This window comes from Sphingomonas sp. ERG5, from assembly GCF_000803065.1.
Taxonomy (GTDB): domain Bacteria; phylum Pseudomonadota; class Alphaproteobacteria; order Sphingomonadales; family Sphingomonadaceae; genus Sphingomonas.
The window spans coordinates 57672-164909 of the sequence record NZ_JSXI01000059.1 but is presented as its reverse complement, the minus strand read 5'-3'; the positions used below and the strand labels follow the sequence as shown (position 1 = coordinate 164909).

101 protein-coding genes, 1 tRNA gene and 4 pseudogenes (1 of these 106 cut by a window edge) are annotated in these 107238 nt (G+C 61.8%); 70 read left to right on the top strand and 36 right to left on the bottom strand.

The features are described 5' to 3' along the window. The first annotated feature begins 235 nt into the window (after positions 1 to 235). The 8 genes and pseudogenes from OO12_RS19105 to OO12_RS19085 all read left to right on the top strand — a co-directional run bounded on the left by OO12_RS19105 (position 236) and on the right by OO12_RS19085 (position 8915). A complete protein-coding gene (locus tag OO12_RS19105) occupies positions 236 to 1231 on the top strand; it encodes a Calx-beta domain-containing protein (RefSeq protein ID WP_443024577.1) in 996 nt (331 codons plus the stop codon). Continuing rightward, a pseudogene (locus OO12_RS29440) lies at positions 1213 to 1329 on the top strand (hypothetical protein); the annotation flags it as partial. The gene OO12_RS19105 and the pseudogene OO12_RS29440, both read left to right, overlap by 19 nt. Further along, positions 1315 to 2073 (top strand): Calx-beta domain-containing protein, encoded by a 759-nt coding sequence (locus OO12_RS19100; RefSeq protein WP_443024581.1) that lies wholly within the window; start codon positions 1315 to 1317, stop codon positions 2071 to 2073. The pseudogene OO12_RS29440 and the gene OO12_RS19100, both read left to right, overlap by 15 nt. 145 nt (positions 2074 to 2218) lie before the next feature. Beyond that, entirely contained in the window at positions 2219 to 6694 is a 4476-nt protein-coding gene (locus OO12_RS27080; RefSeq protein WP_052216056.1) for an RHS repeat domain-containing protein, read from the top strand. 403 nt (positions 6695 to 7097) lie between these two features. Next, on the top strand, positions 7098 to 7373 hold the full coding sequence (locus OO12_RS19090) for an RHS repeat domain-containing protein (protein WP_034160288.1): 276 nt from the start codon (positions 7098 to 7100) through the stop codon (positions 7371 to 7373). A 135-nt stretch (positions 7374 to 7508) separates the two neighbouring features. Continuing rightward, complete coding sequence (locus tag OO12_RS28185; RefSeq protein WP_152616527.1) at positions 7509 to 7865, top strand: hypothetical protein; 357 nt, start codon at positions 7509 to 7511, stop codon at positions 7863 to 7865. 3 nt (positions 7866 to 7868) lie between these two features. Next, positions 7869 to 8078 (top strand): hypothetical protein, encoded by a 210-nt coding sequence (locus tag OO12_RS28690; RefSeq protein WP_160296849.1) that lies wholly within the window; start codon positions 7869 to 7871, stop codon positions 8076 to 8078. A gap of 405 nt (positions 8079 to 8483) precedes the next feature. Then, positions 8484 to 8915, top strand: a complete 432-nt coding sequence (locus OO12_RS19085; RefSeq protein ID WP_034160287.1) for a hypothetical protein — start codon at positions 8484 to 8486, stop codon at positions 8913 to 8915. Between the two features lie 83 nt (positions 8916 to 8998). Here OO12_RS19085 and OO12_RS19080 read toward each other — a convergent pair whose 3' ends face one another. Together OO12_RS19080 and OO12_RS19075 are read right to left on the bottom strand one after the other, a co-directional pair. Continuing rightward, the gene (locus OO12_RS19080; protein ID WP_052216055.1) at positions 8999 to 9796 is read right to left on the bottom strand and encodes an SDR family NAD(P)-dependent oxidoreductase; all 798 of its coding nucleotides are present in this window, start codon (positions 9794 to 9796) and stop codon (positions 8999 to 9001) included. 20 nt (positions 9797 to 9816) lie between these two features. Then, on the bottom strand, positions 9817 to 10431 hold the full coding sequence (locus tag OO12_RS19075; RefSeq protein WP_034160286.1) for a glutathione S-transferase family protein: 615 nt from the start codon (positions 10429 to 10431) through the stop codon (positions 9817 to 9819). Positions 10432 to 10539: 108 nt separating this feature from the next. Between OO12_RS19075 and OO12_RS19070 the strand changes: the two genes are divergently transcribed. Both OO12_RS19070 and OO12_RS19065 read left to right on the top strand, forming a co-directional pair. Further along, a complete protein-coding gene (locus OO12_RS19070) occupies positions 10540 to 12066 on the top strand; it encodes a class I adenylate-forming enzyme family protein (RefSeq protein WP_034160285.1) in 1527 nt (508 codons plus the stop codon). Then, on the top strand, positions 12063 to 12839 hold the full coding sequence (locus OO12_RS19065) for a thioesterase family protein (protein ID WP_034160284.1): 777 nt from the start codon (positions 12063 to 12065) through the stop codon (positions 12837 to 12839). Before OO12_RS19070 ends, OO12_RS19065 begins: the two co-directional genes overlap by 4 nt. 131 nt (positions 12840 to 12970) lie before the next feature. Here the strand turns inward: OO12_RS19065 and OO12_RS19060 are convergent, their stop codons facing one another. Continuing rightward, the gene (locus OO12_RS19060; protein WP_052216054.1) at positions 12971 to 13321 is read right to left on the bottom strand and encodes an energy transducer TonB; all 351 of its coding nucleotides are present in this window, start codon (positions 13319 to 13321) and stop codon (positions 12971 to 12973) included. Positions 13322 to 13512: 191 nt separating this feature from the next. Here OO12_RS19060 and OO12_RS27075 point away from each other — a divergent pair, with 191 nt between their 5' ends. The 4 genes from OO12_RS27075 to OO12_RS28170 all read left to right on the top strand — a co-directional run bounded on the left by OO12_RS27075 (position 13513) and on the right by OO12_RS28170 (position 17981). After that, positions 13513 to 14214 (top strand): EF-hand domain-containing protein, encoded by a 702-nt coding sequence (locus OO12_RS27075; RefSeq protein WP_052216053.1) that lies wholly within the window; start codon positions 13513 to 13515, stop codon positions 14212 to 14214. Between the two features lie 96 nt (positions 14215 to 14310). Next, positions 14311 to 15030, top strand: a complete 720-nt coding sequence (locus tag OO12_RS19050; RefSeq protein ID WP_034160283.1) for a response regulator — start codon at positions 14311 to 14313, stop codon at positions 15028 to 15030. Continuing rightward, positions 15027 to 16379 (top strand): sensor histidine kinase, encoded by a 1353-nt coding sequence (locus OO12_RS28175; RefSeq protein ID WP_034160282.1) that lies wholly within the window; start codon positions 15027 to 15029, stop codon positions 16377 to 16379. Before OO12_RS19050 ends, OO12_RS28175 begins: the two co-directional genes overlap by 4 nt. Then, positions 16380 to 17981, top strand: coding sequence for an alpha-glucosidase family protein (locus OO12_RS28170; protein WP_034160281.1), 1602 nt, complete (start codon positions 16380 to 16382; stop codon positions 17979 to 17981). A gap of 15 nt (positions 17982 to 17996) precedes the next feature. Here the strand turns inward: OO12_RS28170 and OO12_RS19035 are convergent, their stop codons facing one another. The 3 genes from OO12_RS19035 to OO12_RS19025 form a co-directional block, all read right to left on the bottom strand. Continuing rightward, positions 17997 to 18230, bottom strand: coding sequence for a hypothetical protein (locus OO12_RS19035; protein ID WP_034160280.1), 234 nt, complete (start codon positions 18228 to 18230; stop codon positions 17997 to 17999). Positions 18231 to 18304: 74 nt separating this feature from the next. Further along, on the bottom strand, positions 18305 to 19177 hold the full coding sequence (locus OO12_RS19030; RefSeq protein ID WP_152616524.1) for a TolB family protein: 873 nt from the start codon (positions 19175 to 19177) through the stop codon (positions 18305 to 18307). A gap of 280 nt (positions 19178 to 19457) precedes the next feature. Further along, entirely contained in the window at positions 19458 to 20447 is a 990-nt protein-coding gene (locus tag OO12_RS19025) for a GlxA family transcriptional regulator (protein ID WP_235364880.1), read from the bottom strand. A 187-nt stretch (positions 20448 to 20634) separates the two neighbouring features. Here OO12_RS19025 and OO12_RS19020 point away from each other — a divergent pair, with 187 nt between their 5' ends. Continuing rightward, complete coding sequence (locus OO12_RS19020) at positions 20635 to 21384, top strand: DJ-1/PfpI family protein (RefSeq protein ID WP_235364881.1); 750 nt, start codon at positions 20635 to 20637, stop codon at positions 21382 to 21384. 32 nt (positions 21385 to 21416) lie between these two features. Next, complete coding sequence (locus tag OO12_RS19015; RefSeq protein WP_034160278.1) at positions 21417 to 21779, top strand: nuclear transport factor 2 family protein; 363 nt, start codon at positions 21417 to 21419, stop codon at positions 21777 to 21779. A gap of 263 nt (positions 21780 to 22042) precedes the next feature. On the opposite strand, the gene OO12_RS19010 is transcribed toward OO12_RS19015, so the two are convergent. After that, positions 22043 to 22127: transfer RNA gene (locus OO12_RS19010), tRNA-Leu, on the bottom strand. Positions 22128 to 22161: 34 nt separating this feature from the next. Then, positions 22162 to 22479, bottom strand: coding sequence for a tyrosine-type recombinase/integrase (locus tag OO12_RS29435; RefSeq protein ID WP_034160277.1), 318 nt, complete (start codon positions 22477 to 22479; stop codon positions 22162 to 22164). A 283-nt stretch (positions 22480 to 22762) separates the two neighbouring features. Here OO12_RS29435 and OO12_RS19000 point away from each other — a divergent pair, with 283 nt between their 5' ends. The 3 genes from OO12_RS19000 to OO12_RS18990 all read left to right on the top strand — a co-directional run bounded on the left by OO12_RS19000 (position 22763) and on the right by OO12_RS18990 (position 24712). Continuing rightward, positions 22763 to 23374 carry a sigma-70 family RNA polymerase sigma factor gene (locus OO12_RS19000; RefSeq protein WP_082006648.1) on the top strand — a complete coding sequence of 204 codons (612 nt, stop codon included), beginning with the start codon at positions 22763 to 22765 and terminating at the stop codon, positions 23372 to 23374. Then, entirely contained in the window at positions 23361 to 24005 is a 645-nt protein-coding gene (locus OO12_RS18995; protein WP_235364879.1) for an NrsF family protein, read from the top strand. Before OO12_RS19000 ends, OO12_RS18995 begins: the two co-directional genes overlap by 14 nt. A 122-nt stretch (positions 24006 to 24127) precedes the next feature. After that, complete coding sequence (locus tag OO12_RS18990) at positions 24128 to 24712, top strand: DUF308 domain-containing protein (RefSeq protein WP_034160276.1); 585 nt, start codon at positions 24128 to 24130, stop codon at positions 24710 to 24712. A gap of 123 nt (positions 24713 to 24835) precedes the next feature. Here OO12_RS18990 and OO12_RS18985 read toward each other — a convergent pair whose 3' ends face one another. The 7 genes from OO12_RS18985 to OO12_RS18955 form a co-directional block, all read right to left on the bottom strand. After that, positions 24836 to 25318, bottom strand: coding sequence for a hypothetical protein (locus tag OO12_RS18985; protein WP_034160275.1), 483 nt, complete (start codon positions 25316 to 25318; stop codon positions 24836 to 24838). Between the two features lie 305 nt (positions 25319 to 25623). Further along, complete coding sequence (locus OO12_RS18980) at positions 25624 to 26883, bottom strand: glycoside hydrolase family 6 protein (protein WP_235364877.1); 1260 nt, start codon at positions 26881 to 26883, stop codon at positions 25624 to 25626. 95 nt (positions 26884 to 26978) lie between these two features. Then, a complete protein-coding gene (locus tag OO12_RS18975; RefSeq protein WP_034160274.1) occupies positions 26979 to 29639 on the bottom strand; it encodes a TonB-dependent receptor in 2661 nt (886 codons plus the stop codon). Positions 29640 to 29662: 23 nt separating this feature from the next. Further along, on the bottom strand, positions 29663 to 32095 hold the full coding sequence (locus OO12_RS18970; RefSeq protein ID WP_443024579.1) for a glycoside hydrolase family 3 N-terminal domain-containing protein: 2433 nt from the start codon (positions 32093 to 32095) through the stop codon (positions 29663 to 29665). A gap of 273 nt (positions 32096 to 32368) precedes the next feature. Next, positions 32369 to 33358: a LacI family DNA-binding transcriptional regulator gene (locus OO12_RS18965; RefSeq protein ID WP_268747931.1), complete on the bottom strand. Its 990-nt coding sequence runs from the start codon at positions 33356 to 33358 to the stop codon at positions 32369 to 32371. A gap of 210 nt (positions 33359 to 33568) precedes the next feature. Continuing rightward, positions 33569 to 34111, bottom strand: a complete 543-nt coding sequence (locus tag OO12_RS18960; RefSeq protein WP_034160273.1) for a DUF805 domain-containing protein — start codon at positions 34109 to 34111, stop codon at positions 33569 to 33571. Between the two features lie 80 nt (positions 34112 to 34191). Beyond that, a complete protein-coding gene (locus tag OO12_RS18955) occupies positions 34192 to 34620 on the bottom strand; it encodes a DUF805 domain-containing protein (protein WP_034160272.1) in 429 nt (142 codons plus the stop codon). A gap of 297 nt (positions 34621 to 34917) precedes the next feature. Between OO12_RS18955 and OO12_RS18950 the strand changes: the two genes are divergently transcribed. Next, entirely contained in the window at positions 34918 to 35316 is a 399-nt protein-coding gene (locus OO12_RS18950) for a VOC family protein (protein ID WP_034160271.1), read from the top strand. 194 nt (positions 35317 to 35510) lie between these two features. On the opposite strand, the gene OO12_RS18945 is transcribed toward OO12_RS18950, so the two are convergent. Together OO12_RS18945 and OO12_RS18940 are read right to left on the bottom strand one after the other, a co-directional pair. Further along, positions 35511 to 35690, bottom strand: coding sequence for a hypothetical protein (locus OO12_RS18945; protein ID WP_152616522.1), 180 nt, complete (start codon positions 35688 to 35690; stop codon positions 35511 to 35513). Between the two features lie 644 nt (positions 35691 to 36334). Then, a pseudogene (locus OO12_RS18940) lies at positions 36335 to 37201 on the bottom strand (YifB family Mg chelatase-like AAA ATPase); the annotation flags it as partial. A gap of 38 nt (positions 37202 to 37239) precedes the next feature. On the opposite strand from OO12_RS18940, the gene OO12_RS28160 reads away from it, so the two are divergent. Continuing rightward, positions 37240 to 37995: a hypothetical protein gene (locus OO12_RS28160; protein WP_152616521.1), complete on the top strand. Its 756-nt coding sequence runs from the start codon at positions 37240 to 37242 to the stop codon at positions 37993 to 37995. An 11-nt stretch (positions 37996 to 38006) separates the two neighbouring features. On the opposite strand, the gene OO12_RS18930 is transcribed toward OO12_RS28160, so the two are convergent. Then, complete coding sequence (locus tag OO12_RS18930) at positions 38007 to 38234, bottom strand: DUF6471 domain-containing protein (RefSeq protein WP_034160324.1); 228 nt, start codon at positions 38232 to 38234, stop codon at positions 38007 to 38009. A gap of 107 nt (positions 38235 to 38341) precedes the next feature. Between OO12_RS18930 and OO12_RS18925 the strand changes: the two genes are divergently transcribed. Together OO12_RS18925 and OO12_RS18920 are read left to right on the top strand one after the other, a co-directional pair. Next, the gene (locus OO12_RS18925; protein ID WP_034160268.1) at positions 38342 to 39298 is read left to right on the top strand and encodes an IS1595 family transposase; all 957 of its coding nucleotides are present in this window, start codon (positions 38342 to 38344) and stop codon (positions 39296 to 39298) included. Positions 39299 to 39461: 163 nt separating this feature from the next. Then, positions 39462 to 40061: a hypothetical protein gene (locus OO12_RS18920; RefSeq protein ID WP_034160267.1), complete on the top strand. Its 600-nt coding sequence runs from the start codon at positions 39462 to 39464 to the stop codon at positions 40059 to 40061. Positions 40062 to 40324: 263 nt separating this feature from the next. Here the strand turns inward: OO12_RS18920 and OO12_RS18915 are convergent, their stop codons facing one another. Next, on the bottom strand, positions 40325 to 40747 hold the full coding sequence (locus OO12_RS18915) for a hypothetical protein (protein ID WP_200887510.1): 423 nt from the start codon (positions 40745 to 40747) through the stop codon (positions 40325 to 40327). Positions 40748 to 40825: 78 nt separating this feature from the next. Further along, positions 40826 to 41551, bottom strand: a pseudogene (locus OO12_RS18910) (magnesium chelatase domain-containing protein); the annotation flags it as partial. 141 nt (positions 41552 to 41692) lie between these two features. On the opposite strand from OO12_RS18910, the gene OO12_RS18905 reads away from it, so the two are divergent. The 3 genes from OO12_RS18905 to OO12_RS18895 all read left to right on the top strand — a co-directional run bounded on the left by OO12_RS18905 (position 41693) and on the right by OO12_RS18895 (position 44087). Continuing rightward, positions 41693 to 41950 (top strand): hypothetical protein, encoded by a 258-nt coding sequence (locus OO12_RS18905; protein WP_034160265.1) that lies wholly within the window; start codon positions 41693 to 41695, stop codon positions 41948 to 41950. A 93-nt stretch (positions 41951 to 42043) separates the two neighbouring features. Then, positions 42044 to 42724, top strand: a complete 681-nt coding sequence (locus OO12_RS18900) for a response regulator transcription factor (RefSeq protein ID WP_235364873.1) — start codon at positions 42044 to 42046, stop codon at positions 42722 to 42724. A 31-nt stretch (positions 42725 to 42755) separates the two neighbouring features. Then, positions 42756 to 44087, top strand: coding sequence for a HAMP domain-containing sensor histidine kinase (locus OO12_RS18895; protein ID WP_235364872.1), 1332 nt, complete (start codon positions 42756 to 42758; stop codon positions 44085 to 44087). Positions 44088 to 44657: 570 nt separating this feature from the next. On the opposite strand, the gene OO12_RS18890 is transcribed toward OO12_RS18895, so the two are convergent. Then, positions 44658 to 47144, bottom strand: a complete 2487-nt coding sequence (locus OO12_RS18890; RefSeq protein WP_082006646.1) for a TonB-dependent receptor — start codon at positions 47142 to 47144, stop codon at positions 44658 to 44660. Positions 47145 to 47512: 368 nt separating this feature from the next. Between OO12_RS18890 and OO12_RS18885 the strand changes: the two genes are divergently transcribed. Continuing rightward, a complete protein-coding gene (locus OO12_RS18885; RefSeq protein ID WP_200887509.1) occupies positions 47513 to 48112 on the top strand; it encodes a hypothetical protein in 600 nt (199 codons plus the stop codon). A gap of 51 nt (positions 48113 to 48163) precedes the next feature. Here OO12_RS18885 and OO12_RS18880 read toward each other — a convergent pair whose 3' ends face one another. The 3 genes from OO12_RS18880 to OO12_RS18870 are packed head-to-tail and all read right to left on the bottom strand — an operon-like array spanning position 48164 to position 49721. Continuing rightward, positions 48164 to 48583: a DoxX family protein gene (locus OO12_RS18880; RefSeq protein ID WP_034160263.1), complete on the bottom strand. Its 420-nt coding sequence runs from the start codon at positions 48581 to 48583 to the stop codon at positions 48164 to 48166. After that, entirely contained in the window at positions 48580 to 48867 is a 288-nt protein-coding gene (locus OO12_RS29180; protein ID WP_034160262.1) for a hypothetical protein, read from the bottom strand. The genes OO12_RS18880 and OO12_RS29180 overlap by 4 nt, the downstream gene beginning before the upstream one ends. Further along, positions 48864 to 49721: an NAD(P)H-binding protein gene (locus tag OO12_RS18870; RefSeq protein WP_034160261.1), complete on the bottom strand. Its 858-nt coding sequence runs from the start codon at positions 49719 to 49721 to the stop codon at positions 48864 to 48866. The genes OO12_RS29180 and OO12_RS18870 overlap by 4 nt, the downstream gene beginning before the upstream one ends. A gap of 83 nt (positions 49722 to 49804) precedes the next feature. On the opposite strand from OO12_RS18870, the gene OO12_RS18865 reads away from it, so the two are divergent. Then, entirely contained in the window at positions 49805 to 50215 is a 411-nt protein-coding gene (locus tag OO12_RS18865; protein ID WP_034160260.1) for a winged helix-turn-helix transcriptional regulator, read from the top strand. Here the strand turns inward: OO12_RS18865 and OO12_RS18860 are convergent. Beyond that, positions 50192 to 50662 carry a MaoC family dehydratase gene (locus OO12_RS18860; protein ID WP_034160259.1) on the bottom strand — a complete coding sequence of 157 codons (471 nt, stop codon included), beginning with the start codon at positions 50660 to 50662 and terminating at the stop codon, positions 50192 to 50194. The two genes, OO12_RS18865 and OO12_RS18860, sit on opposite strands and share 24 nt — an antisense overlap. A gap of 114 nt (positions 50663 to 50776) precedes the next feature. On the opposite strand from OO12_RS18860, the gene OO12_RS18855 reads away from it, so the two are divergent. From OO12_RS18855 to OO12_RS18830, 7 genes are all read left to right on the top strand, one after another. Further along, entirely contained in the window at positions 50777 to 51061 is a 285-nt protein-coding gene (locus OO12_RS18855) for a hypothetical protein (RefSeq protein ID WP_034160258.1), read from the top strand. Positions 51062 to 51168: 107 nt separating this feature from the next. Beyond that, positions 51169 to 51303, top strand: a complete 135-nt coding sequence (gene rpmH / locus OO12_RS27590) for a 50S ribosomal protein L34 (protein ID WP_010162954.1) — start codon at positions 51169 to 51171, stop codon at positions 51301 to 51303. Then, positions 51300 to 51626 carry a ribonuclease P protein component gene (gene rnpA / locus OO12_RS18850; protein ID WP_327196040.1) on the top strand — a complete coding sequence of 109 codons (327 nt, stop codon included), beginning with the start codon at positions 51300 to 51302 and terminating at the stop codon, positions 51624 to 51626. The genes rpmH and rnpA overlap by 4 nt, the downstream gene beginning before the upstream one ends. Further along, positions 51623 to 51835 carry a membrane protein insertion efficiency factor YidD gene (gene yidD / locus OO12_RS18845; RefSeq protein ID WP_034160257.1) on the top strand — a complete coding sequence of 71 codons (213 nt, stop codon included), beginning with the start codon at positions 51623 to 51625 and terminating at the stop codon, positions 51833 to 51835. The genes rnpA and yidD overlap by 4 nt, the downstream gene beginning before the upstream one ends. 48 nt (positions 51836 to 51883) lie before the next feature. Further along, positions 51884 to 53587 (top strand): membrane protein insertase YidC, encoded by a 1704-nt coding sequence (yidC, locus tag OO12_RS18840; RefSeq protein ID WP_034160256.1) that lies wholly within the window; start codon positions 51884 to 51886, stop codon positions 53585 to 53587. Next, on the top strand, positions 53584 to 54270 hold the full coding sequence (gene yihA, locus OO12_RS18835) for a ribosome biogenesis GTP-binding protein YihA/YsxC (protein WP_052216050.1): 687 nt from the start codon (positions 53584 to 53586) through the stop codon (positions 54268 to 54270). The genes yidC and yihA overlap by 4 nt, the downstream gene beginning before the upstream one ends. Positions 54271 to 54511: 241 nt before the next feature. Beyond that, positions 54512 to 55642 (top strand): zinc-binding dehydrogenase, encoded by a 1131-nt coding sequence (locus tag OO12_RS18830; RefSeq protein WP_034160255.1) that lies wholly within the window; start codon positions 54512 to 54514, stop codon positions 55640 to 55642. A 7-nt stretch (positions 55643 to 55649) separates the two neighbouring features. Here OO12_RS18830 and OO12_RS18825 read toward each other — a convergent pair whose 3' ends face one another. Continuing rightward, positions 55650 to 56297 (bottom strand): hypothetical protein, encoded by a 648-nt coding sequence (locus tag OO12_RS18825; protein ID WP_034160254.1) that lies wholly within the window; start codon positions 56295 to 56297, stop codon positions 55650 to 55652. 102 nt (positions 56298 to 56399) lie between these two features. Here OO12_RS18825 and OO12_RS18820 point away from each other — a divergent pair, with 102 nt between their 5' ends. From OO12_RS18820 to OO12_RS18805, 4 genes are all read left to right on the top strand, one after another. Then, on the top strand, positions 56400 to 57068 hold the full coding sequence (locus tag OO12_RS18820; RefSeq protein ID WP_034160253.1) for a glutathione S-transferase family protein: 669 nt from the start codon (positions 56400 to 56402) through the stop codon (positions 57066 to 57068). A gap of 54 nt (positions 57069 to 57122) precedes the next feature. Continuing rightward, the gene (locus OO12_RS27070) at positions 57123 to 58376 is read left to right on the top strand and encodes a glycosyltransferase family 4 protein (protein WP_052216049.1); all 1254 of its coding nucleotides are present in this window, start codon (positions 57123 to 57125) and stop codon (positions 58374 to 58376) included. A gap of 63 nt (positions 58377 to 58439) precedes the next feature. Further along, positions 58440 to 60245, top strand: a complete 1806-nt coding sequence (locus tag OO12_RS18810; RefSeq protein WP_034160252.1) for a diguanylate cyclase — start codon at positions 58440 to 58442, stop codon at positions 60243 to 60245. 98 nt (positions 60246 to 60343) lie between these two features. Continuing rightward, complete coding sequence (locus tag OO12_RS18805; RefSeq protein WP_152616520.1) at positions 60344 to 62299, top strand: CocE/NonD family hydrolase; 1956 nt, start codon at positions 60344 to 60346, stop codon at positions 62297 to 62299. 278 nt (positions 62300 to 62577) lie between these two features. Here OO12_RS18805 and OO12_RS18800 read toward each other — a convergent pair whose 3' ends face one another. Beyond that, complete coding sequence (locus tag OO12_RS18800; RefSeq protein ID WP_034160251.1) at positions 62578 to 63024, bottom strand: cupin domain-containing protein; 447 nt, start codon at positions 63022 to 63024, stop codon at positions 62578 to 62580. Between the two features lie 108 nt (positions 63025 to 63132). Between OO12_RS18800 and dapE the strand changes: the two genes are divergently transcribed. Further along, on the top strand, positions 63133 to 64251 hold the full coding sequence (gene dapE, locus OO12_RS18795) for a succinyl-diaminopimelate desuccinylase (protein ID WP_034160250.1): 1119 nt from the start codon (positions 63133 to 63135) through the stop codon (positions 64249 to 64251). A 12-nt stretch (positions 64252 to 64263) separates the two neighbouring features. Further along, the gene (locus OO12_RS18790) at positions 64264 to 64725 is read left to right on the top strand and encodes a GNAT family N-acetyltransferase (RefSeq protein ID WP_034160249.1); all 462 of its coding nucleotides are present in this window, start codon (positions 64264 to 64266) and stop codon (positions 64723 to 64725) included. Here OO12_RS18790 and OO12_RS18785 read toward each other — a convergent pair. The 4 genes from OO12_RS18785 to OO12_RS18770 all read right to left on the bottom strand — a co-directional run bounded on the left by OO12_RS18785 (position 64722) and on the right by OO12_RS18770 (position 68998). After that, positions 64722 to 66398, bottom strand: a complete 1677-nt coding sequence (locus tag OO12_RS18785; RefSeq protein WP_034160248.1) for a putative bifunctional diguanylate cyclase/phosphodiesterase — start codon at positions 66396 to 66398, stop codon at positions 64722 to 64724. The two genes, OO12_RS18790 and OO12_RS18785, sit on opposite strands and share 4 nt — an antisense overlap. Before the next feature lie 70 nt (positions 66399 to 66468). After that, a complete protein-coding gene (locus OO12_RS18780; RefSeq protein WP_034160247.1) occupies positions 66469 to 67092 on the bottom strand; it encodes a Smr/MutS family protein in 624 nt (207 codons plus the stop codon). 1 nt (position 67093) lies between these two features. Beyond that, a complete protein-coding gene (gene mltA / locus OO12_RS18775; RefSeq protein WP_152616519.1) occupies positions 67094 to 68329 on the bottom strand; it encodes a murein transglycosylase A in 1236 nt (411 codons plus the stop codon). A 24-nt stretch (positions 68330 to 68353) separates the two neighbouring features. After that, positions 68354 to 68998 carry a Tim44/TimA family putative adaptor protein gene (locus OO12_RS18770; RefSeq protein ID WP_034160246.1) on the bottom strand — a complete coding sequence of 215 codons (645 nt, stop codon included), beginning with the start codon at positions 68996 to 68998 and terminating at the stop codon, positions 68354 to 68356. 203 nt (positions 68999 to 69201) lie between these two features. On the opposite strand from OO12_RS18770, the gene secB reads away from it, so the two are divergent. Genes secB through trpS form a run of 3 tightly spaced genes read left to right on the top strand, consistent with a single transcriptional unit; the run spans position 69202 to position 72328 of the window. Next, entirely contained in the window at positions 69202 to 69714 is a 513-nt protein-coding gene (secB, locus tag OO12_RS18765) for a protein-export chaperone SecB (protein ID WP_034160245.1), read from the top strand. Between the two features lie 24 nt (positions 69715 to 69738). Next, a complete protein-coding gene (gene murJ / locus OO12_RS18760; RefSeq protein ID WP_034160244.1) occupies positions 69739 to 71307 on the top strand; it encodes a murein biosynthesis integral membrane protein MurJ in 1569 nt (522 codons plus the stop codon). Between the two features lie 16 nt (positions 71308 to 71323). Next, positions 71324 to 72328 carry a tryptophan--tRNA ligase gene (trpS, locus tag OO12_RS18755; RefSeq protein WP_034160243.1) on the top strand — a complete coding sequence of 335 codons (1005 nt, stop codon included), beginning with the start codon at positions 71324 to 71326 and terminating at the stop codon, positions 72326 to 72328. A gap of 516 nt (positions 72329 to 72844) precedes the next feature. Here the strand turns inward: trpS and dnaA are convergent. The 4 genes from dnaA to OO12_RS18735 form a co-directional block, all read right to left on the bottom strand. Beyond that, positions 72845 to 74224, bottom strand: coding sequence for a chromosomal replication initiator protein DnaA (dnaA, locus tag OO12_RS18750; RefSeq protein ID WP_034160242.1), 1380 nt, complete (start codon positions 74222 to 74224; stop codon positions 72845 to 72847). A gap of 481 nt (positions 74225 to 74705) precedes the next feature. Continuing rightward, positions 74706 to 74969 carry a 30S ribosomal protein S20 gene (gene rpsT, locus OO12_RS18745; protein ID WP_034160241.1) on the bottom strand — a complete coding sequence of 88 codons (264 nt, stop codon included), beginning with the start codon at positions 74967 to 74969 and terminating at the stop codon, positions 74706 to 74708. Between the two features lie 97 nt (positions 74970 to 75066). Beyond that, positions 75067 to 75879: a bifunctional DNA-formamidopyrimidine glycosylase/DNA-(apurinic or apyrimidinic site) lyase gene (mutM, locus tag OO12_RS18740; RefSeq protein ID WP_034160240.1), complete on the bottom strand. Its 813-nt coding sequence runs from the start codon at positions 75877 to 75879 to the stop codon at positions 75067 to 75069. A gap of 201 nt (positions 75880 to 76080) precedes the next feature. Continuing rightward, positions 76081 to 76548, bottom strand: coding sequence for a hypothetical protein (locus OO12_RS18735; protein WP_034160239.1), 468 nt, complete (start codon positions 76546 to 76548; stop codon positions 76081 to 76083). Positions 76549 to 76699: 151 nt separating this feature from the next. Between OO12_RS18735 and OO12_RS18730 the strand changes: the two genes are divergently transcribed. The 24 genes and pseudogenes from OO12_RS18730 (at position 76700) to OO12_RS18610 (ending at position 104327) form a co-directional block, all read left to right on the top strand. Next, positions 76700 to 77431, top strand: a complete 732-nt coding sequence (locus OO12_RS18730; protein ID WP_034160238.1) for a class I SAM-dependent methyltransferase — start codon at positions 76700 to 76702, stop codon at positions 77429 to 77431. Positions 77432 to 77570: 139 nt separating this feature from the next. Continuing rightward, positions 77571 to 79103, top strand: coding sequence for a 2-polyprenylphenol 6-hydroxylase (gene ubiB, locus OO12_RS18725; RefSeq protein WP_034160237.1), 1533 nt, complete (start codon positions 77571 to 77573; stop codon positions 79101 to 79103). A gap of 17 nt (positions 79104 to 79120) precedes the next feature. Continuing rightward, on the top strand, positions 79121 to 79528 hold the full coding sequence (locus OO12_RS18720) for a hypothetical protein (RefSeq protein WP_152616518.1): 408 nt from the start codon (positions 79121 to 79123) through the stop codon (positions 79526 to 79528). Continuing rightward, positions 79528 to 80664 (top strand): hypothetical protein, encoded by a 1137-nt coding sequence (locus tag OO12_RS18715; protein ID WP_034160314.1) that lies wholly within the window; start codon positions 79528 to 79530, stop codon positions 80662 to 80664. Before OO12_RS18720 ends, OO12_RS18715 begins: the two co-directional genes overlap by 1 nt. A 4-nt stretch (positions 80665 to 80668) precedes the next feature. Beyond that, a pseudogene (coaBC, locus tag OO12_RS18710) lies at positions 80669 to 81859 on the top strand (bifunctional phosphopantothenoylcysteine decarboxylase/phosphopantothenate--cysteine ligase CoaBC). Between the two features lie 72 nt (positions 81860 to 81931). Beyond that, complete coding sequence (gene dut, locus OO12_RS18705; protein WP_034160313.1) at positions 81932 to 82378, top strand: dUTP diphosphatase; 447 nt, start codon at positions 81932 to 81934, stop codon at positions 82376 to 82378. Beyond that, positions 82378 to 82773, top strand: coding sequence for a hypothetical protein (locus OO12_RS18700; protein ID WP_152616517.1), 396 nt, complete (start codon positions 82378 to 82380; stop codon positions 82771 to 82773). Before dut ends, OO12_RS18700 begins: the two co-directional genes overlap by 1 nt. Further along, positions 82770 to 83519, top strand: coding sequence for a HesA/MoeB/ThiF family protein (locus OO12_RS18695; protein WP_034160235.1), 750 nt, complete (start codon positions 82770 to 82772; stop codon positions 83517 to 83519). The genes OO12_RS18700 and OO12_RS18695 overlap by 4 nt, the downstream gene beginning before the upstream one ends. Positions 83520 to 83555: 36 nt before the next feature. Further along, positions 83556 to 84701: a non-hydrolyzing UDP-N-acetylglucosamine 2-epimerase gene (wecB, locus tag OO12_RS18690; RefSeq protein WP_052216060.1), complete on the top strand. Its 1146-nt coding sequence runs from the start codon at positions 83556 to 83558 to the stop codon at positions 84699 to 84701. Between the two features lie 455 nt (positions 84702 to 85156). Then, a complete protein-coding gene (wecC, locus tag OO12_RS18685) occupies positions 85157 to 86467 on the top strand; it encodes a UDP-N-acetyl-D-mannosamine dehydrogenase (RefSeq protein WP_034160310.1) in 1311 nt (436 codons plus the stop codon). A gap of 56 nt (positions 86468 to 86523) precedes the next feature. After that, positions 86524 to 87531: an NAD-dependent epimerase/dehydratase family protein gene (locus OO12_RS18680; protein ID WP_034160234.1), complete on the top strand. Its 1008-nt coding sequence runs from the start codon at positions 86524 to 86526 to the stop codon at positions 87529 to 87531. Between the two features lie 169 nt (positions 87532 to 87700). Then, a complete protein-coding gene (gmd, locus tag OO12_RS18675; RefSeq protein WP_034160233.1) occupies positions 87701 to 88801 on the top strand; it encodes a GDP-mannose 4,6-dehydratase in 1101 nt (366 codons plus the stop codon). 281 nt (positions 88802 to 89082) lie between these two features. Further along, positions 89083 to 90036 carry a GDP-L-fucose synthase family protein gene (locus tag OO12_RS18665; protein WP_034160231.1) on the top strand — a complete coding sequence of 318 codons (954 nt, stop codon included), beginning with the start codon at positions 89083 to 89085 and terminating at the stop codon, positions 90034 to 90036. Positions 90037 to 90060: 24 nt separating this feature from the next. Further along, on the top strand, positions 90061 to 91017 hold the full coding sequence (locus tag OO12_RS18660) for a UDP-glucuronic acid decarboxylase family protein (protein ID WP_034160230.1): 957 nt from the start codon (positions 90061 to 90063) through the stop codon (positions 91015 to 91017). Positions 91018 to 91027: 10 nt separating this feature from the next. After that, the gene (locus OO12_RS18655) at positions 91028 to 91729 is read left to right on the top strand and encodes a class I SAM-dependent methyltransferase (protein WP_034160229.1); all 702 of its coding nucleotides are present in this window, start codon (positions 91028 to 91030) and stop codon (positions 91727 to 91729) included. Beyond that, the gene (locus tag OO12_RS18650; RefSeq protein WP_052216047.1) at positions 91726 to 92865 is read left to right on the top strand and encodes a glycosyltransferase family 4 protein; all 1140 of its coding nucleotides are present in this window, start codon (positions 91726 to 91728) and stop codon (positions 92863 to 92865) included. The genes OO12_RS18655 and OO12_RS18650 overlap by 4 nt, the downstream gene beginning before the upstream one ends. 128 nt (positions 92866 to 92993) lie before the next feature. Further along, a complete protein-coding gene (asnB, locus tag OO12_RS18645; RefSeq protein WP_200887508.1) occupies positions 92994 to 94817 on the top strand; it encodes an asparagine synthase (glutamine-hydrolyzing) in 1824 nt (607 codons plus the stop codon). 125 nt (positions 94818 to 94942) lie between these two features. Further along, positions 94943 to 95914, top strand: coding sequence for a GDP-mannose 4,6-dehydratase (locus OO12_RS18640; RefSeq protein WP_034160227.1), 972 nt, complete (start codon positions 94943 to 94945; stop codon positions 95912 to 95914). 8 nt (positions 95915 to 95922) lie between these two features. Next, entirely contained in the window at positions 95923 to 97197 is a 1275-nt protein-coding gene (locus tag OO12_RS18635) for an oligosaccharide flippase family protein (protein ID WP_160296847.1), read from the top strand. After that, the gene (locus tag OO12_RS18630; protein WP_034160225.1) at positions 97194 to 98315 is read left to right on the top strand and encodes a hypothetical protein; all 1122 of its coding nucleotides are present in this window, start codon (positions 97194 to 97196) and stop codon (positions 98313 to 98315) included. The genes OO12_RS18635 and OO12_RS18630 overlap by 4 nt, the downstream gene beginning before the upstream one ends. Position 98316: 1 nt before the next feature. Further along, complete coding sequence (locus OO12_RS18625) at positions 98317 to 99747, top strand: O-antigen ligase family protein (protein ID WP_034160224.1); 1431 nt, start codon at positions 98317 to 98319, stop codon at positions 99745 to 99747. Positions 99748 to 99895: 148 nt separating this feature from the next. Continuing rightward, positions 99896 to 101068 carry a glycosyltransferase family 4 protein gene (locus OO12_RS18620; protein ID WP_160296846.1) on the top strand — a complete coding sequence of 391 codons (1173 nt, stop codon included), beginning with the start codon at positions 99896 to 99898 and terminating at the stop codon, positions 101066 to 101068. Next, on the top strand, positions 101065 to 102231 hold the full coding sequence (locus tag OO12_RS18615) for a glycosyltransferase (protein WP_034160223.1): 1167 nt from the start codon (positions 101065 to 101067) through the stop codon (positions 102229 to 102231). The genes OO12_RS18620 and OO12_RS18615 overlap by 4 nt, the downstream gene beginning before the upstream one ends. Before the next feature lie 113 nt (positions 102232 to 102344). Then, the gene (locus OO12_RS18610; RefSeq protein WP_034160222.1) at positions 102345 to 104327 is read left to right on the top strand and encodes an acyltransferase family protein; all 1983 of its coding nucleotides are present in this window, start codon (positions 102345 to 102347) and stop codon (positions 104325 to 104327) included. Positions 104328 to 104366: 39 nt separating this feature from the next. On the opposite strand, the gene OO12_RS18605 is transcribed toward OO12_RS18610, so the two are convergent. After that, entirely contained in the window at positions 104367 to 105197 is an 831-nt protein-coding gene (locus OO12_RS18605; RefSeq protein WP_082006640.1) for a glycosyltransferase family 2 protein, read from the bottom strand. Between the two features lie 78 nt (positions 105198 to 105275). Here OO12_RS18605 and OO12_RS18600 point away from each other — a divergent pair, with 78 nt between their 5' ends. Both OO12_RS18600 and OO12_RS18595 read left to right on the top strand, forming a co-directional pair. Further along, positions 105276 to 106445: an acyltransferase family protein gene (locus tag OO12_RS18600; RefSeq protein ID WP_052216043.1), complete on the top strand. Its 1170-nt coding sequence runs from the start codon at positions 105276 to 105278 to the stop codon at positions 106443 to 106445. Positions 106446 to 106564: 119 nt separating this feature from the next. Then, positions 106565 to 107238, top strand: the beginning of a protein-coding gene (locus OO12_RS18595) for a carbamoyltransferase family protein (protein ID WP_034160221.1). The gene runs 1078 nt beyond the window's last position; only the first 674 of its 1752 coding nucleotides appear in the window; the start codon lies at positions 106565 to 106567; its stop codon lies off the right edge, out of view.

The window sequence follows — 107238 nt, the reverse complement described above, 5'->3', positions numbered from 1 at the left end:
TATATATACGATATGTTTAACAACATTTTGCGCAAAACACCGCGGTGGCGGGCATGGCGAAAAAGCGCGCGGCGCACAGGTCGATGATTAGCTTCTTGACATTGATGTCAATATGACAAACTGCTCGATGCAGCGCTGAGGCCGAAGATTTCCGCGCCGTATCGGGGGGACGTCAAAATGGTGAAGAACGCCGCTATATTTCTCTTTGCGGCCTGCGCCATGATGTCGTTTGCCGATGTCGCGGCGGCCGATGAGACAGTGGTCTACACCTATGACGAACTTGGGCGGCTCAAAGCCTCTTCGACCACCGGAACAGTCAATAACGGCCTGCAAACGTCGACGACATTCGACCCGGCGGGCAATCGGACAAACTACAGCGTCAGCGGGGGCAGGAGCGCCGACGGCGATCTCGATCGCGGATGCCCCGGCCGTCACGGAAGGCAGCGATCTCGTTTTCACGGTGACCCGTTCGGGGGCGAGCACGGCTGCGGTCGGCGCCAGCTGGACCACCGTTGCCGGTACCGCGGCGGCCGGGAGCGATTTCACGGCGGCCAGCGGAACGGTGAGCTTCGCCATTGGCGAAGTGTCGAAGACGATCCGGGTCGCGACAATCAACGATAGCGTGGTTGAACCGACAGAGGCGATGACGGTCACGCTGTCGGCACCGACCGGCGGTGCCACGCTGGGAACCGCGACCGCGACGGGCACGATCAACGATGATGATGTCGCCGCGCCGCCGCCATCATTTGCGGTCAGCAACGCCGCCGGGACACCGGAAGGCAGCCCAATGATCTTCACCATCACAAAGACGGGCACGACGACCTCAAGCTATTCGGTCAATTACCGGACGTCGAACGGCACCGCGACGACCGGCATCGACTTTACCGACACCAACGGCACGCTCACCTTCGCGCCGAACGAAACAAGTAAAACCGTCAGCGTCCCGACAATCGACGATGCATTGGTCGAATCCCCTGAATCGATATGGTTCACCATATTGAGCCCCACCGGCGGAGCGACGATCACGACCGCCAATGGAACGGGAAATATTCTCGATAATGACACCCCCGCGCCACCGTCATTCGCGGTCAGTAACGCGACGGCGGTCACCGAAGGCGGGACGCTGACCTTCACCGTCACCAAGACCGGTCCGGCGGCAGCCTCAATTACGCGACGGCCAGCGGTACCGCCACATCCGGTACCGACTTTACGGCAGTGTCGGGCACGTTGACGTTCCTGGCGGGCGAGACGAGCAAATCGATCCAGGTTGCCACGATCGATGACGGCACGGTCGAATCCGCTGAAACGGTGCTGATGAATTTGTCGTCGCCGACCGGCGGCGCGACGCTGGGAACGGCGACGGCGACGGGCACGATCAACGATAATGATGTCGCCGGGCCGCCACCATCATTTGCGGTCAGCAACGCCGCCGGGACAGCGGAAGGCAGCCCGATGGTCTTCACCATCACCAAGACGGGCACGACGACTTCAAGCTATTCGGTCAATTACCAGACGTCGAACGGCACCGCGACGACCGGAAGCGACTTTACCAGCACCAACGGCATGCTCACCTTTGCACCCAATGAGACGAGTAAAACCGTCAGTGTCCCGACAATCGACGATACAGAGGTCGAACTCCCTGAATCGATATGGTTCACCATATTGCTCCCCACTGGGGGAGCAACGATCACCACCGCCAATGGAACGGGAAATATTCTCGATAATGACACCACCGCGCCACCGCCAATATCATTTGCGGTCAGCAACGCCGCCGGGGTCGCGGAAGGCAGCCCGATGATCTTCACCGTCACCAAGACGGGCACGACGACTTCAAGCTATTCGGTCAATTACCAGACGTCGAATGGCACCGCGACGACCGGAAGCGACTTTACCAGCACCAACGGTACGCTCACCTTTGCACCCAACGAGACGAGTAAAACCGTCAGTGTCCCGACAATCGACGATACAGAGGTCGAGCTTCCTGAATCGATATGGTTCACCATATTGCTCCCCACTGGGGGAGCAACAGTCACCACCGCCAATGGAACGGGAAATATTCTTAACAATGACTGAGGCTGCATTCAGCCACTGAATCCATATTGGCGAGATACAAGATTAATATCCGCTCCAGAATATATCATAATGAGCTGTGATGGATAACATTAGGGGCATTATATTGTCAGAATATTCCAAAGCCAGAATTCGCTCCACTTGCTTTATGGCGTTATATTCCACGACCATTCTGGCTGCGGGAATCATCACGCCCGCGATGGCGCAGGACAGACCCGCTGCGCCGGAGTTGAAAAGCCTGCCGCCGGTGCTGCCGTCTGCGCTGGCGGACCCGCAGGAAGCCGCGAGCGACCAGCCTGGAGCCAGCGAAAAGGCAGGTGCAAGGTCGCGCGCTGCCGCGCTGCCCGCGGCGATGGCGGGGGACGACACGATCGGATCGGGTCCGGCGTTCCCGTCGCTGGCGGCACCGACTTATCAATCGGTTGATGCCAATGGCGTCGATACATTGAGCGGCGCGTTCAATATCAGCTCGCCTGCTGTGTCGATGGGCGACGGAGACGGAGCGCTCAACTTTTCGCTCGGCTGGAACGGCAAGGCCTGGCTGCCCCCCACGCCGTCAATCTGGATGAGCTCGCCGGGGGATGGCAGCAGCTATACGGTGACGCTCGACGGCGAAACGGCGGTGTTCGCCGAATTGGGGACCAAGATCTGGACGGAGCGTCCGGGCGACACATATTCGAGAAGCAACTACACGGTTGTGCTTGAGTTTGAGCAGATCAAGCCGACGGTCGGCGGCAAGCTGATGTGCCATTATCCGCTGACCCCGTCGGGCACGAAGCGGACGCTCATACCCGTTCGCTGTCGTTTCATGTCGCGCGAGGGGAAGGCGATCTATTTTCTGGCGACCGCGACCGATGTTTATGAGAATAATATCGTACGGAGCAGCGACGCCTCTTATTATCAGGCGTACAGCAATATCTATATGTACCCCTATCGGAAAGCGGAAAGAGACGGCAACTACAGCACGGCCTATGTCCCGCCCATCTCAGGTTATTATGATGGTGGCGATATCGTCACCTTGTCTTCCAACGGCTATTTTCTCTTCTCGCAGGACCCGTTTTACAACGCCTCGGTCGATTTCACGCTGCTCAACATGACGCCCGAGCCGGCCAATCGCCCGCAGCGCAAACTGCATATCGCGACGCCCGGCCTGTATGACGGGACACCATCGACGATCGATCCGCGCACCGCGTCCTATCTGCGCCCGAAGAATACGGTCCAGACAATGACCGATCCGATGCAGCGCAGCTGGCAATATAGCTTCGACACTGCGGGCAATATGACCCGGGTCGTCACGCCGGCGGGGCGGATTTCGACCATCGCTTATGATAGCAAAAATCGCGTCACCTCCTTCTCCGATGGACAAGGGACGTGGCTGTACAGCTATACCGGGGACGCTTCGACCGCGGCGGCGACCACGACGATTACCGATCCGGCAAGCGGCACGCGCATTGTCCGCCGCATCAAGAAAGCGGGTCCGGTGTCTTCGGTCACCGACGAGCTCGGCCGCACCATGACCTATGGCTATGACAGCTATGACCGGGTCACATCGATCACCTATCCGGAAGGAAACAGCGCAACCTATACCTATGACATTCGCGGCAATGTCACGCAGGTGACGCGCAGCCCCAAACCGTCGGTCGGCGGCGCGGCGCTCACGACACAGGCGACCTACAGCATTGATTGCGGCACGGGCTACCGGCCGGCGGTTGCCTGTTACCGGCCGTCGGATTTCACCGACCCCAAGGGGAATGTGACATCCTATAGCTATGATATATTCGCCAACCCGATCGCGATCACCCTGCCCGCGGCGACGGTGGGTGCGCCGCGCGCGCAAACGCGCTTCACGTACGAAACGAAGAAATATTATTACAAGTATAATGGCGCTGTCGGGGAATCGGAGGTGACGCCACCGGTTCTGGTTTCCAGCGCCGCTTGCCAGACGCTGGGAAATTGCCAGGGGACGGCGGACGAGCTGATCACGCAATATGGCTATGCGACGGCTTATGCGGAAGGATCGGGCGCCAACAACACGCTGCCGGTGTCGGTCACGATGAAAACGGGCGATGGCGCGGTCCTGTCCTCGGCGGGGCGGACCTATGACATTATCGGCAATGTGCTGACGGTCGACGGTCCCTTGCCGGGCGCCGCGGACACGGTCACCTCGCGTTACGATATCGCGCGGCAAGTGACGGGGATTGTCGGCCCTGATCCCGATGGTGCGGGGGTCCGCAAGCCAGTGGCGCAGCGCATGACCTATAATCTCGACGGCCAGGTGACGCTGGCCGAGACCGGCACTGTCGCGAGCGCAACCGATGCGGATTGGGCGGGGTTCGCCGTGCAGCAGAGGAAGGCGACCGTCTATGATAGTGCGGGCCGCCCGGTCATCGCAGCCCTGGCGGGCACGGGAGCGGCGGAGACGGTTCAGCAGATCAGCTATGATGCGGTCGGACGTCCGCTATGCACCACGGCACGGATGAACAAGGCGCTGTATCCGGCGATCGGCGCGGCGGGTGTCTTGTCGGGCGGCGGTTTGCCGGTGGACGCATGCGCCGGGGGCACGGCGGGCGACCGGATCGGCAAGACCATTTATGATGCGGCGGGTCAGGTCATAAAGGTCCAGGGCGCGGTCGGCACGGTCAATCAAATCGATGAAGTGACGACAGGCTATACCGTGAATGGCCAGGCCGATTATGTCATCGATGCGGCGGGCAATCGCACGGACTATAGCTATGATGGTCATGACCGGCTGGTGAAGACCGAATATCCCGCGACGACCAAAGGCGCGGGGACCGTCAATGCGTCGGATTATGAGCAGCTTGGCTATGACGCGAACGGCAATGTGACCAGCCGGCGCTTGCGCGACGGACAAGTGATCGGGTTCAGCTATGACGCCTTGAACCGGGTGACGCTGAAGGATCTGCCGGCGCCCGATGTGGATGTTTCGTTTAGCTATGACCTGTTCGGGCGCACGACCGGGGTGCAAAAAGGAACGATGCAACATATTCTGTCCTATGACGCGCTTGGCCGGCGGACGCGGGAGGCACAGCCATTCGGGGCGATGGATTATCAATATGATCCAGCCGGACGGCGGACGCGGCAGAGCTGGAATGACGGCTTCTATGTGACGACCGACTATGATGTGACGGGCAATGTAACGGCGATCCGGGAGAATGGCGCGGCCAGTGGCGTGGGGGTGCTGGCGAGCTATGGCTATGACGATCTCGGGCGCAGGATCAGCCTGACGCGAGGCAACGGGACCAGCACGACCTATCTGCCCGATGCCCTGTCGCGGCTGTCGTCGCTGACGCAGAATCTGGCGGGCACGGCGAGCGACCTGACGCTGACATTCCATTATAATCCGGCGGGCGAGATCATCGATCGGACGCGGTCGAACGATGGCTATGCGTGGCGTGGGGCGGTCGATGTCAATCGGAACTATAGCTCGAACGGGCTCAATCAATATGGCGCAGCGAACAGCGCGGGCGGAACGACGAGCTTTGGCTATGATGCGCGCGGCAATCTGAGCAGTTCGGGAACGGCGACCTATGCCTATACCTCGGAAAATCTGCTGAAGAGCGCCAGCGGCGGGATCACGGCCTATTATGACGGGTTCGGCCGGCTGTTGGAATATGACACCAATGTCTCGACCCGATTCCTTTATGACGGCAACGAGATGGCGGCGGAGATTGCCAATCCGGGCGGGGCGATACTGAAGCGCTATGTCTATGGCCCGGGCAGCGATGAGCCGGTGGTGTGGTATGAAGGTGCAGGCACCAGCGACCGGCGCTGGCTGCACGCCGACGAACGCGGCAGCGTGATCGCGGTAAGCGATGGGACAGGCGCGGTGATCGGCACCAACACCTATGACGACTATGGCATTCCGGGTGCGGGCAATATCGGTCGGTTCCAATATACCGGCCAGGCATGGCTGTCGGAGATCGGCCTCTATTATTACAAGGCGCGGCTCTACTCGGCGACGCTTGGGCGCTTCATGCAGACCGACCCGATCGGCTATGCCGATGGGATGAACTGGTACAATTATGTCGACGGGGATCCGATCAATGGGGCGGATCCGAGCGGCCTTAGGTGCGTGACGCCAGGAGGATGTGGCTCACAGCCTGGCGACATAACTGTTACCGCATTCAGGGATGGAGCCCTCACACCTGTGCACACTCCGGTCCCCGTTCAAAGCGAGCAGGATCGGATGCGAGCTATGCGACCCGAGCCGCAAAGTGTGATTCTCGATGCAAGTTGCGCGGGATTTCCAGCCGCTGGCGACCCATTTATTCAAGCGGCAATGTTGTCCGCCTTGTCTCAAGCTTTCGAGGACGGAAGCGAACATGGCGTTATCGCTGCCCATCGCGATGGGCACGGAGCGTTCTCTAAATCTCCTTTCTACACATCTGGCTTTACTGCCAGCATATCAGGCAAGACCATCGATAAGGCGATATTTTCTGTACTATATCAAGGATACACCCCGCAACTCATAATCCATACTCATCAAAATGGCGCGGGTCCATCACCACTTGGGCCTAGTGACAAACGGCGAGCCAAACACGATGGCGTGCCACATGCGGCAATAGATAGCAAAGGTATTGTAACATGCTCAGCAGGAGATTAAACATAAAAGCATTATATTTTTATATATTACTACTGACACTAACCATTTCGTCAATTGCTAATTTATGGACACTACTTCATTACAGCACTAACAACAATATCAATAGTAAGTATTACAGCACGGATGATATTTACTATATTAAATATGCAACCTCCCTATGGAATAAGAAAGAAAATGGAACATTAGAAGATCAAGATCGATACGTAAGTAAGATTACGTTTCCAGATAAGGTATGTTTTAGCTTTGAGTTGAAACCAGGATCGATCGGCGGGGTGCCAATTTACTGCTTCAGTGAAAAAACTAAGCATTTGACAGCTAAGATGGATGATGTTGAGTAATTTGTGACGGGCCACAATGGTTTTTGTTGATTCTGAATTAATGGATAAAATACCGAATTAGCGAGATGAATTGTCAATATGATTCAGCCGGGCGGCGGACGCGGCAGAGCTGGAATGACGGTTTCTATGTGACGACCGACTATGACGTGACGGGCAATGTGACGGCGATCCGGGAGAATGGCGCGGTCAGCGGCGTTGGGGTGCTGGCGAGTTATGGCTATGACGATCTCGGGCGCAGGATCAGCCTGACGCGAGGCAATGGGGGTAGCATCGATGACCAGATCAGGAACGGGCGCTCGTTCGGCTCTTGCATTTGCCAATGCCCACGAAGTTCAATTTAAAAATCCGTATAATTCTCATGGATACGTTCAACAATTGGGCCGTTCTAATGGCAGGGGATGCAAAACTTAGCTCAATGTCTGTCAAAAACTGGCGGAGGTTGCCATGAGCAATAAATGTCTTTCGGTTCTGAATAAATGACCAAGAAAACCATTATCCGATATAGCTTATTTTTGGCGCTCGCTTTATTGGGCGGATGCTCAGATAGTGACGTTAGCTCTCTGGAAATTGTTAACAACTCAACCAGATCCATAAAGAATGTCTACGTAAATAACCAAGGTAGAAAATGGATTCTTGGAAACATTAATCCCGGAAATACAGCAAAATTTTCCGAACGGCTTAACGGAGAAGGTAGCGCCTCCGTTTTTTGGACAGAAAATAATAAAGAATACTCATCCAGCCTATGCTATTTTTCAAAAAATTTCCCTGCCAAAGGAAAGATGTTAATTGCAAATGGTAAGGCTGAATACCAATGCGGTAACGATATTTCTTGACCAATGGCTATTGATATCAATGTGACGCCCATCAACACTCCGACTGGAATAAATCTACCTGAAAAACGTTTCGGTATCTCTACTCCAGGGGCAGGTAATAGCCAGAAGTGGAGCGTGACAAGTGCCAAGACCCTATGTAACGATTATGCTTATTTCCATATCTGGTGTAACGATGTCTTGCGCAGCCGCATCAAACAAATGGCAAGGCGATAATGCCATTGTAAAATGGCGCAGCTCCGCCATCGTCACTCAAGAGGCTTGTGACCGTAAAAATCGATTAAAGTTGCACCTTGATAAGGAACAGTCTTTCAGCCGCGCTTCAGTTTCTGAAAAATTGATTAAGATGGGTTTTGATCTCGATCACAGAATATACAGGGATCATCCTGCAAGTTGTCAAATAACAGCCGATTTGACAGGCAGCAGGCAATTATTCGTTTCTAGACTGATCAAAGGCACTGGCGGATATACTGAGTCGTACTTTGTCTTATTTCGAAATGGAGATTTGGTTAGCGTGGAAGATAGATCGGTATACCCTCCTCCAGCCTTCTAATGCAAATAACTCCTCCCACCTCTAGTTACCCAGTTGCGGGCGCCCCCCTTTCCAGCGATGCTGTGCAGATGAATCGACTTGTCGCGATCTTATATAGCATCGCAATAGCGGGGATCGCCCTGCTCTTTGGGCGCATGGCGCTTGATGGATGTATCTATCTTTATGAAGAAAACGCTGGAGGTCAGGTCGCCCTTGCCGTCACGGGTTGGCTAATCTCAACGCTGGGCCCGATCGCATTGTCGGTGTGCGTCTGGCTAATGGTCCGACGACTGAAAGCGCGATGGCTGGTACATCTAATTTTCATTCCGACAAGCTTCGTAACTTTCAGAGACGGAGCGTCCCTGTTCTTTTACGGAGCCGGAGTGTCGGGTGAAAATTCACCTGAAGGCTATGCGCTGTTGATGGCTAGCGCGTTTATGCTGCTAACGCTTCTCGTCCACGCGGCTGCGCTCATCGTGGAGGCTTACAAGAAGGTCATGCATCGTTCGCCATCCCGATAACCGGACGCGGAGACAGGGAGGCCAGCCGCTTGCGCCCCACCGCGCGGCTAGTTCGGCAAATACAACTCGCATGCCGCTCGCCCCTAGATTTCCTTCCCCGGCCGGCGCGACAGGCCCACATCAAGGTGCGCGCCCGCATCGAGCAACATGGTCTCGCCGGTAATCACCCGGCTCGCGGGGTCGAGCAGCATGACGATCGGCCCGGCGATATCGTCCGGCCCTGCCGCGATCGCCATCGGTGTCTTCGATGCGATTTGCGCGTTGAGCGCGGCGAACCCCGCTTCGCCCAGGCGCTTCTCGAACCAGCCGGTGCCGACATAGCCCGGCGCGACCGCGTTGACGCGGATCGCGGGGGCGAGCGAGCGGGCGAGGCTTTTGGTCATCGTCGTCAGCGCCCCCTTTGACGCAGCATAGGCGACCGACGATCCGTTGCCGAACACCCCGGCGACCGAGGCGACATTCACCACGGAGCTGTGCGGCCCGTCCTTCATCGCCGCGGCGCAGGCGCGGATCATCTGGAACGGCGCGATCGTGTTGAGCCGATAGATGTCGATGAAATCCTCGGCCGACAGCGCGTCGAGATCCTCATGGTTGGCGAACTTGGTACGCCCCGAATTATTGACCAGGAAATCGATCCGCCCGAATGCCGCGACCGCCGATGCGGCCAGCGCGCGGCAAGCGGCATCCTCGACGATGTCGCCCTGTACCGCGATCGCCCCCTGCCCGACTTCGGCGGCCAGCGCCTCGGCATCGTCGCGGCTCGAGGCATAGTTGATCACGCACTGGACGCCACGTTCGGCCAGCCGCCGCACGACCGCCGCACCGATCCCCGTCCCGCCACCGGTGACGATCGCGACCGAGCCCTGCATGGCGCCGCTCATGCCCCCACTCATGCCCCCACTCATGCCTGTGCACTCGGGCGCGCCGAGGCATTGTCGTGCCAGTCGCGCAGCGCTTCCAGTTCGACCGGCATCGATATGCCGACAAAGCCGGCAAAATCGATCGTCGTCAGCAACACGATATCGGCCATCGAATATCCCTTCCCATCGAGCCATTCGCGCCCCTTCAGGGCGTGGTCGAATTCCGCCATCGCTGCCAGAACGCGCGGCCGCTGGCTCTCGCCAAATTCGGTATATTGCGGCTTCACGACGCGCGCGGTGAACGGGTGGGTATGCGCCCACACCATGCCGAGCGGGACCATCAGCCGCATCTCGATCCGCCTCGTCCACATATCGACATCGGCCACACCCTTCGGACCGACCCCGAACATTGGCGGATCGGGATGCATCGCCTCGAAGAAACGGCAGATCGACACGCTTTCGGTGATCACGCCACCATCGTCGAGCCGCAGCGCCGGGATCTGGCCAAGCGGATTGACCGCGCGGAAAGCCTCGCTCTTATGCTCCCCCTTGATGATCGAGAGTATCTCGGTGGGAACGCTCAACCCCTTCTCGGCGAGGTAGATGCGTACTCGGCGCGGATTGGGCGCCGGATTGACGGCGTCGTAGAAAAGCATTGTCCCTCACCCCAGAATCGTATCGGCGGATTCGTTTTTCGAACGCTGCGTATGGCATTTCCATCGCCCTTGGCCTAGCGGATCGAACATTGGGAACCTGGAGAGATCATGACCGCCGCCACCATGCTCGAGAGTGACTTCGCTACTCTGCCCGACCTGATCCGCGCCCATGCCACCGAACGAGGCGACCGGCTCGCGCTCGCCGAAGCCGGCGGAGAACTCGACTATGCCGGGCTCGATGCGCTGATGGACCGCGTCGCCGCGGCCCTGCAGCGCGACGGCGTCAAGCAGGGCGATTCGGTTGCGATCGTCGCGGCCGCGTCGATCGAATATGCCGCCGTGTTCCTCGGCGCGCTGCGCGCCGGCTGCGTCGCGACACCGCTCGCTCCCTCAGCGACGGGCGAGGCGATCGTCGCAATGATCATCGATTGCGGTGCGCCCATCACCTTTATCGACGCCGATGCCGCGACCACGCTCGCCGGTCAGCGCATCCCGGGCAAATTGGTGCATCTGAAGTCGCTCGGCACCTGGCTCGCCCCCGAAGGCGCCACGCCCGATCCGGTGACGATCGCGCCCGAAGACGGCTTCAACATCATCTATTCCTCGGGCACCACCGGCACACCCAAGGGCATCGTGCAGAGCCACACGATGCGCTGGGCGCATATCGCGCGAAACTCGGCCGCCGGTTTTGGCGATGCGGTGACGATGATCGCGACGCCACTCTATTCGAACACCACTTTGGTCAGCTTCCTGCCCACGCTGGGCTGGGGTGGCACTGCGGCGCTGATGAAGAAATTCGATGCGCGCGGCTATCTGCAACTCGCCGAACGCCACCACGCGACCCACACCATGCTGGTGCCGGTGCAGTATCAGCGGCTGATGGCGCTGCCCGATTTCGATAGCTTCGATCTGTCGAGCTTCCGCTTCAAGACCTGCACCAGCGCGCCTTTCTCGCCCGCGCTCAAGGCCGACATCCTCAAGCGCTGGCCCGGCCTGCTGGTCGAATATTATGGCATGACCGAGGGCGGCGCGTCGACCGCGCTGATCGCGACCATGTTCCCCGACAAGCTCCACACCGTCGGCCAGCCGCTGCCCGGCCATGAGATCCGCCTGATCGACGATGACGGCAATGAAGTCGCACCCGGCGAGATGGGTGAAGTGGTCGGCCGCTCGCCAACCATGATGACCGGCTATCACGGCCGCAAGGAGGCATCGGAGGCAGCGGAATGGTTCGACGCCGAGGGCAATCGCTATATCCGCCACGGCGATGTCGGACGCCTCGACGAGGATGGCTTCCTGATCCTGATGGACCGGAAGAAGGACCTGATCATCTCGGGCGGGTTCAACATCTATCCGACCGACCTGGAGGCAGTGCTGTCGCAGCATCCGGCGGTCGCCGATTGCAGCGTGATCGGCGTGCCGTCCGAGGCATGGGGGGAGACGCCGGTGGGCTTTTATGTGCCGCACACCGGGGTTGATGCGAGCGTCGAGGAGATCCGCGAGTGGACCAATGCGCAGCTCGGCAAGACGCAGCGGCTGGCCGAACTCCATGCGATCGATGAATTGCCGCGCAGCGCGATCGGCAAGGTGCTGAAACGCGAATTGCGCGACCGGCTGGCGGCCAGCGCAGCATGATTCCGATCGTCGATATCCTGGCGGCAGCGACGCCGATCGAGGATGGTTTCCGCGTCACGATCCCGGCGGGCTGGCTGCAGGGACGGACTGCCTATGGCGGCCTGTCGAGCGCACTCGCCCTGCACGCCGCGCAAGCCTGCGAACCCGATTTGCCGCCGCTCCGCTCCGCGCTGGTCGCATTCATCGGCCCCTTGTCGGGCGAGGTCACCGTTACCGCGACCAAACTGCGCCGGGGGCGCAACGCGGCGTTCATCCAGGCCGATATCGCGTCCGACGCCGGGCTCGGCTACCGTGCAACCTTCGTGTTCATGTCGGACCAGGAATCGCGCATAGAGCTCGAAGGCGGCCTCGCCACCACATTGCGTCCGCCGGCACCCGACACAAAGCTGTATACCGGACCGGAAGAGTTCTTCACGGGCAACTTCAACTTCTTCGACTTGAAGGATGAGGCCAAGGGCGAAGCGGAATGGCTACGCTGGGCGCGGCTGCGCGCCTATGACGGGCTCGACCCGATGGTGCAGGTGATGGCGCTGGCCGACGCGCTCCCGCCCGCTGCGTTCAAGTTGCTCGGCAAGACCCCAGCCCCGATCAGTTCGCTGACCTGGATCGTCAACCTGCTGACCCCGACGCCGGCAACGACCGACGGCTGGTGGCTGCTCTCGGCCAAATCGGACCATGCCCGCAATGGCTGTTCGAGCCAGACCATGACGATGTGGAATGCCGACGGGATGCCGATCGCACAGGGGGCGCAGAGCGTGGCGATCTTCGCCTAGGGTATCACGCCGCTTCCTGAGGTTCCTTCGGTTCGAGCGAGGTCGAAAAACGAGGCGCAGTGTTTATGGCGTGTTTCTCGACTTCGCTCGAAACCAACGGAAAGCAGATTCCAGGTCGGTGGCGGCAGTGATCACCGCAAGTTCCAGATCACGTTGCGAATGAATGTCTGAGTTGGGACCGCCACGCCATTGACGCGCTTCGGCGTGTACCGGCCCGTCTTCATGGCGATCCGGCAGGTATGCTCGTCCAGCGACACGAAACCGCTCGAGGCGGTTACCCTGCAGGCGGTTGGTTTTCCAGTCGCATCCACGTCGAGCTGGATCGACACACGACCCTCGGCGTGCTCTTTGCGCGCTTCCTTCGGATAGGAAGCCAGTGGAAACCAGTCTCCCGGATCCGTGCGCGGTTTCAGGGGGATGACCTTGTCGTCCGCCGGCGGCGCAGATTGAGCCAGCGACATGATGAATATCAACGCAAACATGCTGTTCCCCCAAATAATGGTCCGGTGACGCGATTATCCCATCACGTCTTATTCTGCGAGCCATGACGAACGCGCCGCCTGCGACAATTTGCGACAATTCTCCGCCATGCTGACACAGCGTCGCGACACACGCGGTGCACTACACGGTCCAGGGCGCGGATGACCCGGTCTGAGGTAGCGAGGGAATTGTCATGAAGAAGCTGCTGATTGCGGCCGCACTTGCCAGCACAGCGCTGGCCGGCGTCGCCATCGCAAACCCGCCTGGCCAGGCCGGGCGGGGCGCGGGCATGATGCGCGCCGACACCGATAATGACGGCACCGTTTCACGCGCCGAATATATGGCGCAGGCTGAGGCGCGCTTCGCCCGAATGGATGCGAATGGCGACGGCCAGATCGCCGGGGATGAAATGCGCCGCCCGGGCCGTATGGCCGCAGCGGGTGGCGACGCCGCCGCGCCGATCACCAAGGCCGCCTATCTGGCCAGGGCCGCCGAACGCTTCGCCAGGATGGACACCAACGGCGACGGCAAGATTTCAGCAGACGAGATGCAGGCCATGCGCGATGCTATGAGCGCGCGCCGCGGAGCCATGAACGGCCAGCCAGCGACACCGGGCACCGCCATAGGCGGTCCGCGCGGCGATCATCGGGCGAAGATGCTCCAACGCATCGATACCAATGGCGACGGCCGGATCAGCCGCGATGAGATGCGGGTGCAGGACGACAAGCGCTTCGCCAAACTCGACGCCAATGGTGACGGCTTCATCGACCAGGGCGAGATGGAGGCGGGTCGCGACAAGATGAAAGCGATGCGTGGCAAGTGGCGCGGCGGTGCCGGCACAGTGCCGGCGTCGCCCTCCGGTGCCGACGCGCCCAAACCAGATACCGGCCAATAATCCCCCCTTGGCCGGTTGCCGGGCGGGCAGCCACTCCTCATTCTGCTGTCCGCCCGGCGCTTTCACTTGAGAATTATCATGCTAAGTCCCGAACTGATGGGAGACACGCCGCACCTGCTGCTCGTCGATGATGAGCGCTCGATCCGCGAACCGCTCGCGCAATATATGACCAAACAGGGTTTCCGCGTGACTCAGGCCGGCGACGCCGAAGCCGCCCGCACGCGCATGACCGCCTATGCCATCGACCTGGTCATTCTCGACATCATGATGCCGGGCGAAGACGGCCTCAGCCTGTGCCGACATATCCGCGAGACCAGCGATACACCCGTCATCCTGCTCACGGCGCGCAGCGAAGAGACCGACCGCATCGTCGGCCTGGAAATGGGCGCCGACGACTATGTTGTGAAGCCCTTCTCACCGCGCGAGCTTTCCGCTCGCGTGAAAGTCATTCTTCGCCGTGCCGCCGCCGGAGGCACGCGCCAGCATGCGCCGGACAGCGGGTCGTTCGCCTTTGCCGGATGGGTGCTGAAGTCGGGCGAGCGCGCGTTGATCGACCGTGAAGGCGTGTCAGTGCCGCTTTCGACCGGCGAATATAACCTGCTCCTCGCGCTGGTGACGCGCCCGCGCCAGATGCTGACGCGCGACCAGCTGCTCGATTTGACCCAGGGGCGCGAGGCCGCCGCGTTCGATCGTGCAATCGACAATCAGGTCAGCCGGTTGCGGCGCAAAATCGAACTCGACGCGAAGAACCCGGACCTGATCAAAACGGTCTGGGGCGGCGGCTACACGCTGGCGGCCGAAGTCACGCGATTGTGAAGCGGCTCCGGCTCTGGCCGCACAGCCTGTCGGGCCAGATCGCACTCCTTGTCGCGATCGGCCTGTTCGTCGCCCAGGCAATCAATTTCGCCATGCTGCTCGAAGGTCGCCGGCAGTTGCGGCTGCAGCTGGTCATCGGCCCGGCCGTGGCGCGTTTCGTCGATGCGAGCGAGCGGCTCAATCTCGGCCCGTTGCGCCCGGACGAGCGGCTGCGCGGCGGTGTCCGGCTCGCGGCCCAACCGCCGGCACCCGACTCTGGTCCGCATGTCAGCGATGTGGAGCACAATATGAAGGAAGCGCTGACCGACGCCGGTTTTCACTTCCGCAACCTCACCACCAGCCTCCGGCCGGTCGACCCGAACGATCCGGATCTCGACCGCTTCGGCCCGCGCCGTGCCAGCCGCTTCGCACGCATGGGCGGCGAGCTGGTCATTGCGGTGGAGCAACCCGGCCGCGGCTGGCTGGTGCTGAGCACGCCGTGGCAACGCAGCGAAGCGCCATTGTTCTGGTCGCTGATCGCCCAGACGCTGATCCTGTACGGCATCGTGCTGTTGCCGGTACTCTGGATCGGGCGACGCATCTCGCGCCCGTTGCGATTGCTGGCGGTGGCCGCGCGCGCCTTCAAGCCTGGCGAAATCGATGTGCCGATTGAACCGCGTGGGCCGCAGGACGTGCGCGACGTGATCGCCGCATTCAACGCGCTGCGGCTCCGCGTCACGGCGATGCTCGACGAAAAGGATCGCATGCTCGGCGCGATCGGGCACGATTTGCGCACACCACTGGCCGCGCTGCGCGTGCGGATCGAGTCGGTCGAAGACGATACCGACCGCAGCAAGATGGCCGACACGATCGAGGAAATGAATCGCACGCTCGACGATATATTGTCGCTGGCGCGGCTCGGGCGTCCGTCAGAACCACTGACCGAAGTCGATCTCGCGGCACTGGTCGATGCGGTGGTGGAGGATTTCCGCGATCTCGATCATGATGTGACCTTCGCCGAAATGCCGCGTCTGCAGATGCGGCTGCGTCCCTCGCTGATGCGCCGCGCAGTCCGCAACCTGATCGAGAATGCGGTCAAATATGGCGTAAGCGCAAATGTCAGCGTGGTCGGCGAAGCGCATCAAGTGCGGATCGTCGTCGCCGACCAGGGGCCGGGTATTCCCGAAAACCGGCTGACCGACGTGTTCGACCCGTTCACCCGGCTGGAGACATCGCGCAACAAGGAAACGGGCGGAATCGGCCTTGGCCTGGCCCTGGCCTGCGCGATCGTGCGCGATGCGGGCGGCGATATCCGACTGGAGAATCGCCACGAGGGCGGGCTCGACGCAATCATCGTGTTACCACGCTAGATGGCGACGCGCTCCCTCCCCTGGTGGCGTGGCGCGGTGATCTATCAGGTCTATCCGCGCAGCTTCGCGGACTCCAATGCCGATGGCATCGGCGACCTGCCCGGTATCACCCGCCATCTCGATCATATCGCTTCGCTCGGTATCGATGCGGTGTGGCTGTCGCCGTTCTTCACCTCGCCGATGGCCGATTTCGGCTATGACGTGTCGGATTACCGCAATGTCGATCCGGTGTTCGGCACACTCGCCCAATTCGACGTGCTGATCGCACAGGCGCACGCGCTGGGCCTGAAGATCATCATCGACCAGGTCTATTCGCATAGCTCGAACCAGCATGCCTGGTTCCAGGAAAGCCGTGCCGACCGAACGAACGCGCGCGCCGACTGGTATGTCTGGTCAGACGCGAAAGCCGATGGGTCGCCGCCGAACAACTGGCAGTCGGTGTTCGGCGGTCCAGCCTGGACCTGGGACGCGCGGCGCGGCCAATATTATCTGCACAACTTCCTCAGCGAACAGCCGCAACTCAATCAGCACAACCCAGCAGTACAGGACGCAACGCTGGAGATCGCCCGATTCTGGCTTGATCGCGGCGTGGACGGCTTCCGCATCGATGCGATCAACTTTGCGATGCACGATCCCGCACTGACCGACAATCCGCCGGCGACCGACACCGGTCGGCGCACGCGACCGTTCGATTATCAGCAGCACCGCCACAATCAGAGTCAGCCGGAAATCCCGCTACTGCTCGAACGGGTGCGCGCAGTGATCGACAGCTATGATGGCGACCGCTTCACCGTGGCGGAGGTCGCAGGGCCGTCACCGGAAGCGGAGATGCATGCCTTTACGTCGGGCGAGAAGCGGCTGAGCAGCGCATACGGCTTCAACTTCCTCTACGCCCCTGCCCTGACCCCAGCGCTGGTACGCGACGCGCTTGCCGAATGGCCTGATGCGCCGGGCATTGGCTGGCCTAGCTGGGCGTTCGAGAATCATGACGCCCCCCGCGCCCTGTCGCGCTGGGCAGCCCCTGAGCATCACAATGCATTCGCGCAAATGAAGATGGCGCTGCTGCTGTGCCTGCGCGGTAATATCTTTCTCTATCAGGGCGAGGAATTGGGCCTGACTCAGGTCGAGATCGCATTCGAGGATCTGCGCGACCCCGAGGCGATCGCCAACTGGCCCCTGACGCTGTCGCGCGACGGCGTGCGCACGCCGATGCCGTGGCGCGCCGATGCGCCGCATGCTGGATTCTCGGTTGCGAGACCATGGCTGCCGCTGGGCCCGGACCATGCTGCACTGGCGGTGGATCGGCAGGAACGCGACCCTCTATCCCTGCTCCACGTCACCCGCCGGCTGATCGCGCTGCGCCATGCCAATCCGGCGCTGATGACCGGCAGCCTGACAATCCTCGAAGCATCCGACGCGATCCTTGCCTTCGAGCGTGCGACACCGGAGCAGCGCCTGCTGTGCGTGTTCAACCTCTCGGCCGACGTCATGGACTGGAATCCCGCGACGCCGCGCTCGTGGCGCACGATCGATGGTGTCGGGCAAGTCGATGGCTGGCGCCTCGGCGGCTTCGCGGCGGTGATCGCGGAATGGGCCGGATAAAGGCCCGTCACGCGATCAGTCCAGCGCCTGCTCCGTGATGCGGACATGCGCATCGGTCAGGTGGAAGCCGTAGCGCTCGATATCATCGAGACACTCATCCACCTCGACGCCGGGCATAGCCTCGCCCCGGATCATCTCGACCGACTTGAATCCGGTCCAGGGCGCATAGCGCATGGGCAGATTATCGCCCGCCTCGTCAGCAGTGACCGCGAAGATCCGACCCGAGCTTCTAAAAAGATGGACGTTCATGGCGACTCTCCCAGAATCGAACGATTACAGCATCATAGTGGCAATTTCGCGGTGGAGAAAAGGGTTGGAGATCGCTATTTGGCAATCGCGCCCGGGCAGGATGGCGGCCATGCCTCACGGCCATTGATGTGCCAGACGAAGAACTCGCCGCTCCGGGATCCTTTCAGGTCGCGCGCGAACATCAACGAGCGGCCGCTCGGCGAGAACAGCGCTCCGATCTCCGACCCCGTGGCGTTGATCGCCGCGCCAAGCCTGACGCGCTTCGACCATCCGCTCCGTGTCGCCCGGCTGAGATACAGGCCGTCGCTTGCCATCAGGATCATCGAGCGGCCATCGGGCGCGGGCAATGCCTCATATTCGTCGCCGGGGCCATTGAGCGCCGGTCCGGCATTTTCGACTTTCCAGCCGCGCGAGCCATTGCGGCGCGCGCGCCAGATGTCGGTCTTGCCCAGACCACCCGGGCGATCGGATCCGAAATAGAGCCAGCCATCCTTGCCGATGCGCGGAAACCATTCATTGCCGGTGGAATTGACCGGCGCAGGCAGACGCTCGGGCACGCCCCAACGCCCTTGCGCGTCACGTCCGACACGCCAGACGTCCAGATCCTTGCGACGCACGCCATCGGTCGAACGGGTCGAAATGAACCACAGGCCTCGCCCGCCACGCTCGAACCAGGGATCGGCCTCGACTCCATCCCCGGCAAATGGCGCGTCGATTGGTTGCGTCCAGCCCATTGGCGAGCAGCGACTGGTAAGGATGCGCCAGCCGGAGAAGTCCGGGGCGCTGCGCACGAAGAACAGGGCACCGGTCACCGGATCGAAAGCGGCATGGGATTCGAAACGGCCCGACGCGATTCCGACCGGTGTCCACGGCTCCACATCGTCGCGCGATGCTGCCGGCTGACTGATCAGCGCAGCGGCCAGAAGCATGAAGCGAAGCGGCACCATCACCCGGATATACTCCCTGTCCGAAGCCGGTGAAAGCCGGCAGCAACACAGTCGGCCAGCCGTTTCACGATCGCACCGGTTGGGTCGGGTCCGGGGTCGAACCGCCTCCCCCTTTCGGAACCGGATTTTGAGGTTCCCGAAAGCGCTCGAAGCTCCTCCGCAGGCTCTTTTTGGATAACACTGAAGCAGCGCGGTTCCTGGCGGCGACACGCCTCCACCGCCACAATTATTACGGTGCTGTCGATGGCCATCCGTCCGCCGCTTCGAACGTTGGGTCTACTCAGAAGGTCCTGCGGATTGCTTGCGGCGGGACACCAAAGGCTCGAACAAAGGCGTTACGCATCCGATCGGCGCCGCCGAATCCGGTGGCGACCGCAATATGGACGATTGAATGGGTACCGCGCTCCACCCATTCTCGCGCGACTTCCAGGCGCATCTGCTCGACAGCCTTGGCCGGCGTCACGCCTGTTTCCATTTTGAACGCCCGCGAGAAATTGCGGGGACTCATATTTGCCTGTCCGGCCAGTCGCTCGACATGGAGCGGCTGATCGAGATGCTCGCGTATCCATCCAAGCAGCGGGGCGAAGCGGCCATCAGTGTGGCTGACCTTCAAAAGCGTTGAGAATTGCGACTGACCGCCGGGCCGGCGATAGTAGACGACCAGTTCCTGGGCGATCCGCCTGGCCATATCCTCACCAACATCCTCAGTGACGAAGGCAAGAGCCAGATCCATGCCGGCACTGACTCCTGCGGATGTCCACAATGATCCGTCACGGATCCAGATACTATCAGCGTCAACGCTCAGTCCTGGGTAGCGCCGGGCAAGTTCCGTGGCGAACCGCCAATGTGTCGTCACCCGCTTGTCCTGCAGCAACCCCAAGGACGCCAGAACGAATGCGCCCGTGCAAATGCTGCCGACCCTGTGTCCCGATCTTGCGTGCGCGACCAGAAAATCCACTACGGATGGTTCGACCGCAGCGTTTAGCGCGCCAAGACCGCCGCAGACGAGTGCGGTATCGATAATACCGGCTTCTTCCGGTCGCATCGTTTCGAGAATTGCGCCGCCGGAACTGCGGATAGCACCACCCGCAGCCGACAAGAGGCAGATTTCGTACACTGGACGGCCCTCGATAATGGCCGACTCAAAGACAGCCATCGGACCAGCCGCATCGAGCAATTGATAATCCGGAAAAAGCAGCAGGCCGACACGATGGAGCATGTCTGTTTTTAACGGATCCACGTCATTTATGCCATCCGATCGATCGGCCAATGTGCATCGGAGGCGGACCGGCAGCGGCTTTCGGATGTGCGTTGTCGGTCCAAGGGACGATAGAACCATGATCGATAGACGAACGCTGCTGGCCATGTTTACCGCGGGAGCAGCCCTGGCGCCCGCTGGCACAGTATCCGCTGCGCAACCCTATGACTGGCATGAAGCATTCGCCCGTTTGCCCGACGTGAAGATGCACGGCGATGAGCAGATCGCCATGTTGATCTATCCCGGCTTCACGGCGCTCGACCTTGTCGGCCCCTATCACTTCCTTTCCGGGATGATGGGCGCAAAGGTGCACCTTGTTACCAACGGGTCCGATCTTCGGCCTGTGGCCAGTGACATGGGCTTGGCGATCGTGCCGACCCTGACCTTGGAGGCGTGCCCGCAAAATCTGACATTGTTGTTTACGCCCGGTGGAACGGACGGAACGCTGGCTGCCGCGCGGGACTCACGCACGATCGGTTTCCTTCGCGACAGGGCGAGCCGCGCGGATTATGTCACCAGCGTTTGCACCGGGGCACTGATCCTCGGCGCGGCGGGGCTGCTGGCCGGAAAGCGGGCGACTTCCCATTGGTCGGTGCGCGCGCTGCTTGATCAATTTGGAGCGACACCCGTCGATGCACGCGTGGTCCAGGATGGCAAGGTGATCACCGGCGCCGGCGTGTCAGCGGGTCTCGATTTCGGACTGTCGCTCGTCTCGAAACTAAGAGGGCAGCCCTATGCGGCAGCCTCCATGCTGACGGCTGAATATCATCCCGATCCGCCGTTCCTGGGTGGCACACTCGCGACCACACCGCCCCCGATCGGGCGAGCCATGACGGGCTTGTTTGATGAATTCGTGGCCGAGGTACGGAAATTGCGCTGCCAGCCCCCAACTGGCGGGATGCCCTTAAGCCCTTACCTGGGAAGTAATCGCTTCGAACCTACGCAGTAATTATCAGGAACTCGTTCGAAAGGAAAATGACAATGAGCAGCCCAAAATTGATCGCCGACCGCTATCTTGCCTTGTGGAACGAGACCGATGACCAGCAGCGCCGCGACATGCTGGCTGAGCAGTGGACACCGGACGCGCGCTATGTCGATCCGATGATGGCCGGCACTGGCCATGACGGTATTGCAACCATGATCCAAAATGCCCGGATGCAGTTTGCTGGTCATGGCTTCACTCTGGTCGGTGCGCCTGATGGTCATGGCGACCGCGTTCGTTTTTCGTGGTCCCTCGCCCCGGTGGGCGGAGCCGCGATTGCGGCGGGTACAGACATCGTGCGTCTCGATTCCGAAGGCCGGGTTGCGGACGTTGTCGGGTTTCTCGACGGGGTGGAGACATGACCGCGCCCCTTGTCACAGCTGCCGAAGGACATCAGTTGTTGGTACGCGACTGGGGAAGGGCCAGCCCGTCGTGCTGCTCTCCGACTGGGAGATGGATACCGAATTTGGGGTGAGACGATGGTCGCGCTCGGTGAGGCCGGCGTGACGATCGGCGTCCGGTCATCTGCCGGACTAAACAACCTGTGTCGCCCGGCCAACAGCCGATAGCCATATCTGTCTACCGGGTCGGTTGTCTCGTTGTGGAGACTAAGTTCGCCTGAAGATGGTGCGGGCGGTGGGAATCGAACCCACACTCCTCTCGGAACCGGATTTTGAGTCCGGCGCGTCTACCAATTCCACCACGCCCGCATGCCAAAATGGCGGTTTTGCGTGGCCTGGTCGATCACGCAGCCATGCAATATTTGCCCTCTACCCCTCCGGTGGGGGAGGGTGTGGGGGATAGATTATTGGCGGCTTTCTGCGAGTTTTGGCCCGCTGTCAACCCGTAGCGCCCCACCTTGACGAGTGCTTCCTCTAGGTTCTGAGGACGCACATGTGCGTACCGAAGGGTGGTTTCGATACACTTGTGGCCCATCCACTCCTTGATGACAAAGATGTTTATTCCTGCGTCGACCATACGTGTAGCCCTGGTGTGGCGGCATGCATGGAACACGAAGTCTTCATCATCCAACAGGCCCAGATGCTCCCGTGCCCGCCCCACCACGATCGCAGGTTGCGTTCGGTTGGCGGCGGGCGTCGAGATCGGCCAACCCGGCAAAACCTACCGTCGCATCCGCCTCACCTCGGGATATGGAAAGATGGTGATCCTAGTCAACGACGGCGCCCTGCCCTGGCCCTGCGGGCACGACCTGACAGGATATGCTGTACCCCGACCTGGCCGCTACCCTGGCCAACGCGGCGCGCTCGGGCATCACGAGCAAGACAACGAGAAAATAATTTCACTGAAGGGTGACCCGCTCTGCACTCCCAGCGAATAAGAGACCATGCGCTCCAACCTCATCTCGAGATTCATTTTGAAACCCTCACCGGGCGCGGCGCGGCATGGCGATGACCGGCCATCACTCGCAGCGCCGGACGAATGGGGCGGGTTGATGGTTGCCACCCAGAATGGGCACGGCGGCGCTTATCGTCGAATGCTTGGCGAAATCTCGGACTGGCTCCACCGCTATTTCCAACGTCGCCTGCCTCATGGTGATGTCGATGATGCCGTGCAGGAGACGTTGCTCGCAATCCATCGGAGGCGTCATACTTACGACCCACAATATCCCTTGCGGCCTTGGCTTGCGGCGATCGCCAAGCGCAAATGGATCGACCAACTTCGCATCCTGGGGCGCCGCGTAACCGAAGAACTATCGGACGATCTATCGGTCGGTGATCACGAAACATCGGTCATTAGTGCCTCGGTCCTTGCCAGCCTCCTTGAAGAGCTTCGACCGGCGCAGGCGCAAGCCATCATGCTGGTCAAGGTGCAAGGATACAGCATCGCGGACGCGTCCCGCGAGACGGGTCATTCCCTATCCGCCGTGAAAATGAACATCCATCGCGGGCTCGCCCGTCTGACGACATTCATAGAGAAGACCCATGATGTTGAATGACGGCCTGATCCTGGCTCTGTCGGCCGATCTCGTTCCTGTCCGCCGCCGTCGCGTGCGGCGCGAAGCTGCCCTGCTACTCGCCCTCGGTGCGGCCGAACTCGCCCTGCTCCTCGGACTGGGGTTGATGCGGCCGGACATGGGGCGGATGATCGCGTCCCCCTACATGCTGTGGAAGTTGGGCAGCCTCGCGATGCTGGCCGGTGTCGGTTGCACGGTCGCGATCCGGTCCTTTTCGCCAATAGCCTGGCCTCGCCGCGGCTTGACGGTCGCTTTTGCCCTGGCAATTGCGGCGATGATTGGAGGCATGCTTGTCGCGCCCAGCAGCGAAAGCGGCCATACGCTTCTCGATCGCCTCGCTCCGGTTCATGGCGTTCTCTGCGCAGTCTCGATCGTGGTCCTGTCGATGCCGATGATGGCACTGCTGGCCGTCCTGATGCGGGGCGCCGCACCCACGCATCCGGAAAGTAGCGCGCTCGCTGCAGGCTTTGCCGCAGGCGCCAGCGGCGCATTCGTCTTCGCTTTCTGCTGCCCGATCAACGACCCGCTCTACATCGTGGTCTGGTATTCCGCAGGATGTGCTGCGGTAGCGGCCACGGCACGATGGCTTCTGCCCAGGCGCTTCCGCTTGTAGCTCTTCTCTTCGCGGCGGCTTCTGACGGGCTGCGACACCGGCGACCTTCAACCCATCACCAGGACCGCCCGGGTTCCAGGATCGGACACGCGCGCCTTCATCATCACGAAAAGGAAATCGCTATGACAACGCCCGCCAACAACACCGGATCGAACCGGAACTGGCTCAAGACCTATTATTTCCTCCGCTTTGCGGTCTCGGCGGTGTGGGTCATCCTGGCCTTCACGGTTGCCAAGAGCGTGCCGCTGCTCTCGGCAGTCATGCTCGTCGCCTATCCTGCTTGGGATGCGATCGCGAATTACCTGGACGCCAGCCGCAGCGGCGGCCTCGGCCAAAACAAGAGCCAGATGCTGAACTTCATCGTCAGTGTCGTAACGGCGATCGCCGTCGGTCTGGCTCTCGGCCGTGGCATGCATGCAGTTCTACAGATATTCGGCGTGTGGGCCGCGCTGGCTGGTCTGTTCCAGCTCGTCACGGGTGTCAGGCGTTGGAAGTCGTATGGCGCACAATGGGTGATGATCCTCAGCGGCGCCCAGTCCGGTCTCGCGGCTATCTATATGCTCAAAAAGGCCGGTGACGCCATGCCCGTCAGCATCGCCGACATCGCTCCCTATGCCGCCTTTGGCGCCTTCTACTTTCTCGTTTCAGCTGTCTGGCTGACTGTTGGCGACGCCCGTCGCGGCTCGAAGACCGTCGCGATCCAGTAGTCCGCCGATTATTTCCCGCAGGCAATCCTGCCGCGGCGGCGCGAAGACCAGCTTGGAGTTTGCGCCATTGATCGTTCCGGGGGAAATGGCGTTCACCGTGATCCCATCGCCCCACCACGAGGCTTAGCGATGCCGCGCAAGGGTCTCCTTGAGCAACGCGATCGCCTTGACGTCAGTAGCATTCGTCTCGGAGATGGAGACTTTCACATAGTCCTTCCCGTTGACCGCACCCGCAGCCCAACCGCCCATCTCCTTGACCACATAACCATCGGTTCCAATACCGGGAACCTTGCGAAATCCGTCTGCCAGGCTCGGGGTTTCGGCGTAGCGCGCCGGTGCGATCGTGACCATCACGTCACCTTCACCGACCTTGACCGTCCACTGGCAGGCAAGGCCCGTACCAGCATTGGTACCGGAATTGAGCGGCGCGCCGGAATAAGCTTCCAACTCGCCAGGCGTGAACAGCTTGCAGATCGGGTTGTCCGCGGCCGCGCTCTTGGCGTCTCCCGTCAGGGCATCGGCGGTTTTCTGAGCGTCTTTGGGAACCCCGCCGTCGCACGCGGACAGGAGCAAAGTTGCAATGGTGAGCATGACGATCCGATTCATCTTTCTCTCCCTGATATTCTTATAAATCCTGGGCTATTCGAAGTGCCGTTACCGTGGACAATTCGCCGTGTTTGCGACCTAAGGCCGAATCCGCTGCGACAAGTGTCTGCTCAGAAGTTGAAGCATAGCCCAGCGTTGATCATGAAGCTACGCAGCCGCGATCGGTCGTCGATATCATTCGCCTGCTTCACACGATCCCAGCGTTGCGCATGGTCGAAACGCTCCCATGGACTTCATTCGAACGATCAAACGAACTCGGCACATCACAACTTCGACATTCGTGAGATATATTGTGCCTCAACCCTTCAATCCGACGGAAACGCCGGCTTCGCAAACTGGATCAATTCCCGCGCTTGGGCGGAAAACCATTGACCCGCGGCGGGCAAGTTGGCGCCTCGCTCCGGGTCGGTCGGTCCCGATGTACCTCGAAAACACAGTCCATCCGACGCACCGGGCGTCTTGATCCACAAAAAGGCGTCGATGTAGCGATTTTTGGCGTCCAGAGTGGGGCGTTGGCCCAGCCCGCGCGCCGGTGGGTTGCACCATATTTCGGCATCCGCATATTTGCCTCGCGGAGGCTGCCAGGAGCCAATGCCGTTGCGGCTCGTATCGATGATCGCATGCTTCTGGCCCCAGGGGTCGCGCCTTAACCCGAGTCCCTGGAACAACCGATCATACGCTTCATCCGTCTGCCGCCACGTCGAGTCGTTACTGAAAGTGGCGGGGGAATATTGGCTGGGGCAGTTCTCGGCCAGGTAGCCACCCTTCATGACCAGCGCCAGACAATCGCTTAGCCAGCGAGCATATTTCGTGACGCGCATGTCGCTTTCGAAATTCGATACGTTGAGGAAGAAGCCGTCCGCTTTGGCGACGTTTGCGCGGACAAGGCGGCTGACTGCTTCACCCGGGACGAGCCAGCTGCTGGTGGTCCCATCCAGATAAATCTTCGCATTGCGACGCACCGACAGTATCTCGACAGCAGCGCGCAACTGCGCGAAACGAGCTTCCGATATCGTGGCGAGATCGACATCCTTCGGTCGGCAATTTTCCAGTTCGCCGCGCATGGTCCTGTGCCAGGGAATGACGCCCAGACTGTCCGGTTCGAGGACGATGATCGCCCGGTCGTCGCCGATGCCGGCAGCGAATCCCTTGATCCACGCAAGATAGGCATCGCCACTCGCCGCGCCCCCTGCCGAATAGAGCGCACAATCGCGCCATGGGATATTGTAGGCAACCAGCACGGGAACCGCCCCGGCTGCGGCGGCCCGCTTCACCAGGCCGCGAACCTTCTGCTCCACGTCGACCGGCGTTCCATCCGTGAACCAGGTCGCCGAAGGAACTTTCGCCAAATTCAGGGCGTCGACCTTCGCCTGATCCTCGAGAAGGGTGGCGGATTGCGCTGTAAAGCTGTCTGGATTGACGTAGATTTGCCCGTCTTGAGCGAGATCACGTCTTGCGAGAGCGGGCGCACTTAGCCCCACGACAAGAAGGGCAACCGCAAGCCCGCACCTCAAGCTGGCCCAAGCTGACAATTGCATCCTGCCCCCCCAAAACATGCCGGCCATCAACCTGATGGCCGGCTTCCCAAAGTGTCTTCAATACCGAGCCTGATCAACAACCTGTCGCCTTAATTCGAGGCGGGGGCTGCGATCGACCTCTCTTAGAAATTCACGCGTACACGCGCGCCATAGCTGCGAGCGTCGTTGAGGAATCGGATATTGAGCGCTGGTCCAACCAGCGCTTTCTGCGAGACTTCCTCATCGAAAAAGTTGCTCGCCCACGCTTCAAGTCGGAAATTCCTGACGGTGTAGCCAATGCCGAGATTGAGTGTGACATATCCCTTTTGTCGATCGGGGAAACCAGCTGCCAACGCGGTCTGCCTCGTGCCGTTCAGGAATACGATATCGTCCTCGTTGAATTGCGTGAGATAGTAAGAGGAACGGTAGGTCAGCAGCGCCTGCCAGTCGAGACGGCCAGGACCAGCATCGAACCATTGCGAAAGATGCGCGCTGGCATTGATCTTCGACGCGAGCGGCAAGCGGTTGCCGACAAGGCTGATGAGCGGCGCATTACCGCCGGCGCTGTTGTCCGTCCCGCGTGCGTCGGCCACAACCCCGCGGGTGATTTTCGTATCAAGATAGGCGATATTCAGATCGAGCGCGTAATGGGCCGGCAGCTTGAGCCGCAGTTCGGCCTCTGCGCCATAGATACGTGACGCGCCGATGTTGCGGTTGACCAGGGAGTAGCCGTTACACACCGGCGGATTCTGCGTCTTATCGAGGTTGATGCAGGTCAAGTCCTGAAAGACCTCGCCGGTATAGTCGTAGTAGAAGCCAGTGAGGTTGAAGATCGTTTTTCGCCCGAACAGGTTGAAGCTGTTCCGGCTACCAACTTCATAGACGAGCAGCTTTTCAGGCCGGTAGGTTTCAGGAATCGTCGATCCGTTGAAGCTGTCGTTGAATCCGCCCGCCTTGTGGCCGGTGGACGCCTTCGCATACAACATGTTGCGGTCGCTCAAGTCATATTCGACCCCGAGACGCCAGTCGACGAAGTTGAACTGTGAGCTGCCAACCTGCTGGCCGGGAATGGTCAGATTGACGAAGCTGAACCCGCCATTCTTGTCCGACGGATTATTGACCGGGCATTGCACGAAGCCGTTGTTGAGGTCGGGCCGCTGGATGCAGGTGCCGTTGGGATTGGTCCCGTTGGCGATCGCTCCGATCTGACCGATCAGCGTATCGCGCACCCCCGGGGTCTTGATGCCCTGAATCAGGAACTGCGCCATTTGCTGCGGCGTGGTGAGACCAGTGACATTGAAATTGGGACGGTCGAGCAGATTTGGGCGGAAGCCTTCGGTGCCCACCCGGGTCCCGAAACAACAGGAATAATCTTCGCCACCGAGCGTCAGCGCCCAGTTGCCGCCGATGCCATAGCGCGACTTCTTTTCATCGGTATAGCGGATGCCAGCAATGATACGCAGCCGGTGAGTCAGGTCATACGTTCCATCGCCGTAGAAAGCGTAACTCTGTCCCTTGACGTCGGGCATCGTGAATTCGGTGCCTGAATAGCAGCAATACCCCCGGTCTGCGAGCGCCAGGTAGCCGACCTGCTGCAATTCCTTGAAATAGAAGCCGCCAACGTTCCAGCGGAATCGCTGATCGTTGTTGGCAAACAGCCGCGCTTCGTAAACCTGGCTCTTCGACTTGGTCTGCCAGAAATTTCCGGAGAAATTATCATATTGTTCGGTGGACAGATTGCGGCCCGGATAATCAATGCCGTCGCTCGAGGCGTTGACCTGGTAGAAATCGACCGAGCGATAGCTCCCCGTCACCTCGCCGGAAAAGGCACCAAAATCATAGTTGATCTTGCCCTGCACGCCCCAGAGCTCGTTGCGCATGTCGCCCTGTAATCCACGATAGACGACATCCTTGAGATGGAGTTGGTCGGGGGTCAGGCCGGTCGCGATCACCGCGCTATAAATGTTGGCCCCAGGATAGCCGGTGCCGGTTTCTTTCCCGTAATCGCCAATCACCGAGACCGAGAGGCGATCGTCAGGCTGCCACAGCAAGGAGAGACGGCCGGCATAATTCTCTTCGAGGCCGGCCGGCTTCAGGCTGCTCGCGGGAGCCCCGGTCGATACGTTTTTGAACCCATAATCCTTGTTGACGTAATAACCGGCGGCGCGCACCGCGATGGTGTCGCCCAGCGGGATGTTGACGGCCCCTTCGGCGCCATAGGACGACCGGTTGCCATATTCGGCTTGCATATAGCCGCTATACTGGCCGAGCCGCGGCTTAGCGGTGATGATGTTCAACGTGCCGGCTAGCGCATTGCGCCCATACAGCGTGCCTTGCGGCCCCTTGTTCACTTCAACGCGTTCAAGGTCATAGAACATCACGCCCAAGCCGCGCGGACGGGGAATGTAGGTGCCGTTGAGATGCGGCGCCGCACCGGGATCTCCGAGTTCGGTATTGTTGGCCGAACCAACGCCTCGGATGAAGATTTCGATATTGCCTTCCTGATTGGCGATACTGAGGCCCGGCACTGCGACCTGTAGCTGGCGCAATTCCGTGATGCCGTCCTTGCGGAGTTGCTCCGCGTCGAGCGCCTGGACGACGCCCGATACACTCTGCAGATTCTGTTCGCGACGGTTGGCGGTGACGATGATGTCGGCGTCGTCTTTTACGCCGGTGGCTGCGGCCTTGTTTGTGGTGCCGGTCCGAGGCTGATCGGCCGTCATATCCTGTGCATGAGCAGGCACCGCCGCAACAGTGCACATCAGCATGGTGAGCATGGCGCTCGCAAACGTTCCCCTGGTCATTTTCTTCCTCCCTTTTTAGATTTTCATTTGCACGCAAGCTGTACGTCGGCGGGCGAAACGATCCGCGCCGATGAGAGTGTGATGTCGAGCCGGCCCGCCGTTGCGACCATCAGCGGCGCATCGACCTGCTTCATGTTGACGCCCGCCTTTTCGAAGCAGCGCAGCGGGATCGCGATGCGCGTCCAGTTCATCGTCTTCGCTGCCTCGACCAGCATGGCGCGGATCGGGAAGCCGCCCAGGCAATTGGCACCGCACCGCATCATCAGGCTGACTTCAGCGGTGGGCGGCACATTGACCTTCAACTCCAGTTCAAGCGCGAGATCGCCGTTTGATTGCCGCGTCAGATCGACCGACTGATCCTGCACGATCGCGGCGATGGCGTTGCCCTGCCCGCTCCAGCCGATCCGCACCGAATCTTCCTGCGCCGCCCGGTCGGCGGGGCGGGCGACGATCAGTTCAGGACCTGGATTGACGGAAAGAGCGCCGGGCTTGCCCAGCAACAATCGACGCCCCTCACCCGGTTTGCCGGCAGCAAAGACGATGCCCGGGCCGCCACTTGCCGCCTGGGCGCGTGTCTCCGGCAGCGTCGATAACTCGCCCTTGCCGGCGAAAGTCAGCCCATAACCATAGGGAAATAACGGGTTGTAATTGGCATCGCCGATATTGACCGAGTTCTGATCGCTCGATCTCGGCCAACTGTAGGACAATCTACCCCGGAAATCGGATTTGCCGAACAACACATCGGCAACGCCGCCTCCCTCCGATCCCGGAAGCCAGGCAGCAACAAAGGCATCGGATGCGTTGAGAAACGGATTGACCCACATCGCGCGTCCCGAAAGAAACACGGCGACGGTCGGGATGCCGGCGGCTTTGAGCGCGCGCAGCGTTGCCAGGCTTTTCGCATCCTCATAGCCAATATCAGGCCGGTCGCCCTGGAATTCCGCATAGGGGTCCTCGCCAAAGACGACGATCGCAGCATCAGGCCTGTTGGAATATCTGCCATCGAGAGCAAGCGTTGCGGTGCCGCCGGCCGCTTTCACATTTTCCTCAATTCCTTCCCAGATCGATTGGGCATTGGGGAAATCGGCGCGCGTTGTGTCAGTGCCCTGCCAGGTCAGAGTCCAGCCGCCGGACTGCTTGGCCGGATTGTCGGCACCGTCACCGGCGACCAGGATCTTTCCGCCCGGCTTCAGCGGCAACATGTGATTGGCGTTCTTGAGCAGCACCAGCGATTCCCGCACCGCCGCACGTGCGAGCGCCCGGTGATCCGGGCCGCCCAACAAATCGTAGCGACCGGCAAAGGGACGCGATGACGGTTTGCCAGCCTCGAACACGCCGGCGCGTAGCTTGACTCGCAGGATGCGGCGCACCGCGTCGTCGAGCCGCGCCATCGGCAAGGTTCCGTCCTGCACATGCTTCAACGTGGTTCGATACAGCTCTTTCCAACTGTCAGGCGCCATATACATGTCGAGCCCTGCTGCGGCCGATTGAGGACAATCGGTCGTGGTGCAGCCCGCAACCCCGCCATGGCCGTTCCAGTCGCCGACCAGGAATCCGTCGAAATTCCAACGCTGCTTCATCACGCCGGTCAGCAGGGACCGGTTGCCGTGCATCTTGACACCGTTCCAGCTGGAGAAGCTGACCATCACCGACTGCGCACCCGCATCGAGCGCGGCAAGATACGGCGGACTGAACAGGTCTCGCAGATCAGTCTCGCCCATCCGGGCGTCGCCCTGATCCTTCCCGCCCGCAGTACCGCCGTCGCCCAGGAAGTGTTTGGCGGTGGCGACGACGTGAGGACCGCGCAACCAGTCGCTACTGCCGGTTTTGCCCTGGAGCCCCTCGACCAGTGGACGGGCATAGGCAGTGGGTATTTCCGGCGTCTCGGCGAAACCCTCATAGGTGCGGCCCCAGCGATCGTCACGGACGACGGCCAGGGTTGGGGCGAATGCCCAATCGATCCCCGTCACCCGCATCTCGATCGCGGTCGCGGCGCCGATGCGCCGGACAAGGTCCGGATCGCGTGCCGCGCCCAGGCCGATATTGTGCGGAAAGAGCGTGGCGCCGACCACATTATTGTGCCCGTGGACAGCATCGGTGCCCCAGATGATCGGGATTCGCGGCAGCGTCCCGTCCGGTTTCATTGATGCTGCATAAAAGGCGTCCGCAGTCGCGAGCCAGTCTTTAGCCGGCGCATTGTAACGACCACCCGGATCCGAATTGCCACCGTTCAGGATCGCGCCGAGATGATAGCGATAGACCTCGTCGGGAGTGACACTGGCGATGTCGGCCTGGATGATCTGCCCGACCTTCTGCTCCAACGACATCGCGGCAAGCAATTGCGAGATGCGCTGCTCGATGGCTGGGTCGAAAGGCGAGGCAGCGCGAAGGGGCCAGACCGAAGGGTCCGCCTCTCCCGTCGTCGACGATGCAGGACTATCGGGCAGCCGCGCCATCGATCCCGTCAGCGGCAAGCCGACCAGCATCAGAATCGACGCGCCGTAACTCGCGAAACGCAAATTGCGTTTGACCAATATCCCCTCCCCACACTCATTCTTTCAACTGTCAACGTTTACCGATCAGTCCGGTAAACGTTTACCGAATCTGATTTACAAATGTCAATCGGGAGCGTCATTCATGACCGGGAGAAGGAAATTTAGAGCGGCCGATCGAGCCGGCCGGTGATTACTGCGACACGTCACACAGGCGGGCGACAATCGATTTGTGGACTATCCGGCGGGAGCCGCAGTCGATCCGCGGGCCAGCACTTCATGCCGTCGATCACGTCGGCATGACGCGACATCCCCTGATTCCAGGGCAGCGATGAGAAGGTTGGTGGCCTCCCAGGCCATTTCATGAACCGGCTGATGGACGGTCGTCAGTTGCGGCCATGCGGTGCGCGAGATTTCGGAGTTATCAAAACCCGCGACGGACAGATCATCGGGAACCGACAGCCCCGACGCGCGCGCGGCCGCCATCGCCGCTACCGCCATATCATCGTTCTGGGCAAGAATTGCGGTCGGCGCGGGGCGACGCGAGAGAAGGATCAAGGCAGCCTCATGGCCCTTATCGTAGGTAAAATCGCCCCTGACGATCAGATTCTCGTCTATCGAAACGCCTGCCGCAGCGAAGGCCTGGCGATAGCCCGCCATCCGGGCAGCGCTGGCGGAATGCGACGGATCGCCCATGATAATGCCGATCCGTCGATGTCCCAGCTTTAACAGATGTGCGGCGACATCTCGCGCCGCATGACATTCGTCCATGACGATGACGATCCCACGATCGAGATCCTGATGAGGCGTAATCCGGGCATAAGCCAGTTTCTGCCGTTCCAGGATATCAAGGACTTCAGGCTGATCGCAGGCCGGTGGCGCCAGCAAGACACCGTCAAGGCCCGCGCGAACGAGAAATTGTCCAAGCTCGGCGGGCCGGCTCGCCACGTCCCCGAAGGGCAGGACCACGAGCCGGTAACGCTCGTTCTCCAACCGATCGATCGCCCCTTTCTGCAATTCCACGACATAGCTCGGACTGGGGCGCTCATAGGTAAGACCGATAAGGAAAGTGCGACGGGCGATCAGGCTCTGGGCGGCAATATTGGGATGGTAATCGAGAGCGGCAGCCGCTTCCTTGACCTTTTTCCGGACGGCCGGGCTCACATGCGGAACATCGTTAAGCGCGCGGGACACCGTTTTGGGAGAAACGCCCGTCACTTTGGCGATGTCTATGATTGTTGCTCGTTTGATGATCTCGCGCTCCGGATGTGGATGACCCCACAGCAGGGCAACCTAGGCCAATTGCGTCGCTACTCAAGGAGTCGCAGTCCGACCGGCGAGACCATGCCACGCTCTCTCGCGCACCACCCGCAACGCGCTGTTGCCTATGTCAGCTATTCCCGCCGAGCAGGTCGTCGGACGGGAATGGCCGATGCCTTAGGAAAAAGTCTCGGCGAGATGATCGAGTTTGTCATCTTTGGGGTCCTCGCCGAAGCGATTGGGACCGTTGGTGCCGGCAGTGCACGTCCAGACCAGCAGCAGGATGCCGAACCCGATCAGCGCCAGCACCGCAACGATGCCCAGGCCTACCATTCCTGGTGCGATGAACGCGCCAGTACCGATACCGGCCAGGGCGACCACCATGAAGGCGACGAGCAGCCCGATCGGAGCGAGCAACCACAAGCCGCTGCGATTGACGTCGTGCAAGCGCCGGACGGTGACCGCAATGCCGGGGATCAGGGTGGCGAGCGAGAAGATATTACCGAGAACGCCGCTCGAACTATAGGCGGCCGCCGCGAAAGACGTGGCGCTGCCATCCACCGCAGCTTCGCTGCTGCCATCCAGGCCGAGCCCGGCATCGACCAGCGCCAGAACGATATTCGCGATAACCACGAACAGGGTCCACACCCAATATTCCTTGCGGCGCGATCGACCGCTGAATTGGAAATACCGCTTGAGCGGCAGGATCATGAATTCCATTTTTTTGCCCCAACCATTACCTTCAGCCCGCGATCAGCGGCGAGCGCACACCTTTTCCAGGCCGCGCTCGCCCACTGCCGTCAGTTGAAGATGCCGGAAAGTTCTTTCACGCTATTGGGATCGAGCGGATCCGGCCCGAACCGGTTGGTGCCAGACGTACCCGGCAGGCACATGAATACCAGCACGATAAAGCCACCCACATAAGGGATCAGACTGATCAGGACGAACCAGCCCGATTTGTCCTGATCATGAAAGCGACGCACTTGAACGGCAATCGATGGCACGACCAGAGCGAGGACCGCGAGGACGGACAGGGTAATCAGAATCCAGCCAAAAGCAGACGGGCCACGTCCTTCCGCGGGCGACCCGAATCCGCCGGCCATGACGATCAGCGCGGTGAGCACGGCATAAAAGATCAGCAGGCCGAGCGCGAACATCCAATATTCTTTGCGGCGCGACCGTCCGCTAAAGTCGGCGTAGCGCTTCAACGGTAACAACATCCATTCCATGAGAGCCCCTTTCGGTTGTGCGTGCCCCCGCACGGACCGCAGCCTAACGCATTATGGGCGGTTCACAAGCGGCGTGCGCCGGTCCCCGCCGGTAGCCACGGCGAGGATCGACATCGTACCCCTTGCCGGCCGTCATTGGATCAATCAGGCTATGCCGATGACGTCATGATCGTTCGCCTGCGCTTGCAAACTTTCTCCTCTCCGGGCGGGCAGGCCAATGATCATGGCATCGCGAAAAACGATTGATTAGAGCACCGCCGACTGCCGGCACCACAGCATCAGGACAGAGTGGGAACGATGATACCATCCCTAGGCGCGATCGAAGTCGTGACATTGTTCGTCGATGACTTTCAGGCGACGAGAGATTTCTACCGAAATGTCTTCGCCGCCGAACCGGTATATGCGGACAAGGTGTCGGAAGTCCTGAAATTCGGCGGATTACTGGTCAATCTGCTGCAATCCACCGAAGCGCCGGAGTTGGTCAAACCCTGCCCCGTCGCGCCCGCGGAAAGCGGCACGCGCATGTTGCTCACCGTCAAAGTCGAGAACACTGACGCCGTATGCGCGGCGTTGGCCCGACATGGTGTGATCTTGCTGAACGGCCCGATCGACCGCCCATGGGGCCGACGTACCGCCGCGTTCGCCGACCCGGCCGGACATGTCTGGGAAATCGCGCAGGAGATACCGGTCGCTTAGTGGCGACGTTGGATGGATGCACAGCGCCCCGCATGAATGGCCTGGAATCTCCGCCTAATGCTGGGTCGTCATCACCTTTGCCCCGGAAAAATCGCTTCGTTCCAGATGGTCGGTCCGGACGAAGAAATAGATCGGGTTGGCATCATTGACCCGGAGATCCATGCCCGGCCGGATTCGATTTCCAACAGCGATCGCTAGCGCTCCACGCCTTTGGTGATTGTAGCTTCATTCTTCGGAATCCAGCGCACATTCTCGTCATCGCCGGTCGACCAAGGCTGGTAGATGCAGCCGTTGCGCAGCCAGATTCCCTTTTCGGGCTCCGGCCGCGGAGTTGGCTTGCGCGAAAGAACAGCCTCCTTCAGTTTCCGTTCCATCCGCGCATTCTTGATCGCTGCGAAGAGGCAAGCCATGGTTGGGCCTCACCCTTATGATCATCTCCTGAATCGCTACGGCGCCGAGCATTGCCTTCGTGGCCTACTTGGCAAACCGGCAGTTCTAAGAATGTCGATGGCGTGTTGTGTCCGCCGTAATCGCAAGCCTTGGAACATAGTATCTCCATTGCAAGCGCTTTGCGGCGAGAGGGCAATGAATGGAAATGGCCGCTTAAGGTTTGTTATCCACACCCCCCACGTCGCAAATGGGTTGACTGCGCCGGGCCCGGCATGGTTACCTTCCCAAAGGGAATTCTGAATTCCTAAGCTCAGTCGCAAGACCCAGAGCGCTGTAACTCTCCCCGCGATTAAGCGGGTCACAGATTTATTAGCGCGGGATCTTTTGTGATGAACCGATGGCAAGCAATCGTAGAAATCGTCAGATCATTCAATGATCGAGGCAAGCATTGGCATGCGCTGACGGCCATGATCGTGATGGCGTGCATACCGGTCGGAACCGTTGTCGCCATAGCGCTGCTCCGTTGATTAGTTGGGCTGGCTGAAAGACCGGCCTCCTTCAGCTTCCGCTTCCCGTGCATCCTTGATCGTCGCGAACGGGCGCTTCAGGGTCGACATGCTGGGCCACCTCAACTCCGCGGCGCCTGGCGCCGATAGCTCAACGCCTCAGCGACGTGGATGCGGCCCACGTCTTCGCTGCCCGCCAGATCGGCAATGGTCCGCGCGACGCGCAGGATGCGGGTATAGCCCCGGGCCGACAGGCGCATCGCCTCCGAGGCTTGTGCGAGCAGCTTGCGGCCGGGTTCGTCAGGCGTCGCCACCGCTTCCATCAGCGCGCCGTCGATCTCGGCATTGGTGCGCGCGGGGTGATCGGCATAGCGTGCCGCCTGCACGCTGCGCGCCGCGGCCACGCGGGCGCGGACTTCGGCCGACCCTTCGGCGGGCGGCGGCAGGACCAGGTCGGCGGCGCTGACCGCCTGGACATCGACATGCAAGTCGATGCGATCGAGCAACGGCCCCGATACCTTGGCCTGATAGTCCGCGGCGCAGCGCGGCGCGCGCGAACAGGCAAGCGCGGCGTCGCCGAGATGCCCGCAACGGCATGGATTCATCGCCGCGACCAGCTGCACGCGTGCCGGGAAAGTGACATGCGCATTGGCACGCGCGACGCTGACCGTGCCGGTTTCCAGCGGCTGACGCAGCGAATCGAGCACCGCGCGTTGAAACTCCGGCAGCTCATCCAGAAACAGCACGCCAAGATGTGCGAGACTGACCTCTCCCGGCTTCACTTTGAGCCCGCCACCAACCAGGGCAGCCATCGACGCCGAATGATGCGGCGCGCGGAATGGCCGCGTGCGTGTCAATCGCCCACCGTTGAGCGTGCCCGCAACCGATCCGACCATCGACACTTCCAGTGCTTCCGGCATTATGTAGCAATTGCACCAAGGCGATGACGCCCGCCCGCGCGCAAGGGGGCGAACGCATCGCAAACGGTGGTGTTGCTCCTAACGCCGCTCCAAAAGGAGCATAGAGCGTGTCTGTTTTTCTTGCGGCGCTGATGGCGTTAGGTGGCGGTGTTGACGCCCTTCCCGTACGCTTCGAAATTCGTCCCTCCGGCATATTGCAAGCAGGCGTTAGATTCTTGTCGCCTGCCGAAGATGTCGTAGTACTCAACTCTGATACGAAGAAGCATTACGAGATCGCCCGCCCCCGGATCATCGCATCTGGAGGCGTCAATCTCGCTTCGTATAAGGAAGTTTGCGCCCGGCCCGAAAAGAGCCCCAGTGCCCTTAAAAGGCTGTTCGACTTTTCCAATTTCGCCATCGATAAGAATTTCAAATTCGCGAGCAACCCTGACTGCATATGCTGGCGTCGCGCCAAAATTCTTCATCTTAACTTCAACAGCGAGTTGGTTGCCATTGCGCTTACCGGTCACTTTTTCGGCCGAAATGTAAGCACGCAATTCGGCGCGGGAAACCCGCCTAGTTTCAAGGAAGGTCCATCCGATAAAGGCGGTGCCGATCAAGGTGAGAATGGAGATAAAAAGAGCCAACCGCACGTTGGCGCTCGCCAGCCGGTTGGCTTCCATGACCTGATCTACAGCGGCCCACTGAGCGCACAAATCAGCATTTTTGTCATCCTGCGGATTATCGCAATTGGGCTGATAGCCTTTGGGATACGACTTACCGGGAAGGATGATGGCGCGGCTTTGCTCGCGGGCTGGCTGATAATGATAGCTGGAGCGTTGTTGCTCGCTGGCATTGTAGAGCTGGTAGCTGGAGTATCCTAGACCGCAAACGGTTAGGACTCCAACAACCGCAGCGACGTAGCGCCAATTGCTTCCAGACATTGTACCAAAAACACCGCTGTAAATTTACCCCGCGCCAGCTTGTTCCTGATGTTCGGCTCTGTGTCCACAACGTCTAATGCTGCCAGCTTTTCGACAAGCTGCGCATAGGTGACGTTCCGGCGCTTCAATTCGGCCTTCAACAGGCCCTTCACTTTGGCTTCCCAAACTGTATCCGACATCAAAAGCACTCCATTCGTCGCAAATGTCACCATATACGATACATTAGCCATTGCCTAGAGTGCATCAATGCCACTATATCCGATGCATAAGCACTGGATACGATGACATGCAACACTTTCTCCTCTCAGCCGCAGCCCGCACACTCAGCCTCAAAGCTGTCTTCAAGATGGGCGAAGACGCCGCTTATGACGCCTTCCGCATGATGCGCTGGCCGGAGAACGACGGTGAAGCGGTGTGCCCTGATTGCGGCTGCCCCGAGACGTACAACATCACGTCGCGCCGTCGCTTCAAGTGCGTTGCCTGTCACAAGCAGTTCAGTGTCACGAGCGGCACCATCTTCGCCAGCCGCAAGCTGAGCTACACAGACCTGCTCGCCGCGATCGTCATTTTTGTGAACGGCGCAAAAGGCGTTTCCGCGCTCCAGGTTTCGCGCGATCTCGACGTTCAGTACAAGACGGCGTTCGTTCTCAGCCACAAGCTGCGTGAGACAATGGCTCGCGAGGACGCAGGCCAGATCCTTGACGGTGTGGTCGAAGTCGATGGCGCGTATTTCGGCGGCTATGTGAAGCCTGCCAACTACAAGGATGGCCGCAAGGATCGTCGCTTGCTCGCCAATCAGTCGGGCAAGCGCCAGTCGGTCGTAGTGGCTCGCGAGCGCGACGGCGACATGCTCACGTTCGTTGGCAAGTCGGAAGCTGCTGGCGTCGCGCACGTCCGCTCTGTGGTCTCTGATGACGTTGTGATCCATGCCGACGAGGCTTCGCACTGGGATGTCCTGCACGGCACTTACGTTGCCAAGCGCATCAACCACAGCGTTTGCTACTCAGACGGCACGGCCTGCACCAACATGGCAGAGAGCTATTTCAGCCGCCTGCGCCGCGCCGAGGTTGGCGTACACCACCATATCGCGGGTCCGTATCTCAACGCATATGCTGGTGAAATGGCGTGGCGCGAGGACAACCGTCGCGAAGCGAACGGCACTCAGGCCGCTATGGTCGCGGGCGCTGCCATGGCTTCGCCGGTATCGCGCAAGTGGAAAGGGTATTGGCAGCGGGAGGCGTGAACCCCCATTTCATTACGCGCTTCACTTACCAAGCACTTGACGTGAACAAAAGTGGAACAGTGTGTGACTGCGTTCGTGATATGAGAACGGGCTATGCAGGAGCCCACGAATCGGATATAAGTGGGATATACCGAGTTCGCCCATCTGGGCGTAGGAACCCACTATGGCCGTCACGATCAACATTGCAGAGGTGGCCAAGCCCATAGAGGAGGCGCTGAACGCTGCTATTAAGCGCGTTTACGAGGAGGGCCATGGAGCAGGGCGTGCGGCTGGGTATGCCGATGGCTACGCAGCTGCCGTCGCCGACATTATGTCGGCTGCGCAGAGCATGGCAGCGCCTTCCGCTGCTTCGGCTCGCCCTACGGAGGCAGAGATGCCAAAAGGGGTAGAATTAGAAGCGGGAAAGCCAGAATCAGAGCCTGAGACACCCAAGGCGGTCAGGTCCTTGGCGGAGCAGCCCACGCCGACGCCGCGCGCGCCGAAGGGTATTTTGGATAGCGCATTAGATCTCGCTCTAGAAGCGCAGCCGGGAATGACGACACCTGAAGTCGAGGTGGCGGTGCTGGAGATTGACGGGCGCATTGGGGTGCGCTCCGTTTACAATCGCCTTAGGCATTTTGAGAATATCGGGCGGAAGTTCAGGCGCCGTGACGGCCGCTGGTACCGTATCGAAGATTTGCCGCCCCCATGGGCGGAACCAAGTTCACCGCAAGGTGAAACCGGGGGAGTGACGCCCCCCGGTCTCTTTGAAGCAGCTAAGTAAGGATGGACCGAAAACCAGACGGTCTGGGAGGTGGCACATGAAAAAACCGTAGCTCAATCTTGCGTCACGAAATCGGCCTCTGCGCCCGCGTCTGATACACGCGGGCGTATGCCCATACCACGCTTGCGAGCGTAATGGAAATCCGAAAAAGGGCCGGGAGTTTCCTCCCGACCCTTCCGGCGCATGTCTCAAGCACGTTCTCGATGGGTCGAGATTATCGCTTCACGGCATACGCTCCAAGCCGAATTACTTCAGCTTTGGAGCTATCTTGCCAACGTCCATAACTGCCAGAACCCGGCCTCTCCCTCGGTAGAGGTGGCATGGCCTAGTTCACGCTGGCGACGCAGCGCGCAGGCCACACGCCGCCCCATGCTGTTGAGCGTGTCAGGCGTGGCTGCGATGCCGCGCTCCACAACCATCCGTTCGGCTATCTCTCGCGTGGTCATGGGCTGGCGAGCGGTGCGCAGGATATCCAGAACCATGCGCGTCATCTGGCCGCGCTTGCTCCAGTCAGCCGGGGGACGGAACGCCTTGGGCTTGATCGTCTCTATCGCCAGATCAGGGGCGATGATCCGTAGCGTGGCGTCGATATGCTCTAGGTCCTTGGCAAGTTTGCCAAGCAACTCCTGCGCTCGTTCCAGCTCGCCTGCGACCTCGGCTCGCTTCTTCGCAAGCCCCTCTACCATGTAGTTTGTCATACGGTAGCATACGCATCGTATACGATTACGTCTGTACTCGCCTTGGTGCAATTGCTACATAATGCCGAGTGCTTCCGCCGGGTCGAGCGGCGGCAGGATGCCGGGGAGGCATGCCGCCATCAGCGATTTGCCCGCACCGGGCGGGCCGACCATCAGCAGATTGTGCCCGCCGGCGGCGGCGATCTCCAGCGCGCGCTTGGCGGTCTCCTGCCCCTTCACCTGCGCCAGATCGGGGCCGTGCATCGCCTCTTCGGCTTCGCCCGGTTCGGGCGGTGACAACAGGCCGTGACCCTTGAAATGGTTGAGCAACGACAGGATGTCGGGCGCGGCGATCACCTGGATCGACCCGGCCCAGGCCGCTTCCGCGCCTTGCGAGGCTGGGCAGATCAGGCCCTTGCCGGCCTCCGAGGCGTGCAGCGCGGCAAGCAGCACGCCGGGCGATGGCGCGATCCGCGCGTCGAGCCCAAGCTCGCCAACCACGACATAGTCGGCCAGTGTCTCGGCATCGACCACACCCATCGCGCCGAGCAAGGCCAAAGCGACCGCAAGGTCGAAATGCGACCCTTCCTTGGGCAAATCGGCGGGTGAGAGATTGGCGACGATGCGCTTCGGCGGCAACGACAGGCCCATCGCCGCGATCGCGCCGCGCACGCGCTCGCGGCTTTCCGCCACCGCCTTGTCGGCGAGCCCGACAATGTTGAACGCGGGGAGACCCGGAATGAGCTGCACCTGCACTTCGACCGCGCGCGCCTCAAGCCCAAGATACGCCACCGTCGATACGACCGAAACCATTCACCCCTCCCCGCTGCGACGCCATTGGTAGCGGGTTTGTGGCGGAGCGGAATAGGTCGCGCCTCTTTACAGCCAGGATGGATGCGGAACCTGCCGATCAGCTCCGTCTTCAGTCTTTGAGGTCGAGCGCGTGGAGGCTGAATGCCGGTATCCGATATGAGAGCAGAGGCGATTCTCTATCGGCTGGACCATATCGAGGTCGATGGGGCGACGGTCTGCCATGACACGGAACTGGCGCGCGGGCCGATCATGATCCTGGCGCGCAGCCTGCGCTTTCGCGATGCGGCGGAACGCAGCGCCCTGTGGATCAAGTGCGCCGGCGAGCGCCTTGGCGTGGAGGACGTCGAAACGATGGTGCAGGGTTGGTTCGCGAGCCAGCGTAAGTCTGTCCTGGAATAAGCACCGGCCGCAGCGCGCACGCCACTACAGTTCATTTGAATCCTGTCGGCAAAGATGGGATTGCACCGGTCACGACTCACACCAAGGCCGGCCATGATGCGACTTCTTGTCGTCGAGGATGACGAACGCGCGGCGAAACAGCTTGTCGCCGATCTCGCGGAGCTGGGGCACGACACGATCGTCGCCCCGGACGGACGTGCTGCGCTGGCGATAGCGACGGATGACAAGGTCGATGCGATTCTGCTCGACGTGATGCTGCCCTATGTCGATGGCGTCGCGGTAGCGCGGCTGTTGCGCGAACGCCGGATCGACATGCCGATCATCATGCTGACCGCGCTCGGCGATCTCGACCAGAGACTGACCGGGCTCGATGCCGGGGCGGATGATTATCTCGTCAAACCAGCGGCGGCGGCGGAGATCGACGCCCGTCTCAGGGCGATTGTGCGGCGCGCGGCGCGGACGGGCGATTCCGGCATCATGTCCGCAGGTGATATCGAGGTAAACGAAGTCAAGTATCGCGCCATCCGCGCCGGCCGCGTGCTCAAGCTGCAAAAGCTGGAATTCCAGGTTCTGTGCGAGCTGGTGCGTAATGCGAACAGCGTCGTCACACGGCAGATGTTGTACCAGAATGTCTGGAAGTATGATTTCGAGCCGACCACCAATATCGCCGAATCCTATATCCGGCGGCTGCGGGCACAGATCAACCTGCCCGGCGAGCGTGACCCGATCCAGACGATCCGCGGCGTCGGCTACCGGTTGAGCGATCAGGGCTGAAGTGCGGCCCCGCGCCTTCCGTCCCCGCTCCTTGCGCGCCATCCTGGCGATCTTCGTCGCACTGTTCCTGATCGCGTTGATTGCCGTTCGCGCCGCCAACTATACCATCGCTCATAACGCATTGGAGCATGAGGTTGATCGGCGCCTGGCCGGCGAGGCCGCAACGATCGCCGGCCTGGACGGCGATCTGACGGCGATGGTCGCGCGCATCGACGCTGCACAAGGCAATCACGACACGGCCGATCTCTATTATCTGCTCACCGACAATTCGGGACGGCGGCTGGCCGGCACGCTCCGGCCGCACCGGCCTTTGCCGACGGGTTATTCGAACTTCGGCGAGGAAGCGCAGGTCGATGGCGTCGCGCATGGCCGGGCGCTGGTCCGTTCCGTGGCCGGCGCCGGCACGCTGGTGGTGGTGTCGGACAATGACGAAGTGGTCGCATTCGACCGGCTGCTCGCCAATACGCAGCTGATCGGGCTGGGCGTCACCGCGCTGATCGTGATCGGGGGCGCGATGGGCATTGCGCTGGCGATCGGCGGGCGGATGCGCGCCATGCAGCGCACGGTCGATGCCGTGATCGCCGGCGACCTGCACAGCCGCGTGCCGCTCGATGGAACGCGCAGCGAGTTCGATCGCCAGGCGGCTGCCTTCAACCGCATGCTCGACCGCATCGACGAGCTGATGGTGAACGTCAAACATGCCGCCCGCGACGTGACGCACGAACTGAAAAGCCCCCTCGCCCGGCTCCGTGGCCAGATCGCGGCGATGGCCCGGCATGCCGAGGGCAATCCGCTGCAAGGCGAGATCGACGATGCGCTGGCGCAGACCGACCAGTTGCTCGACCTGTTCTCCAGCCTGTTACGGCTATGGGAAATCGAGGGCGGTCATCGCCGCGAGCGTTTTGCCCCGGTCGATCTCGCCGCGCTGGCGGAGGAAGTGGCCCAATCGCTGCAGGTTGTGGCGGAAGATGCGGGACGCAGCCTGATCATTGGCGCAATCCCGGCGACGACGATCCGTGGCGATATCAATCTGTTACGCCAGCTGCTCGTTAATCTGGTCGAAAATGCGATCCGCCACGCCCCGCCGGGGAGCCGGATCGACCTGGCGCTGGAAAGAAGCGCGCATGCCGTGCGCATGATCGTCGCCGATGACGGGCCAGGCATTCCGGCCGACCGGCACGAGGCGGTGATCCGGCGCTTCGGGCGGCTCGAGGCGCCCGACAAGCCCGACGGCCAGGGGCTTGGCCTGACCCTGGTCGATGCGATTGCACGACTGCATCATGGCACGCTGACACTGGGCGATGCCGGGCCGGGGTTGCGTGCGGTTGTCGAGCTGCCATTGGAGCATCGAGCGGCATCATGAAACATGCCCGGTCTCTGCTGGTGCGCGAGGACTTTGCGCCGGGAGCGCTGTGGAATCCTGTTTCGACACCGAGAAAGAGCGAGCCGGCATAAATTCCGGCATAGGGATGCCTTGGCGGTTTCTGCGTCATGGTTGAATCGCTGCGACGACGCGACTGAGGAAAACGGGGGCGGGAGATATGTTACACCGGAATGTAACATATCCCCACGGCCGCCCCGCCTCAGCCTCCAATAATATATTATACATATCAGATACTTATATTGGAATACATGATACTTCAGGGCGTGGGACTCAGAGAGATTTTGACGCGTGAGGCATACCGATCGCCGTCGGGCGCCGCACGCACAAATGGATCGGATCAGACCAAGGTGCTTCTGCTCAGGTCGAATGGAGAAAGGACGAGGCCCCAAGGGTGCCGACACAAAAAATCCGTCCGTCTCGAGCGCAATCAAGCAACACAACCGGCAACCCGGCTTGTTTCTCGACGCCGCTCGAGACGAACGGAAGTTGGCAGAAGGAACTCTTCCACCGCCCATCCCCTCCAAAGGGGGTGGGCGGTGGCACAAAGGATCAGAACTTGATCGCGGCCTCCGCGCCGAACGTGCGCGGCGCGTTGAAGTTGCCGTAGTCACCCAGGATATTGTTGACGCTGCTTGTCGTGGCGCCCAATCCCCCCAGGCTGTTCGACGGGTCGCGGCGATAGACATATTGTTCGTTGAGCAAATTGCGCGCCCATACCGAGAGGGTCAGCTTGTTGCTGCCACCACCCAGCTCGATATCGGCCAGTGCAATCCGGCCATTGACGATGAACGACGAGTCGTTCTTGGTCGCATATTGGTCGAACGTCTGGGTCGCATCCGCGTAGTTGGCATCGACGTGGAACTTCAGCGTCATCCCGCCAAGCGGCGCCGCATAGTCGATCGCGCCACTCGCCGCATTGCGTGGCGTGAACACGATATAGACGTTCTGCATCACGCCAGTGAATGGGTTCAGCACCGGCGGAATCTTGGTGTAGGTATAGGCATAGGAACCGCTCAGCGTCAGGCCGCGGAACGGATTGACCGTCAGGTCGGCCTCGACACCACGGATCTTGGTATTGCCCGGTGCGTTGACCGTTTCGATCGTGTTGCGGCTCGTGCCGGTGATCGCGTCGAACGACACCGAACTGAAGTCGATCTGGCTGCCCGTGCGATTCATGATGTAGCCCGCAAGGTTCAACCGGACGCGATGGTCGAAGAATTCGGTCTTGGCGCCGATTTCATATGACTTCGCATCTTCCGGGCCGAACTCGCGATAGGTCACCGAGCGCGAGCTCGCACCGCCACCGCGATAGCCAGTGGCATATTTGGCGTAGAGATTGATCCCGTCAGCCGCATCCCAGGCAATGATCGCCGTCGGATTGAAGCGGCTGGTCTTCTGCTCAAACGTATAGGGACGCGGGATGTTGTTGACCTTGTACAGCGCGCCGTTCTTCTCGTCCCAAGTGCCGCGACCGCCAACCGTGAAGTGCAGCGTGTCGATCGGCGAATAGGTCGCCTGGCCATAAACCGCATAGCTCTTGGCATGGGCGATGCTGGCGCGGTCGATCGAGCGGCAGCTCGGCAGTGACCCGAAACCGGCAGACCCCGTGCAGGGATCGAGGATCGTAACGGTGGTGCCTGTCGCGTCGAACTTGTTGGAGCTCGGCGTCGCCGCATCGTCACTTGCGGTTTCGTTGAAATAATAGGCGCCCACTGCATAATCGATCTTGTCGAAATGGCCGACCGCCTGGAGTTCCTGGCTGAACTGATGCTGATAGAGATCGGCCAGGCTGTAGCGGCTGAAGTTGCAGCTCGTTCCCGTGCAGCCAATGCCAGCCACCGGCGGACGATGCGCACCACCACTATTATCCCACTGATTTGAGCTGACGTCGCGCCACGCGGTGATCGAGCGCAGCTCGACCCACGGCGCCACGGCCCATTTCAGATTGGCGGTATAGCCATGCGTCTTGTCGATGCTCGGCTGTTGCGGCACGCCGATATCGGCAACCTTCATCCGTGTGGTGCCATTGATCACCACGGCCGGCGGCAGCCCCTTGACCGTGCCGGAGAAGTTGGCGGGATTTGTGCCGGGCAGGATGCACTGCGGCTGCGACGCGGCGGGGGTATTCACGCCGGTGCCGGCGACGGTGCCCGCGCAATGGTTCGGATTGTAATTCAACAACTGGCTGTAGAATGCCGAGTTGGAGTCATGGCCCATGTCATACGAGAAATCCGCCGTGAAACCCTCGAAGGGCTTCCATCGCGCCGCGGCACGGAAGCCGTAGCGGTCATAATAATTCCAGCCGGTCTGGCCGGCGAGCGGGTTCTTGGTGGTCGCGCCCTGATATTGCTCGATCGCGTCGAGCTTGACGCTAACATTGGCGACTTCGGGCAAGTCGAGATGGATCTGCCCGCTATGGCTGCCATAATTACCGGCACCGGCGGAAATGCTGCCACCGAATATGCCGCTCGGTGCCTTGGTGACGATGCTGAGTGCGCCGCCCTCGGTATTGCGGCCGAACAACGAGCCCTGCGGGCCCTTCAGCACTTCGATGCGCTCGACATCGAACAGCGCCGCGTTCAGGCCGTGCTGACGACCGAGATAGACGCCGTCGATATAGATGCCGACGCCCTGCTCGCGCGCGGGCTGGTTGGCGTCGAGCGGCACGATGCCGCGAATGCCGATGGTCAGCGCGGTCTGGCGCGCTTCGAAGGTCGCGACTCGCAAACTGGGAACGGCGCCGTCGGCAAGGTCGTACAAGCTCTGGACATGGCGATCCTGAAGCGCCTGCGTGCTCAGCACCGCGATGGCGATCGGCGTCTTCTGCAGGTTGGTCTCGCGCTTGGTCGCGGTCACGACGATATCGTCGAGCTGCCCGCCCTCGCTCTCCGCTGCCGGCGTATCCGCCGCAGGTGCGGTATCGATCGCCACGGCATCGTTCGCGGGCTTCTCGTCCGCGAACGCCGGCGACGCCGTCATGGCCAGCAGGGCGCCGCCCAGAAGCAGATGCCGGCGGAAGCGTGAATCATGTCGCATGTGTCAAAAACCCCTTCAGGACCTTGTTGTCCTGCTGAGGCGGCGGCTACACAGATGTTAGGTCAGTAATGTTACATTGAATGTAATAATTGCTGCATTTCCTAGTCATTTTCGCGTCATTATCGACATTTTCTCAAGGAAAAACAGGCCTCCTTGCAATTCACTTCGTATATCTCAATCATATACAGTCAGCATAATATGGCGATCCGTCATCTATTCTACGAAATATTACGATATGCAGATCACTCATCAATTACTTCGTACAAATATATGGAAATATGGAAATAAATATGCGCAAAACCTTGCATCGCAACTGACTCAGGATTGCGCAGTGAATCGTGGCGCGCGTCGCATTGCGCCGGACCGCCATGCGTGGCAGCGCGGGCCGCATGACATCGACTCGCACGCTTCACCGCGCAGCCCTGCTGCTGCTCCTGCCCGTCCTGACCTCGATCGGGGGTGCCGTTCATGCCGCTGCTGCAGACGACGCGCTGCCGCCGTTCTTCGATGCGGCGCTATGCAAACCGCCCTACGACATGAATTCCGCCAACGACCTTTACGAGGCGGCGGAGAAGATCACCAAGCCCGACACATCGCTGCTGACCGCCCATGTCTACAAGATGCCGCGCGAGATCGGCAAGGACGGCTTCAAGACCAAAGAGGTGATCTTTGCCGGATCGTCGATCGGCGTGCTGGTCGAGGGACAACAGGCCGATGCGCTGGCCGCGCGTTACGGCCTCAAGCGCGAAGCCTCGACATTGTTCGGCACCTCGACCAAGGGCTATGCGCGCGTTTTGCCCGCAGCGGAGCAGCCAAGCCCCGATCTGGGCAAGGTCTCGATTATCGCACGCGAGAGTAATGGGTTACCTGGAAAAACACTGCTGGCGTGCGAACTGGTTCTGACGGAAGATCAGGCAGCGCTCGACAATTACGAGAAGAGCAAGGCCGAAAGAGAAAACAAGGAATAGGCAAGCCCCATTGGAGCGCAGCCCGGCGAAGCCGGGTATGGAATAGGCGAACTATCCTCCATTTCGGACCGGAATTACGGACGGCGGACGATCGCTTGCCGCGACGACCAGCAGCAAAACGAGCAGCGCCACGCGATATTCGCTGCCGCCGGTGCCATGTTCGCCGACGAACCGGCCGGCATGGCGGTGGATGATGACGATTCCCATGCCGGCGATGACGAACAGCGGAATCGTCGCCCAACACACGTAAAGGCCGAGAATCAGCAGCGCGCCGCAGACCAATTCACTTAGTGTGATCAGCCAGACCAGTTGGATACCGTAAGGGAATCCTGCCGCCTCCACAAAAGTGCCGAACCGCGGGATCGTGCCGTTGGCGATCCGCACCACCGCGTACGCGAGGAAAAAGACGGCCGTCATGATCCGAGCGATCATGACGGCCAGGGGGAGGGGAATGAAGGGATAGCGCGTCATTGCGCGAAATGTGTCGAAACCTGATCCATTTCGGCAAGAGTCGCTAAAGCCTCGCTTCGCTCGACCGACGGCTCGATCCGGTCGATTTCCTGCGCATCCACCACAGCGCGATCGTACGCCGCGACCGCACCCTGCGGCTGCGCGGCGCGGCTTTTGCCGCGCTGATCGCGGTGATGGACGATGGCGGCGAAGTGCGAGTCGGCCGGACCTATGCCAAACAGGTGCGCCGTCTCTTGCAGGGTGAGGCGTAAGGGCGGCGCTGGAGCGCAGTCCTCAATTCTCATCCCGCGAGTATCGCCGCGATCGTGACCGCGATCGGTGTCGTCGGCCGGCCGATCAGCGCGGCAAGATCGCCACCATCATCAAACAGTGCGCCGGTCGCCGTCTTCGCATCGCATTCGGACAGGAATCCAGCGAAGCCGTCGGGCACCCCGGCTCCGATCAGCACCTGCCGATAGGCCGCTTCGGGCAAGTCGGTATAAGCGACCGCTTTTCCCGCCTGCGCTGCGATCGCGGCGGCGAAGTCGCTCAGCGTATAGCCACTATCGCCCGCGAGCTCGTAGATCCGGCCATCCTGATCGTCTGCAGCGGTCAGCACGGCAGCAGCCGCCACCGCATAGTCCGCGCGTGCAGCGGAGGAGACGCGGCCGCCGCCGGCACTGCCCGGCAACACGCCGGTCGCCAGCGCCGCCTCGACCCGCGCGGTGAAGTTTTCGGTGTACCAGCCGTTGCGTAGCAGGACGAAGGGCACGCCGGATTCGCTCAACAGCCTCTCGGTCGCGCGATGCTCGATACCGAGATCCAGCGTGGTCGTGTCGGCATGCAGCAGGCTGGTATAGGCAATCAGCCCCACGCCCGCTTCGCGCGCCGCCTCGATCGCTGCGCCGTGCTGCGCCTCACGCCGGCCAATGTCGTTCGAGGATATGAGCAGCAGCTTCGACACCCCGGCAAAGGCGGCCGTCAATGTTTCCGGCCGATCATAATCGCCGACCCGCACCACCACGCCCAGCGCGGCAAGATCGGCGGCCTTGTCGGGAGTGCGGACGACCGCGACGATCTCGCCCGCCGGGACCTGGTCGAGCAGGGCGGTGACAGCCAGGCGGCCGAGCTGGCCGGTGGCGCCGGTGATTGCATACATGGGGCATTCCTTCGATGATTGATGCCCGGCAGATAAGGCCCTAACTAACTAATCATAAGTACGTACATAAAGGTTAGTGTAAAATGGCTGACATCGAAGGCGGCATGCGCCTGGCCGAGCGGCTGCAACGCGGCGACGTGTTCGCGCGCGATTGCCCATCGCGCGACGTGATGAAGCATATGACAAGCAGCTGGGGCGTGCTCACGCTGGTCGCGTTGCAGGCGGGAACCTTGCGGTTCAGTGGATTGCGCCGCCGCATCGGCGGGGGGAGCGAACGTATGTTGTCGCAGACGCTGCAATGCCTCGAAGCCGACGGACTGATCGTCCGCCGGTCCTTTCCGGTGGTGCCGCCGCATGTCGAATACACGCTGACTCCGCTGGGAGAGGAAGCGGCGGAAAAGGTTGCGGGCCTTGCCGACTGGATCGAGGAGCGGCTGCCGCGCATCCTCGCCGCGCGGCGCGACACGGCGTCAGGGGGCGATGCCTCCGCCTGACCGCGCCGGCATCTGGATCAGGTTGAGGAAGGACAGCACGATCGCGCCATCCTGATTGGAGACGGTCATCTTCATACTGATCGTACCGCGATCGGGCTTGCTCCTCGATCGCGCGACCGCGACGATCTCGCGCCGGATATGGAGCGTATCGCCGGGACGCACCGGGTGGAGCCATTGCAGTTCATCGACCCGCAGGCCGAGCATCGGCGTCGCGCCGAAGGGCGCGGTGTCGACGAAATCGCGCATCACCAGCGACGCGACGTGCCAGCCACTGGCGATCAGGCCGCCGAACCGGCCTTGCGCGGCAGCCTGCGGATCGGTGTGCATTGGCTGGGGATCGAATTCCCGCGCGAAGCGGATGATGTCGGCTTCGGCGATGGTGATCGGACCACCGGGCCAGCTGTCGCCGATGACCAGGTCGTCCAGGAAGAGGTCGGGGTTGAGCATTTCTGTCTCCGATGAAGTGGCGTGCTCTAATTGAGCAGATCGGGATCGTCAGCGCCTTTTCACGCTCACTCCGGCGTCTTGCGCAAGCAACACACCCTCCCCACATCTTCCCTCATGGCCAACACAGCCCCTCGCCCTCTACTGCGGACCGGCCTGTTCTCGCTTGGCGTGGCGTTGGTGATTGCCTCGCCAGTGGTCGGCATCATCCCCGGCCCGGGCGGGGTCGTGGTGTTCGCCACAGGCCTTGCGCTAATGCTGCGCACCTCGCATTGGGCGAAGCGCCAGTTCGTCGGCGCCAAGCGTCGCTGGCCCAGGGCAGGCGACATGGCCGACCGCGGGCTGCGCCGCGCCAGCCGTGCCCGGCGGCAATCGCGCGCTGAAGAAGCGCGTACACGTTGACTTGGGACCCGGCTTTGCTTATGGGCACCGGCTTCAAGGCCGTCCTCGTGGCGGCCCTTTTATATTCAGAAATACCCCCTTGGGTAAGAATTCTTAGGGAATGACCGATGAAGCGGACCTTTCAACCGAGCAACCTCGTGCGCGCCCGTCGTCACGGCTTCCGCTCGCGCATGGCGACCCCGGGCGGCCGCAACGTGATCCGCGCGCGTCGCAATCGCGGCCGCAAGAAGCTGTCGGCCTGAAGACTCTGGCGATTCGCCGCGACTTTCTCGCGGCGAATTCAGGAAAGCGCGCACCGATGCCGGGATTCGTCCTGCTGGTGCGCGATCGCGACGACGGTGATGCGACGATGCGAATCGGCTACACCGTCACCAAGAAAATCGGCAACGCCGTGGTCCGCAACCGCATGAAGCGGCGCTTGCGCTCGCTCGCGCGCGATCTGCTGCCCGAATCGGGCATTCGCGGTGCCGACCATGTGCTGATCGGCCGCAACGGCGGCATCGAGCGCGATTTCGCGCAACTCCGCACCGACCTCGCCAAAGCGCTGCAGAAGATCGCGCGATGATGGCGAAGCTGCTCATCGGCCTGGCGCGGTTGTGGCAGATCGGGCCATCGGCAGTACTGCCGCCAACCTGCCGCTACGCGCCCTCCTGTTCGGCCTATGCAATCGAGGCACTTCGCCGCTATGGCGCGCTGAAGGGCGGTTGGCTGGCGGCACGGCGTATCGGGCGCTGCCATCCCTGGGGCGGATCCGGTTATGATCCTGTCCCCTGACAGCCAGCCCAACAGACACTACCCCAACATGATCGGGATCCAAGCGCGGTGAACAACGACAACAAGAACTTCATCCTGTTCGCGGTCATCGCGGCGCTGATCCTGTTCGGCTGGCCGCTGCTGCAGAACCGCTTCTTTCCCACCGCCAACCCGCCGGTGACCAAGATCGTCGACGGCAAGTCGAAGGTCGTGCCCAATCCCGGCGCGGATCCCGCCGCCGATGGCGCCGCGGCGGTGCGCGACCGCAATACCGTGCTCGCCGAAACCCCACGCGTGCGTATCGACACGCCCAATTTGAAGGGTTCGATCAACCTGAAGGGCGCGCGCATCGATGACCTGGTGCTGGTCACCTACAAGGAAACCATCGACAAGAACTCGCCGCCGATCCGCCTGCTCTCACCATCGGGCAGCGCGGGCGCTTATTTCGCCGGCTTTGGCTGGCGCGATGACGGGCTGAAGCCGCCCGCACCGGACACGATCTGGAAGGCGACCGGCGATGTCCTGTCAATCGGCAAGCCAGTCACGCTCGACGCGGCCAATGCCAGCGGCCAGCGTTTCCGCATCCAGATCTCAGTCGATGACGGCTATATGTTCACGGTGCGCCAGACCGTCGCCAATGCCGGCGCCGGCCCGGTACCGGTCGCGGCTTACGGCCTGATCAACCGCATCGGCATCTTCCATGACCCCGACACCTGGACGGTGCAGATCGGCCCGATGTCGGCGCACAATGGCGGCGCGCATTACGACGTCAATTTCAGCGACGTCGATGCGGGTCCGCAAAAGTTCAACACCACCGGCGGCTGGCTTGGCTTCACCGATAAATATTGGCTGACCGCGCTTGTCCCCGATCAGGGCGTACCATTCGACGGCCAGTTCCGCCCCGGCCCCAACAAGGCCTATCAGGCTGACTATGCGGTCACCCCGCGCCTGCTCCAGCCGGGTGCGACGGTCACCCAGACCTCGCGTTTCTTCGCGGGCGCCAAGGAAGTGAAGCTGCTCGACCGCTACACCGACAAGGAAGGCATCGCGCTGTTCGATCACGGCATCGACTGGGGTTGGTTCCGCATCGTCGAAAAGCCGATCTTCTATTACCTCCACTGGCTGTTCCAGATGGTGGGCAATTTCGGTGTCGCGATCATCCTGCTGACGGTCACGATCCGCGGCCTGATGTTCCCGATCGCGCAGCGCCAGTTCGCCTCGATGGCGGCCATGCGCGCGCTGCAACCCAAGATGAAGGCACTGCAGGAACGCTACAAGGACGACAAGCCGAAGCAGCAGCAGGAGATCATGGCGCTGTACAAGACGGAGAAGGTCAATCCGCTTGCCGGCTGCCTGCCGACCTTCCTGCAGATTCCGATCTTCTACGCGCTGTACAAGGTGTTGCTGCTGACGATCGAAATGCGTCACCAGCCGTTCGTGCTGTGGATCAAGGATCTGTCGGCGCACGACCCGCTGACGCCGCTCAACCTGTTCGGCTGGCTCCCCTATACACCGCCGGCGTTCCTCGCGATCGGCATCATCCCGATCCTGCTCGGCATCTCGATGTACTTCCAGTTCAAGCTGAATCCGGCACCGATGGACGAGACCCAGAAGCAGGTCTTCGCGATCATGCCCTGGGTGCTGATGTTCGTGATGGCGCCATTCGCGGTCGGCCTGCAGGTCTACTGGATCACCTCGAACGTGCTGACGATCCTGCAGCAGAAGCTGCTTTATTCGCGGCATCCGGCGTTGAAGGAGGCCGCGGTCAAATGACCGAGGCCCCCGATTCCCCCGGCGCCGACTCTGCCGGTCCCGATCCGCTCGGCTTCACCCCCGAGTTGATCGAGCTGGCGCGGAAGACTTTTGCCGGACCGGTCGCGTTCCTGAAATCGGCCCCGACGCTCGCGTTCATTCCCGACGCGAGCGTGCCCGAAGTTGCCTTTGCGGGCCGCTCCAATGTCGGCAAATCGTCGCTGCTTAACGCGCTGACCGGGCGCAATTCGCTTGCCCGCACGTCGAACACGCCAGGGCGTACGCAGGAGTTGAACTTCTTCGATGTCGGCGAGCCGCTCGCTTTCCGTCTCGTCGACATGCCCGGCTATGGCTTTGCCAAGGCGCCGAAGGACATGGTCAAGAAGTGGCGCTTCCTGGTCAACGACTTCCTGCGTGGACGCCAGGAGCTGAAGCGTGCGCTGGTCCTGATCGACGCGCGCCACGGCATCAAGGATGTCGACCGCGAGATCATGGAAATGCTCGACAAGGCAGCGGTGAGCTATCGCCTGGTGCTGACCAAGGCCGACAAGATCAAGCCGACCGAACTTGCCGAGGTTGCCGCCCGTACCGCCGAGGAAGCGCGCAAGCGCCCGGCGGCACATCCCGACGTGCTGGAAACGTCGAGCGAGACGGGGTTGGGGATTCCCGAGTTGCGCGCGGCGGTGCTCGAGGCGATCGGCTGAGACTCAGGCGGCTCGCAGCCCAACCCGCGACACTTCCCCGGCGCAGACCGGGGGCCAGTTGGAAGACCGCCGGAAACTGCTGCTGCGGCCCGTTACCTCTATCATTCCAACTGCGCCCCGCCCTGCGCCGCGGAAGCACGTATTTCTTGTCGCCTCACCCATCCCTTCAATCCGCCGATTCCCTCTCGCGCTCCGGCAACATCCGTTGCATATCGCTACCCATAAATCTGGGAGAGACGCGATGACCATCACCACCGGCCTGCAACTGAGCTCGCTGATCACCCCCGAAGGCGAACTTCGCCTGTCGCTCGACGATGTGGCGATTCCTGCCCCACGTGCCGACCAGGTCGTGGTGCGGATCGAGGCATCGCCGCTCAACCCGTCCGACCTCGGCCTGCTGCTTGGCCCGGCGGACCTGTCGACGATCAAGGCCGGCGGAAGCGCTGACCGTCCGACCGTGACGGCCTCGGTCGCTCCGGCCATCCTGCCCTCGCTGCAAGCACGGCTGGGCGAAGCGATGGCTGTCGGCAATGAAGGCGCCGGTGTGGTGGTCGAGGCGGGTGACGACGCGAAGCACCTGATCGGCCGCACCGTCGCGCTGCTCGGTGGGTCGATGTATTCGCAATATCGCGTGGCACGGGCGAGCGATGCGCTCGTTCTGCCCGAAGGCACGACGCCGACTGAGGGCGCATCATGCTTCGTCAACCCGCTGACCGCCCTCGCCATGGTCGAGACGATGCGCATGGAGGGCCACACTGCGCTGGTTCACACCGCCGCCGCATCGAACCTCGGCCAGATGCTCAACCGCATCTGCATCGCCGACGGCGTACCGCTGGTGAACATCGTGCGCAGCGAAGCCCAGGCGAAGATTCTGACCGATCTCGGCGCCAAATATGTCGTCGACAGCACCGCGCCCGATTTCCGCGCCAAGCTGATCGACGCGCTGATGGAAACCGGTGCAACGCTCGCCTTCGACGCGGTCGGCGGCGGCCCCCTGGCAGGCCAGATCATCGCTGCGATGGAAGTCGCCGCGACGCGGAAAATGACCGATTACAGCCGCTACGGTTCGACCACGCACAAACAGGTCTATATCTATGGCGTGCTCGACCTGCGCCCGACCGAGATCGGCCGCAACACCGGCATGGCCTGGGGCATTGGCGGCTTCCTGCTGACCTATTTCCTGATGAAGGCCGGCCCCGAGGTCAGCCAGCGCATGCGCGCGCGTGTCGCCGCCGAACTGACAACGACCTTCGCCAGCCACTACACCTCGGAAATCTCGCTGGCCGAAGCGCTGCAACCCGATGTCATCGCCGCTTATGCGAAAAAGGCGACGGGCGAGAAGTTCCTGATCAACCCAAGCAAGGGACTCTGAGCGAGATTCAATCGCCGGTGACGAAGGTGTTGATGCGCCATCGTCCCCGGCTTTTGGACAGCAGGATGCGATAGCCGGCGAGATTTTGCAGCAGGTCGGTCCGGACATAACCGGCTTGCCGTTCATCGGTCTCCACCTTCGCCCATCTGCCAACCTCGGAGGGATGGCCAACGCTGCTGAGAATGTCCCAGCGAAGCATTTTCACCACCGGGGCATTGGGTCTGGGCATGCGGCGCAGATTGACGTTGGGGACAATTGGTATCCAGGTCGCGAAGCCGTCACGACCGGCGCCCGCGCGCGCGTAAAAATGGGGGATCGACGCCTTGTCCCTGTCCAGAGCGCAGCCCAGCGCAAGGACCTTGCCAAGCTCCGCCCAGATCGCCGACCGTTGCGGATTGCGATCGAGTTTCCAGGCCCGAATGAAATCGGCTTTTCCGGCACCGTCCCCGAAACTGAACAACACATCATCATTGATCAGATCCAGCAAAAGCCGGGCATCACGCTTGTCGTGCGCCGCATGAAGCTGCCTGAGCGTTGCGGCGAGCCCCGGATCACGCGCGCATTCGTCCTTCGGCGGCACTCGCTTCGCGGATACCGCGATCGGCCATGTGATGAGCGTTAGAGCCAGCAGGGCCGCGACGATTCGGATCATCATGCGAGCATGACATCGCGATGGACGATCGCAAGAATGTTCTCCCGAGCGACGGCGAAGGCGCATGGTTGCCGCCCACGCTCCGCCCGTCTATCCCCCTGCCCCATGCTCAAGCTCATCATCGGCAACAAAGCCTATTCCTCCTGGTCGCTGCGCGGCTGGCTCGCGTGCAAGCAGTCCGGACTGCCGTTCGAGGAGGTGGTGGTGCCCCTTTACGACGAGCAATGGGACAAGCGCCGTGAGGGTGACGAATTCGCGCCGTCATCGGGCAAGGTGCCGATCCTGTGGGACGGCGATGCGGTGGTGTGGGACAGCTTGGCGATCATCGAATATCTCGCCGAAAAGACCGAGCGCGCCAAATTCTGGCCCGAGGATGACGGCGCGCGCGCGATGGCACGGTCGATGTCGGCGGAAATGCATTCGAGCTTCACCGCGCTGCGCCGCAAGCACAGCATGAATGTCCGCCAGGTCTTCCCGCCCAAACGCCCTGACGACGATGTGCTGGCCGATCTCGGCCGGATCATGGAGCTCTGGGCACAGGCCCGTGCGCGCTTCGGCGGCGATGGTGAATTCCTGTTCGGACAGTTCGGCGCGGCCGACATCATGTTCGCGCCGGTCGTCACGCGTATCGTCACCTACAGCCTGCCCATCGCACGCTTTGCCACCGGTTATATGGATGCGGTGGTCCAGCACCCCTTCATGCAGGACTGGATCGCCGGCGCACAGGAAGAAGAATGGGTGATCGAGAAGTTCGAGGTGCCCACCAACGCGTGACCCCGGCAGCGCGAGATTTCATATCCACCGGCCAAGGCAGACAGCCCACCCTTGATGTCCGAACGGTTCAGCTCAGCGTCGTCACGCGGCGACATCGCCGGCACCGGGCCTTCTCCGCCGCCGCTGGTGTGCATCGATTGCCGCTATATCCGCAATCGGCCGAGCGGGATTGGCGAAGTGGTGCAGGCGCTGGTCGATCATGTCCCCGGGCTGGCACCTGAGTTGCGCTTCCTGTTGCTGAAGCATCCCGAGGCGCCTGCGCCGCTGTCGGACTCGCCCAATGTGATCGAGCGCACGATCGGTTTCGCGACCAATGGTCCCGCGACGATGTGGCTGATGTCGCAGCTGACCGATCTGAGCGCGGTCGATCTGTTCCATGGCCCATCCAACATCCAGCCGTTCGGGCTACGGATGCCCTGCATCACCACGGTGCATGACGTGATGTGGCTGAAGCATCCCGATTGGGCCGCGCGGCCGGGCTGGCGTGGTCACATCGACGGCGCGTTCTACCGCCACGGGATCCGCCGTGCGCTGCGGCGATCGGCGCGGATCGCAACGGTGAGCGATGCGACGCGCCGCGAGATCGCCACGATCGATCCGGCCGCGGCAGCGCGCACGGTCGTCACGCGATCCGGCGTCGCGGCCGATTTCCGGCGCCTGCCGGATCCTCAACCCTCATCTCCTGTCGTAGGGCTCAACGGACGGCGCTACATCCTGACGGTCGGGCAATTCGCGCCGTACAAGAACCATGTCGGGGCAATCAAAGCCTTTGCGGCGGCATTCGGCGACGATCCCGGAGTCGTGATGGTGATGGTGCAGCGCCAGGGCGATGGCGCGTCGACTCTGGCACCTCGCGCGGCGGCGCTCGGTGTGGCGGACCGCGTGTTGTTCATGCCGCATGTCGATCGGGAACAACTCATCGCGCTGTACAATGGCGCACTCGCGCTCTGCCATCCCTCCTTCTACGAAGGCTTCGGCAACCCCATTGCCGAGGCTGCGGCGTGCGGATGCCCGGTCGTGACCAGTAACCTGTCGGCAATGCCCGAAGTCGCCGCCGATGCCGCCTTGCTGATCGATCCATATGACAGCGCCGACATCGGCCGGGCACTGCGACGCATCGCGGACGATCCGGCCCTCGCCGAATCGCTGCGTCAGCATGGCCTGGCGCGCGCCGCCACCCTGTCCTGGTCGAGCTTCGCCGCCGCCAATGTGGCGCTTTATCGCGACGTGCTGGCGACGCAGCGGACGTCCCTCGCGAAAGGTTCGGGCGTCGGACTGCCGGATTTGACGTCGGTGCCGCTGGGCTAGCTTGTCGGCGTGCCGCCGGGGACCTTTACCAAAGCGCAATACCGCCGATGATACTGCAGCGCCATGCGCATCTCTACGATCACCAACTGGGCGTACGGCGCGACCGTCTGCTTCACGCTTGCGTCCGGCGGGGCATTCCTGCTGGCGTCGCAAGCGATGACGCGGGAGCGCGGGGCGATCTCTGCCGAACTGACCTATGACCGCCTCGTCGATGACCTGGATCTCGCCGCCGATCGGCTGAGCGGGGCGATGCAGCGTTTCGTCGCCACGCAGGATGAGCGCCATGCCCTCGCCTACACGCGCGAACTTCGTGAAACGCGCACGCGCGAGGGCGCGATCGAGAAGCTCGAAAAACTCGGCCTCGGCCCTAGCGAACGCACATTATTGAAGGAAGCCGATACGGCCGGCCGGGCGCTGCTCGCGTTTGACGCTCAGGCGCTGGAGGCGGGACGCAGCGGCGACTGGGCCGGCGCGCGGGCGATCGTGTTCGGTGTACCTTATCACGAGGCGCTGGACGGGCTCGACCGACCGCTCGCGCAATTCGAAATGCTGCTCGATGAACGCACCCATGCGGCAGTGGTGGAAGCGACGACGCAATCTGACCGCCTGCAACTGATCGCCAAGATCATGCTCGCCGCGACCGCCGCGCTGTTTCTCAGCGTGCTGTATTTCGTGATCAGCCGGCGCATCACCAAGCCGCTGATCCAGATGAGCGGGGTGGTTTCGCGACTGGCCGAGCAGGATTTTGCCGCCGATCTGCCCGACCATCGCCATTCGGACGAGATCGGCGAGATGACGCAAGCCATCCGCCAGTTCCGCCAGAACGGCATGGAGCGCGAGCAGTTCGAGGCCGAGCGCCAGCGCGACCAGACCGCGAAGGACAATTTGTCTCGCATGTTGCACCGCATGCAGGGTTGCGAGACCCCCGAGGAACTGGGTGAAGTGGTTGCCTGTTTCGCGCCGCAGATCTTTCCGCAACTCGCCGGTTCGCTGTTCGTGCACGACGAAACGCGCGGCCTGCTGATCGCGGCGAGCGACTGGCAGAACCCTGCGCTGACCGGCGGCAGCTTCGCCCCGTCGGAATGCTGGGGTCTGCGACGCGGCCATGCCCATATCAGCAGCGGTTCCGGACTCGACATCGCGTGTCAGCATTATCAGCGCAGCGGCGGCGCCGAGAGCGTCTGCGTGCCGTTGATGGCGCAGGGCGATATCGTCGGCCTGCTCTATCTCGAGGAACAGTCCGACGACCCGCAGCGCGATCGCGGCGCATCGCGTCACTATCTCGACCTGATGGCGGAGAATATCGGGCTGGCGCTGGCCAATATCCGCCTGCGCCTGACCTTGCGCGCGCTGGCGATCCGCGATCCGCTGACCGGATTGTACAATCGCCGCCATCTCGACGCGACGCTGCACCGCGAAGAAGAGCGCGCCCGCCTGTCCGGCGGCGCACTTGCCTGCGTGATGATGGACGTCGATCACTTCAAGCGCTTCAACGACAATTTCGGCCATGACGCGGGCGACGCGGTGCTCAAGCATGTCGCGCAGATCATCACGCGGCACAGCCCGGCCGGCGCATTGACCTATCGCTTCGGCGGCGAGGAATTCACCTTGCTGCTGCCCGGCACCGACGCCGCCCAGGCGATCGCGCTGGCCGAAGAAATCCGCATCGCGATCCGTGAAGTGACGCTGGCGCATCGCGGCCGCACGCTCGATCCGATCAGCGCGTCGTTCGGCGTGGCGGCGTTTCCCGCACTGGAGGCGACCGCAAGCTTGCTCCAGGCGGCCGATGCGGCCTTGCTCAGCGCCAAGCAGGATGGACGCGACCGGGTGGTGAATGCGAAGAACGCGGGGAAGAAAACGGCGGCATGACGTTTTCGCCTTGGGGAAGGTAATAATATCACACGTTGCATTCGCCATCGCGCGACGGCACCATTGTGTCATCAACGACTTCCCCAGGGACCCCTGCCATGATCAAGCCTCTTCTGCTCGTTGCGGCATCCGTGCTCGCTTTGTCGCCCGCCATCGCCCAGGATTCGGCGCAACCGGGCGCCGCTGAGGCCCGCACCACGGCGCCGGGCGGCGATATCCCGGCAAAGTTCAAGCCGCCGATGCCGAACGCGGATTACGACAAGCGCGAGATGATGATCCCGATGCGCGACGGGACCAGGCTCTACACCGTGATCGTCGTGCCCAAGGGGGCGACCAACGCCCCGATCGTGCTCACGCGCACGCCCTATAACGCCATGGGCCGGGCAAAACGGCTCGACAGCCCGAGCATGCTCTCGACCCTGCCGCTGGCCGATGAGGGCTTCGTCAAGGCGGGCTATATCCGCGTCTATCAGGACGTCCGCGGCAAATACGGGTCGGAGGGTGACTATGTCGTGACGCGCCCGGTGATCGGCCCGCTCAACAAGACCAAGGTCGATCATGTCACCGACGCATATGACACGATCGATTGGCTGGTGAACAAGACCAATCTGCCCGAATCCAATGGTAAGGTCGGCATGATCGGATCCTCATATGAAGGCTTCACCGTGGTCATGGCGTTGCTCGCGCCGCACCCCGCGCTGAAGGTCGCGGCGCCGGAAAGCCCGATGATCGATGGCTGGATGGGCGACGACTGGCTGCATTATGGCGCATTCCGCCTCGCCAACATCGCCTGGCTTGGTGGCCAGACCGGTTACAAGGGCGAAGGCAAGGCGCCACCGACCGGCGGCTATGACGATTACGACAATTTCCGCACCGTGGGTTCGGCCGGCGACTGGGCGAAGAAATCGGGCTATGATCAGCTACCTTTCTGGCAGCGCATGATCGCGCACCCGTCCTATGATGCATTCTGGCAGGGCCAGGCGCTCGACAAGATGCTGGCCGCCAATCCGTCCAACATACCGACCATCTGGGAACAGGGTCTGTGGGACCAGGAGGATATGTATGGCGCGATCACCGCATGGGAGGCGCTGAAGGCCAAGGGCAAGATCGGCAACAATCATCTCGTCATGGGACCCTGGCGACATAGCCAGATCAACCGCGAAGGTCGCTCGCTCGGCGTGTTTCAATGGGATGGCGACACTGCCGCGCAGTTCCGCGAGGACATGATGCTGCCGCTGTTCAACCAGTATCTGAAGGACGGCCCGCCAGTCACATTGCCCGCCGCAACGATCTACAACACCGGTGAAAACCATTGGGACCGGTTCACGACCTGGCCCTTGGCCTGCGAGCAGGGTTGTGCGGCGCCACTGACGCCAATCTATTTGCAGGATGATGGCGGTCTCGGCTTCGACAAGTCGGCAGCGGGCGGTGATTCCTACGTCTCCGACCCGGCAAAGCCAGTGCCGCATCTGCCGCGCCCGGTGAATTTCGGCGATGGGCGCTGGGGCGATTGGCTGGTCAGCGATCAACGCGGCGTCGATGGCCGGCCCGATGTCATGACGTACCAGACTCCGGTGCTGACCAGTGCGGTACGCGTCTCGGGCGCGCCGATCGCCGACATTTTCGCGAAAACGACCGGGACTGATGGCGATTTCGTGGTCAAGGTGATCGACGTCTATCCGGACGAAGTCGCCACGGATCAGAAGATGGGCGGATACCAGTTGCCGATCGCGCTCGACATCTTCCGTGGCCGCTACCGCGAGAGCTTCGAGAAACCCTCGGCAATCCCCGCGGGCAAGGTACAGCAATACAAGTTCCGGCTGCCGACGGTGAACCATGTGTTCCAGCCCGGCCACCGCATCATGATACAGGTGCAATCGAGCCTGTTCCCGCTCTACGACCGCAACCCGCAAGCTTATGTGCCGAACATCTTCCTCGCCAGGAAATCGGACTATCGCAAGGCGACGGTGACGATCGAACGCGGCGGCGCCACACCGAGCCGGGTGTGGCTGCCGGTGGTGCCGGTCGATCAGACCGCGGCGATGGTGAAGTGAGGCGCGCGGAGCCCGGTCGGGTTTAGCACCGGGCGCCTCGCATTAACTATCTGATATATAATCATATTACTCATTTTCTCGTGAACATGGCGGCGGGAGATATGTTACATTCCGGTGTAACATATCTCCCGCCGCCTGCCCCTTCAGCGCTGTCTGCCAGCCATGGCATCCGCGGCGATTCAACCGTCACACAGGATCGGGCAGGTCATCGTTTGCCGGATGGATTCATACCGGCGCGCTCTTTCTCAAATGTCGAAAACAGGATTGCCACCGCCTGATCAGAATGTGCTTCCGTCCTTGCGCGTGAAGGTACCGCCATTGGCAATGAACATGTCGATATCGGGATAATGGCAATCGCTCGCGTTGGGCCGGCCGACCGCGACGAACACGCAATCGGTATCGCTGCGGTTCTGCAGCACATGGCCATTGCCGTCGCCCTTCGGAAACGCCGCGCAGTCACCGGGGCGCATCGCATGCTCGCCATGGTCATCGACCAGCACCGCTTCGCCCGCGATCATCACGACGAATTCGTCCTCGCCCTCATGCCAGTGGCGCTGCGACGACCAGGCGCCGGGCTTGAGCACGACATGACTGACGCCATAGTCCGTCAGGCCGCTCGCCAGGCCGAGGCGGCGATACCAGCGCCCTTGCACCATATCGGCATAGGGCGGCGGATAACCCGTGCGATTGGTCTGCGGGATGGCGTCGAGATCGAGTTTGGGCATCGCATTTTCCCGTCATTCCCGCGAAAGGGGAATCGCGCTTCTTCTTTCGCGCGCGCCGCGGCAGAAGAAAAGTACGATCCCGCCCTTGCCGGGAAAACGGAGAATTTTGTGATCGATCCGGTAGAGCTGACCAAACAACTCATCGCCTGTGACAGCGTGACGCCCGCGCGCGGCAGCGTGTTCGACGTGCTGGAGGCCGCGCTGATCCCCTTGGGGTTCGACGTGGAGCGCTTCATCGCCGGCGAGGCACCCGACGGGCCGGTCGAGAATCTGCTTGCGATGCGGGGTTCGGGCGGCCGGCATTTCGCCTTTGCCGGGCATCTCGACGTCGTGCCGCCAGGCAGCGGCTGGACCAGCGGTGCGTTCGAGCCCGAGATTCGCGGCGGCCTGCTCCACGGGCGTGGCGCGGTCGATATGAAGGGCGCGATCGCCGCCTTTGTCGCGGCCATTCCCGCAGAGATCGACGGCACGATCAGCCTGGTGATCACCGGCGATGAGGAAGGTCCGGCAACCTATGGCACCGTCGCGATCATCGAACGCATGGCGGAACGCGGATTAAAACCGGACCTGTGCCTGGTCGGCGAGCCGACCAGCGTCAGCCGGCTCGGCGACATGATCAAGATCGGCCGGCGCGGATCGGTCAATATGTGGATCGAAGTGCCCGGCAAGCAGGGCCATGTCGCCTATCCCCATCTCGCCGACAATCCGATCCCGAAGCTGGTCGCGATCCTTGCCGAGATCGGCGCGATCGAGCTCGATCAGGGCAGCGAATGGTTTCAGCCATCCAACATCGAAGTGACCGATGTGACCGTCGGCAATCCCGCGACCAACGTCATTCCCGCCCATGCCTCGGCGCGGCTCAGCATCCGCTTCAACGACCTGCAACGCGGCGAAGATCTGGTCACACGGATCGGCCATATCGTCGCGACCCATGCGCCGGAAGGAAAGCTCATCGCGCGTATCTCGGGCGAAGCATTCCTGACCCTACCGGGGGATTTCTCGACCCTGATCGCCGATGCGATCGAGGCACGGAGCGGCATCCGCCCGGAACTGTCGACCACCGGCGGGACGTCCGATGCGCGTTTCCTGTCCAAACTCTGCCCGGTGGTGGAATTCGGCCTGCTCAATGCGACGATGCACAAGCTGGATGAAGCGGTGGCGGTCGAGGATCTGGTGGCGTTGAGCGGAATCTATGCCGAGATACTTCGGCGGGCACTGACTCGCTAGGGAAGGATCGAGATGACCGATGTCCGCATACGCCCGGTGACACGGGACGATTTCGCTGCCTGGCTACCACTCTGGGACGGCTATAACGCCTTTTATGGCCGGTCAGGACCAACGGCGCTCGCGGCCGAGATTACCCAGGCGACCTGGGAACGCTTCTTCGACGCCGAAGAGCCGGTCCATGCGCTGGTCGCAGAATCCGACGGACAGTTGCTCGGCCTGACGCATTATCTCTTCCACCGCAGCACCACGTCGATCGCCGACACCTGCTATCTGCAGGACCTGTTCACGACCGAGGCGGCGCGCGGCAAGGGCGTCGGTGGCGCATTGATCGCGGCGGTCCATGATCGCGCCCGGCTCGCCGGCGCCGCGCGGGTCTATTGGCAGACGCACAACGACAATGCGGTGGCCCGCCGGCTGTACGATCAGGTCGGCGAGAATAGCGGCTTCATCGTGTACCGGAAACTGGTCGACTAACCCGCCAGCGCGCGCCGCTCGTCGGTGCGCGACCAGGCGATGAACGCTTCTTCGTCCATCGGCAGCGCAATGGCATAGCCCTGGATCACGTCGCAGCCGATCACGCGCAGCACATCGGCCTGTGCCTGGGTCTCGATCCCCTCGCCCACCGCTTCGCAACCAAGCCCATGGATCAGGCCGATCACGGCATGGGCAATCGTGCGCGCCTCATTGCTGTCGGCAATCTGCTCGATCAGGCTGCGGTCGAGCTTGACCCGGTCGACCGGTAAATCGCGCAACCGCGCGAGATTGGAATAGCCGGTGCCGAAATCGTCGATCGAGATGGTTGCGCCATCGGCACGCAATTGCGCGATCGCCTCGACCACGTCGCCGCTGCAATGCATCGCCAGCGTCTCGGTGATCTCGAGTTCGAGCAGATGTGCCGGCGCGTTCGCTGCCTTCATCGCCGCGCGCAGCCGACGGAAGAACGCGGCGTGGTCAAGCTGGCGCGGCGAGATGTTGATCGCCAGGCGCTGCTCGATACCCATCTTGCCCCAGCGCGCGATCGTATCGGCAACCGTCGCGATGACCCATTCGCCGATCTCCACGATCAGCCCGGTTTCCTCGGCACGCTTGATGAAGGTGCCCGGCAACCTCAATCCGTCGCGGGGATGGCGCCAGCGGATCAAGGCTTCGGCGGCGACGATCCGGCCCCCCGGCAAGCTGATCTGCGGCTGGAAGACCAAAGTGAACTGGTTCTGGTCGATCGCCTCGCGCAAGTCGCTTTCAAGCTGCGCGCGGTCGGCGATTTCCTCGGCCAGCGCAGCACTGAAATATTCCACCCGGCCACGGCCATTGGCCTTGGCGTGGTACATGGCCGCATCGGCGGCACGCATCAGGTCGGTCAGGTTGACGCCATGCTCGGGCCGCATCGCGATACCAATCGATGCGCCGATCTCGACATCGGTGCCCGAAAGGTCGAATGGTTCGGCCAGGGCAAACAGGATGCCACGACCGATCCGCGCGGCGTCGGCGGGATCGCGCAAGTCGCGAAAGAACATGGTGAATTCATCGCCTGCCAGCCGGCCGATCAGCGGCTGGGTCGCTCCGGTCTCGCTCACCACCCGATCGGCGACAGCGCGCAGGCGGTTGGCGACCATGCCAAGCAGCATATCGCCCATCGCATGGCCCATCGTGTCATTGACCACCTTGAACCGGTCGAGATCGATGAAGAACAGCGCGGCATGAACCTCCTGCGGCATGTCGGCGAGCATCCGCTCGCAGGTGCGGCGGAAATTGGTGCGATTGGGCAGCGCGGTTACCGGGTCGAACATCGCCAGACGATGGACACTTTCCAGATTGCAACTCAACTGCTGAAACAGGCCGCGCATCGCACTGGCCAATTGTGGGACATTTTCAGCGATTTCCGCAGGGATTTCGCCATCGAGATCGCCATGAGCCGCGCGCGTCAGCCGCGCGATGGCGGAATCGATTGCTGATGCCGTGGCCGATATCGCCCGCTCCGCCGATGCCCAGCACATTACCGCGCAGACTATCGCCGGGATCAGCGCGCGTGCGACATTGCCGATATCGATCGTGCCATTGGATGTCGCGACGAGCGCGAGAATGAACGCGACCGCGCCGGCGCACATCGCAAACGCGATGGCGCGACTCTTCAGCGATACGCCCTCCATCGCGATTACGGGTCCCCTGCCGTATCAATCCGGCCATTCCGGTCCAAAAACGAACATTGGACGCGAGAGGTTAATTTTTTCTGGTGGTACCCGGCCCCGGCGCCGCTTTTCGCAGGACGATATAGAGCGCGCCGGTGCCGCCATGGCGCGGATGCGCACCGCGTACGGCAGCGATCGACGACGAATGCCGCGACCCCGCCAGCCAGTCGCCGATCGCCGCCCGGATCGCACCGCGCGCATGGGGCCGCTCGCTTTCGGGACGCGGTGGCTTGCCGGTGACGAGCAGGATTACCCGGGCACCATCGCGGATCGCCCGGTCGAGCGCGGTATCGAGCGTGGCATAGGCGGTGGACAGATTATGGCCGTGCAGATCGATCGTGCGATCGGGCGAAATCACCCCGCGCGACAGCTGACGGTCCCAACTGCCATCGAGCGTGGCATGCTCCTTGTTCACTTCCTTCCGGGGAAGAGGCTTGGCAGGCGGCATTTGCGGTTGCGGGAGCGGAAGGGTTTTCCGGATCTTCGGCAGCTTGGCTGGTGGTGGCGGCGCGGTTCTGGGCTTGGGGCCCTTCTCAGCACCTGCTCCCGCAACGGCGAGAGCAGGTTTCGGCTTCACCACGCGCATCGGCCGGACGGTTTCGAGCACTCGCGCCCACAGCGCGGCCTCGTCGGGGGTTAGAGGCCGATCCACCACCTCAACGGACCGTCGCTGCCTTCTCCGCCGAAAGGCGGTCGAGCGTGCCAATCGGCAGCAACAGGAAAGCGGAGCCCCGCGCACTCATGCCGCCTGCGGTCGCGCGCGCATTGCTGCCCGCGCCCCAGAAAGTGTCGATCCGATTGGCGCCCCGGATCGCGCCTCCGGTGTCCTGCGCCACCCACAGACCAGTCGCGTCGGTACGGTCGGCCGAGAGGAACACGGGGGCGCCCAGCGGGATGAACTTGGGATCAGCCGCCGCACTGACTTGCCCGGTCACCGCCAGGCCAAGTGCGCCGAGCGGCGGACCATTCTGTTCGCGGAAGAACACGAAGCTCTTGTTCTCGCGCATGATGTCCCGGCCTTGCACGGGATTGTCATGCAGCCACGCGACGATGCCCTGCATCGATGTCTGGCCGGGCTTGAGCAGGCCGCGTTCCTTCATCAGCGCGCCGATGCCGGTATAGGTACGCCCATTCTGGGTATCATAGCCGATCCGCATGATCGAACCGTCAGGCAGTTTCAGGCGCCCCGACCCCTGGATCTGCAGGAAGAAGATTTCCACCGGGTCGGCGGCCCAGGCGATGATCGGCGCACGGCCAGTCAGCGCACCTTCCTCGATCTGCTTGCGGTCGAAATAGGGCACCAGGGCATTGCGATCGATCCGTCCACGGATCTTCTTGCCCTTCAGGTCATCGCTGAACTGCCCGAGATCCGCTTCGATCAAGTCGCTGGGCCGGCCATAGATGGGTACTTCATAACCGCCGCGCCGGTCGCGCGACCCGGCGATCTCCGGTTCGTAATAGCCGGTCGCAAACGCGCGGCCGTCGCCAACCTGAACGCTTTCGAACCATTGCGCGAAAAATGCCCGCGCGTCGCCACCACGCGCTGCGGCGGCCGCACTGCATGCCGGCTGCCAATCGGTACCGCGCGTCAGGCCGGACGTGTCGGCGCGCCTGACCAGCGAGGGGCAACTCAGGCGAAATGCGGCGAGCGCGCGCGTCGCCTGCGCATCGGTGATCGGCAGCGAATAGACTGGCGGACCTGCCACCACGCCGGCGGCGGCGGCAGTCGCCGCGCCGGTCGGCGGCACCACAACAGTCGGCGCGATCGGCCTGGCCGCGACCGGCTTGCGCACCGGCGGCTCATAGGATGACGGATTGGACGGGTGCGGTACCACGCCACCGCCGCACGCGCCCAGCATCAGTGCCAGCGCGACCACCCCCCAGCGGCGCATACCCATTCCTCCGGTCAAAAAACGTCAGGCTTCGTCGGTGTCGGCGAGCTTCCAGTTCGGATCGCTGCTCTTCAGCGTCCGGGCGAAGGTCCACACATCATGCGTCTCAACCGCGTCACTCATCGATCCGGCGACGAGATTGCCCTCGGCATCGCGCGTCACCGCGGCGATATCGGCATCGAAGCGCACCGTGATTCGGGCATTGCGGCCATCAAGCGCAGCATCGGCGATGATCGCACGCTCGATCGATACGAGCCGATTGTCGAGCACATGCCCCGCCTCACTGCGCGCTGTGATCGCGTCAACAAAGGCCTGCTTCACGTCATCCTCGACCAGCCAGTCGAGCGATTCCTCGTCGCCCTTCCAATAGGCCTCCAGGATCATGCGATAGGCGCTCTGCGCACCTTCGACGAACTGGCCGACATCGAAGCTCGGCTCCGCATGAACGATCGCGCGCAGGCCGGCTTCGGCCTTGGGGTCGATATTGCGATTGACCAGCTCACGGGGTTCGGGCGCAGCCTCGATCGGGCGCGGCAGTGTGGTGATCGGCGCACGGTCCTCGGCCGGCTTGGGCAAAGGCTGCTCATGGCCCGTCCGTTTGCCCAGAACCATGTACAGGCGCAGCGCCAGAAAACCGGCCACCATCGCGAGAAGAACAACGTAAAACACCCAAGTCTCCGATATTCGGCTAATGATCTACATAGGCGCAACGCGCGAATGTTTCAAATGATGCGCGTGCGGCAGCGATAAGCACATATCGCCCCCGTTGAACAACCCGTCGCCCCCTGCTAGTCGCGCCCGACTGGCACGCGGCGATAGGGTATCGGACGCGGAGGCCAAATTCTTTACGGATACAAGAGGATCGAGTTTCGATGGACGAACAGGACAAGGGTGCGAACGGCGGCGAGCCTTATGCCAATGGTGAGGACACCGCGCCCGCGATCGGCCTTATTTCACAATATGTGAAAGACCTGTCGTTCGAGAATCCGAACGCGCCGGCCGTCTATCAGAACCCGGCCCAGCCGCAGATCGACGTCCAGTTCAACATCGGATCGGGCCAGGTCGGCGACGATGTGCATGAAGTCGTGCTGCGCATCGACGTCCGCGCCGAAGCCGATGGCCAGGTCGCGTTCATTGCCGAGCTGGCTTATGCCGGCCTCTTCGGCATCCGCAACGTGCCGGCCGAGCATATCCAGCCCTTCCTGCTCGGCGAAGCGCCGCGCCTGATCTTCCCCTTCGCGCGCCGCGTGCTCGCCGACGCGATCCGCGACGGTGGCTTCCCGCCGCTGCTGCTCGAGCCGATCGACTTCGCCGCGCTGTACCAGCAGCAGGCGCTCGCCGAGGGCCAGCCCGCGGTCACCACCGGGGAAACCGGCACGGCCTGATCGGCCGGCACGGGAACGACTGACATGAACCTTACCCGTGCACTCGGATCGGTCGGCGGGCTGACGCTGGCCAGCCGGGTGCTCGGGCTGGTCCGCGACTCGCTGTTCGCGCGCTTCATCGGCGCGAGCTTTGCGTCGGATGCATTCCTGATCGCCTTCCGCCTGCCCAACATGTTCCGCGCCCTCTTCGCCGAGGGCGCGTTTTCCGCCGCGTTCATCCCGATGTTCAACCGCAAGATGGCGGAGGATGAGGAGGGCAGCCTGGTCAAGGGCGTGTCCTTTGCCGAGGACGCACTGTCGGTGCTGCTCCCGATCCTGATCGTCATGACGATCGTGATGGAGCTCGCCGCCTACCCCGTCACCTGGGCCCTGTCGGGCGGCTTCAACGGCGTTTCGCCGGCCGAATTCGAGTTCGCGGTCGAATTGTCGCGGATCACCTTTCCCTATCTGCTGCTGATCAGCCTCGTCTCGCTGCTTGGCGGCATCCTCAATTCGCTGCACAAATTCTGGGTCAATGCCGCGGCACCGATCCTGCTCAACGCGACGCTGATCGCGGCTTTGCTGTTCTTCCATGCGAACGATCCGCTCGGCACCGCGCGCAATCAGGCGATCGCGGTCACCGTCTCGGGCGCGCTGCAATTGCTCTGGCTGGTGCTGGCGTGCCGTTCGAGCGGGGTGAAGCTGCGCCTGAGGCTGCCGCGCCTCAACCCAGATGTGAAGAAGCTGCTGTCGCTGATCTGGCCCGCCGCCGCCGGGGCGGGCGCGGTGCAGATCAACCTCGTCATCTCGACGGCGCTCGCCGCCAGCCTGCTGCCGGAAGGGTCAGTCTCGTACATCTATTATGCCGACCGGCTGAATCAGCTGCCGCTTGGTCTGATCGGCATCGGGCTCGGCACCGTGTTGCTGCCGACCATCTCGCGCCAGCTCGGCAAGGGTCTCGAGACCGAGGCGATGGAAACGCAGAATCGCGGCATGGAGCTGGCGCTGTTCTTCACCCTGCCCGCAACGGTCGCACTGATCGTGTGCGGCGTGCCGATCATTTCGGCGTTGTTCCAGCACGGCAAATTTACCAGCGCCGACACGCTGGCCACCGCCGGCGCACTCGCCGCTTTCTCGGTCGGCCTGCCCGCCTATATCCTGGTCAAGGTGCTGACCCCCGGCTTCTATGCCCGCTCCGACACCAAGACGCCGGTGCGCTTTGCGACCATCTCGATCGCCATCAACCTGATCCTCAACCTCGCCTTCATCGTGCCGCTCAAGCATCTCGGCCCCCCTCTCGCCACCGCGCTGGCGAGCTGCGTCAATGTCGTGCTGCTCTATCTGACACTGAAGAAGCGCGGGCATTTCATCGCCGACCTGCGGCTGCGCCACCGCGCGGTCCGGCTGCTTGGCGCGGCGCTGATCATGGGCGTGGCGATGTATTTCCTCGACGATCTGTTCACGCCCTACACCACGGGCGCGAGCCTGACGCGCTGGGTGGCCATGTTCATACTGGTCGGCACCGGCGGGCTGGTCTACGCGGTCGCCTGCTTCCTATTGCGCGCCTATCGCCTCGCCGATCTGCGCGCCTTGCTGCGTCGTACTCCTGTTTGATCTGAAAGTAGTCCCAATGCGCGTCGTCTCCGGCATCCAGCCCACTGGCAATCTCCATCTCGGCAACTATCTCGGCGCGATCAAGCAATGGGTGGCGATGCAGGATGCGATGGGGCCGGGCGAAGACAGCCTGTTCTTCCTGGCGGACCTCCACGCGCTGACCGGGGCGATCGATCCGAAGGAACTCAACTCGAACACGATCGAGATGGCCGCGACTTTGCTCGCCGCCGGCATCGATCCCGACCGTGCGATCCTGTTCAACCAGGCGCGGGTGCGCGAGCATAGCGAGCTCGCCTGGATCCTGGGCGGCACCGCGCGCACCGGCTGGTTGAACCGCATGACGCAGTGGAAGGACAAGGCGGGCAAGAACCGCGAGGGCGCGAGCGTCGGTCTCTACACCTATCCAGTGCTGCAGGCGGCGGATGTGCTGCTCTATAAGGCGACGCATGTGCCGGTCGGCGACGACCAGAAGCAGCATCTCGAACTCGCGCGCGATATCGCGGCCAAGTTCAACCAGGATTTCGGCGTCGAGCTGTTTCCCCTGCCCGACCCGCTGATCTCGGCGGCCGCGCCGCGTATCATGTCGTTGCGCGACGGATCGGCGAAGATGTCCAAGTCCGACCCGTCGGATGGTTCGCGCATCAACCTGATCGATAGCGACGATACGATCGTGCAGAAGCTGAAAAAGGCCAAGTCGGACGGCGACCTGCTGCCCGACAGCTTCGCCGGCCTGGCCGAGCGGCCCGAGGCGAAGAATCTGGTGACGATCTATGCGGCGCTGTCGAGCGAAGCGCCGGATGCCGTGATGACCGAGTTCGCCGGCAAGGGTTTCGGCGCGTTCAAGCCGGCACTTGCCGATCTGGCGGTGGCGACGCTTGGGCCGATCCGCGACCGGCTGACGCGGCTGCTCGACGATCGCGGCGCGGTGGCCGAAGCGCTCACCAAGGGCGCTGCCCGCGCAACCGCGCTCGCCGCGCCGACCCTGGCCGAAGCGCAGCGTGCGGTTGGGCTGAACGTCTGAGCTACTCCCGGCCGGGACGTGAGTGTCGTATTCGTCATGTGAAAGAGCGGAGCGGCGCTTGATGAGGCCGTCTCCGATGGTGCTAACGCTTCGGCCGGCGGGGTTGAATCGGCGGAATCGTTTCCCTCCGGGTCCCCGGCCTGTCCGCGCACCGCTTTGATCACCCTGAATTCCCGCAGCGTCGGGAATTGCTGCGGGACAATGCCTTTTCGAGCGTGCTGCGGGAATCTGCGGGAATTTCTGCGGGAATTCTGTTGGAGCCACACGGGAATTTTGCGCCGCGCTTGCGGGAAAATCGGGAATGGGTCGGGAAGGGAGTCATGGTCGGCTCGATACCGGGGGCCGCTCGATTCAAATGGTCGGTCAATGGACTTACCTCCGTGACGCGCGGCAGAGGCGCTGGAGTCCAGTCATGACGACGACGGAAAATGATGTGAATCGAGAAACCGCGGCACGTCTGGCGCGACGAAGCGCAGACGGTATTCTTCTGACCGAACGACCTTCCGCGCCCGGCCCCTAGCCCTCCAGCTCCCGCAGCAGCATTCGCACCGCGCCGTCGATCTCGCGATCGGTGTCGCGCAGCGATTCGATCCGGCGCACCGCATGGATCACGGTCGAATGGTCGCGGCCACCGAACTTGCGGCCGATCTCGGGCAGCGAGCGTGTGGTGAGGCGCTTGGCCAGATACATGGCGATCTGGCGCGGACGCGCGACGACGACGGCGCGGCGGGCCGAAACCAGGTCGACCGGCTTCAGTTCGAAATGCGCCGATACCGCCTTCTGGATCTCGTCGATCGTCACACGGCGCTCAGCGCCACGCAGCACGTCGCCAAGTGTCGCGACCGCGAAATCGAGGTCAATCGCTTCGCCGGTGAGCTGCGCATAAGCGATCAGCCGGTTGAGCGAGCCTTCGAGGTCGCGGATGTTCGCGGTGATCCGCGACGCGAGCAGATCGAGTACCTCGACCGGCACGCTGGCATCAGGGAGATCAGCGAGCTTGCGGTCCAATACCGCGCGGCGCAGCGCCAGATCAGGCGTCTTGATGTCGGCGACCAGGCCGACCGACAGCCGCGAGGTGATCCGCGCTTCGACCCCATCAAGTCCTTGCGGGCAGCGATCCGCGCTGATCACCAGCCGATGCCCGGCACCCATCACTTCATTGATGGTGTGGAAGAATTCTTCCTGCGTGGCGTCCTTGCCGGCGATGAACTGCAAATCGTCGATCATCAGCATGTCGGCGGCACGCAGCCGCGTCTTGAATGCGTGGGTATCCTTGGCGCGCATCGCCGAGACGAATTCGAACATGAAGCGCTCGGCCGACATCAGGATGACCGAAGCCTCGGGACATGCAGCGAGAAAGGCATGGCCGATCGCGTGCATCAGATGGGTCTTGCCCTGCCCCGTACCGCCATGAAGAAACAGCGGGCTGAAGCGCGGCTTGCCAGGCTCGGCCAGCGCCCGGGCGGCATTGAACGCGACCATGTTCGATGCATCGACCACGAAACGGTCGAAGGTGAAGCGCGAATCGAGCGCAGGACGCGCCGACGGCACGACAGGCCGGGCGACGGGCGCGATCGATGTCTCGACTGTCAGGACCGCAGGCGCCAGGGTAGCGGCGCGTGTCTCGATCGACACCTTGCGCACATCGGGCAGAATCGCGCGGAATTCGGCGATCAGACGGTCGGCATAATGATTGCGGACCCAATTGGTCATGAAGGCGGACGGCAGCGCGAGGCGAATCGTATCGCTCTCGTCGCTCTCAATCAGTTCGATCGGTTTCAGCCACTGGTCGAACAGGCGCACCCCCGCCGATTCGCGCAAATGACCACGCACGGTTGCCCATGCCTTCGCACTGTCATTCTGATGTCCGGGCCGATTGGCCGACCCGTTATCCATCCCCGTCACACACTACCCCCTCCGCGCGATGCTGGATTCTGGCCCCCGCATCGCTAGATTTCGATCGGCAAAAGCATTGCGCAGGCGGAATCGAGGTCCGCTTTCGGCAAAGCTTTCGCATTGGCGCGCACGACTGACAGCGTCGCGGCGAAGGACTGATTATGAAGATCGCAGCGAGTCGATCAAGGCCTCAGCCTGTCAGAAAATTGAAATAATCAGGTTGACTCGGCTTCAGCCACGGATTCCCGTCAGAAATCTTACAAGCGACTGTATTTACGAGATTAACTGAAAGGCTGTCCGAATCGGCCCCGCGCGAATCGCGGTGAATCCTGCCTTTTCTATATATGTTCCGGTGGTCGATTTTCCGGGTGCGGCGCAGCACGTTTCAGGGCCTTAAATGCCCATGAAAAACCATCATGGGGACGACAAAAAGCCCGCCGGAACTGGTTCCGGCGGGCGTTTATCGCGAAGCCATAAAGGCTTAGCCGAGTGCGGTGACCGCCTTGGTCAGGCGCGCGAACTTCCGCGAGGCGGTGTTCTTGTGGAACACGCCCTTGGCAACGCCACGCGCCATTTCCGGCTGTGCCGCCGCGAGTGCGGTGGTCGCCGTGTCCTTGTCGCCCGCCGCAATCGCCGATTCGACCTTCTTGATGAAGGTACGGATGCGGCCAACCCGGTTGCCGTTCACTTCCGCGCGACGATCGTTGCGACGGATACGCTTTTTCGCCTGTGGCGTGTTCGCCATGAAGCCCTCTGATCTAAAATAGAAAAGGGCGCAGGCGGCAAAGCCCACGGCCCCGGAAAGCGCGGTCCTTACGCAAGACGGCCTCGTTGGTCAACCGTCAGCGCTGGCATTTCGGACACCAAAAGGTCGAACGCCCGCCTTCGCTATAGCGCTGGACCGTACCGCCGCACGCGCACAGCTCGCCCTCACGGCCATAGACCGCGAATTGTTTGGAGAAATAGCCGAGTTCGCCATCGGGCCGGACATAATCGCGCAGACTCGATCCACCGGCCTCGATCGCGGCAAGCAGCACCGCGCGAATCGCCTCGACCAGCCGCTCGAGTCGCGGCAGCGAGATGCGCCCGGCGGCGGTCCGGGGCGAGATTCGTGCGAGGAACAGCGCTTCGCAGACATAGATATTGCCGAGTCCCGCCACGATGCGCTGGTCAAGCAGCATCAACTTGATCGACGCCTTGCGCCCGGTGAGTGCCGTCAGCAGGTGATCGGCGGTGAGGCCCGGGCCGAGCGGCTCCGGCCCCATCGCTGCAAAAGCAGGATAAAGGTCGAGCGCGTCGGTTCGAACCAGATCGACGAAACCGAATCGTCGCGCATCGTTGAGCGCGAGTCGCCGCCCCACCTCGGTATCGATCAGCAGATGGTCGTGCGCCAGCAATTCGCCCGGATCGACTCGCCAGCGTCCCGACATGCCGAGATGGAAGATCATCGTGTCGCCGCGATCGGTGTCGATCAGACCGTATTTCGCGCGACGGCCGAGACCCGTCACGACCGCACCCGTCATCCGCTGGCGCAAATCGACCGGGAAGGCGTGACGCAGGTCGCCGCGCCGGGTCTCGACGCTGGCAAGACGCTGGCCCTCAAGGACTGGGCGCAGGCCCTGTACGGTGGTTTCAACTTCTGGCAGCTCAGGCATCGCAGGTCACTTTAGACCATTCGGGCTGAGCCTGCCGAAGGGCGCGGGCCACACGAGTCCCGAGATCGGAGGCACGCGGGCTTCGACAGGCTCAGCCCGAACGGGATGATTGGTGGTATGGAGCTAGGTTGCGTTTGCCCCCGTCACAAGCGCTAGCTTCGGTCCGGACGGTAACGGCATCGCTACCGCCAGGCAGCGGGCTCAGCTCGCCAGCGCGAGCCCCGCCCCATCCTCATCATCATTAGCGGGGGAAGCGCGATTGCGACGCCGGCTGGATCGGGCCCGACCGGGCTTGCTCCTGGGATGTTTTGCAACGTGAAGGGTCGCAAGAACGCTTGAGATATTTACCCGTCGCCGCATGGCGGCCCATGCTGTCGCAAGCCCAACTGCCGCCTCTATTACAGCGCTGATTTCAAAGCTGGTGAGCCATATCGCCAAGTCCGGAGCAAACAGGCTGACAAAGCGGACCGGATCAGCGTCTCCCGCGCTCGCGTGCAGAACGGCTAGAAGCAGGACGACGATCCCTATCGCGACATTGGCACGGCTAAGGCGGCTCGCGGCAGCGGCAGGCATCTCAACCGTCACGCGATGTAGAAAACGACCGATCGGCGTGTCCCCGGCAACAATCAGCGCTACCCAAATCATCAAGAACACAATCGCCGCTGTCATTGGTCCGCCCCGCTCCGTGCCCGCCAAGGCTATTACGACACGCGTCTTTTGGCCAGAGGCGGTTATGAACCTGCGGCGATCAGCCGCGCGCCTAAAAGCCGCCCCGTCTCGACCGTTGCGGTGGTTGGGTTTGGACCCTAGAGCGGCGCTCATGACCGACACCGTCTCCTTCGGCTATGAAGACATTGCCGCATCCGAAAAGACCGCCCGCGTCGGCGGCGTGTTCACCAGCGTCGCCTCCAAATATGATTTGATGAATGACGCGATGTCGGGCGGCATGCACCGATTGTGGAAGGATCGCTTCGTCCGCCGGGTAAAGCCGCGCGAGGACGAGCAGATTCTCGACATGGCAGGCGGCACCGGCGACATCGCCTTTCGCCTCGCGACCGGCGGCGCGGCGGTAACGGTTGCCGATATCAATCCGGCGATGCTTGAAGTCGGCATGGAACGCGCCGCCAAGCGCGGCATTGACGGGCTGGTCTGGACTGAAGCCAATGCCGAGACGCTGACTTTTCCCGACCGCTTCTTCGATGCCTATACGATCGCCTTCGGCATCCGCAACGTGACCGATATTCCCAAGGCGCTGCGCGAAGCGAACCGCGTGCTGCGGCGTGGGGGGCGTTTCTATTGCCTGGAATTCTCGACCACCTTGTGGCCTGGGTTCGGCGAAATATATGACGCGTATTCGCACAAGATCGTGCCGAAGGTCGGCAAGCTGCTTGCCCAGGATGAAGATAGCTATCGCTATCTTATTGAATCGATCCGCCGTTTCCCCGACATGGAGACATTCAAGGGCATGATCGCCGACGCCGGCTTCGTACAGACCAGGGTCGAACCGATGCTCGGCGGGCTGGTCGCGATCCATAGCGGCTGGAAGATTTGAGCGCGAACTTGCGAGACTCACCATCCGCCTCACGCCCTGAGCTTGTCGCAGGGCCGCCCTGCTCTGCTGCACGCGAGCGCGAGGCAAGCTGTGCTTCGACAAGCTCAGCACCAACGGCATTTGGGGGCCAGGCAGCGCGATGACCGCCACCGCAGTCCATCTCTGGCGCCTCTTCAAATGGGGCCGCATCCTGGCACGCCATGGCGCGCTGCGCGGGATCGAACGCGACCCCAACACGCCCCCGCCGGTACGCCGCCTGGCGCGGATCGCCCGTTTCGGCGCGCGCGTGCCACAGGTTCCGGCCTATGCCGACGCGCTGCAGGCGATCGGTCCCGCCGCGATCAAGCTCGGCCAGACGTTGGCAACCCGTCCCGATATCGTCGGCGATGTCGCGGCCCATGACCTGTTGCGCTTGCAAGACGCGCTGCCGCCGGTCCCGTACGAGACGATTCACGCCGCGATGACGCGCGCCTTCGGCCGCAACCCGGACGAATTGTTCCAGTCGATCGACCCGGTACCGGTCGGCGCCGCCTCGATCGCCCAAGTCCATCGCGCGGTCACCACCGATGGCCGCCAGGTCGCGGTCAAGGTGCTGCGCCCCGGGGTCGAGGAGGAGTTCGCCCGCGCGATCGACACCTATCAATGGGCGGCGGCGCAAATCGAGGCGATGGGCGGTGAATTGTCACGGCTGCGCCCGCGCCTGGTGATCGAGACGTTCAAGCGCTGGACGCTGCGCGAACTCGATCTGCGGCGCGAAGCGGCCTCAGCGTCGGAACTTGCCGAGGCGATGACCGCCGAGCCGGATTTCTTCATCCCGGCAATCGATTGGCAGCGCACCACGACCAAGGTGCTGACGCTCGCCTGGGTCGACGGCATCAAGCTGTCCAATCGCGATGCACTGATCGCGGCCGGCCATGACCGCAAAAAGCTTGCCGACACGCTGGTGCATGCCTTTCTGCGTCAGGCGATCGCCGAAGGCTTCTTCCATGCCGACATGCATCAGGGAAATCTGTTCGCGCTGCCCGACGGCAAGATCGCGGCGATCGATTTCGGCATCATGGGCCGGATCGACCGGCGCGCCCGGGTCTGGCTGGCGGAGATTCTCTACGGCCTGATCACCGGCAATTACAAGCGCGTGGCCGAAATCCATTTCGAGGCGGGCTATGTCCCCGCGCACCATAATGTCGCCGAGTTCGCGACCGCCCTGCGCGCGGTCGGCGAGCCGATGCGGGGGCTGGCGGTCAAGGACATGTCGATCGGCATGATGCTCGACGGCCTGTTCAACATCACGCGCGATTTCGACATGCAGACCCAGCCGCATCTGCTGCTGCTGCAAAAGACCATGGTGATGGTCGAAGGTGTCGCGACCAGCCTCGACCCTGATATCAATTTGTGGGAATCGGCGGCGCCGTTCGTGCGCGAATGGATCCGCACCGAGCTTGGTCCCGAAGCGGCGGTCGCCGACCGCATCATCACCGACTTGCGGACATTGGCACGACTGCCCGACCTGATCCGCAATATCGAGCGGCACTACCCATCGCCGGGTGGCGCGCCGCCGACACCGCCGCTGCGCGAAATCGAAGTGGTGAGGATGGGTGGCGGCTGGCGCTACGGCGTTGTGGCGGCGTTGAGCGCTGCGGTCGCAGTTGCGGTGACGCTGTGGTTCGCGTGACAGCCTTACGGCTGAGCGTGGCCTTTGCCGCGTTGAGTGCAATGGCCTGGCCCGCCCAGGTCAATGCATGCACGATGGTCTGGAGACCCTTCGGCTTTGGCATCACACCCTATACGCTGGCGCTTAAGGCCATCCCTGCTGTCGAATTCTCACGCTATGATGATAAAGGGCCAATCCGGCGCTTCATTGGCACGTTAAAGCTGCGCAACATCAGTTGCACTCATCGGCCCAAATCGGTCGCGACTTGCCCAAAGACCTTCGACGTAGCTTTTGATGAAATAGATGACGGCGCAAATTGCGGGTTCGCTTTAACCAGCATGCCGCGGGGAAATGAGTCCAAGCTTCGTCATTTCCTCTTTGTGCAACGCAACGATGGCAGTTGGGCTCTCACCAACGTCGCGAAAACCCTGTGGGGGCGGAGTTGATGGCGCGCGCCCTTGCCCCGCTCTGGCTTACAGCGCCCAGCCGCTTTGCTGGAACCAAGCCGACCCTTGCACGGGTTGGCCTTGCACTGCTCGCGCTGCTGCTCGCCGCCACGCTGACCGCCCTTGCCTCGCCCGGGCCGCCGCCGGTCAGCCACGACCCCGCTCAGCGCGCCGACGATCAGGCCGATGTCGTCCTTTATGAATCGATCGTCTCGGGCGTTCGGGCCGGCGGCAATTATTATACCGTCACCGCCGACGCGCTCCGGTCGGGCAATTATCCGCTCAAGCCCTTCTTCACCTTCCGCCTGCCGACGCTGGCGATGGTGCAGGCGGCACTGCCGAACGCCGTGACCATCCTGCTGCTCTACATCCTTGCCGCCAGTGTGATGCTCGCCTGGTTCATCCGGCTGCGCCCGGCATTTGCCCGCCCGCCGCCTTTGGCCATCGCACTGGTCCTGCTTGCCGCCGGCATGGTGGTGTTCGTCCAGTCCGAACTGGTCAATTTCCATGAAGTATGGGCCGGCCTGCTGATTGCGCTGTCGCTGGCGCTGCGCCGGCCCGATCGTTGGATCGAGGCCGCCGCATTCGCGCTGATCGCAATGCTGATCCGCGAAACCGCCGCGCTTTATGTCGCCGTCATGGCGATCCTCGCCTTTGCCGAAGGGCATCGCCGCGAAGCGCTGGGCTGGTGCGTGCCGGTGGCGGTCCTTGCCGTGGTCGTCGCGCTTCACGCCCATGCCGTCGGACAGGTCGTCCGGCCGCTCGACCCCACATCGCCGGGATGGGCGGGGATGCTGGGTTTCGGCTTCTTCGTAAAGACCATGACGCTGTCGACCGCGCTCAACCTCGCGCCCGGCTGGATCGCCGCCCTGCTTATCGGCCTGACCCTGTTCGGCTGGGCAGCGTGGAACGATGCGCTGGCGCTGCGCGCGCTGGCCATCTTCTCGCTCTATGCGGCGTTGCTTGGCCTGTTCGGGCGAGTCGATACCTTCTATTGGGGGCTGATGATCGCACCCACGATCCTGGTCGGCCTCGCCTTTGTGCCCGATGGCCTGCGCGATCTCGTCACCGCGGCGATCGACCGGCGCAAGATCACCGTGACCCGGCTGACGCGCCATAAGGATGTGGGAGGCTGACCCGATGAAAATCCTGCTGATCGTCGGCGGCGGTATCGCGGCGTACAAGGCATGCGAACTGATCCGGCTGTGCCGCAAGGCCGGGATCGAGGTGAAATGCGTCCTGACCGCGGGCGGGCAGCATTTCGTCACGCCGATGACACTCGCCGCTCTGTCGGAAAATCAGGTCTATACCACCTTGTGGGACCTGAAGGACGAAGCCGAGATGGGCCATATCCAGCTCAGCCGCGAGGCCGATCTGGTGGTCATCGCGCCCGCCACCGCCGACCTGATGGCGAAGATGGCGGCCGGCATCGCCGATGATCTCGCCACCACCCTGTTGCTCGCGACCGACAAGCCGGTCCTCGCCGCCCCGGCGATGAACGTGCGCATGTGGGGCCATGCCGCAACCCGTCGCAATGTGGCGACGCTGCGCGGCGATGGCGTGACGGTGCTGGAACCCGATGAAGGCCCGATGGCGTGCGGCGAATATGGCCCCGGCCGCCTGCCCGAACCCGAGGCGATCCTCGCGGCGATCCAGCAGCATTTCTCCGCCTGAATGCACAGCCGGATGCTCAGGGGCAAACATATCCTGGTCACTGCCGGGCCGACGCATGAGCCGATCGACCCGGTCCGCTATCTCGCCAATCGTTCCTCGGGGCGGCAGGGGTTCGCGATCGCCGACGCGCTGGCGAAACTTGGCGCCCGCGTCACCCTGATCGCCGGCCCGGTGACCCTTGATACGCCCGCGAATGTCGACCGCATCAATGTCGAGACCGCGTTGCAGATGGCCGGGGCGGTCGAGCATGTTTTGCCCGTCGATGCGGCAGTAATGGTCGCGGCCGTCGCCGACTGGCGCGTGGAGAGCGCGGGGCAGAAGATCAAGAAGCATGGCGCCCCGCCGACGCTGCAACTGGTCGAGAATCCCGACATCCTGGCGGGACTGGCGAGGAACCCGCTGCGCCCCGGCTTGCTCATCGGCTTCGCCGCCGAAACCGAAAAGGTCATCGACCATGCCACCGCCAAGCGCTTGCGCAAGGGCGCCGACTGGATCGTCGCCAATGACGTATCGGGCGACGTGATGGGCGGCCTGGCGAATACGGTGCATATCGTCACCGCTGCCGGCGTCGAAAGCTGGGAGAAGCTGCCCAAGGAGGAGGTCGCCGCCCGGTTGGCGGATCGCATTGCGCAGGCGTTGACGGCGAAGCCCGCCTGATCCGCTAGAAGCTGCCCGGCAGGAGCAGAACACCCCTTCGACAAGCCCCGGCCAATCGCTATGGAGGCGTTCATGACGATTCCGATCACCATCGCCTTGAAGCGCCTCCCGCATGGCGCTGACCTTCCCTTGCCCGCTTATGCCACCGACGGGGCGGCCGGCATGGATGTGGTATCCGCCGAGGACTTGACCCTGGCCCCGGGTGGGCGGGCGGCGGTCGCCAGCGGCTTCGCCATCGCCATCCCGGCGGGGTATGAAGTGCAGGTCCGTCCACGCTCGGGCCTTGCGCTCAAGCACGGCGTCACCTGCCTCAACACGCCCGGCACGATCGACAGCGACTATCGTGGCGAAGTGAAGGTGATCCTTGCCAATCTTGGTGACGAACCGTTCTTCATCGCGCGGGGCGACCGGATTGCTCAACTCGTCCCGGCCCCGGTCCAGCGCGCGCGACTGGACGAAGTCGACAGCCTGGACGATACTGTGCGCGGTACCGGAGGGTTTGGGTCGACAGGACGATGATGGTTTCGCTGATCATGGCGCTTGCGGTGCAGGCGACTACAGTCGCGCCCGACGTCGGGCCGCCGCGGGACTGGTCGGCGCTCGCGCCCCTGCCCTTCGTCAACCAGCCCGATTATGCCGCCGGCCTGAGCGCCTTTGTCGAGGACGAGGTCAAGGCCGGGCATTGCGTGCCCCCCAAACGCGTCGATGGCCTCAGTCAGATCGATATTTCGCTCGCCGTGCTGGTCGTGCCCGGCGGCAGCGTGAAGCGCATCGTACCGCAGGCGATCGATTGCCCGACGGTCGAACAATATAGCGCGGGGCTGATCCTCAAAATGTCGCGCGACAATATCAAGGCGTCGCCGGCAACGGACACCTGGTATCGCACCAGCATGACCTACACCTGGGGCAAATGAGCTTTTCCGACGCGGAACTCGACCGTTACGCCCGTCATATCGTCCTGAAGGAAGTCGGCGGCAGCGGCCAGGGCAAGCTTCGCCAGGCCAGCGTCGCGGTGATCGGCGCGGGCGGGATCGGATCGCCGGCGATCCAGTATCTCGCCGCCGCCGGAATCGGCCGGCTGATCGTGATCGACCACGACGTGGTCGACCTGTCCAATCTGCAGCGCCAGACGCTGTTCGGCACCGACGACATCGGCCAGCCCAAGGTCGCCGCCGTGGCGATCGCGGTGTCGCGGCTCAACCCGAATGTGCGCGTCGAGACGCATGCCGTACGCATCGACCGCGCCAACGCCGCGCATTTGCTCGCCGGCGCGGATGTCGTGCTCGACGGCTGCGACAATTTCGCGACTCGGCTCGTGGTGGCCGATGCGGCGTTCGCCGCACGACTCCCGCTGGTCTCGGCGGCGGTCGATCAGTTCGAAGGGCAGCTTGGCGTGTTCCGCGGCTGGGAAGCGGACAAGCCCTGTTATCGCTGTTTTGTCGGTGGCGACCCTGCCCGCGACGATGTGAGTTGCGCCGAACAAGGCGTGCTGGGCGCGATGACCGGCGTCATGGGCAGCATGGCGGCGCTGGAAGTCCTGCGCGCGATCACCGGCTTTGGCGACGACAGCGCGGGACAATTGCTGCTGGCCGACGCGCTCGCGTTCCGGTTCCGCACGATCACCTTGCCCAAGGATCCGGGTTGCCCGACATGCGGTTAGCGCCCCTTTAAGGCTATCGGACTTATGCGGGCGGATATGACCACGCCCGCACTCCGCAAAGTCCTGCTTGTCTTCGGCACCCGTCCGGAAGCGATCAAGCTGTTTCCCGTCGTCGCCGCACTCAATGCCGTGCCGGGGCTCGACGTCCGCACCTGCGTCACCGCGCAGCATCGCGGACTGCTCGATCAGGTCTTGTCGATCGCCGGCATCACGCCCGATATCGATCTCGACATCATGGAACCGGGCCAGTCGCTCGACCGCCTCACCGCCCGTCTGCTGACCAGCCTTGGCGAGGTGATGGAGGCCGAAAAGCCCGACCGCGTGATCGTGCAGGGCGATACCGCGACGGCCATGGTGGGGGCGCTCACCGCCTATTACCGCAAGATACCGGTCAGCCATGTCGAGGCGGGATTGCGGTCGGGCAATATCTACCAGCCCTGGCCGGAGGAAGTGAATCGCCGCATCGTCGCGCCGATCGCCGACCAGCATTTCGCCCCGACCGAGACCTCGGCTGACGCGCTGCGGCGCGAGAATATCGATCCGGCCGGCATCCATGTCACCGGCAACACCGTGATCGACGCGCTTTACGCAACCCAGGCCAGGCTGGCGGTCGATCCGTCGCTGGCGTCGGGGCTGGACGGGATCGCCGCACGCTTTGCGGGCAAGCGCATCATCCTCGTCACCACGCATCGGCGCGAGAATTTCGGCGACGGCATGGCCAATATCGCCCGCGCGATCGGCCGCATCGCCGATCGTGACGACACCGCGATTCTCTTCCCGGTTCATCCCAACCCCAATGTCGTGTCAGTGATGGACGAGTTGCTCGGCACCCGCGCCAATGTCGCGCGGATCGATCCGCTGGATTATCCGCACTTCGTCCGCGCACTCGGCCTGTGCGAGATCGCCCTGACCGATTCTGGTGGCGTGCAGGAAGAGGCGCCCGCGCTGGGCAAGCCAGTGCTGGTCATGCGCGAAACGACCGAGCGGCCCGAAGGCGTCGTCGCGGGCACGGCAAAGCTGATCGGCACCGATGCCGACCGTATCGTGTCCGAAGTATCGGCGCTGCTGGACGACGCGGACGCCTATTCGGCCATGGCCCGCGCGCACAATCCGTTCGGCGATGGCCATGCCAGCGAACGCATCGCGCGCGTCGTTGCCGAAAGCCTGAGCATCCGCCGCTAGGCATCCTGGCATGGCGGTTCGGTCGAGCGCCGGGCCTTGGGCTCATAGTCCGGCGGCAATCCTGTTTCGGACACTATGAAAGAGCGAGCCGGCACCAGCCCGGCACGGGATCGGCATGCCCGCCCCCGCATGATGGTTGAATCGCCGGAAGCCATGACGTGGGGAACGAACGACGGGAGATATGTTACACCCATATGTAACATATCCTTTTCACGCCTACCTGGGTGAGATGGCAATATAATCTATTATATATCAATAACTTAATCCAATAAACTTCCTTCGCGGCACCCGCAATCGAGATTGAACCGGTCAGGAACCCGGCGATGACGAAAGCGGCATCGGCTCCGACAGAACCGCCGGAAGCATGGTGCGTTTGACCGGGCGTGACGGCGTTCTTTGCGAATTATTTATCATCCTGGCCCAAACCCTGTGCGAGGGACACGCAGGGACGCTCGATGATTTCGGATACTCAATTGAAGGTCGTCGTGGTCGGCCTCGGCTATATCGGGCTACCCACCGCGGCGGTGATCGCACGGACCGGTGCGCAAGTGCTTGGCGTCGACGTGACTCAATCGATCGTCGACACGGTCAATTCGGGCAAGGTGCATATCGAGGAAGTCGATCTTGACGGCCTGGTCTCCGGCGTGGTCGCGCGCGGTTCGCTGCGCGCCTCGACTCAGATCGAGCCGGCCGATGTGTTCGTCATCGCCGTGCCGACACCCTTTGCCGAGGATCATGCGCCGAACATCGGCTATGTCCTGCAAGCAGCGACCAATGTCGCGACGGTGCTGAAGCCCGGCGATGTCGTGATCCTGGAATCGACCTCGCCAGTCGGCACGACGGAAAAGGTGCGCGACCTGCTCGCGCAGCTTCGGCCCGATCTCAAGGTTCCCGGCAAGCCTGGCGGCGCCACCAGCGAGGGGCCGGACATCGCGATCGCCTATTGCCCCGAGCGCGTGTTGCCCGGCCGCATCCTGGTCGAGCTGATCGACAATGACCGCGTCATCGGCGGCATCACGCCGCGCTGCGCGCGCAAGGCACTCGCTTTCTATCGCCGCTTCGTGCGCGGGGCATGCGTCACCACGACAAGCCGTGCAGCGGAAATGACCAAGCTGACCGAGAATGCGTTCCGCGACGTCAACATCGCCTTTGCCAACGAACTGAGCCGCGTCGCCGACACGATGGAGGTGGATGTGTGGGAGGTGATCCGCCTCGCCAACCGCCACCCCCGCGTCAACATCCTGTCGCCCGGTCCCGGCGTCGGCGGGCATTGCATCGCGGTCGATCCCTGGTTTCTGGTCCATGCCGACCGCGCCAACACGCCGCTGATCCGCACCGCACGCGAAGTGAACGACGCCAAGGTCGATTATGCGATCGATCGCGCCGCGGCGATGATCGAAGCCAATCCCGGCACGCCGGTCGCGTGCCTCGGCCTCGCCTTCAAGGCCAATATCGACGATTTCCGCGAAAGCCCCGCGCTGAAGGTCGCGAGCGAACTGGCGCGCCGCTTCGGCGACCGCGTGCATGTCGTCGAACCCTATGCCAATGCCTTGCCTGACGCATTCGACGGAACGGGCGCGACGCTGACCGACATCGACGCCGCGATCGAACGCTGCGGGATCATGATCGTGCTGGTCGATCACGACATTTTCAAATCGGTCCCGCTCGACGAACGGGCGGACAAGATCGTCTATGACACGCGCGGCATCTGGCCCGACCAGCCGCAGCCCAAACCGCGTACCGAACCCCTTCGCCTCGCCGGCTGAACCGCAACGGACAAACGGTATCGATCTCTCAACGGCTTGCGCGTAGGACGCAGGATATGAGCAAGTCCGCGATCCTCGTTACCGGTGCCGCCGGTTTTATCGGCATGCATGTCACGCAGCAGCTGCTCGCGCGCGGCGAACGCGTGATCGGTATCGACAATCTCAACGATTATTACGACGTGCGGCTGAAACATGCCCGCCTCGCCGAAATCGGGCGCGGCACCAACCGCGATTTCGATTTTCTCGAGCTCGATTTCGCCAATGACGCAGCGCTCGATGCCGCCCTGTCGACGCACGCGTTCGACCGCATCGTCCATCTCGGTGCACAGGCCGGGGTGCGCTATTCGATCGACAATCCCCGCGCTTATATTCATTCGAACATCGCCGGGCATCTCAACATGCTCGAGCTCGCGCGGCATCGCGGCATCCGGCATATGGTCTATGCCTCATCCTCATCGATCTATGGCGGCGACGCCACGCTGCCCTTCAAGGTCGACGACCGCGCCGACCGGCCGCTCTCACTCTATGCGGCAACCAAGCGCGCCGACGAACTGATGAGCGACACCTATGCGCATCTCTATCGCATACCGTTGACCGGCCTGCGTTTCTTCACGGTCTATGGCCCGTGGGGACGGCCGGACATGGCGATGTGGCTGTTCACGAGCGCGATCCTCGAGGGCCGCCCGATCAACGTCTTCAATGGCGGCGATATGCGGCGCGACTTCACCTATATCGATGACATCGTGGCGGGAATCATCGCCTGCCTGGACAATCCACCCGCCGATGACGGCGCGGTCAAGGCCGGCGGCAGCATCTCGCCGCACCGGCTCTACAATATCGGCAACCATAAATCGGAACAGCTCGATCGGCTGATCGAACTGGTCGAGGCGGCGTGCGGCACACCCGCGATCCGCGTGCCGATGCCGATGCAGCCGGGCGATATGAAGGACACCTTTGCCGATATCGACGCGATCCAGCGTGACCTCGGCTATGCTCCCACAACCTCGATCGAGACCGGTGTACCGCAGTTCGTCGACTGGTATCGCTCGTATAAACGCGTCTGATTCACGCGAAAATGCCCAAAAGCTGGGCATTTAGGAAAACGGGCGCTCAACAAGGCCACTTTCTCTTCGCAACTGCGGCACTAGACGTGAAAGCGCAGGATGCTATGGCAACGGCGCTTGCTAAGCCGCCCCGATACGGGCCGCAGAATAACGCTTGGAGCGCTATTTCATGACGAAGACCGCGTTGATTACCGGTGTGACCGGACAGGACGGAGCCTATCTGTCCGAGCTCCTTCTCGCGAAGGGTTACGAAGTTCACGGCATCAAGCGCCGGTCCTCATCGTTCAACACCGGGCGTATCGACCATATTTATCAGGACCCGCATGAGGCGGGCGCACGGCTGCACCTCCATTATGGTGACATGACGGACTCGATGAATCTAACCCGCATCGTGCAGGAGGTTCAGCCCGACGAAATCTACAATCTCGCGGCGATGAGCCATGTGGCGGTCAGCTTCGAGACGCCGGAATATACCGCCAATGCCGATGGCATCGGCACCTTGCGCCTGCTCGAGGCGATCCGCCTCCTCGGACTGGTCGACAAGACCCGCATCTACCAGGCATCGACATCGGAACTTTACGGCCTCGTACAGGAAGTGCCGCAGTCGGAAACGACGCCTTTCTACCCGCGTTCGCCTTATGCCGCCGCCAAGATGTACGCTTACTGGATCACGGTGAACTACCGCGAAGCCTATGGCATTCACGCATCGAACGGCATTCTGTTCAACCATGAAAGCCCGTTGCGCGGCGAAACCTTCGTCACGCGCAAGATCACCCGCGCGGTCGCCGCCAACCATCTCGGCCTGCAGGACATATTGTGGCTCGGCAACCTCGACGCCAAGCGCGACTGGGGTCATGCGCGCGATTATGTCGAAGGCATGTGGCGCATCGTCCAGCATGAAAAGGGCGATGATTTCGTCCTCGCCACCGGCGTGACCCAGACCGTGCGCTCGTTCGTCGAAAAGGCGTTTGCCGAGGTCGACAGGCAGATCGACTGGAGCGGCACTGGCGTCGACGAGGTCGGCGCTTGCCGCAAAACTGGCAAGACCCTGGTCAAGGTCGACCCGCGTTATTTCCGCCCGACCGAAGTCGATTTGCTGATCGGCAACCCGGCCAAGGCCAAACGCCTGCTCGGCTGGGAAGCAACCACAACGCTCGACGAGTTGTGCGCCGAGATGGTGCGCGAGGATTTGAAAGTCATTGCCCGCGAAGCCGAGACGCGCCGCCCCGACGAGGAACGCCCCACCACGCTCTATGCGATCAAGAGCTGATCGAGCCGGCACATCATCGGGACCTCGAGCAACCGGCATGACCCAGACATCGTCGATCGTCGATTACGGATATACGAATAGCGAGGGTGTCCACACGTCCTCCTGCCCGCGACCTTTGGCGCTGAAGTCCGCGGAGCAGCGATTGGCCCGCAGCCGGTTGTTCGAATTGGCATGCGATTCGGAATCGGCCACTGCGAAGCTCGGCGCGCCTTTCCTGGGTGTCGAGCGCACCCCCGCCAAGTCAATGGTCATCACTTACCGCAAAAAGGCCGGCTCATCCGATGTTTGATCTGACGGACAAGAAAATCTGGGTGGCGGGCGAAAACGGCATGGTCGGTCGCGCGATCACCCGGCGACTGGCAAACGAGCGTTGCACCATTATCTCGCCCGATGTTCGCATCGACCTGCGTGATCAGGTCGCGACTTTCGCCTGGATGGCCGCGAATCCCGTCGATCTGATCTTTCTCGCTGCCGCCAAGGTCGGCGGCATCGCGGCCAATAACGATCGCCCGGGCGAGTTTCTCTACGACAATCTGATGATCGAGACCAACGTCATCGAGGGCGCGCGCCGCACCGGCGTCGCCAAGCTTGTCTTTCTCGGATCGTCCTGCATCTTCCCCAAGATGGCGCCACAACCGATGGCCGAGGACGCATTGCTGACCGGGCCGCTCGAGCCGACCAACCAATGGTATGCGATCGCCAAGATCGCCGGTCTCAAGCTGTGCGAGGCCTATCGCCGCCAATATGGCTGCGACTTCATCTCCGCCCAGCCGACCAATCTCTATGGCCCATTCGACAATTTCGACCTCGAATCGAGCCATGTCCTACCGGCGCTGATGCGCAAGGCGCATGAAGCGAAGCTGGCCGGTGCGGACACGCTGCCGGTCTGGGGCAGCGGCACGCCGCTGCGTGAATTCCTCCATGTCGACGACCTCGCCGACGCGCTGGTGTTCCTCGCCCGGACCTATTCCGACGATGAATTCGTCAATATCGGCACCGGCGACGAAGTCAGCATCGCCGATCTGGCGCATCTCGTCGCCCAGGCGGTGGGTTTCCAGGGCAAGATCGCATTCGATGCGACCCGCCCCGACGGCACGCCACGCAAATTGGTTGACACCGCCAAACTCAATGGCCTGGGCTGGACGCCTTCAGTGCCATTGAATGATGGCATTTCAGAAGTTTACAGCTGGTTCCTTGAAAATGGAGCCAATATCAGATCGCAACGCGCGGCCTGAGCCAAACCATTCCAGGGGAAAATCGTGGCACGCCTTTACGACAGCAGAAAACGTATCCTCGTCACCGGTGGCGCTGGGTTCGTCGGCTCGCATCTGATCGACCGGTTACTCGAGCAGGGCCATGAGGTGCTGTGCGTCGACAATCTGTTCACCGGCGCCAAGCGCAATATCGAACATCTGCACAATCATGCGCGGCTCGAATTCATGCGCCATGACGTGTGCCTGCCGCTCTATGTCGAGGTTGACGAGATCTATAATCTCGCCTGCCCGGCCTCTCCGGTGCATTACCAGCATGACCCGGTCCAGACGACCAAGACCTCCGTGCACGGCGCGATCAACATGCTCGGCCTTGCCAAGCGGGTGAAGGCGAAGATCTTCCAGGCGTCAACCAGCGAGGTTTATGGCGACCCGTCGGTTCATCCGCAGCCCGAGGAATATTGGGGCAACGTCAATCCGATCGGCCCGCGTTCCTGCTATGACGAGGGCAAGCGCTGCGCCGAAACCCTGTTCTTCGACTATCACCGCCAGCATCATCTGGAAATCAAGGTCGCGCGGATCTTCAATACCTATGGCCCGCGCATGCATCCCGCCGATGGACGCGTCGTCTCGAACTTCATTGTCCAGGCGCTGAAGGGTGAGCCGATCACCATTTATGGCGACGGATCGCAAACACGGTCCTTCTGCTATGTCGATGACCTGGTCGATGGCTTTATCCGCCTGATGGACACCGGTCCCGATGTGACCGGGCCGATTAATCTAGGCAACCCGGTCGAATTCACGATGATCGAACTGGCCGAACTGATACTCAAACAGACGGGCTCTCGTTCGGAGTTGATTCGCTTGCCGCTACCCGCGGACGATCCGAAACAGCGCAAGCCCGATATCGGCAAGGCACGCAGCATTCTTGGCTGGGAACCCAAGATTCCGCTGGCCGAGGGATTGAAATCGACGATCGATTTCTTCGCCAACCGCGACCGTTGAGGAACGGCTGATGTCCGAAGTCACTGCGCAGCGCGATTATTATACCCAGACCGCCGAACGTTATGATGAGATGCATGTCGCCGACGGCGACGAGCATTACCTCGCGCTTGACTGGCTGTCGGATATCATCCGCCAGCAAGGCGTTGAATCCGTCCTCGACATCGGCTGCGGCACCGGACGCGGTATCCTTTACCTCAAGGAGCGCCATCCGATCCGCTATGTCGGCGTCGAACCGGTCGCGGCATTGCGCGCCAAGGGGCATGAAAAGGGCTTATCGGCCGACGAGCTGATCGATGGCGATGCACTCAATCTCGCGCTGCCCGACAACAGCTTCGACCTGGTGTGCGAATTCGGCGTACTACACCATATCAAGGATCACCGTCGCGCCGTGGCCGAGATGTGCCGTGTCGCGAAAAAGGGTGTATTCATTTCCGACTCCAATAATTTCGGTCAGGGATCGAAAGTGAATCGCGCGGTAAAACAAATGATCAACGCGGTTGGCCTGTGGCAATTGTTCGATCTCGCAATGACGCGCGGCAAGGGTTATCATTATTCCGACGGCGACGGGGTCTTTTACAGCTATTCGGTGTTCAATGACGTCCCCGTCGTGCGCGCGAAATTTCCGACCCTCCGCTTCATGAGTACGATGCCATCGAGCGGTCCCAATCTTTATCGTGAAGCACCGCATCTGGCGGTATTGGCAACGCGATGACCAGCGCAGCGCCCAAAGGCGCACACATCCTGATGCTATTGTCCGACGCCTATGGCGGTTTCGGCGGTATTTCGCAGTATAATCGCGACTTCCTGGAGGCGTTATGTTCGCTGCCCGAAGTCGCGAGTGTTGAAGCCTTGCCCAGAACGGCGGAACAGCCATTGGGAGCGCTGCCCGCCGGACTATATTTCAACCTCGATAGTGTTGGCAGCGCGGCGAAGTTTTCTGGAATTGCCTTGGGTCGAGGACTCTTCGGACCACGCCCCGACATCGTCGTTTGTGGACATATCAATCTCCTGCCGTTCGCGGCATTGGTGGCCCGTATCAGAGGCGCGCGGTTGATTCTGCAAATACATGGCATCGATGCCTGGCAGCCAACCGAGCGAAAAATTGTCAACGCTCTAACCGGGCAGATCGATTTGGTGCTTTCGGTCAGCCAGGTGACGATCGATCGCTATCTGTCCTGGGCATCGGCACCGCGCCGTGGATTTGGAATCCTGCCCAATACGGTCCGACTCGACCATTTCGGCATAGCGCCAAAGGCGCACGATTTGGTTGACCGCTTCGGCCTCGCCGGCAAGCGGGTACTGATGACCTTTGGCCGCATGGCAGACAAAGAACGCGCCAAAGGTTTCGATACGATGCTCGAGGTCCTTCCGGCATTGGTACGGCGCGATCCCAATATCGTCTACATGCTCTGCGGCACGGGCGATGATATGGCACGATTACAAGACAAGGCCGTCGCGCTCGGTGTTGCGGACAGCGCGATCTTTACCGGCCTGGTGCCGGAGGATCGCAAAGCCGACTTCTTTCGGCTTGCCGACACCTATGTGATGCCCAGTAGCGGCGAAGGCTTCGGGATCGTGTTCCTTGAAGCAATGGCATGCGGTATTCCGGTGATCGCCAGCAGCAACGACGGCGGCTTCGAGGCGGTACGGAACGGCGCGATAGGCATCGCGGTAGATCCGAACGACCTCGCAGCGATCGAGACCGGCGTGTTCAAATCTCTTGCCCAACCGCATGAAATTCCTACAGGCCTGTCTTACTTTTCGTTTACCAATTTTACGAATCGGTTGCGAGAAACGCTCTTTAGTCAGACACCATTGGGCGTAAATAGCGAGCTTGCCTCGCCCTGAGCGCGGTACGGCGGATAGATTTGTTCCGGTAGCAACACGAAGTGAGGAAAAACATTTGCACTAAATCGATGGGTCGCGAGTAAAAATCACTCTGTTGGTCTGGGGGGATCAGCCGCTTTATGTGTGGATTGAATGGCATTTTTGCCTATGGTCCCGGCGCGCCTATGCCCGCGCGCCAGGAGGTTGTGGCAGTACGCGACATCATGGCCAATCGTGGCCCTGATGGCGCTGGCTTATGGGCAAGCGAGGACAGCCGCTGTGTCCTGGGACACCGTCGCCTGTCGATTATCGATCTGTCCGATCGCGCGCTCCAGCCGATGGGCAGTCGCGATGGACGTTATACCATCGTTTATAATGGCGAGATTTATAACTATCCTGAGTTGCGCGCGGCAGCGCTTGCCGTCGGCCGTAGCCTGATCACGACCTCCGATACCGAGATCCTGCTCGATCTGTTCGAACAACATGGTCCGGCGATGCTCGACATGCTGCGTGGTATGTTCGCACTTGCCATCTGGGACAATGTCGCGCGTTCGCTCTTCCTCGCAAGGGACGCATTCGGCATCAAGCCGCTGTTCTTTTCCGACAAGGACGGCACCTTCCGGTTCGCGTCACAGGTTCGCGCGCTTCGCGCCGGCAGCGGGATCAGCGACGAAAAGGATCCTGCGGGCATGGTCGGGTTCATGCTGCTCGGCAGCGTACCCGAACCGTTTACCTGGTATGCCGACATCGCGGCGCTCCCCGCCGGCCATTACATGACCGTCAATGCGGGCGGCGTCACGCAAACTCGCTACGCCGATGCCGGATCGGTCCTCGCCCATGCGCAACGCGAGAATATCGATCACGCGAGGGCACTGCGCCGCGCGCACAGCGCAGTGCGCGACAGCATCAAGGCACATCTGCTTGCCGATGTGCCGGTCGGGCTGTTCCTTTCCGGCGGCATAGACTCTGCCGCGATCCTGGGCGTCGCCATGGAAGCGGCGACACGCCCGATCCATACCATTACGCTCGGATTCGATGAATTCGAGGGCACCGACAATGACGAAGTCCCCATCGCCAGCCGCATCGCGGCCTTTTATGGTGCGCAGCACAATGTACGCAGGATCGGCCGCGACGAGTTTCTGGCCGATATCGATCAAATCCTTGCGACGATGGACCAGCCTTCGATCGACGGTATTAACACCTGGTTCGTCGCCAAGGCAGCGCATGAGCAAGGGCTGAAAGTGGCCTTGTCCGGCGTCGGGGGCGACGAGTTGCTGGGCGGCTATCCAAGCTTTACCGACGTGCCTTCCTGGCACGCGCGTTATGGCCGGATCGCACGGCTCCCCGCTGTCGGGTTCGCGGCGGGCCGGGTGCTGAAAACGTTGCTGCCGGGCTTCACCGCCAACAACCCAAAAGCCGCTGGGCTGTTACGCTATACCGGAACCCTGGGCGGTGCCTATCTGGTGCGCCGCTCGCTGCGGTTGCCTGACGATTTCAAGAATATCCTCGATCCTGCCTTCGTAAATGCGGGGCTCAAACGGCTTGGCATCGTCGATCGTATGAACGGTGTGCTCGATCCGATGCCCGATTCCGATCATGCCGCAGTTACCCTGCTCGAGCTGGGTTTTTACATGCGCAACCAATTGCTCCGCGATGCCGACTGGGCGGGCATGCGCCACAGCGTGGAGGTCCGTACGCCGTTGGTCGACATCGCGCTCTTCCGCGAACTTGCGCCACTGATCGGCCATCTGCGGCCCGGCGAAGGCAAGCAGCTGCTCGCGGACGCGCCAGCTATCGCCCTGCCCGAATGGCATCGTCATCGTCCCAAAACCGGGTTTGGCATTCCCTATGCCAGCTGGATGGGGGGCATCGAAGGCCTTGCGGGACGCAGCGCCACGGCGGCGGGCAGCAAAGGCCTTTTGTCGCGTGAATGGTCACGTTACGTACTCGATCGCTACGAACCGACCGGCTGACGCGACGAGATTTCCGCAAGCGAAGCTCGCATGCTGCATTTACGCCTTCCCTCGCCCGCCAAATCATGCTCTTCGCATCCGCAATAAAATGGGGCGCATAAACGGGCGTCACAACGAGGTGGGCTTTGACTAAGAACGCACTCATCTGCGGAATTTCCGGCCAGGACGGTGCGCTGCTGGCAAAGCTGTTGCTCGACAAGGGCTATCGCGTGTTCGGCACATCACGCGATGCCGAGGTGTCACGCTTTTCGAACCTCGTGCAGCTTGGCCTTCTCGACAAGGTCACGACGCTGTCGATGACGTTGACGGATTTTCGCAGCGTGCTTCAGGTCTTGTCGGAAACAAAGCCTGACGAAATCTACAATCTTGCGGGGCAAAGCTCGGTTGGCCTGTCGTTCGCACAGCCGGTCGAGACACTGGAGAGTATCGCGTTCGGCACGCTCAATCTGCTCGAAGTGCTGCGATTCCTGGGAGGCGACACGCGGCTTTATAATGCGGCGTCGAGCGAATGCTTCGGTGAGACGGCCGAGGCGAGACCCGCCACCGAGGAAAGCCCGTTCCATCCACGCAGTCCTTACGGCGTCGCCAAGGCGACGGCATTCTGGGAAGTCGCCAATTATCGCGAAGCCTATGGCCTGTTCGCCAGCTCGGGCATCCTGTTCAATCATGAATCACCGCTGCGTCCCGAACGCTTCGTCACCCGCAAGGTCGTGCGTGCCGCCGCCCGCATCGCCGCGGGCTCGGGCGAACGACTGAAGCTCGGCGCCCTGAATGTCGTGCGCGACTGGGGCTGGGCCGAGGACTATGTGGACGCGATGTGGCGCATGCTGCAACTCGACCATCCGACCGACTTCGTCGTGGCGACAGGCAAGAGCCATAGCCTTGAATATTTCGTGCAGCGCTGTTTCGAACTCAAGGACCTCGACTGGCGCGATCATGTCGAGGTCGATCAGAATCTGATGCGCGCGACCGATATTGCAACAAGTCATGGCAATCCAGGCAAAGCGGAACGATTGCTCGGCTGGCGTTCGACCGTCGATTTCGACGAACTGCTCCGCCGCCTGATCGCGGCCGAGCGTATCACCGCGACAGCTTGACCGCCGCCATGTTGCGTCAGCGCCTCATTGCCTGGTTTCGCCTTCTGTTCGAATTTGGCCTGTCGAGCGGTTTTGCACAGGCGATCGGGATGGTGTCCGGGCTCGTTTATGTCCGTTACATGCCGATCTCAGACTATGCGCTCTATGGCCTTGCCGCGACGACGCTGACCTTCGTCACGATCTCCAGCGACCTCGGCCTGAACAGCTCGATCACGTATTTCTGGCGAAAGGCGAGACTGGGTGGAGTGGCATTCGGTGATTATCTTGCCGGCATCCGCCATCTGCGCCTGATCCTTTTCGTGTCTGTCGGCGTGATTGCCGCGGCGATCTTCCCGGCAGTCGGCCAGCGCTCGCACTATGGTCTGGACGCGCTGCTGATTGCGCTTACGCTCCTGCTGGGCAGCGCGCTTCTGCAGATGAGCGCGGGCATCAATTTGCAGGTAATGCGCCTGCTCGGCTGGTTTCGCCGCTCCTATATCTGCGACATCGCCGGCCAGTCGATGCGCGTCCTGGCCGCGGCGATCATGGTGCTGGGCATTTCACGATCCTATTGGATGGCCTTGCTCGGCGGACTGATGTGCTCGGCAGTGACATTAGGGGCGAGTAGCTGGATGCTGCGCGGCAAGATCGAGCGCAATCGCGTGCCCGTCCCAGATCTGTTCCGGGCGATCATGCGCTATGTCGGACCCGCGGCCCCCGCCGTCCTGGCTTTTGCGCTGCAGGACAGCGTGATCCTGTGGCTGGCGGCTCGCTTCGGCGGTCCGCAGGTCGTTGCCTCGGTCTTCGCGGTCAATCGTATCACGGCGATCGTCGGCATCGTGTCGACCTTCTCGAACGTTGTCATTGTCCCGCGCCTTGCCGGGATAACCGATATCCGTCGCTTCATTCTGGCTGGCTGGGTCGCAAAGGCGATCATGGCTATCGTCGGATTGGGCGTCATCGCGATCGGCGCCCTGCTTCCGGGGCCACTGCTCTGGTTGCTTGGCCCACGATATATGCACCTCGACCATGAACTGCTTGCAGCGCTCACGACTGCGGCGATCACATTGGTCATGACGCCGACCGTCATGCTCAATCGCGCAAAAGGCTGGGTTCGGCTCGATCCTGTGATCGCATTAGTCCAGATTGCCCTGCTGATCGTGATGGTGCCATTCTGGGATTTCACCACCCCGCTGTCCGTCCTGCTGCTCAGCATGATGCTGAGCGGTTCGCTGCTGCTGCAGGGATTGGCGATCAGCATCATCGGCGCGTTCCGCCCTAACCTGGTGGCGGCAAGATCATGACCGCAACGCTGATCCAGATCGTCCCGCGCCGGTCCATCTCTCCCGAAGGTGTCGGCGATTATGCGCGCCTTGTCGCTGATCGACTCCTGCGCGATCACGACATCCGGACGGTATTCATCTCGGGCTCCCCGCTGCCGCCACTCGAACGCGTGCACGACGAGTGGGAAACGCACGAGCTTGCCGAGCGGAGTTCGACCGTACTGCTCGATACCCTGAATCGCATCGCGGGCCGCGCTGCCGTTCCCATCCTGCTGCATCTCTCGGCTTATGGCTATCAGCGCAAAGGGGTTCCGCTATGGCTCGCAGCGGCGCTTGAGCGCTGGCGTCACCAGAATCCAGCACCTCCTTTCGTCACGATATTCCACGAATTGTTCGCGACCGGCCCGATCTGGGGCAGCGCGTTCTGGGTTGGCCCGCTTCAAGCGCGGATTGCGCAACGCATTCAGCGGCTCAGCACGGCCGGTATTGCGACGACCGCCCCCTATGCTGCTCTGCTCGACCGCTGGCGCGGCGGGCAGCACGGATCGGCCATCGCGCTACCGGTCTTCTCAACCATCGGAGATATTGAGAATCCGACCCCGGCGGCAGAGCGGCGTGCGTCGCTCGCGATCTTCGGCCGAGAGGGCATCTATGATGCGGTCTATCGCGAGCGCGTCGACCAGATCGCCGCCTTCGTCGCCGCGAACGGGATCGACGAGATCATCGACATCGGCCGCCGTACCGAGGCACCGCCGGCAATGATCGGCACCGCCCCCGTCCGCTGCGTGGGAGAAGCGTCGATCGCCGTGCTGCGCAAAGAACTTGGCGCCGCGCGTTTCGGGCTGCTCGATTATGATGCCGACCGTCTGGCGAAATCGACGATCTTTGCGGCCTATTGCGCTCATGGCGCCATCCCGATTTGCCTTAGCGACGCGGCCGGACAAAATGATGGGCTGCGGCCGGGCCAGAATTACCTCAAGCTCGACAAGAGCGACACCGGTGTTGTCGCGGATGATGCCGCGCTTGGGACATTGCAGCAGGCTGCGAAAAACTGGTATCAACCGCACTCGCTGAAAAGCAGCGCGAATGTTATCGGTCGGCTGTTGCGGCAATCATCAGCGACCACGGAGCGCATTTGAGATGCTTCTGAATTTCATCCCGCTCCTGCCCATCATCGTTGTGTTGTGCTTCGGCGCGATTCGTTTCTGGGGCGTCGCGATCATCAGCGTGCTCGTCTGGGCGATGGTCGAAGGCGCGGTCCGGAAATGGGTGTTTCCTGGATATCAGGCGCAAATCCTGCTCGTCAAAGATTTCATTCTGATCTTCGCTTATATCGGGTATTTTATATCAGCCCGAAAGAATACGGATCTTGGGCCGAAAAGCAGCACATTGCTGCTGCTGTTGATCATACAGGGTGCCTATTGCACAATCGAATTGATAAACCCAAATTCTCCATCAGCCTTACTCAGCGTTTTTGGGCTCAAGAATTATCTGATCTATTTACCACTAGCCTTTATCGTTCCTGATATAATTACCGATCGCGCTATTCTTCGCAAGTTCATGCTTATGACTTGTTATATTTCGATCCCAATCGCGTCGCTTGGTATATATCAATTTTCGCAGCCACCGACGAGCTGGATCAACCAGTATTTAAGCCATGAAGAAGGCGTGGAGGTGATTTCTGTTTTCGGAGAGAGCGGGGAAGGCGATTTCAAGATAGGTCGTGCCCGCACGTCCAGCACCTTCTCTTATCTTAGTGGGTTTACGACATTTCTGTTGCTGGCGGTGCCGCTGGCGGCATCATTGCTGGTGGCCTCGATACCGAAAAGGCGAGCGCTGTTGATCGTGACGGCGGCGCTGATATTGTCGATCGGCGGAGCGGCGACGACTGGTTCGCGATCTCCCATGGTCGTTTATGCTTTGTCCGGCCCACTGCTGCTGCTGGTCAGCGGCTCGAAGGGTTTGTTGCCCATCCAGGTCGCGCTCAGATTCGCGATCGGGTTGGCAATTATGGGCATTGCCACTGCGACAATATTCGGCACCGCTTTCTCAGCGTTGGAATATCGCGCAAATAATGCCGACAGTGCCTCAAAGCGCTTCTTGAGCCCGATCACCGAGACAGTCTCCGCTTTCGAAACATCCCCCATCATCGGCACTGGCATTGGCAGCAATTCGAATGCCGCGATGACACTTATCGGCGGCGATTACCTGTGGTGGCTGAATGGCAATGCCTATGAGTTGGAAAGTGCCCGCGTCATGCAGGAGATCGGCTTTGTCGGCTTTACATTGGTATATTTGGCAAAGATCTTTGTGATAATTCTTGTATTTGGCCATTTGCGAAAATGCAAATCACCACTGATGATAGCGGCGCATATGACGAGCCTGATCTTCGTTACCGTCCATCTCGTGCTATTCACGGTCAACAACCCTACTGGCGGACTGATGTACTGGACCATCATCGGAGTTTCGATCGCGGCGCACCGTATCGAGCGGGCCGAAAAGCGAAGCAGGGTAGAACAGGATTATTATCTGTCACGCGGCTATCCTCTCGGGGACGTGGCCCTGGCCTGACGCGTTCCGCCAGCGCGCTAATCCGGGTCACGATCATGGCTTCTCGATCCTCCCGCCGATGCCACTCGCCGCCCCTTGCCGATCCGACCGAACGCATGGCAAGGCGCGTGGCTAGCAGCCGGATCATCGACCAATGGAGTTACCTCGAATGTCTGGACGGAATCACGCCCGCGACATCCTGATCTCCATTGCCGGACGACAGCATGCCGACCAGCTCACCATGGCCATGGTGGAAGCAGGGTGGAATGCCACATTGCATCACGCAACACCGGTTCGCCCTGCCCTGGCGGGACCATTGGCCGGGCATCGCAAGCTTCGCTGGCTGACTGGCCTGATTTTCCGCACGGGCAACAAGTTGCTGCCGCCGCCCCTCGCCCATCGGCTTGCACACCATATGTATGCGCAATTCGACCGCATCGTCGCCCGCGCCTTGCCGAAGATCGCGCCGCGCGCCGTGATCGTTTATGAAACCGGAGGGCTCGAGACGCTGAAGGCGGCGAAACAGCTCGGCCTGCCGACGATCCTCGACGCCGCCAGCGTCCATCACAGCATGCAGGCCGTGGGCGGATTGAATGACATCGGCACGACATTTCGCAACAACGTCAACGCTCGCAAGGATGCTGAGATCGCACTTGCCGATCATATCCTGTGCTGTTCGACGCTCGCCGCGAACAGCTATATCGCGGCCGGCGTTCCATCGAACCGCGTCCATGCCGTGCCGCTGGGCTTTGAGCCGGGATTGTTCGGGTCCGGTCCGGATCAGGCACTCAACGAAGGGCCGCTGCGCCTGCTCTTTGTTGGTCGTTTTACCAGTATGAAGGGTGCCGACCTGCTCGCCACCGCGCTCGAAAATCTTGCCGAACGCGGCATCGCCTATGATTGCCGCATCGCCGCCGCGCGCGTCGATGGCGACCCCGATCTCGTCGCACGCCTCGGCGCTCACGCGACCCTGCTTGGCAAGGTACCGCATGACGAACTCGCCACTCTGTACCGTTGGGCAGACCTGCTTGTCATGCCATCGCGCTTCGACTCGTTCGGGCTGGTCGTGCTGGAAGCACTCGCCTGCGGTCTGCCGGTAGTAGCATCCGATCACGTCGGTGCCAGCGACTTCATCGTGCCGGGAAGGAATGGCGAGGTTATCCCGTACAGCGACGTCGAGATACTGATCGATACGCTCGCGAAATATGCCGCCGACCCCGCCAACGTCCGGGCGATGCGTCCCGCGGCCATTGCATCGGCACAGGGCGCCGAATGGGTGCATTACCGACAGCGAGTAGCCCAGGTCATTGCTGGGATTCTGGGCTGGACGGAACCATCGTGAAGATCCTTCATGTGGTTCCCAGCTATTTCCCGGCCGTCCGTTACGGCGGGCCGATCTATTCGGTCCACGGCCTTGCCGCCGGGCAAGTCGCGCTCGGCCATCAGGTCAGCGTCTTCACGACCAATGCCGACGGCCCTGGCGTTTCCGACGTGCCCGTTTCGACGTCAGTGGATATGGATGGCGTCGCCGTGACCTATTTCGAGATCGGATCGCCACGCCGACTGTACCGCGCACCGGCAATGGGCACAGCGCTCAAGGCGCAAGCCGCCGACTTCGACGTCATCCACCTTCATTCGGTTTTTCTCTGGCCAACTCTCACCGCCGCCCGCGCCGCAAAAAAGGCCGGCACGCCATTCATCCTGTCGCCACGCGGCATGCTCGTCGCCGACCTGATCCGGGCTAAATCGAGCCTCATCAAACGGGCCTGGCTCGCGTTGTTCGAACATCGGACGATTCGCGAAGCCGCCGCGATCCATTTTACCGCTGACCGTGAGGCGATTGATTTCGACCAGCTCGGCCTGAGGGCGAACCACAGGTTGATCATCCCGAACGGGGTCGAAGAACCGACCCCCGTAACGCCCGATACGGTATCGCCGGACATCGCGGAGGCGACGGCGCAGTCCGGTTATGCATTGTACCTCGGCCGTCTCAACTGGAAGAAGAATCTCGTCGCCCTGATCGATGCTATCGCTTTCTCCCCCGCCACCCGGCTGATCATTGCCGGCACGGACGACGAAAACCATTCGGCCGAATTGCTTGAGGCGATCGCCAAAGCGAATGTCGGCGACCGCGTCACCCTGATTGATCGCGGCGTCACAGGCCCCGACAAGGAATGGCTGTTCGCGTGGTGCGGTCAGTTCGTCCTGCCCTCTCACAACGAGAATTTCGGCAATACCGTGCTTGAGGCGATGATACGGGGAAAGCCAGTGGTCGTCTCGACCGGCGCCGGCGTCGCGGAGGTGGTGAAAGCGGCGGGATGCGGCCTGATCACCGAACCAAACCCACAAGCCCTGGGCATCGCGATCCGCGCATTTGCCGACGACCCCGCCGGAGCGCAAGCAATGGGCATATTGGGATGTGAGGCCGCCCGCGCCCATTTCGGCTGGCACGCGATCGCCGGGCGCATGCTCGCCGCATATCGAGACTTGTCAGGCTCGCACTGACGAAAAACCCGGTGCGGTTCGTGCGCAGCTCAAGCCTCAAAATGAGAATTGCTGGCGCGCCGCTATATATCTATGGGTCCGGAATCCAATGATTTCTGCGCCTTGGGGGGCCAATGAGCAAAGCATCGCACTATCGTCCAGAGATAGACGGACTACGTGCCTGGGCGGTATTGCCGGTGGTTTTGTTTCACGCGGGCGTTCCGGGTTTCTCGGGCGGCTTTGTCGGTGTCGACATCTTTTTCGTCATTTCGGGATTCCTGATTACTCAGATCATCTATTCCGAAATGGTCAGAGGTGATTTCTCGATTGTAAGATTCTACGAGCGACGCATCCGACGTATCATGCCGGCACTTAGCGCCGTGCTGCTCGCGGCCACACTGGTGGCAGTAATCCTGATGCCTCCCCGTGAATTGATGAACTACGGCAAGAGCCTCGCGGCGACCGTGTTCTTCGGCTCCAATTTGTGGTTCTGGCGAACTACTGGTGGTTATTTTTCACCGGACGCGACCGGTCATCCGTTACTTCATACCTGGTCCCTCGCCGTTGAGGAACAGTTCTACATCTTTTTCCCACTTTTGCTGATGCTATGCGTCCGCCTGGCGCCGAAGCGCGTGCGTCTGATTGCCATCTTGGTCGTCATAGCTTCCTTTGCTTACAGCCTCTGGCGGCTCAATGATTCGGCAATTTGGCACCTCGAACATGCGAGGGAGGTATTCTATCTCCCGATAGGGCGCGTCTGGGAGCTTGGGCTCGGCAGCCTGCTTGCGCTAGGCGTTGTACCGGCTGTGCGCGAGCAACTGCGTGTCCCGCTCGGCATGATCGCACTGGCACTGCTTACGCTTCCTGTGTTTTTATACAGCGGGGCAACTCCCTTCCCCGGGCTCGCCGCTCTCCCGCCATGCCTGGGAGCGGCTCTCGTCATTTACCTCGGGGAGCGCGGCCCGACACGAATCTTCACTTGGCGCCCGTTCGTTTTGGTGGGCCTCATATCCTATTCCCTGTATCTCTGGCACTGGCCCCTGATCGTACTGCTTCACGGCATACGCGGTGGCGCGCCATTGCCGATGACATGGTCAATTGGCGCGGTTTCTGCCTCGGTCATCCTCGCCTGGGCAAGCTGGCGCTTTATCGAAAGACCCTTCCGGCAGCCGGCTTCAATATCGCGGCAAACATTGTTCATCGGCTCCGGAGTCACCGTGGCGGCACTGCTTGTGCTCGCCTTGGGGTTATGGGGCCTGCAAGGTCTTCCGCAGCGATACACCCCAACGCAACTGGCAGTATTGGGGGCGCAAACCGACATCAACGAGCGCCGCGCGGAATGCGCGATGCGCGAGGCCGGACAGTTTTGCCGCATTGGAGCGGCAGGTGTTGAACCGAGCTTTTTGCTTTGGGGCGATTCCCATTCGGACTCCGCGCAGCCGGGTTTTCAGTTGGCGGCCGAACGCACGGGCTCGAATGGATATGTGTCGTCGCGCTGGGGCTGCCCCCCATTGGTCGGTATTGAGCAGTCGGCGCTGGGATGCACGAGCGCGAATCAAGCGACGCTGTCGTGGCTGAGAACCCACCCCGAAATCACTGTGGTATTCCTGGTGGGTCGTTGGCCGCTATACGAATCAGGCCGACTTAAAGACGGAGCAATTCAGCCGCGGCCGACATTCATTGCCAATGCCGTGAATTCCGAAGGGGACGGTCAATCTCCACTGTTCAGGATCGCCATGACACAGACCGTCAAGGCGCTCTCGGCAATGGGCAAGCGCGTTGTGATCCTTGGCGACGTCCCGGAAATTGGCTGGAGCGCCCCGTTGCAATTGTCTGCACTCCAACGCTTCGGCGCGCCGTTGCCACCAGTACCTACAACAGTTGACGTAGCCGCGCGCGATGCCCGCAGCAGCGCGGTAATCAAGCAGCTTGGAGTAGAATTCGTAGCTGTCTATCCACGCATCTGCCCAAGCGAATGCCTCGTCATGGATGAGAAAGGCATTCCGATTTACTCCGATGGCGATCACATTACCGCGACCGCGTCGCGCACGATCTATCCTCCATTAATTGAGCCGTTGCTCTCCAGTAATCGAAGTGCCGATCAAGTGAGACGATAAAGATAGCGTCACAGCGGTAAGGCCCCTGACAGCCGCAACCTATCGGGCGCTATTTTCGTCCGACCGAGTTTGCTCGGCAGCACGTTCAGCGTGCATCCGATCTTCAAGTACAAACAACGCCAGTGCGGTTTCCGCCAGCAACCGCTGCAATGCATAGAATAATCCGGCCCGGCCGTTAAAAATCATGCCCCGACCAAATAAGGTATAAAGGAACATCACGATCGGCATGAGCGGCGGCGACAATCGTAATCTGTGTTTCAGCCCGCCAGGAGAAGCCTTCAAATGGGGTAGTTCGCGTTCCATGTAACGCGCCTGCGATCCGATCCAGCCCTTCATCGGCTTCCAGTCATCATGGACAAGTTTGCCGGCGAGCCTGCCCATAGTACCGTACGTCGTGCGCCAGCCTTCGGTGTGCCCCTTGTCGAACACCTCGATCGCATCACCTCGAAACAGAACGATGTTCGATGGATAAAGCGAGGCTGACAGCCGGCGTCCGAAGATCGCATAGCCGAAATCGATCCGGTAGGATGTGATGGTCGCGAGCGGCGTCAGCACGGCGAGTTCGTCGCGAAGTTCGGGCGTGACGATATAATCGGCATCCATCCTCAACACCCAATCGCTCGTCACACCGGTATCGGTGACGGCGTAGCGCCATTGATTACCGTGCGTATCGAATGGTCGGTGGAAGACGCGGACCGCCGGATATTCGGCAAGGATGGCAAGCGTCGCATCACTGCTGCCGCTATCGACCACGACGATGTCGCGCGCCCAGTCGAGCGCGGCGAGCAGCCGGCGGAGGTTGGGTTCCTCGTTCATCGTCAGGATGACAGGCGTGATCGAATCGAGCACCGGTGGTCGGCTCCTTGGCATGCGGTGCGTCCGCCGCTACACGGCGGGCGCGCGCACTCCAAGCTTCATGGCGTGATATCGCGGGGGAAGTGATTGCTGATGGGGGAACACGTCGAGGCAACCAGCCGTCACACTCATCGCACGGGCCGTTTCGAACACCTCGATATGATCCGCGGCCTCGCGGCATTGCTGGTACTGGTTGGTCATGTCCGCGGTTTCGTATTCATCGACTATTCCGACCTGACCGGCACAAAGCTCGCCGCGGCGCCGCTCTATGTGATCGGCGGGCTCGGCCATCAGGCGGTGATCCTGTTCTTCGCGCTGAGCGGCTTCCTGGTCGGCGGACGAGCGATGCGCGAGATTCGCCAGGGCAGATGGAATCTACCCGATTATGCGGTGCATCGCTTCGCCCGGTTATGGACCGCCCTAATCCCGGCGCTGATCGCCACGGCGCTGCTCGACTGGATCGGCCGCGACTTGCTCCGCCTCAATGGTTATGGCGCGGAATATTGGGACATATTGTCGAGCGGCCCCTTTCCCGGCAGCGATCCGACACCGACACTCACGAGCTTTCTCGGCAATATCGCCTTCCTCCAGACCATCGCCGTGCCGGTGTTCGGCACCAATGGCCCGCTCTGGAGCCTGGCCAACGAGTTCTGGTATTATTTCCTCGTCCCCTTCGCCTGGATGGCGCTGGCCGGACGTAATATTTCGGTCGTCGCCCGCATGTTTTCGGCGCTGTTCGCGATCGTCGTGCTGATTCTCCTGCCGTTCCCGATCATCGCCCTGGGCAGCATCTGGGTCATCGGAGCGACCGCCTGGTCGTTGGGCGACGTCGTTCGCGCACTGTCACCCGGCCGCTTCCTTCTCCTTGTCGCAGCGATCGCTCTGGCTATCGCAATCGGCGGCGTCGCGTCGCTCGCCCGCCCCAGCCTTCCGACTGATATTCTACTCGGCCTGGCGTGTGCCGCGACGCTGCCCTGCCTCGCCCGTTTGAACAATCCCGGCGGATTCTATGGACGCCTGTCCTTCTGGCTCTCGGAAATATCCTTCACGCTCTACGTGGTGCATTTCCCATTGATCGCCTTGCTATGGTTCGCGCTTCTCGCGCCGGTGCAGTTCGGCATCGTGCCCCTGGCCTTTGCCGCCGCCGCCGGACTGATTGTCGCCGCGATCGGGTTTGCCGCCGCGATGTGGTGGCTGTTCGAGCGCAATACCGGCCGAATCCGTGCGCTGTTCCTACAGGTCCTCCACATCACAAAGAGATAAGCCGCCTTGCGTGATCTCTTCCGTACTGCAACATTTTCGGTATAAGCGCTGCCGAGCGAGGGGTCGCACCACATCGTCATGCCGCGTTCCAGCGTCGGCCGAGTCACGGAGACTTTTGCTTGATAATCCTGGGCCTCAACGCCTTTCACGGCGATTCCTCCGCATGCCTGTTACGCGACGGCGTCATGATTGCCGCCGCAGAAGAAGAACGGTTCCGCCGCGTCAAGCACTGGGCTGGATTCCCGTCTGAATCGATCCGCTATTGCCTCGCCGAAGCGGGACTGACGCTCGGTGATGTCGATGTCATCGCGGTCAATCAGGACAGCCGCGCCAATTTGCTGCGCAAAATCGCCTATGTCGCGACCAAGCGACCCGATCTCGGCTTCGTCATGGACCGGCTGAAGAATCGCAAGGCGCGCAAGGGCATCGCGGAATATCTCGAGGAAAGCTTTCCCGGCGAAAGCTTCAAGGGCATTCACGCGCCGATCGAACACCATCTCGCGCATCTGTCGTCCGCTTTCCACGTCTCGCCCTTCCAGGATGCGAGCGTCGTATCAGTCGACGGTTTCGGCGATTTCAGCAGCGCCGCCTGGGCGATCGGCCATGGCAGCGAAATCGATATCCAGGGCCGGGTCTTCTTCCCGCATTCGCTCGGCATCTTCTATCAGGCGCTGACCCAGTATCTCGGTTTTCCGCATTATGGTGACGAATATAAGGTGATGGGCCTCGCGCCCTATGGTCAGCCGACCCAGATCGACGCGATGCGCGAGATCGTGACACTCAAGGGTGATGG

Excerpts from the sequence above, each read along its gene's own strand:
- OO12_RS19105 (WP_443024577.1), top strand. The coding sequence starts at position 236 with ATGTCGCGGCGGCCGATGAGACAGTGGTCTACACCTATGACGAACTTG.
- OO12_RS19100 (WP_443024581.1), top strand. The coding sequence starts at position 1,315 with ATGAATTTGTCGTCGCCGACCGGCGGCGCGACGCTGGGAACGGCGACG.
- OO12_RS27080 (WP_052216056.1), top strand. The coding sequence starts at position 2,219 with ATGGCGTTATATTCCACGACCATTCTGGCTGCGGGAATCATCACGCCC.
- OO12_RS19090 (WP_034160288.1), top strand. The coding sequence starts at position 7,098 with ATGAATTGTCAATATGATTCAGCCGGGCGGCGGACGCGGCAGAGCTGG.
- OO12_RS28185 (WP_152616527.1), top strand. The coding sequence starts at position 7,509 with ATGACCAAGAAAACCATTATCCGATATAGCTTATTTTTGGCGCTCGCT.
- OO12_RS28690 (WP_160296849.1), top strand. The coding sequence starts at position 7,869 with ATGGCTATTGATATCAATGTGACGCCCATCAACACTCCGACTGGAATA.
- OO12_RS19085 (WP_034160287.1), top strand. The coding sequence starts at position 8,484 with ATGAATCGACTTGTCGCGATCTTATATAGCATCGCAATAGCGGGGATC.
- OO12_RS19080 (WP_052216055.1), bottom strand. The coding sequence starts at position 9,796 with ATGAGCGGCGCCATGCAGGGCTCGGTCGCGATCGTCACCGGTGGCGGG.
- OO12_RS19075 (WP_034160286.1), bottom strand. The coding sequence starts at position 10,431 with ATGCTTTTCTACGACGCCGTCAATCCGGCGCCCAATCCGCGCCGAGTA.
- OO12_RS19070 (WP_034160285.1), top strand. The coding sequence starts at position 10,540 with ATGACCGCCGCCACCATGCTCGAGAGTGACTTCGCTACTCTGCCCGAC.
- OO12_RS19065 (WP_034160284.1), top strand. The coding sequence starts at position 12,063 with ATGATTCCGATCGTCGATATCCTGGCGGCAGCGACGCCGATCGAGGAT.
- OO12_RS19060 (WP_052216054.1), bottom strand. The coding sequence starts at position 13,321 with ATGTTTGCGTTGATATTCATCATGTCGCTGGCTCAATCTGCGCCGCCG.
- OO12_RS27075 (WP_052216053.1), top strand. The coding sequence starts at position 13,513 with ATGAAGAAGCTGCTGATTGCGGCCGCACTTGCCAGCACAGCGCTGGCC.
- OO12_RS19050 (WP_034160283.1), top strand. The coding sequence starts at position 14,311 with ATGGGAGACACGCCGCACCTGCTGCTCGTCGATGATGAGCGCTCGATC.
- OO12_RS28170 (WP_034160281.1), top strand. The coding sequence starts at position 16,380 with ATGGCGACGCGCTCCCTCCCCTGGTGGCGTGGCGCGGTGATCTATCAG.
- OO12_RS19035 (WP_034160280.1), bottom strand. The coding sequence starts at position 18,230 with ATGAACGTCCATCTTTTTAGAAGCTCGGGTCGGATCTTCGCGGTCACT.
- OO12_RS19030 (WP_152616524.1), bottom strand. The coding sequence starts at position 19,177 with ATGGTGCCGCTTCGCTTCATGCTTCTGGCCGCTGCGCTGATCAGTCAG.
- OO12_RS19015 (WP_034160278.1), top strand. The coding sequence starts at position 21,417 with ATGAGCAGCCCAAAATTGATCGCCGACCGCTATCTTGCCTTGTGGAAC.
- OO12_RS19000 (WP_082006648.1), top strand. The coding sequence starts at position 22,763 with ATGCGCTCCAACCTCATCTCGAGATTCATTTTGAAACCCTCACCGGGC.
- OO12_RS18995 (WP_235364879.1), top strand. The coding sequence starts at position 23,361 with ATGATGTTGAATGACGGCCTGATCCTGGCTCTGTCGGCCGATCTCGTT.
- OO12_RS18990 (WP_034160276.1), top strand. The coding sequence starts at position 24,128 with ATGACAACGCCCGCCAACAACACCGGATCGAACCGGAACTGGCTCAAG.
- OO12_RS18985 (WP_034160275.1), bottom strand. The coding sequence starts at position 25,318 with ATGAATCGGATCGTCATGCTCACCATTGCAACTTTGCTCCTGTCCGCG.
- OO12_RS18980 (WP_235364877.1), bottom strand. The coding sequence starts at position 26,883 with ATGGCCGGCATGTTTTGGGGGGGCAGGATGCAATTGTCAGCTTGGGCC.
- OO12_RS18975 (WP_034160274.1), bottom strand. The coding sequence starts at position 29,639 with ATGACCAGGGGAACGTTTGCGAGCGCCATGCTCACCATGCTGATGTGC.
- OO12_RS18970 (WP_443024579.1), bottom strand. The coding sequence starts at position 32,095 with ATGGCGCGGCTGCCCGATAGTCCTGCATCGTCGACGACGGGAGAGGCG.
- OO12_RS18960 (WP_034160273.1), bottom strand. The coding sequence starts at position 34,111 with ATGGAATTCATGATCCTGCCGCTCAAGCGGTATTTCCAATTCAGCGGT.
- OO12_RS18955 (WP_034160272.1), bottom strand. The coding sequence starts at position 34,620 with ATGGAATGGATGTTGTTACCGTTGAAGCGCTACGCCGACTTTAGCGGA.
- OO12_RS18950 (WP_034160271.1), top strand. The coding sequence starts at position 34,918 with ATGATACCATCCCTAGGCGCGATCGAAGTCGTGACATTGTTCGTCGAT.
- OO12_RS18945 (WP_152616522.1), bottom strand. The coding sequence starts at position 35,690 with ATGGAACGGAAACTGAAGGAGGCTGTTCTTTCGCGCAAGCCAACTCCG.
- OO12_RS18930 (WP_034160324.1), bottom strand. The coding sequence starts at position 38,234 with ATGTCGGATACAGTTTGGGAAGCCAAAGTGAAGGGCCTGTTGAAGGCC.
- OO12_RS18925 (WP_034160268.1), top strand. The coding sequence starts at position 38,342 with ATGCAACACTTTCTCCTCTCAGCCGCAGCCCGCACACTCAGCCTCAAA.
- OO12_RS18920 (WP_034160267.1), top strand. The coding sequence starts at position 39,462 with ATGGCCGTCACGATCAACATTGCAGAGGTGGCCAAGCCCATAGAGGAG.
- OO12_RS18915 (WP_200887510.1), bottom strand. The coding sequence starts at position 40,747 with ATGGTAGAGGGGCTTGCGAAGAAGCGAGCCGAGGTCGCAGGCGAGCTG.
- OO12_RS18905 (WP_034160265.1), top strand. The coding sequence starts at position 41,693 with ATGCCGGTATCCGATATGAGAGCAGAGGCGATTCTCTATCGGCTGGAC.
- OO12_RS18900 (WP_235364873.1), top strand. The coding sequence starts at position 42,044 with ATGATGCGACTTCTTGTCGTCGAGGATGACGAACGCGCGGCGAAACAG.
- OO12_RS18890 (WP_082006646.1), bottom strand. The coding sequence starts at position 47,144 with ATGCGACATGATTCACGCTTCCGCCGGCATCTGCTTCTGGGCGGCGCC.
- OO12_RS18885 (WP_200887509.1), top strand. The coding sequence starts at position 47,513 with ATGCGTGGCAGCGCGGGCCGCATGACATCGACTCGCACGCTTCACCGC.
- OO12_RS18880 (WP_034160263.1), bottom strand. The coding sequence starts at position 48,583 with ATGACGCGCTATCCCTTCATTCCCCTCCCCCTGGCCGTCATGATCGCT.
- OO12_RS29180 (WP_034160262.1), bottom strand. The coding sequence starts at position 48,867 with ATGAGAATTGAGGACTGCGCTCCAGCGCCGCCCTTACGCCTCACCCTG.
- OO12_RS18870 (WP_034160261.1), bottom strand. The coding sequence starts at position 49,721 with ATGTATGCAATCACCGGCGCCACCGGCCAGCTCGGCCGCCTGGCTGTC.
- OO12_RS18865 (WP_034160260.1), top strand. The coding sequence starts at position 49,805 with ATGGCTGACATCGAAGGCGGCATGCGCCTGGCCGAGCGGCTGCAACGC.
- OO12_RS18860 (WP_034160259.1), bottom strand. The coding sequence starts at position 50,662 with ATGCTCAACCCCGACCTCTTCCTGGACGACCTGGTCATCGGCGACAGC.
- OO12_RS18855 (WP_034160258.1), top strand. The coding sequence starts at position 50,777 with ATGGCCAACACAGCCCCTCGCCCTCTACTGCGGACCGGCCTGTTCTCG.
- rpmH (WP_010162954.1), top strand. The coding sequence starts at position 51,169 with ATGAAGCGGACCTTTCAACCGAGCAACCTCGTGCGCGCCCGTCGTCAC.
- yidD (WP_034160257.1), top strand. The coding sequence starts at position 51,623 with ATGATGGCGAAGCTGCTCATCGGCCTGGCGCGGTTGTGGCAGATCGGG.
- yihA (WP_052216050.1), top strand. The coding sequence starts at position 53,584 with ATGACCGAGGCCCCCGATTCCCCCGGCGCCGACTCTGCCGGTCCCGAT.
- OO12_RS18830 (WP_034160255.1), top strand. The coding sequence starts at position 54,512 with ATGACCATCACCACCGGCCTGCAACTGAGCTCGCTGATCACCCCCGAA.
- OO12_RS18825 (WP_034160254.1), bottom strand. The coding sequence starts at position 56,297 with ATGATGATCCGAATCGTCGCGGCCCTGCTGGCTCTAACGCTCATCACA.
- OO12_RS18820 (WP_034160253.1), top strand. The coding sequence starts at position 56,400 with ATGCTCAAGCTCATCATCGGCAACAAAGCCTATTCCTCCTGGTCGCTG.
- OO12_RS27070 (WP_052216049.1), top strand. The coding sequence starts at position 57,123 with ATGTCCGAACGGTTCAGCTCAGCGTCGTCACGCGGCGACATCGCCGGC.
- OO12_RS18810 (WP_034160252.1), top strand. The coding sequence starts at position 58,440 with ATGCGCATCTCTACGATCACCAACTGGGCGTACGGCGCGACCGTCTGC.
- OO12_RS18805 (WP_152616520.1), top strand. The coding sequence starts at position 60,344 with ATGATCAAGCCTCTTCTGCTCGTTGCGGCATCCGTGCTCGCTTTGTCG.
- OO12_RS18800 (WP_034160251.1), bottom strand. The coding sequence starts at position 63,024 with ATGCCCAAACTCGATCTCGACGCCATCCCGCAGACCAATCGCACGGGT.
- OO12_RS18790 (WP_034160249.1), top strand. The coding sequence starts at position 64,264 with ATGACCGATGTCCGCATACGCCCGGTGACACGGGACGATTTCGCTGCC.
- OO12_RS18785 (WP_034160248.1), bottom strand. The coding sequence starts at position 66,398 with ATGGAGGGCGTATCGCTGAAGAGTCGCGCCATCGCGTTTGCGATGTGC.
- mltA (WP_152616519.1), bottom strand. The coding sequence starts at position 68,329 with ATGCGCCGCTGGGGGGTGGTCGCGCTGGCACTGATGCTGGGCGCGTGC.
- secB (WP_034160245.1), top strand. The coding sequence starts at position 69,202 with ATGGACGAACAGGACAAGGGTGCGAACGGCGGCGAGCCTTATGCCAAT.
- murJ (WP_034160244.1), top strand. The coding sequence starts at position 69,739 with ATGAACCTTACCCGTGCACTCGGATCGGTCGGCGGGCTGACGCTGGCC.
- trpS (WP_034160243.1), top strand. The coding sequence starts at position 71,324 with ATGCGCGTCGTCTCCGGCATCCAGCCCACTGGCAATCTCCATCTCGGC.
- dnaA (WP_034160242.1), bottom strand. The coding sequence starts at position 74,224 with ATGGATAACGGGTCGGCCAATCGGCCCGGACATCAGAATGACAGTGCG.
- rpsT (WP_034160241.1), bottom strand. The coding sequence starts at position 74,969 with ATGGCGAACACGCCACAGGCGAAAAAGCGTATCCGTCGCAACGATCGT.
- mutM (WP_034160240.1), bottom strand. The coding sequence starts at position 75,879 with ATGCCTGAGCTGCCAGAAGTTGAAACCACCGTACAGGGCCTGCGCCCA.
- OO12_RS18735 (WP_034160239.1), bottom strand. The coding sequence starts at position 76,548 with ATGACAGCGGCGATTGTGTTCTTGATGATTTGGGTAGCGCTGATTGTT.
- OO12_RS18730 (WP_034160238.1), top strand. The coding sequence starts at position 76,700 with ATGACCGACACCGTCTCCTTCGGCTATGAAGACATTGCCGCATCCGAA.
- ubiB (WP_034160237.1), top strand. The coding sequence starts at position 77,571 with ATGACCGCCACCGCAGTCCATCTCTGGCGCCTCTTCAAATGGGGCCGC.
- OO12_RS18715 (WP_034160314.1), top strand. The coding sequence starts at position 79,528 with ATGGCGCGCGCCCTTGCCCCGCTCTGGCTTACAGCGCCCAGCCGCTTT.
- dut (WP_034160313.1), top strand. The coding sequence starts at position 81,932 with ATGACGATTCCGATCACCATCGCCTTGAAGCGCCTCCCGCATGGCGCT.
- OO12_RS18700 (WP_152616517.1), top strand. The coding sequence starts at position 82,378 with ATGGTTTCGCTGATCATGGCGCTTGCGGTGCAGGCGACTACAGTCGCG.
- OO12_RS18695 (WP_034160235.1), top strand. The coding sequence starts at position 82,770 with ATGAGCTTTTCCGACGCGGAACTCGACCGTTACGCCCGTCATATCGTC.
- wecB (WP_052216060.1), top strand. The coding sequence starts at position 83,556 with ATGACCACGCCCGCACTCCGCAAAGTCCTGCTTGTCTTCGGCACCCGT.
- wecC (WP_034160310.1), top strand. The coding sequence starts at position 85,157 with ATGATTTCGGATACTCAATTGAAGGTCGTCGTGGTCGGCCTCGGCTAT.
- OO12_RS18680 (WP_034160234.1), top strand. The coding sequence starts at position 86,524 with ATGAGCAAGTCCGCGATCCTCGTTACCGGTGCCGCCGGTTTTATCGGC.
- gmd (WP_034160233.1), top strand. The coding sequence starts at position 87,701 with ATGACGAAGACCGCGTTGATTACCGGTGTGACCGGACAGGACGGAGCC.
- OO12_RS18665 (WP_034160231.1), top strand. The coding sequence starts at position 89,083 with ATGTTTGATCTGACGGACAAGAAAATCTGGGTGGCGGGCGAAAACGGC.
- OO12_RS18655 (WP_034160229.1), top strand. The coding sequence starts at position 91,028 with ATGTCCGAAGTCACTGCGCAGCGCGATTATTATACCCAGACCGCCGAA.
- OO12_RS18650 (WP_052216047.1), top strand. The coding sequence starts at position 91,726 with ATGACCAGCGCAGCGCCCAAAGGCGCACACATCCTGATGCTATTGTCC.
- OO12_RS18635 (WP_160296847.1), top strand. The coding sequence starts at position 95,923 with ATGTTGCGTCAGCGCCTCATTGCCTGGTTTCGCCTTCTGTTCGAATTT.
- OO12_RS18630 (WP_034160225.1), top strand. The coding sequence starts at position 97,194 with ATGACCGCAACGCTGATCCAGATCGTCCCGCGCCGGTCCATCTCTCCC.
- OO12_RS18625 (WP_034160224.1), top strand. The coding sequence starts at position 98,317 with ATGCTTCTGAATTTCATCCCGCTCCTGCCCATCATCGTTGTGTTGTGC.
- OO12_RS18620 (WP_160296846.1), top strand. The coding sequence starts at position 99,896 with ATGTCTGGACGGAATCACGCCCGCGACATCCTGATCTCCATTGCCGGA.
- OO12_RS18610 (WP_034160222.1), top strand. The coding sequence starts at position 102,345 with ATGAGCAAAGCATCGCACTATCGTCCAGAGATAGACGGACTACGTGCC.
- OO12_RS18605 (WP_082006640.1), bottom strand. The coding sequence starts at position 105,197 with ATGCCAAGGAGCCGACCACCGGTGCTCGATTCGATCACGCCTGTCATC.
- OO12_RS18600 (WP_052216043.1), top strand. The coding sequence starts at position 105,276 with ATGGGGGAACACGTCGAGGCAACCAGCCGTCACACTCATCGCACGGGC.